At 66.1% G+C, this 111,099-nt stretch carries 102 protein-coding genes and 1 pseudogene (1 of these 103 cut by a window edge); 57 read left to right on the top strand and 46 right to left on the bottom strand.

Features of this window, described 5'->3' with window-relative positions; translation table 11 throughout:
• The 12 genes from AC3WOB_RS12990 to AC3WOB_RS12935 all read left to right on the top strand — a co-directional run.
• Positions 1–908 carry the 3' portion of a TRAP transporter substrate-binding protein gene (locus AC3WOB_RS12990; RefSeq protein ID WP_013394023.1) on the top strand. The gene continues 139 nt to the left of window position 1, outside the view, so 908 of the gene's 1,047 nt are visible here — the last part of the coding sequence; its start codon lies off the left edge, out of view; its stop codon occupies positions 906–908.
• A 191-nt stretch (positions 909–1,099) separates the two neighbouring features.
• Positions 1,100–1,720: a TRAP transporter small permease subunit gene (locus AC3WOB_RS12985; RefSeq protein ID WP_013394022.1), complete on the top strand. Its 621-nt coding sequence runs from the start codon at positions 1,100–1,102 to the stop codon at positions 1,718–1,720.
• Positions 1,717–3,000 (top strand): TRAP transporter large permease, encoded by a 1,284-nt coding sequence (locus tag AC3WOB_RS12980; protein WP_013394021.1) that lies wholly within the window; start codon positions 1,717–1,719, stop codon positions 2,998–3,000. Before AC3WOB_RS12985 ends, AC3WOB_RS12980 begins: the two co-directional genes overlap by 4 nt.
• A 72-nt stretch (positions 3,001–3,072) precedes the next feature.
• Positions 3,073–3,756 (top strand): DUF2848 domain-containing protein, encoded by a 684-nt coding sequence (locus AC3WOB_RS12975; RefSeq protein WP_013394020.1) that lies wholly within the window; start codon positions 3,073–3,075, stop codon positions 3,754–3,756.
• An 83-nt stretch (positions 3,757–3,839) separates the two neighbouring features.
• Positions 3,840–5,189, top strand: coding sequence for an amidase (locus AC3WOB_RS12970; RefSeq protein ID WP_013394019.1), 1,350 nt, complete (start codon positions 3,840–3,842; stop codon positions 5,187–5,189).
• Positions 5,190–5,266: 77 nt separating this feature from the next.
• Complete coding sequence (locus AC3WOB_RS12965) at positions 5,267–6,172, top strand: LysR family transcriptional regulator (protein ID WP_207465136.1); 906 nt, start codon at positions 5,267–5,269, stop codon at positions 6,170–6,172.
• A gap of 107 nt (positions 6,173–6,279) precedes the next feature.
• Positions 6,280–7,086, top strand: a complete 807-nt coding sequence (locus AC3WOB_RS12960) for a putative hydro-lyase (RefSeq protein ID WP_013394017.1) — start codon at positions 6,280–6,282, stop codon at positions 7,084–7,086.
• Between the two features lie 255 nt (positions 7,087–7,341).
• Positions 7,342–8,589 (top strand): ABC transporter substrate-binding protein, encoded by a 1,248-nt coding sequence (locus AC3WOB_RS12955; protein WP_492275248.1) that lies wholly within the window; start codon positions 7,342–7,344, stop codon positions 8,587–8,589.
• Between the two features lie 43 nt (positions 8,590–8,632).
• A complete protein-coding gene (locus AC3WOB_RS12950; protein WP_013394015.1) occupies positions 8,633–9,484 on the top strand; it encodes a branched-chain amino acid ABC transporter permease in 852 nt (283 codons plus the stop codon).
• A 1-nt stretch (position 9,485) separates the two neighbouring features.
• Complete coding sequence (locus AC3WOB_RS12945; RefSeq protein WP_492275247.1) at positions 9,486–10,475, top strand: branched-chain amino acid ABC transporter permease; 990 nt, start codon at positions 9,486–9,488, stop codon at positions 10,473–10,475.
• The gene (locus AC3WOB_RS12940; RefSeq protein WP_013394013.1) at positions 10,456–11,178 is read left to right on the top strand and encodes an ABC transporter ATP-binding protein; all 723 of its coding nucleotides are present in this window, start codon (positions 10,456–10,458) and stop codon (positions 11,176–11,178) included. The genes AC3WOB_RS12945 and AC3WOB_RS12940 overlap by 20 nt, the downstream gene beginning before the upstream one ends.
• A 4-nt stretch (positions 11,179–11,182) precedes the next feature.
• Entirely contained in the window at positions 11,183–11,890 is a 708-nt protein-coding gene (locus AC3WOB_RS12935) for an ABC transporter ATP-binding protein (protein ID WP_013394012.1), read from the top strand.
• 57 nt (positions 11,891–11,947) lie between these two features.
• On the opposite strand, the gene AC3WOB_RS12930 is transcribed toward AC3WOB_RS12935, so the two are convergent.
• From AC3WOB_RS12930 to AC3WOB_RS12915, 4 genes are all read right to left on the bottom strand, one after another.
• The gene (locus AC3WOB_RS12930; protein WP_013394011.1) at positions 11,948–13,018 is read right to left on the bottom strand and encodes a porin; all 1,071 of its coding nucleotides are present in this window, start codon (positions 13,016–13,018) and stop codon (positions 11,948–11,950) included.
• A 332-nt stretch (positions 13,019–13,350) separates the two neighbouring features.
• Complete coding sequence (locus AC3WOB_RS12925) at positions 13,351–14,652, bottom strand: TRAP transporter large permease (RefSeq protein ID WP_013394010.1); 1,302 nt, start codon at positions 14,650–14,652, stop codon at positions 13,351–13,353.
• Complete coding sequence (locus AC3WOB_RS12920) at positions 14,645–15,145, bottom strand: TRAP transporter small permease (RefSeq protein ID WP_013394009.1); 501 nt, start codon at positions 15,143–15,145, stop codon at positions 14,645–14,647. The genes AC3WOB_RS12925 and AC3WOB_RS12920 overlap by 8 nt, the downstream gene beginning before the upstream one ends.
• 7 nt (positions 15,146–15,152) lie before the next feature.
• Positions 15,153–16,127, bottom strand: coding sequence for a TRAP transporter substrate-binding protein (locus AC3WOB_RS12915; RefSeq protein WP_492275246.1), 975 nt, complete (start codon positions 16,125–16,127; stop codon positions 15,153–15,155).
• 268 nt (positions 16,128–16,395) lie between these two features.
• Between AC3WOB_RS12915 and nudC the strand changes: the two genes are divergently transcribed.
• From nudC to AC3WOB_RS12900, 3 genes are all read left to right on the top strand, one after another.
• Complete coding sequence (gene nudC / locus AC3WOB_RS12910) at positions 16,396–17,166, top strand: NAD(+) diphosphatase (protein WP_492275245.1); 771 nt, start codon at positions 16,396–16,398, stop codon at positions 17,164–17,166.
• Positions 17,167–17,304: 138 nt separating this feature from the next.
• Positions 17,305–17,814 (top strand): winged helix DNA-binding protein, encoded by a 510-nt coding sequence (locus AC3WOB_RS12905; RefSeq protein WP_492275244.1) that lies wholly within the window; start codon positions 17,305–17,307, stop codon positions 17,812–17,814.
• 60 nt (positions 17,815–17,874) lie between these two features.
• The gene (locus AC3WOB_RS12900; protein WP_492275243.1) at positions 17,875–21,498 is read left to right on the top strand and encodes a hydantoinase B/oxoprolinase family protein; all 3,624 of its coding nucleotides are present in this window, start codon (positions 17,875–17,877) and stop codon (positions 21,496–21,498) included.
• A 69-nt stretch (positions 21,499–21,567) separates the two neighbouring features.
• On the opposite strand, the gene AC3WOB_RS12895 is transcribed toward AC3WOB_RS12900, so the two are convergent.
• A complete protein-coding gene (locus AC3WOB_RS12895) occupies positions 21,568–22,605 on the bottom strand; it encodes a C45 family autoproteolytic acyltransferase/hydrolase (protein WP_013394004.1) in 1,038 nt (345 codons plus the stop codon).
• Positions 22,606–22,772: 167 nt separating this feature from the next.
• Here AC3WOB_RS12895 and glnH point away from each other — a divergent pair, with 167 nt between their 5' ends.
• The 3 genes from glnH (at position 22,773) to glnQ (ending at position 25,050) form a co-directional block, all read left to right on the top strand.
• Positions 22,773–23,525, top strand: a complete 753-nt coding sequence (gene glnH, locus AC3WOB_RS12890; RefSeq protein WP_013394003.1) for a glutamine ABC transporter substrate-binding protein GlnH — start codon at positions 22,773–22,775, stop codon at positions 23,523–23,525.
• 143 nt (positions 23,526–23,668) lie between these two features.
• The gene (gene glnP / locus AC3WOB_RS12885; protein WP_041653760.1) at positions 23,669–24,325 is read left to right on the top strand and encodes a glutamine ABC transporter permease GlnP; all 657 of its coding nucleotides are present in this window, start codon (positions 23,669–23,671) and stop codon (positions 24,323–24,325) included.
• On the top strand, positions 24,322–25,050 hold the full coding sequence (glnQ, locus tag AC3WOB_RS12880; RefSeq protein ID WP_013394001.1) for a glutamine ABC transporter ATP-binding protein GlnQ: 729 nt from the start codon (positions 24,322–24,324) through the stop codon (positions 25,048–25,050). Before glnP ends, glnQ begins: the two co-directional genes overlap by 4 nt.
• A gap of 47 nt (positions 25,051–25,097) precedes the next feature.
• Here glnQ and AC3WOB_RS12875 read toward each other — a convergent pair whose 3' ends face one another.
• The 5 genes from AC3WOB_RS12875 to AC3WOB_RS12855 all read right to left on the bottom strand — a co-directional run bounded on the left by AC3WOB_RS12875 (position 25,098) and on the right by AC3WOB_RS12855 (position 30,015).
• Positions 25,098–27,392, bottom strand: coding sequence for a RelA/SpoT family protein (locus AC3WOB_RS12875; RefSeq protein WP_013394000.1), 2,295 nt, complete (start codon positions 27,390–27,392; stop codon positions 25,098–25,100).
• A 21-nt stretch (positions 27,393–27,413) separates the two neighbouring features.
• Entirely contained in the window at positions 27,414–27,617 is a 204-nt protein-coding gene (gene rpoZ / locus AC3WOB_RS12870) for a DNA-directed RNA polymerase subunit omega (protein ID WP_006219679.1), read from the bottom strand.
• Positions 27,618–27,661: 44 nt separating this feature from the next.
• Positions 27,662–28,294, bottom strand: a complete 633-nt coding sequence (gene gmk / locus AC3WOB_RS12865; RefSeq protein WP_013393999.1) for a guanylate kinase — start codon at positions 28,292–28,294, stop codon at positions 27,662–27,664.
• A gap of 102 nt (positions 28,295–28,396) precedes the next feature.
• The gene (locus tag AC3WOB_RS12860; RefSeq protein ID WP_492275242.1) at positions 28,397–29,314 is read right to left on the bottom strand and encodes a c-type cytochrome; all 918 of its coding nucleotides are present in this window, start codon (positions 29,312–29,314) and stop codon (positions 28,397–28,399) included.
• On the bottom strand, positions 29,311–30,015 hold the full coding sequence (locus AC3WOB_RS12855; RefSeq protein WP_013393997.1) for a c-type cytochrome: 705 nt from the start codon (positions 30,013–30,015) through the stop codon (positions 29,311–29,313). Before AC3WOB_RS12855 ends, AC3WOB_RS12860 begins: the two co-directional genes overlap by 4 nt.
• A gap of 344 nt (positions 30,016–30,359) precedes the next feature.
• On the opposite strand from AC3WOB_RS12855, the gene AC3WOB_RS12850 reads away from it, so the two are divergent.
• Complete coding sequence (locus AC3WOB_RS12850; RefSeq protein WP_013393996.1) at positions 30,360–31,130, top strand: SDR family oxidoreductase; 771 nt, start codon at positions 30,360–30,362, stop codon at positions 31,128–31,130.
• Between the two features lie 96 nt (positions 31,131–31,226).
• Here the strand turns inward: AC3WOB_RS12850 and AC3WOB_RS12845 are convergent, their stop codons facing one another.
• A complete protein-coding gene (locus AC3WOB_RS12845; RefSeq protein WP_013393995.1) occupies positions 31,227–31,826 on the bottom strand; it encodes a C40 family peptidase in 600 nt (199 codons plus the stop codon).
• Between the two features lie 311 nt (positions 31,827–32,137).
• Here AC3WOB_RS12845 and AC3WOB_RS12840 point away from each other — a divergent pair, with 311 nt between their 5' ends.
• Together AC3WOB_RS12840 and AC3WOB_RS12835 are read left to right on the top strand one after the other, a co-directional pair.
• A complete protein-coding gene (locus AC3WOB_RS12840; RefSeq protein WP_013393994.1) occupies positions 32,138–33,637 on the top strand; it encodes an AMP nucleosidase in 1,500 nt (499 codons plus the stop codon).
• Between the two features lie 135 nt (positions 33,638–33,772).
• The gene (locus tag AC3WOB_RS12835; protein ID WP_492275241.1) at positions 33,773–35,332 is read left to right on the top strand and encodes an amino acid permease; all 1,560 of its coding nucleotides are present in this window, start codon (positions 33,773–33,775) and stop codon (positions 35,330–35,332) included.
• A gap of 7 nt (positions 35,333–35,339) precedes the next feature.
• On the opposite strand, the gene AC3WOB_RS12830 is transcribed toward AC3WOB_RS12835, so the two are convergent.
• The 3 genes from AC3WOB_RS12830 to AC3WOB_RS12820 form a co-directional block, all read right to left on the bottom strand.
• Positions 35,340–35,624 (bottom strand): helix-turn-helix domain-containing protein, encoded by a 285-nt coding sequence (locus AC3WOB_RS12830; RefSeq protein WP_492275240.1) that lies wholly within the window; start codon positions 35,622–35,624, stop codon positions 35,340–35,342.
• The gene (locus AC3WOB_RS12825) at positions 35,621–35,965 is read right to left on the bottom strand and encodes a type II toxin-antitoxin system RelE/ParE family toxin (RefSeq protein ID WP_492275239.1); all 345 of its coding nucleotides are present in this window, start codon (positions 35,963–35,965) and stop codon (positions 35,621–35,623) included. Before AC3WOB_RS12825 ends, AC3WOB_RS12830 begins: the two co-directional genes overlap by 4 nt.
• A 237-nt stretch (positions 35,966–36,202) precedes the next feature.
• Positions 36,203–37,135: a YicC/YloC family endoribonuclease gene (locus tag AC3WOB_RS12820; protein WP_013393990.1), complete on the bottom strand. Its 933-nt coding sequence runs from the start codon at positions 37,133–37,135 to the stop codon at positions 36,203–36,205.
• Between the two features lie 186 nt (positions 37,136–37,321).
• Here AC3WOB_RS12820 and rph point away from each other — a divergent pair, with 186 nt between their 5' ends.
• On the top strand, positions 37,322–38,056 hold the full coding sequence (rph, locus tag AC3WOB_RS12815; protein WP_492275238.1) for a ribonuclease PH: 735 nt from the start codon (positions 37,322–37,324) through the stop codon (positions 38,054–38,056).
• Between the two features lie 66 nt (positions 38,057–38,122).
• On the opposite strand, the gene AC3WOB_RS12810 is transcribed toward rph, so the two are convergent.
• Complete coding sequence (locus AC3WOB_RS12810; protein ID WP_492275237.1) at positions 38,123–39,499, bottom strand: MmgE/PrpD family protein; 1,377 nt, start codon at positions 39,497–39,499, stop codon at positions 38,123–38,125.
• 16 nt (positions 39,500–39,515) lie between these two features.
• On the bottom strand, positions 39,516–40,676 hold the full coding sequence (locus tag AC3WOB_RS12805) for an acyl-CoA dehydrogenase family protein (RefSeq protein ID WP_013393987.1): 1,161 nt from the start codon (positions 40,674–40,676) through the stop codon (positions 39,516–39,518).
• A gap of 212 nt (positions 40,677–40,888) precedes the next feature.
• On the opposite strand from AC3WOB_RS12805, the pseudogene AC3WOB_RS12800 reads away from it, so the two are divergent.
• Positions 40,889–42,322: pseudogene (locus AC3WOB_RS12800) on the top strand (methyl-accepting chemotaxis protein); the annotation flags it as partial.
• A 150-nt stretch (positions 42,323–42,472) separates the two neighbouring features.
• Here the strand turns inward: AC3WOB_RS12800 and AC3WOB_RS12795 are convergent.
• The gene (locus AC3WOB_RS12795; RefSeq protein ID WP_492275236.1) at positions 42,473–44,248 is read right to left on the bottom strand and encodes an EAL domain-containing protein; all 1,776 of its coding nucleotides are present in this window, start codon (positions 44,246–44,248) and stop codon (positions 42,473–42,475) included.
• 283 nt (positions 44,249–44,531) lie between these two features.
• Between AC3WOB_RS12795 and rdgB the strand changes: the two genes are divergently transcribed.
• From rdgB to ntrC, 5 genes are all read left to right on the top strand, one after another.
• On the top strand, positions 44,532–45,155 hold the full coding sequence (gene rdgB, locus AC3WOB_RS12790) for an RdgB/HAM1 family non-canonical purine NTP pyrophosphatase (protein ID WP_492275235.1): 624 nt from the start codon (positions 44,532–44,534) through the stop codon (positions 45,153–45,155).
• A 37-nt stretch (positions 45,156–45,192) separates the two neighbouring features.
• Positions 45,193–46,413, top strand: coding sequence for a radical SAM family heme chaperone HemW (gene hemW / locus AC3WOB_RS12785; protein ID WP_492275234.1), 1,221 nt, complete (start codon positions 45,193–45,195; stop codon positions 46,411–46,413).
• A 184-nt stretch (positions 46,414–46,597) separates the two neighbouring features.
• On the top strand, positions 46,598–48,010 hold the full coding sequence (gene glnA, locus AC3WOB_RS12780; RefSeq protein WP_013393982.1) for a type I glutamate--ammonia ligase: 1,413 nt from the start codon (positions 46,598–46,600) through the stop codon (positions 48,008–48,010).
• 183 nt (positions 48,011–48,193) lie between these two features.
• Complete coding sequence (glnL, locus tag AC3WOB_RS12775) at positions 48,194–49,258, top strand: nitrogen regulation protein NR(II) (RefSeq protein WP_013393981.1); 1,065 nt, start codon at positions 48,194–48,196, stop codon at positions 49,256–49,258.
• The gene (ntrC, locus tag AC3WOB_RS12770; protein WP_013393980.1) at positions 49,258–50,766 is read left to right on the top strand and encodes a nitrogen regulation protein NR(I); all 1,509 of its coding nucleotides are present in this window, start codon (positions 49,258–49,260) and stop codon (positions 50,764–50,766) included. The genes glnL and ntrC overlap by 1 nt, the downstream gene beginning before the upstream one ends.
• A gap of 18 nt (positions 50,767–50,784) precedes the next feature.
• On the opposite strand, the gene AC3WOB_RS12765 is transcribed toward ntrC, so the two are convergent.
• Positions 50,785–51,699 (bottom strand): LysR family transcriptional regulator, encoded by a 915-nt coding sequence (locus AC3WOB_RS12765; protein ID WP_492275233.1) that lies wholly within the window; start codon positions 51,697–51,699, stop codon positions 50,785–50,787.
• A 180-nt stretch (positions 51,700–51,879) separates the two neighbouring features.
• Here AC3WOB_RS12765 and AC3WOB_RS12760 point away from each other — a divergent pair, with 180 nt between their 5' ends.
• The 3 genes from AC3WOB_RS12760 (at position 51,880) to AC3WOB_RS12750 (ending at position 54,654) form a co-directional block, all read left to right on the top strand.
• Entirely contained in the window at positions 51,880–52,578 is a 699-nt protein-coding gene (locus tag AC3WOB_RS12760; protein WP_492275232.1) for a pirin family protein, read from the top strand.
• 104 nt (positions 52,579–52,682) lie between these two features.
• Positions 52,683–53,588 (top strand): pirin family protein, encoded by a 906-nt coding sequence (locus AC3WOB_RS12755; RefSeq protein WP_492275231.1) that lies wholly within the window; start codon positions 52,683–52,685, stop codon positions 53,586–53,588.
• 88 nt (positions 53,589–53,676) lie between these two features.
• On the top strand, positions 53,677–54,654 hold the full coding sequence (locus AC3WOB_RS12750; RefSeq protein ID WP_013393976.1) for a Bug family tripartite tricarboxylate transporter substrate binding protein: 978 nt from the start codon (positions 53,677–53,679) through the stop codon (positions 54,652–54,654).
• Positions 54,655–54,669: 15 nt separating this feature from the next.
• Here the strand turns inward: AC3WOB_RS12750 and AC3WOB_RS12745 are convergent, their stop codons facing one another.
• The 3 genes from AC3WOB_RS12745 to AC3WOB_RS12735 form a co-directional block, all read right to left on the bottom strand.
• A complete protein-coding gene (locus AC3WOB_RS12745; protein WP_041655668.1) occupies positions 54,670–55,446 on the bottom strand; it encodes an ABC transporter ATP-binding protein in 777 nt (258 codons plus the stop codon).
• Positions 55,447–55,451: 5 nt separating this feature from the next.
• The gene (locus AC3WOB_RS12740) at positions 55,452–57,122 is read right to left on the bottom strand and encodes an ABC transporter permease (protein ID WP_492275230.1); all 1,671 of its coding nucleotides are present in this window, start codon (positions 57,120–57,122) and stop codon (positions 55,452–55,454) included.
• 144 nt (positions 57,123–57,266) lie between these two features.
• A complete protein-coding gene (locus tag AC3WOB_RS12735; protein ID WP_492275229.1) occupies positions 57,267–58,310 on the bottom strand; it encodes a Fe(3+) ABC transporter substrate-binding protein in 1,044 nt (347 codons plus the stop codon).
• A gap of 337 nt (positions 58,311–58,647) precedes the next feature.
• On the opposite strand from AC3WOB_RS12735, the gene AC3WOB_RS12730 reads away from it, so the two are divergent.
• On the top strand, positions 58,648–59,424 hold the full coding sequence (locus AC3WOB_RS12730; protein WP_013393972.1) for a ferredoxin--NADP reductase: 777 nt from the start codon (positions 58,648–58,650) through the stop codon (positions 59,422–59,424).
• A 134-nt stretch (positions 59,425–59,558) separates the two neighbouring features.
• On the opposite strand, the gene AC3WOB_RS12725 is transcribed toward AC3WOB_RS12730, so the two are convergent.
• Genes AC3WOB_RS12725 through AC3WOB_RS12715 form a run of 3 tightly spaced genes read right to left on the bottom strand, consistent with a single transcriptional unit; the run spans position 59,559 to position 62,295 of the window.
• Entirely contained in the window at positions 59,559–60,521 is a 963-nt protein-coding gene (locus tag AC3WOB_RS12725) for a Bug family tripartite tricarboxylate transporter substrate binding protein (protein ID WP_013393971.1), read from the bottom strand.
• A gap of 35 nt (positions 60,522–60,556) precedes the next feature.
• Positions 60,557–60,940, bottom strand: a complete 384-nt coding sequence (locus AC3WOB_RS12720; protein ID WP_492275228.1) for an AtuA-related protein — start codon at positions 60,938–60,940, stop codon at positions 60,557–60,559.
• A complete protein-coding gene (locus AC3WOB_RS12715; protein ID WP_492275227.1) occupies positions 60,937–62,295 on the bottom strand; it encodes an acyclic terpene utilization AtuA family protein in 1,359 nt (452 codons plus the stop codon). Before AC3WOB_RS12715 ends, AC3WOB_RS12720 begins: the two co-directional genes overlap by 4 nt.
• A 97-nt stretch (positions 62,296–62,392) precedes the next feature.
• On the opposite strand from AC3WOB_RS12715, the gene AC3WOB_RS12710 reads away from it, so the two are divergent.
• Entirely contained in the window at positions 62,393–63,307 is a 915-nt protein-coding gene (locus tag AC3WOB_RS12710; protein ID WP_492275226.1) for a LysR family transcriptional regulator, read from the top strand.
• Here AC3WOB_RS12710 and AC3WOB_RS12705 read toward each other — a convergent pair.
• A complete protein-coding gene (locus AC3WOB_RS12705) occupies positions 63,304–63,900 on the bottom strand; it encodes a putative adenosine monophosphate-protein transferase Fic (RefSeq protein ID WP_013393967.1) in 597 nt (198 codons plus the stop codon). The genes AC3WOB_RS12710 and AC3WOB_RS12705 overlap by 4 nt on opposite strands.
• A gap of 2 nt (positions 63,901–63,902) precedes the next feature.
• Positions 63,903–64,070, bottom strand: a complete 168-nt coding sequence (locus AC3WOB_RS12700; RefSeq protein WP_492275225.1) for a YhfG family protein — start codon at positions 64,068–64,070, stop codon at positions 63,903–63,905.
• Between the two features lie 203 nt (positions 64,071–64,273).
• Here AC3WOB_RS12700 and AC3WOB_RS12695 point away from each other — a divergent pair, with 203 nt between their 5' ends.
• The 4 genes from AC3WOB_RS12695 to AC3WOB_RS12680 all read left to right on the top strand — a co-directional run bounded on the left by AC3WOB_RS12695 (position 64,274) and on the right by AC3WOB_RS12680 (position 68,473).
• Complete coding sequence (locus AC3WOB_RS12695) at positions 64,274–64,660, top strand: Rid family detoxifying hydrolase (protein ID WP_013393965.1); 387 nt, start codon at positions 64,274–64,276, stop codon at positions 64,658–64,660.
• Between the two features lie 39 nt (positions 64,661–64,699).
• A complete protein-coding gene (recG, locus tag AC3WOB_RS12690; RefSeq protein ID WP_013393964.1) occupies positions 64,700–66,790 on the top strand; it encodes an ATP-dependent DNA helicase RecG in 2,091 nt (696 codons plus the stop codon).
• An 80-nt stretch (positions 66,791–66,870) separates the two neighbouring features.
• Entirely contained in the window at positions 66,871–67,821 is a 951-nt protein-coding gene (locus tag AC3WOB_RS12685) for a LysR substrate-binding domain-containing protein (protein ID WP_013393963.1), read from the top strand.
• Between the two features lie 151 nt (positions 67,822–67,972).
• Entirely contained in the window at positions 67,973–68,473 is a 501-nt protein-coding gene (locus AC3WOB_RS12680) for a Dps family protein (RefSeq protein WP_013393962.1), read from the top strand.
• A gap of 76 nt (positions 68,474–68,549) precedes the next feature.
• Here AC3WOB_RS12680 and AC3WOB_RS12675 read toward each other — a convergent pair whose 3' ends face one another.
• Positions 68,550–69,155, bottom strand: coding sequence for an RBBP9/YdeN family alpha/beta hydrolase (locus AC3WOB_RS12675; RefSeq protein ID WP_041655663.1), 606 nt, complete (start codon positions 69,153–69,155; stop codon positions 68,550–68,552).
• 316 nt (positions 69,156–69,471) lie between these two features.
• On the opposite strand from AC3WOB_RS12675, the gene AC3WOB_RS12670 reads away from it, so the two are divergent.
• The 5 genes from AC3WOB_RS12670 to AC3WOB_RS12650 all read left to right on the top strand — a co-directional run bounded on the left by AC3WOB_RS12670 (position 69,472) and on the right by AC3WOB_RS12650 (position 74,976).
• The gene (locus tag AC3WOB_RS12670) at positions 69,472–70,599 is read left to right on the top strand and encodes a branched-chain amino acid ABC transporter substrate-binding protein (protein WP_013393960.1); all 1,128 of its coding nucleotides are present in this window, start codon (positions 69,472–69,474) and stop codon (positions 70,597–70,599) included.
• Positions 70,600–70,808: 209 nt separating this feature from the next.
• Positions 70,809–71,510, top strand: a complete 702-nt coding sequence (locus tag AC3WOB_RS12665) for a response regulator (protein ID WP_013393959.1) — start codon at positions 70,809–70,811, stop codon at positions 71,508–71,510.
• Positions 71,503–72,795, top strand: a complete 1,293-nt coding sequence (locus AC3WOB_RS12660) for an ATP-binding protein (protein WP_492275224.1) — start codon at positions 71,503–71,505, stop codon at positions 72,793–72,795. Before AC3WOB_RS12665 ends, AC3WOB_RS12660 begins: the two co-directional genes overlap by 8 nt.
• A 139-nt stretch (positions 72,796–72,934) precedes the next feature.
• Positions 72,935–74,029: a serine hydrolase domain-containing protein gene (locus AC3WOB_RS12655; RefSeq protein WP_492275223.1), complete on the top strand. Its 1,095-nt coding sequence runs from the start codon at positions 72,935–72,937 to the stop codon at positions 74,027–74,029.
• 59 nt (positions 74,030–74,088) lie between these two features.
• Positions 74,089–74,976 (top strand): MipA/OmpV family protein, encoded by an 888-nt coding sequence (locus tag AC3WOB_RS12650; RefSeq protein WP_207465068.1) that lies wholly within the window; start codon positions 74,089–74,091, stop codon positions 74,974–74,976.
• 81 nt (positions 74,977–75,057) lie between these two features.
• Here the strand turns inward: AC3WOB_RS12650 and AC3WOB_RS12645 are convergent, their stop codons facing one another.
• The 4 genes from AC3WOB_RS12645 to ugpB all read right to left on the bottom strand — a co-directional run bounded on the left by AC3WOB_RS12645 (position 75,058) and on the right by ugpB (position 79,462).
• Positions 75,058–76,146 (bottom strand): sn-glycerol-3-phosphate import ATP-binding protein UgpC, encoded by a 1,089-nt coding sequence (locus tag AC3WOB_RS12645; RefSeq protein WP_013393955.1) that lies wholly within the window; start codon positions 76,144–76,146, stop codon positions 75,058–75,060.
• Between the two features lie 50 nt (positions 76,147–76,196).
• Positions 76,197–77,048 (bottom strand): sn-glycerol-3-phosphate ABC transporter permease UgpE, encoded by an 852-nt coding sequence (gene ugpE, locus AC3WOB_RS12640; RefSeq protein WP_013393954.1) that lies wholly within the window; start codon positions 77,046–77,048, stop codon positions 76,197–76,199.
• A 21-nt stretch (positions 77,049–77,069) separates the two neighbouring features.
• Positions 77,070–77,951: a sn-glycerol-3-phosphate ABC transporter permease UgpA gene (gene ugpA / locus AC3WOB_RS12635; RefSeq protein WP_492275222.1), complete on the bottom strand. Its 882-nt coding sequence runs from the start codon at positions 77,949–77,951 to the stop codon at positions 77,070–77,072.
• A 197-nt stretch (positions 77,952–78,148) separates the two neighbouring features.
• A complete protein-coding gene (ugpB, locus tag AC3WOB_RS12630) occupies positions 78,149–79,462 on the bottom strand; it encodes a sn-glycerol-3-phosphate ABC transporter substrate-binding protein UgpB (RefSeq protein ID WP_013393952.1) in 1,314 nt (437 codons plus the stop codon).
• A 193-nt stretch (positions 79,463–79,655) separates the two neighbouring features.
• Between ugpB and proC the strand changes: the two genes are divergently transcribed.
• From proC to AC3WOB_RS12595, 7 genes are all read left to right on the top strand, one after another.
• Complete coding sequence (gene proC, locus AC3WOB_RS12625) at positions 79,656–80,489, top strand: pyrroline-5-carboxylate reductase (RefSeq protein WP_492275221.1); 834 nt, start codon at positions 79,656–79,658, stop codon at positions 80,487–80,489.
• The gene (locus AC3WOB_RS12620; RefSeq protein ID WP_013393950.1) at positions 80,486–81,055 is read left to right on the top strand and encodes a queuosine precursor transporter; all 570 of its coding nucleotides are present in this window, start codon (positions 80,486–80,488) and stop codon (positions 81,053–81,055) included. Before proC ends, AC3WOB_RS12620 begins: the two co-directional genes overlap by 4 nt.
• Before the next feature lie 433 nt (positions 81,056–81,488).
• Positions 81,489–82,604: a high-affinity branched-chain amino acid ABC transporter substrate-binding protein gene (locus AC3WOB_RS12615; protein WP_013393949.1), complete on the top strand. Its 1,116-nt coding sequence runs from the start codon at positions 81,489–81,491 to the stop codon at positions 82,602–82,604.
• A gap of 190 nt (positions 82,605–82,794) precedes the next feature.
• A complete protein-coding gene (gene livH / locus AC3WOB_RS12610; RefSeq protein WP_013393948.1) occupies positions 82,795–83,721 on the top strand; it encodes a high-affinity branched-chain amino acid ABC transporter permease LivH in 927 nt (308 codons plus the stop codon).
• On the top strand, positions 83,721–84,956 hold the full coding sequence (locus AC3WOB_RS12605) for a high-affinity branched-chain amino acid ABC transporter permease LivM (RefSeq protein ID WP_013393947.1): 1,236 nt from the start codon (positions 83,721–83,723) through the stop codon (positions 84,954–84,956). Before livH ends, AC3WOB_RS12605 begins: the two co-directional genes overlap by 1 nt.
• Positions 84,953–85,720, top strand: a complete 768-nt coding sequence (gene livG, locus AC3WOB_RS12600) for a high-affinity branched-chain amino acid ABC transporter ATP-binding protein LivG (protein WP_013393946.1) — start codon at positions 84,953–84,955, stop codon at positions 85,718–85,720. The genes AC3WOB_RS12605 and livG overlap by 4 nt, the downstream gene beginning before the upstream one ends.
• Complete coding sequence (locus AC3WOB_RS12595) at positions 85,720–86,421, top strand: ABC transporter ATP-binding protein (protein ID WP_207465060.1); 702 nt, start codon at positions 85,720–85,722, stop codon at positions 86,419–86,421. The genes livG and AC3WOB_RS12595 overlap by 1 nt, the downstream gene beginning before the upstream one ends.
• A 76-nt stretch (positions 86,422–86,497) precedes the next feature.
• On the opposite strand, the gene cuyB is transcribed toward AC3WOB_RS12595, so the two are convergent.
• From cuyB to AC3WOB_RS12580, 3 genes are read right to left on the bottom strand one after another with little or no spacing between them, the layout of a single operon-like run.
• Complete coding sequence (gene cuyB, locus AC3WOB_RS12590) at positions 86,498–87,232, bottom strand: cysteate racemase (RefSeq protein WP_207465059.1); 735 nt, start codon at positions 87,230–87,232, stop codon at positions 86,498–86,500.
• A gap of 1 nt (position 87,233) precedes the next feature.
• Positions 87,234–88,700: an N-acyl-D-amino-acid deacylase family protein gene (locus AC3WOB_RS12585; RefSeq protein ID WP_492275220.1), complete on the bottom strand. Its 1,467-nt coding sequence runs from the start codon at positions 88,698–88,700 to the stop codon at positions 87,234–87,236.
• Between the two features lie 2 nt (positions 88,701–88,702).
• Positions 88,703–89,680 (bottom strand): Bug family tripartite tricarboxylate transporter substrate binding protein, encoded by a 978-nt coding sequence (locus tag AC3WOB_RS12580; RefSeq protein WP_013393942.1) that lies wholly within the window; start codon positions 89,678–89,680, stop codon positions 88,703–88,705.
• 133 nt (positions 89,681–89,813) lie between these two features.
• Between AC3WOB_RS12580 and AC3WOB_RS12575 the strand changes: the two genes are divergently transcribed.
• Positions 89,814–90,785, top strand: a complete 972-nt coding sequence (locus AC3WOB_RS12575; protein ID WP_013393941.1) for a LysR family transcriptional regulator — start codon at positions 89,814–89,816, stop codon at positions 90,783–90,785.
• Between the two features lie 35 nt (positions 90,786–90,820).
• Here the strand turns inward: AC3WOB_RS12575 and AC3WOB_RS12570 are convergent, their stop codons facing one another.
• Positions 90,821–91,432 carry a glutathione S-transferase family protein gene (locus AC3WOB_RS12570; RefSeq protein ID WP_492275219.1) on the bottom strand — a complete coding sequence of 204 codons (612 nt, stop codon included), beginning with the start codon at positions 91,430–91,432 and terminating at the stop codon, positions 90,821–90,823.
• A gap of 80 nt (positions 91,433–91,512) precedes the next feature.
• Between AC3WOB_RS12570 and AC3WOB_RS12565 the strand changes: the two genes are divergently transcribed.
• On the top strand, positions 91,513–92,667 hold the full coding sequence (locus tag AC3WOB_RS12565; protein WP_492275218.1) for a PQQ-dependent sugar dehydrogenase: 1,155 nt from the start codon (positions 91,513–91,515) through the stop codon (positions 92,665–92,667).
• Between the two features lie 5 nt (positions 92,668–92,672).
• The gene (locus AC3WOB_RS12560) at positions 92,673–93,311 is read left to right on the top strand and encodes a glutathione S-transferase family protein (RefSeq protein ID WP_013393938.1); all 639 of its coding nucleotides are present in this window, start codon (positions 92,673–92,675) and stop codon (positions 93,309–93,311) included.
• 7 nt (positions 93,312–93,318) lie between these two features.
• On the opposite strand, the gene AC3WOB_RS12555 is transcribed toward AC3WOB_RS12560, so the two are convergent.
• On the bottom strand, positions 93,319–94,239 hold the full coding sequence (locus tag AC3WOB_RS12555) for a DMT family transporter (protein ID WP_013393937.1): 921 nt from the start codon (positions 94,237–94,239) through the stop codon (positions 93,319–93,321).
• 57 nt (positions 94,240–94,296) lie between these two features.
• Positions 94,297–94,674, bottom strand: coding sequence for a DUF423 domain-containing protein (locus AC3WOB_RS12550; RefSeq protein ID WP_013393936.1), 378 nt, complete (start codon positions 94,672–94,674; stop codon positions 94,297–94,299).
• A gap of 195 nt (positions 94,675–94,869) precedes the next feature.
• Between AC3WOB_RS12550 and parS the strand changes: the two genes are divergently transcribed.
• Both parS and AC3WOB_RS12540 read left to right on the top strand, forming a co-directional pair.
• Positions 94,870–95,337: a type II RES/Xre toxin-antitoxin system antitoxin gene (parS, locus tag AC3WOB_RS12545; protein ID WP_013393935.1), complete on the top strand. Its 468-nt coding sequence runs from the start codon at positions 94,870–94,872 to the stop codon at positions 95,335–95,337.
• Positions 95,334–95,849: an RES family NAD+ phosphorylase gene (locus AC3WOB_RS12540; protein ID WP_492275217.1), complete on the top strand. Its 516-nt coding sequence runs from the start codon at positions 95,334–95,336 to the stop codon at positions 95,847–95,849. Before parS ends, AC3WOB_RS12540 begins: the two co-directional genes overlap by 4 nt.
• Before the next feature lies 1 nt (position 95,850).
• On the opposite strand, the gene AC3WOB_RS12535 is transcribed toward AC3WOB_RS12540, so the two are convergent.
• From AC3WOB_RS12535 to rocD, 4 genes are all read right to left on the bottom strand, one after another.
• A complete protein-coding gene (locus AC3WOB_RS12535; RefSeq protein WP_492275216.1) occupies positions 95,851–96,909 on the bottom strand; it encodes an alcohol dehydrogenase in 1,059 nt (352 codons plus the stop codon).
• Between the two features lie 62 nt (positions 96,910–96,971).
• Complete coding sequence (locus AC3WOB_RS12530) at positions 96,972–98,180, bottom strand: ABC transporter substrate-binding protein (protein WP_013393932.1); 1,209 nt, start codon at positions 98,178–98,180, stop codon at positions 96,972–96,974.
• Positions 98,181–98,506: 326 nt separating this feature from the next.
• A complete protein-coding gene (gene rocF / locus AC3WOB_RS12525) occupies positions 98,507–99,445 on the bottom strand; it encodes an arginase (protein ID WP_492275215.1) in 939 nt (312 codons plus the stop codon).
• 23 nt (positions 99,446–99,468) lie between these two features.
• Positions 99,469–100,704, bottom strand: coding sequence for an ornithine--oxo-acid transaminase (gene rocD / locus AC3WOB_RS12520; protein WP_492275214.1), 1,236 nt, complete (start codon positions 100,702–100,704; stop codon positions 99,469–99,471).
• Positions 100,705–100,866: 162 nt separating this feature from the next.
• On the opposite strand from rocD, the gene AC3WOB_RS12515 reads away from it, so the two are divergent.
• Positions 100,867–101,688, top strand: a complete 822-nt coding sequence (locus AC3WOB_RS12515) for a MetQ/NlpA family ABC transporter substrate-binding protein (RefSeq protein ID WP_013393929.1) — start codon at positions 100,867–100,869, stop codon at positions 101,686–101,688.
• A 156-nt stretch (positions 101,689–101,844) separates the two neighbouring features.
• Positions 101,845–103,245, top strand: a complete 1,401-nt coding sequence (locus AC3WOB_RS12510; RefSeq protein ID WP_492275213.1) for a sensor domain-containing diguanylate cyclase — start codon at positions 101,845–101,847, stop codon at positions 103,243–103,245.
• Positions 103,246–103,273: 28 nt separating this feature from the next.
• Here the strand turns inward: AC3WOB_RS12510 and AC3WOB_RS12505 are convergent, their stop codons facing one another.
• Positions 103,274–104,461, bottom strand: a complete 1,188-nt coding sequence (locus tag AC3WOB_RS12505) for an MFS transporter (protein WP_492275212.1) — start codon at positions 104,459–104,461, stop codon at positions 103,274–103,276.
• Between the two features lie 91 nt (positions 104,462–104,552).
• Here AC3WOB_RS12505 and AC3WOB_RS12500 point away from each other — a divergent pair, with 91 nt between their 5' ends.
• Positions 104,553–105,008: an Lrp/AsnC family transcriptional regulator gene (locus tag AC3WOB_RS12500; RefSeq protein WP_013393926.1), complete on the top strand. Its 456-nt coding sequence runs from the start codon at positions 104,553–104,555 to the stop codon at positions 105,006–105,008.
• 10 nt (positions 105,009–105,018) lie between these two features.
• Here AC3WOB_RS12500 and AC3WOB_RS12495 read toward each other — a convergent pair whose 3' ends face one another.
• The 4 genes from AC3WOB_RS12495 to AC3WOB_RS12480 form a co-directional block, all read right to left on the bottom strand.
• Positions 105,019–106,188, bottom strand: coding sequence for a metallophosphoesterase (locus AC3WOB_RS12495; protein ID WP_492275211.1), 1,170 nt, complete (start codon positions 106,186–106,188; stop codon positions 105,019–105,021).
• A gap of 136 nt (positions 106,189–106,324) precedes the next feature.
• Positions 106,325–107,551 (bottom strand): alpha-hydroxy acid oxidase, encoded by a 1,227-nt coding sequence (locus AC3WOB_RS12490; RefSeq protein WP_492275210.1) that lies wholly within the window; start codon positions 107,549–107,551, stop codon positions 106,325–106,327.
• A 91-nt stretch (positions 107,552–107,642) separates the two neighbouring features.
• A complete protein-coding gene (gene asd / locus AC3WOB_RS12485) occupies positions 107,643–108,506 on the bottom strand; it encodes an archaetidylserine decarboxylase (protein ID WP_013393922.1) in 864 nt (287 codons plus the stop codon).
• A gap of 233 nt (positions 108,507–108,739) precedes the next feature.
• Positions 108,740–111,094 carry a cytochrome P450/oxidoreductase gene (locus tag AC3WOB_RS12480; protein WP_492275209.1) on the bottom strand — a complete coding sequence of 785 codons (2,355 nt, stop codon included), beginning with the start codon at positions 111,092–111,094 and terminating at the stop codon, positions 108,740–108,742.
• Positions 111,095–111,099 lie beyond the last annotated feature (5 nt).

The following is a 111,099-nucleotide window of genomic DNA, read 5'->3' as shown; positions in this document are numbered from 1 at the left end:
CGTTCTGGACCAAGACCATTCCCGAGCTGTCCAAGGGGCAGGTCACGGCAGATATCAAGGGCTTCAACGAAATGGGCCTTAAGGGTCCCGAACTGCTGCGCCTGATGTCGCAGGGCGTGGTCGAGTTCGGCACCGCCACCCTGGCGTACTTCGCCAGCGACAACCCCATCAACGAAGCGATCGACCTGGCCGGCCTGGCGCCTGACGTCAAGACCGCGCGCGCCGTTACCGACGCGTTCGAGCCGGTCTACGCCAAGCTGTATGGCGAAGGCAACAACGTCAAGCTGCTGGGCATTTCCACCTACCCCGCGCAAGTGCTGTTCTGCAACGCCGAAATCAAGAGCCTGGCGGACATCAAGGGCAAGAAGGTCCGCACCAGCAGCCGCACCACCGCCGAGTTCGTCGAGGCGCTGGGCGGTTCCAGCGTGACCATGGCCTTCGGCGAAGTGGTGCCCGCGCTGCAGAACAAGGTGGTGGATTGCGCCATCACGGGTTCGCTGTCGGGTTATTCGGCCAAGTGGTACGAAGTGTCGACGCACCTGGTCGCGCTGCCGATCAACTGGAACCAGCAGATCCACGCCGTGAACCAGAAGGCCTGGGACAAGCTGGATCCCAAGGTGCGCACGTTCCTGCAGACCAATGTGAAGACCCTGGTCGACAACATCTGGGACGCCGCCGCACGCCAGACGCAGGAAGGCTATGACTGCAACACGGGCGCTGCCGCTTGCCCGTTCCCGGTCAAGGGCAAGATGGTCCTGGTCCAGCCCTCGGACGCCGACCGCGCGCTGCTGAAGAAGGTCACCGAGGAAGCCGTGCTGCCCAAGTGGGCCGCGCGCTGCTCGGCCCAGTGCGTGAAGGACTTCAACGCGACGGTCGGCAAGACGCTGGGCCTGACTGCCAGCAAGTAGTTCCCCCCGAAGCGCTGCGCGCTTCCCCCCCCAGGGGGGGCATGCCTGCGGACCGGCTGAGCCGGACCCGCGGCATCCCGATGGGGGGAGTCGCTGCAGATCGGCATAGCCGGCTTCGTGGCGTCCCTATGGGATCGTTCGTTACATAGCTGGGAGGGCGCTGCGCGCCCGACCCTGCAAAGGTTTTACTCATGACTCAAACTGAACACTTTCGCCTGCTGGGCGGGCTATTGCGGCGCGCTGAGAGCTTCTCTCGCGTGGCCGTGTGGGCCGGCGGCGCACTGACGGTGGCCAGCGTGCTGCTGATCTCGTTTGACGTGCTGGCCCGCAAATTCCTGGGCTTCACGACGGGCGGCGCGGATGAGCTGTCCAGCTACGCTTTCGCCATCAGCACCTCGTGGGCGCTGGCGTTCGCCACGCTGCAACGCGCCAACGTGCGCGTGGACGTGGTCTACCAGTACATGCCGGTGCGCATCGCGGCCGTGCTGGACTGGATCTCCATGGTGGCCCTGGCGGTCTTCATGGTCTACCTGACTTACTACGCGTCCGAGGTGGTGCAGACCTCCTGGGCGCAGAAATCCGCCGCCAACACGCCGCTGGCCACGCCCTTGTGGATTCCGCAGGGCCTGTGGCTGCTGGGCCTGGGCTGGATGTGCATCACGGTCGCGCTGATGCTGGCGCGCGCCTCCGCCGCGCTGGTCACGGGCGACATCGAACTCGTCAAGAACATTTGCGGCGTGCGTTCGGCGCAGGAAGAGGCCGACGAGGAAGCCGCCGCCGGCGAGCGCATGGTGAAGGGAGAAGCCGCATGATTTCCACCGCATTGATACTGCTCCTGGTGCTGATCGGCCTGTCCATTCCGGTGGGCGCGGCGCTGGGCGTGCTGGGCCTGATCCTGGACCCGCTGTTCTCCATGCTGCCGCTGACCCGCGCGATCGGCGAAGTGTCCTGGAGCACCAATAACGAGTTCCTGCTGGTGGCGATTCCGTTGTTCATCATGCTGGGCGAGGTGCTGCTGCGCGCCGGTTTCGCCGAACGCATGTATGGCGCGATGAGCCTGTGGCTGTCGTGGCTGCCGGGCGGGCTGATGCACGCCAACATCGGCGCCTCGACGCTGTTCTCGGCCACCTCCGGCTCCAGCGTGGCGACCGCCGCGACAGTGGGTACCGTGGCCATCCCGCAGATCCGCAAGTACGGCTACAACGAGCCGCTGTTCCTGGGCAGCCTGGCTGCCGGCGGCACGCTGGGCATCCTGATCCCGCCTTCGATCAACCTGGTCATCTATGGCGTGCTGACGAATTCGTCGGTGCCCAAGCTGTACCTGGCCGGTATCATCCCGGGCTTCGCGATGGCCGCGCTGTTCATGCTGACGGTGGTCATCGCCTGCGTTGCCAAGCCGTCCTGGGGCGGCAAGAAGATCCAGGCGACCTGGGGCCAGCGCATCGCCAGCCTGGTGCACCTGGCGCCGCCCATGGGGATCTTCTTCCTGGTGGTGGGCTCCATCTACGCCGGCCTGGCCACGCCGACGGAAGCGGCCGCGCTGGGCGTGCTGGGCGCCTTCATCCTGGCGGCCTGGTTCCGCCGCCTGTCGTGGTCGATGCTGCGCGAGGTCATGGAAGGCACCATGCGGTCGACGGCCATGATCATGCTGATCGTGGTGGCCGCCAGCTTCCTGAACTTCGTCATGTCCGCTACCGGTCTGACGGATGCACTGACCAAGTCGATCACGGGCCTGGGCCTGTCGCCCGGCTGGATGCTGCTGATCGTGGTGATCTTCTACCTGGTGCTGGGCTGCTTCATGGAAACGCTGTCCATGATGATCACGACCATCCCCATCGTCGCGCCCATCATGATCGGCCTGGGTTTCGATCCCATCTGGCTGGGCATCGTCATCATCATCCTGGTCGAGGCCGCCCTGATCACGCCGCCCGTCGGTTTGAACCTGTTCGTGGTGCAAAGCCTGCGCAAGAGCGGTTCCATGAGCGCGGTCATCGTCGGCAGTCTGCCGTTCGTGCTGGCCATGTTCGTGATGCTGGCGCTGCTGGCTTTCTGGCCGGACGTGGCGCTGTGGCTGCCGCGCGTGTTCGGCTGACCTTCATTCCATAGACATTCCGGGCGCGGCGAGCCGCCGCGTCCTTCACTCCCTTATTTCAGCAGGACAGATATGAAAGCCGTATTCCAGATCGAAGATTCGCAACCCCGCCAGGTCGAAGTCGAGTTCGACACCCTGATCGTCGCCGGCTGGGCCGGACGCGACATCGCCGCGATCGAGCACCACATCGAAGAACTGGCCGCCATCGGCGTGCCGCGTCCCAGCAGCGTGCCGCTGTACTACCGCATCGCCGACAACCAGCTGACCCAGAAGGAAACTGTGCAGGCCCTGGGCGAGGACTCCTCGGGCGAAGTGGAAACCTTCGTGTTCGCGGTGGACGGCGAGATGTACGTCAGCATCGCCTCGGATCACACCGACCGCAAGTTGGAGACCTATAGCGTGGCGATGTCCAAGCAGGTCTGCGTCAAGCCGCTGGCCAATAGCGCCTGGCGCCTGGCCGATGTGGCCGACTACTGGGACGAACTCGTGATCCGTTCCTACATCGTCGAGAACGGCGTGGAAGTGCTGTATCAAGAGGGTCCGCTGGCGTCGCTGCGCACGCCGCAGGATCTGGTCGCCGGCTACACCGGCGGCTCGGCCGTGCTGCCGGCGGGCGCCGGCATGACCTGCGGCACCGTCGGCGCGATCGGCGGCATCCGCCCCTCGGCCGACTTCACGATGGAGTTGCACGACCCGCGCCGCCAGCGCAGCCTGCGTCACCGCTATCATGTCGAGACGCTGCCCGTGGTGGCCTGATTCCGGCCTCCGGCGCCTATCGCCAGGCGCGCCCGCGGGCGCGCCTGTTTGCACTCATGCCGCAAGGCGGCACTAGGATGACTATGGTTTCGACTCTGAATGATCTGACCCTGGCCCTGCAAGAGGGCCGCAGCAGCTCCGTGGAACTGACGCGGGCCGCACTGGCCCGCGCCCAGGACGTAGCGGGCGAGGGCGCGCGCGCCTACACCCGCTTGTACGCCGATACGGCGCTGGCCCAGGCGCAGGCGTCCGACACGCTGCGCGCGGCCGGCATCGTCCGCTCCGCGATCGAGGGCTTGCCCATCAGCATCAAGGACCTGTTCGACATCGAGGGCGAGACTACGATGGCGGGTTCGGTGGCGCGCGAAGGCGAGCCGGCGGCCGACGCCGACGCTGAAGTCGTGCGCCGCCTGGTGGCGGCGGGCGCGGTCATCATCGGCCGCACCAACATGACCGAGTTCGCCTATTCGGGCCTGGGCATCAACCCCCACTACGGCACGCCGCTGAATCCCTACGACCGCGCCACCGGCCGCATTCCCGGCGGCTCGTCCTCGGGCGCCGCCGTCTCGGTCGCCGACGGCATGGCGGCAGCCGCCATCGGTTCGGACACCGGCGGCTCGGTGCGCATCCCCGCCGCGCTTTGCGGCCTGACGGGCTTCAAGCCCAGCGCCTGGCGCGTCTCCATGGAAGGCGTGCTGCCGCTGTCGGCCAACCTGGATTCCATTGGTCCCATCGCCGCCAGCGTGCGCTGCTGCGCCGAGCTGGATGCCATCCTGTCCGGCGACGGCGGCCCGGTGCCGGAAGCGGCGGCGCTGCGCGGTTTGCGCCTGGCCATCCCGACCACCTTGGCGCTGGACGCCATGGACAAGCACGTCGCCGACAGCTTTGCGGCCGCGGTCAGCCGCTTGAAGGACGCGGGCGCGCTGGTCGAAGAGATCGCGATTCCGGAATTCGCGGAACTGGCCGCCATCAACGCCAAGGGCGGCTTCACCGCCGCCGAGGCCTGGGCCTGGCACCGCGACCTGATCGCCCGCGCCGGCAAGCGCTATGACCCGCGCGTGGTGTCGCGCATCATGCGCGGCAAGGACATGAGCGCGGCCGACTACCTGGACCTGCTGGACGCGCGCGAAGCCTGGGTGGCGGCGGTGGACCGCCGCATCGCGGGCTATGACGCCCTGATCATGCCGACCACGCCGATCGTGGCGCCGGCAGTGGCCGACCTGCAGGCTTCGGACGACGCCTACTACGCGGCCAACGGCCTGATCCTGCGCAATCCGACGCTGATCAATTTCCTGGATGGCTGCGCGCTGTCGCTGCCTTGCCATGCGTCCGGCACGGCGCCGGTGGGGCTGATGATCGCGGGCAGCAATGGTACTGACCGCCGCATCCTGAGCATCGGCCTGGCGGTGGAAGCGCTGTACGCCGGCCAGTGATGCAAGGCCGGGGCGGACGCGGCCGCCGGCCCGTCCCGGGCGCTAAGATGGCGGCTGCATAGCCGGACGCCGCCGCCATGATCGATCTGCGCAATATCGAGACCTTCTTCTGGGTCGCCACCCTGGGCGGGTTCCGGGCCGCGGCCGAGAAGCTCAACGCCACCCAGCCCGCCATTTCCCAGCGCATCGCGTCGCTGGAATCGGATCTGGGCGTGCGTCTGTTCGACCGCGACACCCGCGGCATCAAGCTGACGGGCAAGGGCCGCGAACTGCTGTCGCATGCGGAGCGCATGCTGCAGATGCGGCGCGACATGCAGGAGGCCGCGCGCGCCAAGAGCGTCATGAGCGGCACGCTCAGGCTGGGCGTCTCGGAAACCATCGTGCATACCTGGCTGCCTACCTTGATGGAGCATCTGCACGACGTCTATCCGGCGCTGATGGTCGAGATCCAGGTGGATACGACCACGGTGCTGAAGACGCAGCTGGCCTCGCGCCAGATCGACCTGGCGTTCCTGCTGGGGCCGATGGAAGAGCCCCGCATCGAGAATCTCTATCTCTGCAACTACCCCCTGTCCTGGGTGGCCAGCCCCAAGCTCAAGGTCGGACGCCAGCCGATCGCCCTGAAGCGGCTGGCCGAATGGCCCGTCATCACCTATCCGTCGACCACCGATCCGCACCGCGCCGTGCGCCAGTTGCTGCAGCAGGCCGGCGTGGAGGCGCCGCGCATGTATGGCAGTTCCGCGCTCAGCGTCATCGTGCGGATGGCGCAGGACGCAATCGGCACCGCCGTCATCGCGCCCGTCATCCTGCACAAAGAGTTGGCGCAGGGCGAATTGCGCATCCTGGAGGTGAAGGCGCCGGCCTTGCCGCCGCTGCACTACACCGCTTGCTGGATGCAGGGGCCGGATAGCCAGATCCCGCGCGCGGTGGCCGAGGCGGCGCAGCAGATTGCGCGCGAAGAGGCGCTGCGGCATCCGGCTTAACCCTGATAAGGAATATTGATCGGGGTCTATCGCAACTTGTGATTGGACGCTGGTCCGCGGTTCCTGTGCAATGTCCCCCTACCGGAATCATCATTGAAGGGATGGACATGCATACGAACCCTGCTGTGCGCACCAGCGTGGAATTGGCCCGCCAGGCGCGCCTGGATGCGCGCAGCGGCAAGCTCACCGGCCCCACGGCGAACCTCGCGCCGGGCCACGTGCAGGCCAACCTCGCGATCCTGCCGCGCGCGCTGGCCGCGGACTTTCTGCACTTCTGCCAGCGCAATCCCAAACCCTGTCCCTTGCTGGCCATGTCCGAACCGGGCGATCCCGCCTTGCCGGAATTGGGGCAGGACATCGATATCCGCAGCGACATCCCGCGCTATCGCGTCTGGCAGAACGGCGAGCTGGTGGCCGAGCCCACCGACGTGCGGGATCTCTGGCGCGACGACCTGGTGTCGTTCCTGATCGGATGCTCGTTCTCGTTCGAGGAAGCGATGCTGGATAACGGCCTGCCCGTGCGTCATATCGAGCAGGGCTGCAACGTGCCGATGTACCGCACCAATGTCCCAACCCATGCCGCGGGCGTGTTCGGCGGCCCGCTGGTCGTGTCCATGCGTCCCCTGAAGGCTGCGGACGCCATCCGCGCCATCCAGGTGACCTCGCGGTTTCCCTCGGTCCACGGCGCGCCGGTACACATCGGCGACCCCGCGTTGATCGGGATTGCCGACATCAGCCGCCCGGACTATGGTGATCCAGTGGAGATACGCGAAGGCGAAATGCCCGTGTTCTGGGCTTGCGGCGTGACGCCGCAGTCGGTGGTCGCGGCTGTGCGGCCGGAGTTCTGCATTACCCACGCGCCGGGCCACATGCTGGTCACGGATCTCATCAACAGCAGGATGGCGGTGTTCTGACCGCTAGCCTGCCGTTTCCAGGCAGTGAGTAAACAGGAAGCGGCAGCAGTCGTACTTGTGCAGCAGTACCCGTTGTGCCACCAGAACGATCCATCATAGGACAAGGGGAAATGGCGACAACGCTTTGAATCTGGGGCCTTCCGGCTGGCCGGAGGGTCCCGTGACGCCGCGAACGGGGCCATTGCCCAGGCGATGCACCCGCCCGCGCAGATGAATTGCTTTCACACCTAGCCGGTTCAATCCAGGAGTCCAGTTATGAAGATGAAGCTCATCGCGGGTGTCGCCGCGAGCCTGGCGCTGATGTGCGCCGTGCCCGCGCAGGCCCAGCAGGCCGTGCGCATCGGCGCGATCTATCCCCTGTCAGGCGCCCTGGCTTCCACCGGGGCGGAAATCAAGGCGGCCGTCGAACTGGCGGTCGACATCATCAACAATCCGCATCCCGAACTGGAAGGCATACCGCTGGCTGCGGGCAGCGGCCTGCCGGCGCTGGGCGGCGCCAAGATCGAAGTGGTGTTCGGCGATTCCCAGGGCAAGCCTGAAGTGGGTCTGGCCGACGCCCAGCGCCTGATCGACCAGGAGAGGGTCGTGGCCCTGACCGGCGCCTACCAGTCGGCCGTGACCAAGACCGCCAGCCGCATCGCCGAGCAGCGCGGCATTCCCTATGTGAACGGCGAGTCCAGCAGTCCGGACCTGACCGAACGCGGCTACAAGTGGTTCTTCCGCACCTCGCCCAACGACGACACCTTCGTCGAGAACATGATGCAGTTCCTGGACGGCGTGAAGGCCGTGCCGACCGCCAAGATCGCCGTGGTGTACGAAAACACCGACTTCGGCGTGAACACCTACAAGGCCGTCGAAAAGTTCGCCAAGCAATACAAGCGCCAACTGGTCGCCAACATTGCCTACAGCGCGGGCTCGGCCTCGGTGACGGCCGAAGTGCAGAAGCTGGCCGCCGCCAAGGCCGACGTGGCGATCTTCGCCAGCTATACCTCGGACGCCATGCTGTTCGTGCGCACCATGCGGGAAAGCAAGTACGCGCCGCCGGTGCTGCTGGCCAACGATGCGGGCTTCATCGATTCGCGCTTCGTGCAGGAAGTGGGGCCGCAGGTCCAGGGCGTGCTGACGCGCGACGTCTGGGGCAACGACGTGGCGGCGTCCAAGGCCGGGCTGAAGAAGATCAACGACATGTACAAGGCCAAGACCGGCAAGGATCTCAACGGCAACAACGCCCGTTCGATGCAGGGCGTGCTGGTGCTGGCCGACGCGATCAACCGGGCCGGCTCGACCGATCCCGAGGCGATCCGCAAGGCGCTGGCCGCCACCGACCTGGGCGAGGCGCAGGTCGCGATGCCCTGGGCCGGGGTGCAATTCGACGCCAAGGGCCAGAACACCAAGGGCTCGGGCCTGATTCTGGAGCTCAAGGGTTCGTCCTACCAGACGGTCTGGCCGGAAAAATACCGCACGGACAAGAGCCTGCCGACGCTGCCGTTCGCCTGGAAGTAACCACAGACGCGGCGGGCCGCGGGGTCCGCCGCAGGAGCACTCCATGTTTGAAGCTCTCTCGGCAGGCTTGTTCAACGGCCTGATCTATGCCGCGGTGGCGGTGGGGCTGGCGCTGATCTGGGGCATTACCGACGTCATCAACTTCGCCCACGGCGAATTCCTGATGCTGGGCATGTATGCCGCCTATTGGCTCTACACGCTGGGCCACATCGATCCCACGCTATCGGCGCCGCTGGTGGCCATCGTGCTCGCCTTCGTCGGCTTTTTGACCTACGCGCTCATCATCCGCCGCTTGCAGAAGGGGCCTGCGATGGCGGTCATCCTGGCCACCTTCGGCCTGGGCCTGGTGCTGCGCCAGGTCGCCTTCATCGCCTTCAGTCCCGATTACCGCAGCCTGCCCGACACCCTGGTGTCAGGCAGCGTCACGGTGGCTGGCATTTCACTGGGCAGGCCACAGGTGGTGACGGGGCTGATCGCGCTGGTGGTGGTGGTCGCGCTGTTCATCCTGGTGTACCGCACGCGCTGGGGCCATGCCTTGCAGGCGGTGGCGGAAGACCGGCAGGTCGCCGCCCTGGTGGGCATTTCGCCGGACCGGGTCAACGCCCAGGTCTGGATGCTGGGTAGCGCGGCGGTCGGCCTGGCCGGCGCCTTGCTGACCACCTTCTTCTACGTGTTTCCCTCGGTGGGCACGGTGTTCGGCCTGCTGGCTTTCGTGGCGGTGTGCATGGGCGGCTTCGGGTCGCTGCCGGGCGCCTTCATCGCGGGAATTCTGATCGGGATCATCGAGGCCATGACGGGGTACTTCGTCGCGCCGGCGCTCAAGACGGTGAGCGTGTTCATCCTGTTCATCCTGGTTCTCTGGTATCGGCCGCGCGGCCTGTTCGGGCGGTGGTGAGATGAACAAGACAAACAAACTCGACGCCGCGTCCGCGGGCGTGCCCAAATGGCCGATTGCGGTGGCGGCCGTGACCGCCATCCTGATGGCTCTGGTGCCGCTGGTGGTGAAGGATGCCTTCACCCTGCAGGTGCTGCTGCTGGCCATCATGTTCGGCGCGCTGGGCGCGTGCTGGAACCTCGTGGGCGGCTTCCTGGGGCGGATCTCCTTCGGCCACAGCGTGTTCGTGGGGGTCGGGGGCTACACCACCTTGCTGCTGCTGCACCATCTGAAGCTCACGCCGCTGTTGGGCATTCCGCTGGGCGGGGTGATCAGCGCGGCGCTGGCCTGGCTGGTGGGCGGCCCCACGCTGCGGCTGTCTGGCCACTACTTCGCGATGGCCACCATCGCGCTGCTGCAGATCGGGCTGCTGCTGATGATCAACTGGGAGTGGGCGGGCGGCGCGGTCGGGCTGGAGGCGCCCATCGGCGACGCCGCCTGGATGCTGCTGTTCCGCAGCAAGGTGCCGTATTACCTGATCGCGGTGGGCCTGGCCTTCCTGACCTTCTGCGCCACCTTCTTCCTGGTGCATTCCAAGACCGGCTTCTATTGGCGCGCCATTAATGGCGACGAGGCCGCGTCGCGCAGCCTGGGCGTGCCCGCGGACCGCTACAAGATGCTGGCCTTCGTGATGTCGGCGGGCATGACCGGCGTCTGGGGCGGCTTCTTCGCCATGTACGTGGGCTTCATCGACCCCGAATCCATGTTCAATCTGACGATGTCGGTGCAGGTCGTGCTGGTGACCATCCTGGGTGGCGTCGGCACGCTGATCGGCCCGTGGCTGGGCGCGGCGGTGCTGCTGCCGCTGTCCGAGGGCACGCGCGTGCTGTGGGGCAGTTCGGGCATGGGCCTGGACCTGCTGGTTTTCGGCCTGGCCATTTTGCTGGTCACGATGTTCCTGCCGGGCGGGCTGGTCACATTGAGGAGGCGCCGTGGCTCTGCTCGACGTTAAGAACCTGACCAAGCAATTCGGCGGCCTGGTCGCGAACAAGGACATCTCGCTGTCGGTCGAAGCGGGTGAAATCGTCGCCATCATCGGTCCCAACGGCGCGGGCAAGAGCACCCTGTTCAATGGTCTGGTGGGGCATCACGAACCCACCTCCGGCTCGGTGACCTTCGATGGCCAGTCCATGATAGGACGCCGTCCCGAACAGGTGGCCGCCATGGGCCTGGTGCGCACGTATCAGATCCCGCGCAGCTTCGGCCAGATGACGGTGCTGGAGAACGCCATGGTCGGCGCGCTGCTGCGCCATCCGCGCCTGCAGGACGCGCGCCGCGAATCCGCCCGCGTGCTGGAGCTGGTGGGGCTGGCCGAGCGCGCCGACGTGCGGGCGGCAGAGCTGAACGTGGCCGGGCAGAAGCGCGTCGAGCTGGCGCGGGCGCTGGCGACCGAGCCGCGCATGCTGCTGCTCGATGAAGTGGCGGGCGGCCTCAACCCGGCCGAGGCCATCGCCCTGGCCGAGATCCTGCGCGGCATCCATGCGTCGGGCGTCACGCTCATCATCGTGGAACACGTGCTGGAGGTGGTCATGCGGCTGGCCCAGCGGGTGCTGGTGCTGAACTTCGGCCAGATGATCGCCGAGGGCGCGCCGCAGGAGATCGTGCGCAACCCGGCCGTGATCGAAGCCTATCTGGGGAGAAAGCACCGTGCCTGATGCGATGCTGAAAGTGGAAGAGCTGAGCGTGGCCTATGGCGGCGTGCAGGCGGTGCGCGGTGTGTCGCTGGAAGTCAGGCCGGGCGAGATTGCGGCCTTGCTGGGCGCCAATGGCGCGGGCAAGTCCAGCACCTTGCTGGCCATTGTCGGGGCGGTCAAGCCCAAGGGCGGGCGGGTGGTGTTCGAAGGCCGGGACATCACCGGCACGCCGCCGGACAGGCTGGTGACTCAGGGGATCTCCATGATCCCCGAAGGCGCCCGCGTATTCGCACGCCAGCCGGTGGAGCAGAACCTGCGCCTGGGCGCCTATACGGTGCGGGACGAGCGCGTCTACGGCGAACGCCTGGAGCGGGTATACGCCTTGTTCCCGCGGCTGAAGGAGCGCCGCGCGCAGTTGGCGGGCACCATGTCAGGCGGCGAGCGCCAGATGCTGGCCATCGGCCGGGCGCTGATGAGCGGCCCGCGCCTGCTCCTGATCGACGAACCCAGCCTGGGTCTGTCGCCGTTGTTGGTGGAGCAGGTATTTGATGCGCTGGCGGCCCTGAACCGCGACGACGGCCTGTCGGTCCTGCTGGTGGAGCAGAACATGGCGCAAGCGCTGGAAGTCGCGGCGCGCGCCTATGTGATGCAGAGCGGGAGGGTGGCGCTGTCGGGCGAAGCGGCGGAACTGGCGGCCTCGGACGAGGTGCGCAAGGCGTATCTGGGGATGTAAATCGGGGGATGTGACGAAACCGCGCCGGACGCGCAAGGCGTCCGGCGCGGACAGTCATCAGAAGATGTGGCGGAAGCCCACTGCGGCGCCGAGCTGGTTGCTCTTGCCGGTGATTTCGCCGCTGGCGGCATCGCTGACCTTGTTCCAGTCCACGGTGCCGTAGATCTGCGAGCGCTTGGACAGCGAGTACTCGGCCACGGCGACCAGCGCGTAGCGTTTGCCCTTGTCGCCGTCTTCGACCACGTTCTTGCTCTGGTCGTAGTAGGCGGCGCCGGTGATGGCCCAGCGCGGCGTGGCCTGCCAGGTGACGCCGGCGAAGTAGCCGTTGTCCTTGCGGTCCAGGCCGGGAGCCTGGGCACCGCCCATGACGGCGTTGACCCAGCCAGTTTCGTCGCGGCCGTTGTAGTAGCCGGCGAACACCTTGGCGCCTTCGAACTGATAGGACGCGTTCAGGTTCCAGACGCGCTGGCGCAGATCGGAATCCGTGCCGTCGTAGGTCTGCTGGTAGCCCGCGCCCAGGCCCAGGTTGCCCACGGTGTAGCGCAGGCTGGCGCCGTACTGCTGGCCGGCCTTGTGGTCGTTGTAGTCGTCGCCGTTGGCCCAGGACAGCACGAACGCCAGGTCTCCAATGGTGTTGGAGTACTTGGTCATGTTGTTGGTGCGCACGCGCGACATGGCGGCGGGCAGCCAGGCGTTCTGGTCGTAGTTGCCGACGGTCAGCGGGTCGAAGTAGTCGGCCAGCAGGTCGAACATCGGCGTGTTCTGCAGACCCAGCGTCAGTGCGCCGATATTGCCGCCGTCCAGGCCGATATAGGCCAGGCGGCTGAAGGTCTTGCTGGGATCCGAGCCGCGACCGTTCTGCATGTTGAAGCCGTTTTCCAGGCGGAAGAAGGCGCGGTTGCCGTTGCCCAGGTCTTCGGAGCCGCGTAGGCCCCAACGGCTGTTGGAAATGGCGCCGTTCTCCATCGACACGCGGCTGCCGTCCGCGCCGACGCTGCCGGCGCTGGTGCTGAGGTAGCGGATGCTGACGTCGGCGATGCCGTAGAGGGTGACGCTGGTTTCGGCTTGGGCCGTGCCGGCGGCCAGGCCCAGGCCTGCAAGGGCGAGGGATAGAGTGATGCGTTTCATGCGGGGGGCTCCTCCTGGGTAGCGCTATTTTTAATGGCGCCGGGCTTTTGGCCCGGCTGGTCGCGCCTGGCGGATCGTCAGGCGCTGGGCCGTCGCTCCGACGCTTTGGGTAAGCGCGGGTCCGGGCGATGGCCGCATATGCACATATACGCCGTAATGTTGCAACGTATCAGCGCCTGGGAATTCTAGAAAAGTTGAGGAGCAAACAACACCTGTAGTTTTTTGGAGTTTTCCCTGGTTTACAGGAACGCAAAACAGGGGGCGGGTAGAGTGCGCGGGCAGGGGTTAAAAAAAACCCCGTTGCAGGAACGGGGTTTCATGTTGGCGCCAGGCTACAGCGTCATGTGCAGCGGCAGCCACGTCGCTATGCCAGGCACGGCATAGAGCAGCAGCACCGCCAGGATCATGAGGAAGAACATGGGCAGCGAGGCGCGCGCGATATAGGGCAATTCCCTGCCGCTCATGCCGGACAGCACGAACAGGTTGAACCCCACCGGCGGCGTGATCTGTGCCATTTCCACAACGAATACGATGAAGATGCCGAACCAGATCAGGTCGATGCCGGCGGCCTGCACCGTGGGCAGCAGCACGCCCATGGTCAGCACGACGATGGAAATGCCGTCCAGGAAGCAGCCCAGGATGATGAAGAACACCATCAGCGCCATGATCAGCCAGAATTGAGACAGGCCTAGTCCGCCGATCCATTCGGCCAGCGCGCGCGGCAGGCCGATATAGCCCATGGCCAACGTCAGGAACTGCGCGCCCGCCAGGATCAGCGCGATCATGCAATACAGCCGGGTTGCGCCTAGCAGCGATTGCATGAAGGTGGAGCGGTTGAGCGACCCCTGCAGCGCGGAGAGGAACAGGGCCCCCACCACGCCGACCGCGGCCGCTTCCGTGGCGGTGGCGATGCCAGTGTAGATCGACCCCAGCACCGCGCCGATCAGCAGCATCACCGGGATCAGGTGGCGCGAACGCGACAGCTTCTGCATCAGCGACAGGCCCGGATCGGCCGCCGGCACCTGGCTGGGGTTGCGGATCGCCCACCAGGCGATGTAACCCATGAACAGCAGGGCCAGCAGGATGCCCGGCACGATGCCCGCGATGAACAGCTTGGCGATGGACACGTCCGCCGCCACGCCGTACACGATCATGATGATGGATGGCGGGATCAGCAGGCCCAGGGTGCCGGCGCCCGACAGCGTGCCGAGGATCTTGTCCTCGGGATAGCCGCGGCGCGTCAGTTCTGGGATGGTCATCTTGCCCACCGTGGCGCAGGTCGCCGCGGACGAACCCGAGACCGCCGCGAAGATGGCGCAGCCGATCACGTTGGTGTGCAGCAGCCGGCCGGGAAGGCGGTTGAGCCAGGGGGCGAGCCCCTTGAACAGGTCTTCGGACAGCCGCGTGCGGAACAGGATTTCGCCCATCCACAGGAACAGCGGCAGGGCGGTCAGCGTCCAGCTGGAGGACGCGCCCCAGATGGTGACGGCCATGGCGTCGCCGGCCGGCCGGCTGGAGAAGATCTCCATGCCGATCCAGGCGGTTCCCGCCAGGGTCAGGCCGACCCAGACCCCGCAGCCCAGCAGCGCGAAGATCGAGACGACCAATAGGGTTATGACGAGTAGTTCATTCATGGGTTTGCTGCGAAGTGGCGGCGGACAGGCCGCGTGAGCGTCGGATCAGCTCGTCGATCAGGGCGACCAGGAACAGCACCGTGCCCACGGCCATGCTGAGCTGGGGAATCCAGAGCGGCGTGGCGTCGTTGGATGTGGAGATGTCGTTGAACTGCCAGGAGTCGTAAGTCAGCTTGACGCTGAAGAACGCGAACGCGGAAGCGAGCAGGCAGCCGACCGCCAGGGCGAATATATCCAGCTTGCGGCCGGCGGCCGGCTTGAGCGAATTGAGCAGCAGCGTGACGCGGATGTGCTCGCCGTGCTTGAACGTGCTGGCCAACGCAAGGAAACCCGCGGCGGCCATGAAGTACCCGGCATAGGCGTCCGTGCCGGGAATGTTCATGCTGAGCTGGCGCGCGATGATCGCGGCCAGCACCGACACCAGGACGCCGATCGTGCACAGGCCGGCCAGCAGGCCGGCCGCGCCGTATAAACCATCTAGAAAGCGGCGCATGGAGATATCACTGCTTCTTGTAGGCGTCGATCATGGCCTGGCCGTCAGCGCCGGCTTTCTTCAGCCAGTCGTCCAGCATGCGCTTGCCGATCACCGACAGGCCTTCCTTCAGCTCGACCGTGGGCTTGATGGTTTCCATGCCGTTCTTGGCCAGCTCTTCCTGGTACCACTTGTTCTTTTCCTGCGACAGCTTCCAGCCGCGCTCTTCAGCCTGCGCGCCGGCCTTCTTCAGGGCGGCCTGGGACGCCGGGTCGAGCGCGTCGAACGCCTTCTTGTTGACGATGATGGCGTTCTTCGGCAGCCAGGCCTGGGTGTCGTAGAACTTCTTGATGTACTCGTAGGTCTTGGTGTCGTAGCCGGTCGATGCCGAGGACATGTAGGAATCGATCACGCCGGTGGCCATGGCCTGGGCCAGTTCAGCCTGCTGCACCGTGACGGGCTGCGCGCCGACCAGTTCGGCGATCTTGGCCGTCACCGGGCTGTAGGCGCGCCACTTCAGGCCCTTCATGTCGCTGATCTGCTTGATGTCCTTGTTGGCGAAGATGCCCTGGGGCGGCCAGGCCACCGCGTACAGCAGCGTCATGCCGTGCGAATTCAGCTTCTTTTCGAGGAAGGGCTTCTGCGCTTGGTAGAGCTTGAACGAAGCGTCGTAGCCGGTGGCCAGGAAGGGCAGGCCGTCCAGTTCGTAGATCGGGTCTTCGTTCGCAAAGTTGGTCAGCAGGATCTCGCCGATCTGCGCCTGATTGCCTTGCACCGCGCGCTTGATCTCGGGCGCCTTGTACAGCGAGGCGTTGTTGTGCAGCGTGATCTTCAGCTTGCCTTCCGACAGCGTATCCACGTCCTTGACGAAGGTGGTCAGGTTCTCTACGTGGAAGTTGCTGGCCGGATAGGCCGTGGGCAGATCCCATTTGGTTTGCGCCTGTGCGCCTGCGCTGAACGCCAGGACGATGCTGCCGGCGAGCAGGGAAATTTTCTTGTGCATGGGTGGGTCCTTCTTTGCGAATGGTGAAGCCGGGTTGTGCCCGAAAGGCATTGCGAAAGAGTGCGCTGCGCCGATGACGCGCAGCTGAAAAGCCGTGCCATTCTATGTTGCTATGCGGCGGCAGGGCGCGTGAAATCGCGTCTTTACGGGTTATTCCTAACAGCCGCGCGCAGCGCCGATCATTGAGGGTTCAATCTTTGCGCAAGCGCAATGCGGCAGCCGTTTTTCTTCTAACATTGCGTATCGAATGCATGATGCAGAGGCGCGTGTGAACTTCGTTTTCCGTCGTGATGAATTGCTGGTTGAAGAGACGTCCGCAGTCTTGCCGGACACCGCCTTGTGCGTACAGATAGGCTTGGCGGCGGCGGCCTTGCAGCCGATCTGGGCGCTGCCCGGTTCGCCGTACCGCACCGTGCATGTCGAACCCGGCGTGGAGCCGCCGCAGGGCTATGCCTTCAGGAAGCTGCGCTCGCTGTTCGGCGTACTGGACGATGAACGCATGGCGTTGGCCGGCCGCGCCTACCAGATCGCCGAATGGGCGCGCACGCACCGGTTCTGCGGCGTCTGCGGCACGCCGGCCGAACGCGTACCCACCGAGTTCTGCCTGCGCTGCCCGTCCTGCGACTTTTCGGCCTATCCGCGCATTTCGCCGGCCATGATGGTGCTGATCCGCAAGGGCGACAGCATCCTGCTGGCGCGCCACACCACCACGGCCACCTCGCGCTACACCGCGCTGGCAGGCTTCGTCGAGCCTGGCGAAAGCATCGAGCAGACCGTCCATCGCGAGGTCCACGAGGAAGTCGGCTTGAAGGTCGGCAACCTGCAGTATTTCGGTAGCCAATCCTGGCCGTTTCCGCATTCGCTCATGGTTGCGTTTACGGCGGACTACGTGTCGGGGGACATACGTGTCCAGGAAGACGAGATCGCCGATGCGCGCTGGTTCGGCCCGGGCGATCCCATGCCCGAGATCGCGCCGCGGATTTCCATCGCAGGCGGGCTGATCCGGGCCAATCTGCCCATGGGCTGGTCGGCGCCTTAAACCGCCTTTCTGGTTTGGAGTTTTCTAGGGGTATTCCCTCGAAAGAGGGGGTTTCTGGCGCTTCGTTCGTATTTTTTATTGATGAAATATAGATAAATTATTAGTATTTCGTTCATATAAACTCGGCTTGCGTCTCCCATGACACCCGCTTTGATTGCATCGTCGGCCCATCTGGCCGGCGGCAGCGCGCCCGACCTCTCCGAGGTGGAATTCGGCCTGATGATCGCCAGCCACGCCTTCGACCGCTGGACCGTGCGCTGCATGGCGGCGGCCGGGCTGCCCGACCTGACGCCCACCGACGTAATGGTCTTTCATCATGTCTATCACCGTGAACGGCCCAAGAAGCTGGCCGACATCTGCTTCACGCTGAACGTCGAGGACACGCACATCGTCAGCTATGCGCTCAAGAAGCTGGACCGCCTGGGCGTGGTCAAAGGCGAGCGCAACAGCAAGGAAGTCTTCTACAGCGTGACCCCGGACGGCGCGGCCACCCTCAAGCGCTACGCCGAGATCCGCGAACAATGCCTGACCGCCGGCCTGGACGCGCCGGGCGGGGGCGGGCTGGACTACAGCCGCCAATTGGCGCACACGCTGCGCGCGCTGTCCGGCCTGTACGACCAGGCCGCCCGCGCGGCGACCTCTCTCTGATTCCATTTACCCGCGCGCGGCCGCATGCGCCGCGGCGACTCTTTGTTTGCAAGGACAGCTATGAAGTGGCAATTCTGGATTGACCGTGGGGGTACCTTTACCGACATCGTGGCGCGGCGTCCCGATGGCACGACCACCACGGCCAAGATGCTCTCGGAAAACCCGGAGCAGTACCGCGACGCGGCCGTGGCCGGCATCCGCAAGCTACTGGGCATCGCGCCCGGCCAGCCCGTGCCCGCCGATCAGGTCGAGTGCGTGAAGATGGGCACCACGGTGGCCACCAACGCCTTGCTGGAACGCAAGGGCGAGCGCACCTTGCTGGTGACGACCAAGGGTTTCCGCGACGGCCTGCGCATTGCGTACCAGAACCGTCCGCGCCTGTTCGATCGCAACGTCCTTCTGCCCGAGATGCTGTACGAATCCGTGGTGGAAGCGGACGAGCGCGTGGCCGCCGACGGCGAGGTGATCCGCGAGCTGGACCAGGAAGCGCTGCGCGCGGCCATGCAGGCCGCCTACGACAGCGGCATCCGCGCCGTCGCCATCGTCTTCATGCATGCCTGGCATGCGCCGGAACACGAGCGCATCGCCGCCCGCATCGCGCGTGAAGTGGGCTTCCCGCAGGTGTCGGCCTCGCACGAGGTCAGCCCGCTGATCAAGTTCGTGTCGCGCGGCGATACCACGGTGGTGGACGCCTATCTGTCGCCCATCCTGATGCGCTATGTGGACCAGGTGGCTGGCGAACTGCCGGGCATCCGCCTGATGTTCATGCAATCGAGCGGCGGCCTGACCGACGCGCACCGTTTCCGGGGCAAGGACGCCATCCTGTCGGGGCCTGCCGGCGGCATCGTCGGCATGGTGCGCACCAGCGAGATCGCGGGCTTTCCGAAGGTCATCGGCTTCGACATGGGCGGCACCTCCACCGACGTGTCTCACTATGCCGGCGAATTCGAACGCGAATTCGAGACCCAGGTGGCCGGCGTGCGCATGCGCGCGCCCATGATGAGCATCCACACGGTAGCGGCGGGCGGCGGTTCGATCCTGCATTTCGACGGCGCGCGGCTGCGCGTGGGTCCGGATTCGGCCGGCGCCAATCCTGGCCCCGCGTGCTATCGCCGCGGCGGCCCGCTGGCGGTGACGGACTGCAACGTCCTGCTGGGCAAGATCCAACCCGATTTCTTCCCCAAGGTCTTCGGCCCCGAGGCCAATGAGCCGCTGGACCGCGACGCGGTCGTGGCGCGCTTTACGGCCATGTCCGACGAAGTGCGTGCCGCCACCGGCCGCGAGATGAGTCCGGAACAGCTCGCCGAGGGCTTCCTGGAAATCGCGGTGGGCAATATGGCCGAGGCCATCAAGCGCATTTCGGTGCAGCGCGGCCACGACGTGACCGAATACGCGCTGACCGTGTTCGGCGGCGCGGGCGGCCAGCACGCCTGCCTGGTCGCCGATGCGCTGGGTATGACGACCGTGTTCGCGCACCCGCTGGGCGGCGTGCTGTCGGCCTATGGCATGGGCCTGGCCGACCAGACCGACATGCGCCAGAAAACGGTCGAGAAGGTACTGGACGCGGACCTGATGCAGGCGCTCCAGGGTGAACTGGACGAGCTGGCCGGCCAGGCCGTGGGCGAATTGCGCCGCCAGCATGTGGCCGAAAGCGATATCAGCGTGCAGCGCCGCCTGCATCTGAAGTACCGCGGCACGGACACCTCGCTGGAAGTGGCCTACACGGACCTGGACCAGGCGCGCAAGGATTTCGAGGCGGCCTACCGCCTGCGCTATTCCTTCCTGATGCCCAACCGCGAGCTGGTGGTGGAAACCATCTCCGTCGAAGCCACGGGCGGCGGCGAACGCGTCAGCGAAGCGACCACCGCGCGGCTGCGCGATGGCGCCCTGGCTCCCAGCCGCGTCGTCAGCATGTACAGCGGCGGCGCCTGGCGCGACACGCCCTTGTATGTGCGCGAGGACATGGCGGGCGGCGACGTGGTGGCGGGGCCCGCCATCATTTCCGAGCCCAACCAGACCACGGTGGTCGAAGCAGGCTGGCAGGCTGAACTGACGGCGCAGGATCACTTCGTGATCCGCCGCGTCGAAGCTCGTCCGGAACGCCGCGCCATCGGCACACAGGCCGATCCGGTCATGCTGGAGGTCTTCAACAACCTCTTCATGTCGATCGCCGAGCAGATGGGCTACAGGCTGCAGAACACGGCCTATTCGGTCAACATCAAGGAACGCCTGGACTTCTCCTGCGCAATCTTCGATGCCCAGGCCCGTTTGATCGCGAATGCCCCGCACATGCCTGTGCACCTGGGTTCCATGGGCGAGTCCGTCCGTACGGTCATGCGCGCCAACGCGGGTCGCATGCAGCCCGGCGACGCCTACGTGGTGAACGATCCGTACCACGGCGGCACGCACCTGCCGGACGTCACGGTCATCACACCGGTGTTCGGTCGCGATGGTCGCGAAATCCTGTTCTACGTGGGGTCGCGCGGGCACCATGCCGACATCGGCGGCACCACGCCGGGCTCGATGCCGCCGGATTCCAAGACGGTGGAAGACGAAGGCGTACTCTTCACCAACTTCCAACTGGTGAAGAATGGCGAGTTCCGCGAAGCCGCCGCGCGCGGCATCCTGGGCTCGGGCCGCTGGCCCGCGCGCAATCCGGACCAGAACATCGCCGACATGCACGCGCAGATCGCCGCCAACGAAAAGGGCGTGCAGGAGCTGCTGCGCATGTGCGACCACTTCGGCCTGGAGGTGGTCCGCGCCTACATGGGGCATGTGCAGGACAACGCCGAGGAAGCGGTGCGCCGCGTGATCTCGGTGTTGAAGGACGGCAGCTACGAGTATCCGCTGGACAACGGTGCGATGATCCGCGTAGCCGTGAAGGTCGACACCCAGGCGCGCAGCGCCGTGGTGGATTTCACCGGCACGTCCAACCAGCTGGACAACAACTTCAACGCACCCGGCGCCATCGCCGTGGCGGCGGTGCTGTACGTGTTCCGCACGCTGGTCAATGACGATATTCCGCTGAACGACGGCTGCCTGGTGCCGCTGTCCATCATCCTGCCGGAAGGCTCGATGCTGCGCCCGAATCCGCCGGCCTCGGTGGTGGCGGGCAACGTGGAAACCTCTATGTGCATCGTCAACGCGCTGTACGGCGCGCTGGGCGTGCTGGCCGCGAGCCAGGGCACAATGAACAACTTCACGTTCGGCAATGCGCGCCATCAGTACTACGAGACCATCTCGGGCGGCACGGGCGCGGGTCCGGTGCGCATCGATGCGGCGGGTCCCCACGATGAAGGTTTCGCAGGGACTTCGCTGGTGCAGGCGCACATGACCAATTCGCGCCTGACGGATCCCGAAGTGCTGGAGTTCCGCTTTCCGGTGCGCTTGGAGTCCTACGAAATCCGCAAGGGTTCGGGCGGCGCCGGCCGCTATCCGGGCGGCGACGGCGGCGTGCGCCGCATCCGCTTCCTGGAAGATATGACGGCGGCGATCCTGTCGAACAACCGACTGTACGCGCCGTTCGGCCTGGCAGGCGGGCAGCCCGGCGCCATGGGCCGCAACTCGGTCGAGCGCGCCGATGGTTCGGTGCAGGAACTGGGGCCGCAAGACAGCGCGCAGCTGTGTTCGGGTGACATCTTCGTCGTTGAAACCCCCGGAGGCGGGGGCTACGGCCAGGCTTGACCCGTAGCGGATGAAGCAACGGCCGCGTCAGCAATGACGCGGCCGTTGTTTTTCGGGCGTGGCGGATGACTACGATTCCGTGTCCGACATCACGTCCAGCGCAATGTCCGCCTTCGCCTTGCGGTCGTAAACCCGCAGGGTCACTTCGCTTTCTCCGATCTCGAACAGCGCGGTCGCCAAGGTGTTCTCGTCATCGGGATCGTCCGCCGCGGTGCGCAATATCGGCAGCTTTCCCTCGGTGTCGTGCAAGGCGGCGATCACATCGTCGCGGCCGGTGCTGCCGGACCAGCCGTCCACGATTCCTTCGATGCGGTTCTGCCGCGCCCGCGACGAGTCCGTGACCAGCTGCGCCACGCCGCCCATGTCCGCATGCACGATGTGATTGGCATGGCCGTAGCGCGTGCCGATCTCCAGGATGGAGACCGAGCCCGGCGCGACTTCGGCGCTGAGCAGGCGCGGGTCGCCGGCCGCGCCCAGCGTGTGATGGAAGCCGCCGGAATGCGGCAGTTCGCGCAGCAGCCCGACGGCCTCGTCCAGCGTGGCGCAATCCAGCAGCGCGCGCGCCATCAGCATGCGCGGCACGCCCGGATGCCGTTGCCGGATGCGCAGGTTGTTGATGGTCTGGACCAGCCCGGCGCGGTTGGCGCCGAAGGTGTGACCGGGCAGGGAACCGGGGTAATAGAAGCTGACGTAGCCGGGTGCGTCGTCCAGCGCCACGTCGACCAGATGGCAACGCCCATGCAAGTAGGGATCGCCGTCCTCGTTGTGGCCGATCCAGCGCGTGCCGTCCGCCGCCCGTAGTGCGACCGACGTGCAGCCGTCGGTGGTGCTGTGCAGCAGGTCGCCGCGGCAGTTCCACAGCAGCACGTCCTCGATCGGCATGCGCAGGCCTTCCGCCATGCCTTCCAGCTCTTCCCAGACTGCCGGCAGCGCCGTTTGCGCCTGCCGTGCCAACTCGTCCAGGAAGGCGTGGCCGCGCCACGGCCGCAGCGCATCCCAGCTGCGGCTTTGCTCCAGGTAGGTTGCCATCAGGGGGCGCGCCAGCTTGCCCAGCGCCAGGCCGGTTTGACGCCGGTTGCCGGCAATGCGCACATATTTGTAGGCCATGGGAATCCTCCGGGTGTCATGCGGATTGTAAATTTTCCGGCCGCTGCCGGGTGGGGACGTATGCGTTAAGATCGGCGGTAAGCTGTGCCGGAGACCCCGGCGCGGCCTAGGAATCATGCCCCTACAACAACCCCGGGGTGCCGACTGGTCCCCAAGAGGAGAGTTTCATGATCAAACGCAAAGTCGCCGCCGCGCTGGTCGGCCTGTCCGTGGCCATGTTCGGCGCCGCCTCCGGCGCGCAGGCCCAAGGCAAGGAATTGGTGGTGGCCACCGATACCGCTTTCGTGCCGTTCGAGTTCAAGCAGGGTAATACCTATGTGGGCTTCGACGTGGATCTCTGGGCGGCCATCGCCAAGGAACTCAACCTCAAGTACAAGCTGCAGCCCATGGACTTCGCCGGCATCATCCCGGGCCTGCAGACCAAGAACATCGACGCAGCGCTGGCCGGCATCACGATCCGCGACGACCGCAAGAAGGTCATCGACTTCTCCGATCCTTATTACGAAAGCGGCCTGGCCATCCTGGTCGGCGAAAAGAACACCGACATCAAGGACGCCAAGTCCCTGGCCGGCAAGACCGTCGCGGTCAAGACCGGCACCGCCACCGTGGACTTCCTGAAGGCCCAGGTGCCGGACGCCAAGCTCAAGCTGTTCCCGAACATCGACAACGCCTATCTGGAACTGGCCACGGGCCGGGTGGACGCGGCGGTGCACGACACGCCCAATGTCCAGTACTACGCCAATACGGCGGGCAAGGGCCGCGTGAAGGTGGTGGGTTCGGTCAAGAGCGGCGACTTCTACGGCATTGCCTTCCCCAAGGGCAGCGATCTGGTGCCGCAGGTGAACAAGGCCCTGGCCACGCTGAAGGCCAACGGCCAGTACGACGCCATCTACACCAAGTGGTTCGGCAAGAAGCCCTGAGCATACGGGTTCGCTTTGCGTTCCGGGACCGCTCGGCAGCGGCCAGCGCCGGCTGATGCCGGCCGCTGCGCCGCAGTCCGACGGGCGGTCCCGCGCCGCTCTCGCCGTGCCATGCCGCGGCGCCGCGCCATAGGGGGAATATCGTGGAGTTTGACTGGACTGTAATCAGGGACGCGCTACCCAATCTGCTCGAGGGTACGCTCATGACCATCAAGATCACGTTCTGGGGCTTGTTTGGCGGCTTCTTGCTGGGCGCGCTGTCAGGCGTGACGCGGGCCTATGGGCATCCCGTGCTGTCGGCCATCGCGCAGGTCTACGTCGCGGTCATCCGCGGCACGCCCATCGTGGTGCAGGTGATGTTCATCTATTTCGCCTTGCCCTTGCTGGCGAACATCCGGGTGGACGCGGAATGGGCGGCGATTGTCACGCTCATCATCAATTCCGGGGCCTATATCTCTGAAATCGTGCGCGGCGCGCTGCTATCCGTGCACAAGGGCCTGAAGGAAGCGGGTCAAGCCATGGGGCTGCCGTTCCACAAGATCCTGTTGCACATCATCGGGCCGGTGGCGTTTCGCCGCATGATTCCCCCGCTGGGCAACCAGTGCATCATCAGCCTCAAGGATTCGTCGCTCTTCATCGTGATCGGCGTGGCCGAGCTGACCCGCCAGGGCCAGGAAATCATGGCTAGCAATTTCCGCGCCGTCGAGATCTGGTCGGCGGTGGCGATCGTTTACCTGATCCTGACCGGCCTCATGGCGCTGGCCCTGCATCTGGTTGAAAGAAGGATGCGCATACTATGAGCATGGTCGAATTTCACAACGTCACCAAGAACTTCGGCGAGTCCATGGTGCTCAACGGCATTTCGCTGAACATCGACGCGGGCGAGGTCGTGGTGGTGGTTGGGCCGTCGGGCTCCGGCAAGTCCACCTTCCTGCGTTGCATCAACGTGCTTGAAACCATCAATGGCGGCGACCTGCTGGTCGATGGCCTGAGCGTGAACGGCGGGGCGGCGCAAGTGCGCGAGATCCGCCGTGAAGCGGGCATGGTGTTCCAGCAGTTCAACCTGTTCCCGCAGATGACCGCGCTGGAAAACGTCATGTTCGGCCCGGTGCATACGCGCGGCCAGAGCCGCGCCGAGGCGCGCGAACTGGCCGAGAGCCTGCTGGCCAAGGTTGGCCTGGCCGAGCGCATGAACCACTATCCGTCGGAGCTGTCCGGCGGCCAGCAGCAGCGCGTGGCGATTGCGCGGGCGCTGGCCATCAAGCCCAAGCTGATGCTGTTCGACGAGCCCACGTCGGCGCTGGATCCGGAGCTGCGCCACGAAGTCCTCAAAGTCATGCGCGACCTGGCCGAGGAGGGCATGACCATGGTGGTGGTCACGCATGAGATGGAGTTCGCGCGCAAGGTGGGCAGCCGTTTGATCTTCATTGATGCCGGCAAGATCGCCCATGATGGGCCCCCGGGCGAATTGCTGAGCAATCCGCCCAGCCAGCGGCTCAAGGATTTCCTGCAGCACGTGACCTGATTGCGGCGTGCAGGGCGGGGTTCAGCCCTGCACATCCGCTTTGCACCTCAGCCTTTCACGCGCACGATCTTCTGCACCTGCGGCACATGGCGGATGGCGCGGATGACCTGCGCCAGGTGCTTGCGGCTGTCGACCTGGATGGTCAGATGCAGCGACACCGTGGCGACTGCGTCGTCGTGCATGGTGACGTGCACGATGTTGGCGTCGGCCGCCGTGACTTCCGCGGCCAGCCGTCCCAGCACGCCGCGCTCGTTGCGCGTGACGATGTCCAGCCGCGTGGCCAGGTGCTTGGCGGTGTGGGCGTCCCAGGCGACATTGATCCAGCGTTCCGGCTCGCGCAGGCGCTGGCGCATCGCCACCGGGCAGTCGGCGGTATGCACCACCAGTCCATGTCCCATGCGCATGCCGGCGATGATGGGGTCGCCGGGCAGGGGGCCGCAGCAAGGCGCCAATTGCACGGCCTGGCCTTCATTGCCCTGGATCAGGATGGGGGCGCTGCGCGCCGAGGTAAGCTCGTCCACCGCCGCGGCCGTGGTCGCCACCAGTTGATGCTCGGGCGCGAAACGGCGCGCCACCACGGCAGCCAGGCGCTTGCCCAAGCCGATGTCGGCCAGGATTTCCTCGCGCGAGCTGGCGCCGGTGCTGCGCGCCAGCTTCTGCCAGGCCGGGTCGTCGGTGGCGGGCAGAGGCATGTGCAGTTCTTGCAGCGCCTGGCCCAGCAGGCGTTCGCCAAAGGCCACGGACTCTTCGTACTTGACCGTGCGCAGGTAGTGGCGGATTTCGGAGCGCGCCCGTCCGGTACGGACGTAGTTGAGCCATTGTGCGTTTGGACGCGAGGCCGGCGAGGTGACGATTTCCACGGTGTCGCCGCTGTTCATCTCGGTGCGCAGGGGCACGAATTCGCCATTGACCTTGGCGGCCACCGCCTGGTTGCCGATGTCGGTGTGGATCGCGTAGGCGAAGTCCACTGGCGTGGCGCCGCGGGGCAGCGAGATGATCTTGCCGCGCGGGGTGAACACGTAGACGGCGTCGGGGAACAGGTCGACCTTGACGTGCTCCAGGAATTCCCCGGAGTCCCCGGTCTGGCTCTGGATGTCCAGCAGCGACTGCAGCCACTGATGCGTGCGCTTTTGCAAGTCGTTCAGGGTCAGGTCCGCGCCCTTGTAGAGCCAGTGCGAGGCCACGCCTTCTTCCGCCACGTGATGCATGTCGCGCGTGCGGAACTGGAACTCCACGGGCGTGCCGTAGGGGCCGACCAGCGTCGTATGCAAGGACTGGTAGCCGTTCACCTTGGGAATGGCGATGTAGTCCTTGAACTTGCCGGGCACGGGCCGGTAGAGCTGATGCAGCGTGCCCAGGGCTAGGTAGCACTCGGGCAGGGTGTGCACGATGACGCGAAAGCCGTAGATGTCCAGGACGTCGGAAAACGACTTCTTCTGGTCGACCATCTTGCGGTAGATGCCGTACAGCGTTTTTTCGCGGCCGGTGACTTCGGCCTCGATGCCGGCGGCGGGCAGCGAGGCCCGCACCGAATCGGCGATCTTGGTGATGACTTCGCGGCGGTTGCCGCGCGCGGCCAGCACGGCCTTGTACAGCACCTGGTAGCGGTTCGGGTACATGGCCGCGAAGCACAAATCCTGCAGTTCGCGGAACAGCAGGTTCAGGCCCAGGCGGTGCGCGATGGGCGCGTAGATGTCCAGGGTTTCGCGCGCGATGCGGCGGCGCTTTTCCGGATTGACCGCGTCCAGCGTGCGCATATTGTGCAGGCGGTCGGCCAGCTTGATGAGGATGACGCGCACGTCGCGGGCCATCGCCAGCAGCATCTTGCGGAAGCTCTCGGCCTGTTGTTCGGCCTTGGTGGCGAAGTCCAGGCGGTCGAGCTTGGACAGGCCGTCGACCAGTTCGGCGACTTCAGGGCCGAATTTCTCGGCAAGCTCGTGCTTGGCGATGCCCTGGTCTTCCATCACGTCGTGCAGCAGGGCGGCGGACAACGCGTTGACGTCGAGCTTCCAGCCTGCGCAGATTTCCGTGACGGCGATGGGATGAGAGATGTAGGGCGAGCCGCTGGCGCGGAACTGGCCCAGGTGCGCCTGGTCCGCGAAGCGATAGGCTTCGCGCACGCGCTCTACGTCTTTCTTGTCGAGATAGCTGCCGATGATTTCGGTCAGCGGCGCCAGCGAGGCGACCGGCGAGGCGGTCGCGTCCGCCGCTTCTTGCGCGGCGACGGACGGTGGCGTGGGGGGAGTCTTGTCTTTCTTGCCCGTGCGGCGCCCGAGACGGGAGCCGGCACGCAGTGCGGCAAGCAGACCTGATGAAGCGTACTTCAGCCCGGGAAAAGCCATGCTTGCCGCCCCCGGAAACGATCAGGTGGGTACTTTACGCAGCATTTCCACGCCGGTGAGGCCGCCCGCGATTTCGCGCAGGGCAGTGACCGTGGGCTTGTCTTTGCTGTCCAGGCGCGGGGCATGGCCTTGCGCCAACTCGCGGGCGCGGTAGGTCGCGGCCAGCGTGAGCTTGAAACGATTGGGGATTTGATTCAGACAGTCTTCGACGGTAATGCGAGCCATTAGGACACCTGGTGCTGATGGAGGATAGGGAGAATGCGTTCGGCTCAGTGCTCGGCCGGGATGCCAAGTTGCGAGAACAACTGGCTGTGGCGGGCGGCCTGAGACGAAAAGCGCAGCCGCGCGGCGCTAACTATTTGAGTCAGTTCCGACAAGGCCACGCTAAATTCTTGATTAATAATAACATATTCGCATTCAGGCGCGTGGGCGATTTCGCCGCCCGCGGCCATCAGGCGGCGCGCGATCACCTGGGGCGCATCCTGGCCGCGCGCCTTGAGCCGGCTTTCGAGTTCATCGATGGACGGCGGCAGCACGAACACGCCGATCGCGCCGGGAAAGCGCTGCTTCACCTGGCGCGCGCCTTGCCAGTCGATTTCCAGCAGCACGTCGCGGCCGGCGCGGGTGGCTTCGTCGATGCGGTCTCGCGGCGTGCCGTAGAAATTGCCGTGCACTTCGGCCCATTCCAGCAGATTGTTGCCTTCGCGCAGGAGCTTGAACTCGTCCGCCGACACGAAGCGGTATTCGCGGCCGTCTTCCTCGCCGGGGCGGGGCGCGCGGGTGGTGCAGGAAATGGAGAGCAGGATGGAGGGGTCTTGCTGGAGCAAGGCCTTGACCAGGCTGGACTTGCCGGCGCCGCTGGGCGCGACGACCATGAAGACGTTTCCGGGATTGGCGGACATGAATGTGGCGGGCGTGTGATGCTGAGACACGAAGAATAACAAATCACGCAGCCGGGCAGGCGGTAACCCGCAAGCCGGCCGCGAGATTCGCGCCCACCGGACTCAGCCGCCAGCCTTGGCCGCGGCCTGGGTCAGCTTGCCGCCGGGCGCCGGAGAGTCGCTGCCCAGCAGGTGGCCGTTGACCTCGATGCCGTACAGCGAGTCGTCGGAGTCGTGGTACTTGGCCCGGGTCGCGGCGACCGAGCCGGTGTAGCGCGGATCCTGCGGGCGTTCATGCGCGTTCATGAAGTAGGCGACGTCCCAGGCTTCCTGGTCGCTCAGCATGCCGGCCTGCCCGAGCGGCATATTGGCCTTGATGAAGCCGGCGGCATTGCCGATCTGGTGCATGCCCGCGCCCCAGTTGAACGAGTCCGCGCCCCACAGGGCGGGGAATACCCAATGCTTGCCGTTCTTCTGACCCCCGCCCTCGGCGCCGTGGCAGACGGCGCAATACTGCGCGTAGACCTCGCTGCCGCGCACGTAGTCCGCTTTCTGGGCGGGCGGCGGCAACTTGCGGTAGCCCTGGCCTTCCAGCACCACGCCGGTGGGCGCCTTGCTGGCCAGCCAGAACATATAGGTCTGCAGCGCGGTCAGCGTGGGATCGTCGGCGGCTGGCGCCTTGCCGTTCATGCTGAAGCGGAAACATCCTTGCAGGCGTTCGGCCAAGGTGTTGACGTGGCCATTCTTGGCGCGATACGCCGGGTACAGCACATAGGCCGCCCACATCGGGGCGGAATCGGCGCGGCGGCCGGCATCCAGGTGACAACTGGCGCAGTTCAGGTCGTTGCCGACGAACTTGCCGGCCTTCTGCGGCGTATGCAGGAAGATCTGCTCGCCTTCGCGTACGGCTTTGCCGAAATCGTTGTCGGGGATGGACGCGGCGGACGGCGGCGTGAAGGATGGGCGGGGTTCGGCCGCAAAAGTGGCGGCGGATGCGAACAGACAGGCGGCGGACAGCAGGCGCAGGCTGGTGGCGGTCATTGCTGGGCTCCCGCAGCGGTGTTGGCTTGCGCGGCAAGCTGGTCGGCGGCCTTGGGCAGGCCTGCGTAGTAAGCGGACACGGCGTCGATCTCGGCACTGGAGAGGCGGGTGGCCACGGCAGGCATCAGGCCCAGCGGACCCGGCGGGCGCTGGCCTTGTTGCCAGGCGCGCAGTTGGCCCGCAATGTAGGCGGCGGGCTGGCCCGCAAGCGCGGGGAAATTCGCGCCGACGCCGATGCCGCCCGGCCCGTGGCACTGATTACAGGCCGGCACGTTCTTATCCCAGGCGCCGCGGGTGGCCAGCCAGGCGCCGGTGTCGGCCGGCTTGACCGGATGCATGGCGGTGGCGGCGAGCTTGTCGGTATCCAACGTGGACGGCAGCGAAGCGTAGTACTGCGACAAGGCCTTGCGCTGCGCCGGGTCCAGCGCCTTGGCGGTGGCGGCCATGACGGGGCTGATACGCGAACCGTTGGCCATGGCTTCGAGCTGTTCTTCCAGGTAGGCGCTACCCATGCCGGCCAGCTGCGGAAAACCGGCGGCCGGATTGCCTTCGCCACGGGCGCCATGGCAGGTAATACAGGCGGGCGCGCCATTCGCGCCCTGGGTGCTGATCTGCTTGCCGTCAGGCGCGCCCTGGGCTGCGGCCGAGGCGGTGTAGAGCGCGCCGAGGACGAGTGCGCCAGTCAGGGACCTTGGGGTCATGGATGCTGCTCCATAGGTATCTTTGGATTTTTGGTAATAAGCTAATTTCTAGGAATTATATAAAAACTTGTGACGGATCAACACGGGATTATCGGTTCGGTGGCATGCGCTGCGCGCGTTTCCGCGGTGGGATATGCCTGAAGAAAAGCCGCGTGCGCAGGCAACCGCGAGGTGCGGGCGCTTGCGGAAAATCGCCTCGTCTCCCGCTTTCCGGCAAGCTGCCGTGCCGCGTAATTTTTGCTTGCGTGTGACGGCTGCGTAAGTGTCACGGCTGGAACCTTCGCTTGCAGCATCGCCAGAACGATTCGGGTAGCATTCCGCCGATCGATAACAAGGAGAATCCGATGCAAGCGAACGAGATCGAACACCCGCGCGTAGCGCTGGTCACCGGCGCCGGTACCGGTATAGGCCGCGCGGTGGCGCTGGAATTCCTGGCGCAAGGTTATCGGGTCGTGCTGGCCGGCCGCCGCCGCGAACCGTTGGAAGCGACTCGCACCGCGGCGGGCGAGGATGGCGTGCGGGCGCTGGTGGTGCCCACGGATGTGTCGGACGAGCAGGCCGTGCGCGAGCTCTTCGACGCGGCGCAACGCGAATACGGCCGGCTGGACGTGCTGTTCAACAATGCCGGGCGCGGCGCGCCGGCGATGCCGATCGAGGAGCTGCCCGTCGCTGTCTGGCGCGAGGTGGTCGACACCAACCTGACTGGCATGTTCCTGTGCGCGCAGGCCGCCATCCGCGTGATGAAGGCACAGAATCCTCGCGGCGGGCGCATCATCAACAACGGTTCGATCTCGGCGCACGCGCCGCGTCCGTTCTCCATCGCCTACACCGCCACCAAGCATGCGGTGACCGGGCTGACCAAGTCGATTTCGCTGGATTGCCGGCCCTACAACATCGCTTGCGGCCAGATCGACATCGGCAACGCCGCCACCGATATGACCGAACGCATGGCCGCAGGCATCCTGCAGGCCGATGGCAGCACCAAGGTGGAACCGCGCATGGACGTGGCGCACGTGGCGCAAGCGGTTGCCGCCATGGCGCGCCTGCCGCTGGAAGCCAATGTGCAATTCATGACCATCATGGCGACCAACATGCCCTTCGTGGGCCGGGGCTGAAACGCGTTCAGCCTGCGGCGGCGCGTCCATCGAGGACTGGCCGCGGCAGGCTGTGGTGCCGCCCCTATGGCGCGCCGCAAGCGCGCTTTTTTTTCGTCAGGGCGCGGAGGCCTGGGCCAGCATCTGGCCCGGTTGCATATCCAGGTAGCGCCGGGCGCCGACGTAGCGCTTGGTCCAGTACGGATTCTTCATTTCATCCACACGCACCTTGGTGCCGCGGCGCGGGGCGTGGACAAACTTGTTTTGGCCGATATAGATGCCGACGTGCGAGGTCACGCCGCGGCCGCGCGTGGCGAAGAACACCAGGTCGCCAGGGCGCAGCTCCTGCTTGCCAGCGACGGATTCGCCGGCGGTGCGCTGGGCGCGGGCCGTGCGGGGCAGTTCCAGGCCGGCGATTTCGCGGAAGACGTACAGGACCAGTCCGCTGCAATCGAAACCTTCAGCATCGTCGCCGCCCCAGCTATAGGGGGTGCCGATGGCCTCCAGGCCGGCTTGCACGACGCGGTCGCGCAGGGTGGGGACGGTGGGTTCCTGCGCCAGGCGCAGGCCGGTGAGCGAGGGGCGGGCCTGCTCGGGGCGGATGGACGCCTGGGCGGCGTCGGGGATCCAGGAGAGGGTCAGGGCGATGATGGGCGCTGACAGGAATACGGGAATGCGCAGTTGGGCAATTCGGGCTTTTCGCGTGGGCGGCGTCATTACGTCACTTCAAGAATCGGAGTGGGCGGCATGGCTTTGCCTGGACAGGCAAGCCGGCGGAAAGGGGGGCAACACCGGGACGCAAAACCCCGGATTGCCACATGATTGTAATGGAATAATGTTTCATTACATTTGTAGTGCAATGCAGCATTCTTGTCGGCAGACGTTACGGCGCCGCGCCGCTTGGGCAGACCTGAATATGACACTTCATCTTGCGCTGGCTCGGGCATAATCGGCGGCATCGGCCCTGCGGCACGGCAAGCCGGCGGTGGCCGCTGAAACAGATAAGATGAGAAGCGGAGTAAAGCTCGATGATGAACGCAGTGCACCCTTTGTCTTCCATGAGCCGGCCCGAGGCCTTGCCCTTCGAGCCATACCAGGATGCGGTGGCGGCGGTGGAACGCCTGATTGAAATCTATGCGCGCAACACCGCTTTCCTGCGCGCCGCTTTCCGCGAAGTGCTGAAAGGTTCGACCAACGGCCGTGAGCGCGCCCGCGCCTACTACCCAGCCATCCGCATCGTGGTGGAAACCTACGATCCGATCGACACGCGGCTGTCCTACGGCCACGTGGCCGAGCCAGGCATTTACCAGACCACCATCACCCAGCCCGCGCTGTTCCGCGACTACCTGATAGAGCAGGTGGGCCAGTTGCTGCAGAATCACCGCGTGGCGGTGGAAGTCGGCGAGTCCGATTCGCCCATCCCGCTGCATTTCGCTTTCCCCGAGGGCGCCTATGTCGAAGGCGAGCACCTGGAGGCGCTCAAGCGGCCCCTGCGCGACCTGTTCGATGTGCCGGACCTGGCGGTGACGGACGATGCCATCGTCAACGGTTCCTGGCGCGGCAAGGAGGGCGAGCCCAAGCCATTGGCGCCTTTCACGGCCCAGCGCGTGGACTATTCGCTGCACCGCCTGCAACACTACACCTCGACCGCGCCGGCGCACTTCCAGAATTTCGTGCTGTTCACCAACTACCAGTTCTACGTGGACGAGTTCTGCGCCCGCGCCCGCGCGCTCATGGCCAGCGGCAACGAAGACTATGAAATGCTGGTGGAACCGGGCAACCGCATCACGCGCCGCGGCGAAAGCGGCCCGGGTGACGAGGACCAGGCGGTCCGCCTGCCGCAGATGCCGGCGTATCACCTGGTGCGCGGCGACCATTCCGGCATCACGCTGGTGAACATCGGCGTGGGTCCGTCCAACGCCAAGACCATTACCGACCATATCGCCGTGCTGCGTCCGCACGCCTGGCTGATGCTGGGCCATTGCGCCGGCCTGCGCGATTCGCAGCGCCTGGGCGACTACGTGCTGGCGCACGGCTATGTGCGCGAGGATCACGTGCTGGACGCCGACCTGCCCACCTGGGTGCCGGTGCCTGCGCTGGCCGAGGTGCAGGTGGCGCTGGAACAGGCGGTCGAAGAAGTGGCGGGGCTGTCGGGCTGGGACTTGAAGCGCATCATGCGCACGGGCACGGTCGCCACCATCGACAATCGCAACTGGGAGCTGCGCGACCATCTGGAGCTGGTGGAGCGTTTTGCCCAGTCCCGCGCCATCGCGCTGGATATGGAATCCGCCACTATCGCGGCCAACGGCTTCCGCTTCCGGGTGCCTTACGGCACCTTGCTGTGCGTGTCGGACAAGCCTTTGCATGGCGAGTTGAAGCTGCCCGGCATGGCCAGCGCCTTCTATCGCCGGCAGGTGAACCAGCACCTGGAAATCGGCATCCGCGCGCTGGAGCGACTGCGCGACATGCCGCCGGAACGCCTGCATTCGCGCAAGCTGCGCACCTTCATGGAAACGGCGTTTCAATAGCCTGATTGATCCGTCCCCGAGGCCCCGCGATTTCACCGGATGGGGCCTCTTGCGCTATCCTCGCCGGTTGCTTGGAAATCCCCAGGCACCCGGGCGCGTGGCGCGGGTGCCTTCATGACCTGAAGGAAATGCATTTTGGCACCATCGGAACACGATGAACGTCGCTCAGGCGGCACGCGCACAGCGGAGGCGGAACGGCCTTCCGAGCTGCGCCGTACGCTGTCCGCGCGCCACCTGACCATGATCGCGGTAGGCGGGTCGATCGGCACCGGGCTGTTCGTGGCCTCGGGCGCGACCATCGCCAAGGCCGGCCCCGGCGGCGCGCTGCTGGGCTACGTGCTGATCGGCATCATGGTCTATTTCCTGATGACCAGCCTGGGCGAACTGGCTGCCGCCATGCCGGTTTCCGGATCTTTTTCCACCTATGGCGCGCGCTATGTCGAAGACGGCTTCGGCTTCGCGCTGGGGTGGAACTATTGGTACAACTGGGCGGTCACGGTCGCGGTTGACCTGGTGGCGGCGCAACTCGTCATGGCCTACTGGTTTCCGGACGTGCCAGGTTTTTACTGGAGCGCCTTGTTCCTGGCTATCACCTTCGGCCTGAACGCCATGTCGGCGCGCGGCTTCGGCGAGGCGGAGTTCTGGTTTGCGCTGATCAAGGTGGTCGCCGTGCTGGCGTTCGTGGCCATGGGCGTGATGATGCTGCTGGGCATCATCCGAGGCGGCGAAAGCGGCGGCCTGGCCAACTGGACGGTGGGGGACGCGCCGTTCTCGGGCGGCTTCGCGGCGCTGATCGGCGTGGCCATGGTGGTGGGTTTTTCGTTCCAGGGCACCGAGCTGATCGGCATCGCCGCCGGCGAATCCAAGGATCCGGCGCGCAACCTGCCGCGCGCGGTGCGGCAGGTGTTCTGGCGCATCCTGCTGTTCTACGTGGCGGCCATCCTGGTCATCGGCCTGCTGATTCCGTATACCGATCCGCATCTGCTGCGCAACGAGGTCGAGGACATCAGCGTCAGTCCCTTCGCCCTGATTTTCGAGCGCGCCGGTCTGTTGGGGGCGGCTTCGGTCATGAACGCGGTGGTGTTGACGTCGGTCTTGTCGGCGGGCAACTCCGGCATGTATGCCGCCACGCGCATGCTCTACAGCCTGGCGCGCGACGGCAAGGCGCCGCGCATTTTCGGCCGCATTTCGCGCAACGGCGTGCCCCTGTGGGCGCTGCTGGCGACCACGGCCGTGGCGGCGCTGTGCTTCTTTACCTTCATCTTCAGCCCCAACGCGGTCTACATCTGGCTACTCAATACGTCCGGCATGACGGGCTTCATCGCCTGGCTGGGCATCGCCATCAGCCACTACCGGTTCCGCCGCGGCTACGTCAAGCAGGGCCATAACCTGGCCGATCTGCCCTATGTGTCGCCGTTCTTTCCGTTCGGGCCGATCTTCGCCTTTGTGCTGTGCCTGATCATTACCCTGGGACAGAACTATCAGGCGTTCCTGCAGGACAAGATCGATTGGGGCGGGGTGGTCGCGACCTATATCGGGATTCCGCTGTTCCTGCTGATCTGGGCCGGCTACCGGCTGGCACGCGGCTCGCGCTTCGTCAACTACCGGGACATGAAGTTCCCCGATGCGCGGGCGCGCAGCGCGTATCTGGATTCAGCGCTGCGAGGGGAGCCTGCTGCGGGTGAGGCGCGCTGAAGACTGGTCAAGCCAGCGCTTCGATGACGGCCTCCGGGTTCCGTTCGATGACATTGAGTAGTACCAGGGCAGGGCCGCGCGGTGAACGATCACCGCGTTCCCAGTGCCGCAGCGTGGCAGTCGAAAAACCGAATCGGGCTGCGAATTGCTCCTGGGTCATTCCGACTTTGGCGCGTACGGCTTTGACGTCAACTTCGCGGGGGCGATGCAAGCGCACGCCGCGCGTATCTCCCTGCGCGTGGGCAATCGCTTCTTGCAAACCTTGCTTGATGCCGTCGAATACAGTGCTCATGATCTTGTTTGTCCTTTCCAGATACTCACCAGCAAGGTCACCATGCTGGCTAGCTCGTTGCGTTGGGCCTTGGTCAGATTGGCTTTGTCGTTTTTCGCAAAAAGCGTCAGCAAATATAGCGGCATAAGATCATCGTGGTAGTAATAGATGATGCGCGCGCCGCCGCTCTTGCCTTGCCCACCACGACGCCAGCGCAATTTACGGACTCCGCCGGTGCCCTCCATGATGTCTCCCGCTTTCGGATGCCCGGCCAGGTAGTCGATCAGATCTTGGCGTTCGTCTGGCAGCAATAGTCTGTCGGCAAGACGAATGTAATAGGGCAGTTCTGCAATGCCATGCATGGTTTGTCGCAAAGTTGATTCTAATCCATTGGATTAGTTTGGCCAAGATCAGATGCCCAGCATCGGGGCTGGATCGAAAACGCGTATATCAACAGCTACGGGCCAATGCGGGGCGCGTGTGTCCTTAAAACCAGACGAAAAGCAGCCCTTACATACTGGATTGGTCATCCAGCAGGCAAGGGCTGCTTTTTTGGTGTCAGGATCCGGCGCCCGGTCGAAGCGCCGCTGCGAGTCTTTCTACTCGATGTTCTGCGCCTGTTCCCGCATCTGCTCGATCAACAGCTTCAGGTCCATGGCCGCGCGGGTGACTTCCATGCTGCCGGCCTTGGAGCCCAGGGTGTTGGCTTCGCGGTTCATTTCCTGGAACAGGAAGTCCAGGCGCTTGCCGGCGCTGCCGGCGTTCTTCTTGCCGGAGGCTTGCTTGCCGCCGCCGTCGCCCAGCAGGTGGCGCAGCTCTTCCAGGTGCGAGCGCAGGCGCGACAGCTCTTCGGCCACGTCGATGCGCAGCGCGAACAGATTGGCTTCCTGCGACAGGCGTTCCGACAGCTCCGCGCCGGAAATGTGGGTGAAGCCGCCGGGGAAGGCGGATTCCACGCTTTCGCGCAGCTTGGAAGCCAGTTTGTCGCGGTGGTCGGCCAGCAGCTGGGGCAGGTGCGCCTGCACCAGTTCGACGATGCGCGCCACGCCGTCGGCGCATTCGCGCATCATGCCGGCCAGGCGTTCGCCTTCGCGCTCGCGGCCTTCCTGCAATTGGGTCAGGGCCTGCTGGGCGGCCTGCAGGCAGGCGGCGCCCCAGACTTGCGGGTCGAGCGCATCGTTGGCGCGCTGGCCGGGCCAGTTGAACAGTTCCACCAGGCGCGGCGCGGCGATGTCGGGGAGGATGCGGCGCGCGGCCTGCAGCTGTTCGGCCAGGCTTTCGAGCCAGGCCGGTTCCAACTTGGACAAGTCGGTGCTGGCGTTGCGCGTGTAGGAGACGCGGATCTCGACCTTGCCGCGCGCCAGGTTGGCGGTCAGCAGTTCGCGCAGTGGCGTTTCGACGTGGCGCAATTCATCGGGCAGGCGGAAATAGAGGTCGAGAAAGCGGCTGTTGACGCTGCGGAATTCGAGCGCAAGCGTGCCTTGCTCGAGATCTGCGCGGGCGTTGCCGAAAGCGGTCATGCTGCGAATCATGATGTGCGTGTCCTGGTAATGCTTTTTATTGGGAACCGGTTGCGGCCCAGCCCGCGCCAGCCGGTATTTCGGCGCGGACCCTTGTGTTTGTACCGGTTATATCGCGGCAGGATACTCCAAGCGGCGTTTTCCTGCGGCGCCACCCCGTACAATGCGGCGGATCTAAGCCACGTCTGGAGTCTGCCTGTGACCACACCCCCCGCCATCGCCCGTCCCTCGGGCCGCGCCGTCGACGAACTGCGGCCGTTCAGCCTGGAGCGCGGATTCACGCGCTACGCCGAAGGTTCGGTACTGGTGAAGGCCGGCAACACCCATGTGCTGTGCACGGCCAGCGTATTGGAGAAAGTACCGCCTTTTCTGAAGGGCAAGGGGGAAGGCTGGGTAACGGCTGAATACGGCATGTTGCCGCGCGCCACCCACACGCGCGGCGATCGCGAGGCCGCGCGCGGCAAGCAGAGCGGCCGCACGCAGGAAATCCAGCGCCTGATTGGCCGCAGCCTGCGCGCGGTATTCGACATGAAGGCGCTGGGCGAGCGCACCCTGCATCTGGATTGCGATGTGCTGCAGGCCGACGGCGGCACGCGCTGCGCCAGCATTACCGGCGCCTGGGTCGCGGCGTCCGAAGCGATCGCCTTGCTGATGAAGCGCGGCGACTTGGCCGTGAACCCGATCCGCGACGCGGTGGCGGCGGTGTCGGTGGGACTGGTGCAGGGCCGCGCGGTGCTGGACCTGGATTACGAGGAAGACTCGGCCTGCGACGCGGACGTGAATGTAATCATGACCGGCGGCGGCGCGTTCGTGGAAGTGCAGGGCACGGGCGAGGGCGCGACCTTCACCCGCGCGGAGCTGGACGCGATGCTGGTGCTGGCCGAAGGCGGCATCGCTGGCCTGGTGCGCGAACAGCGAGCGGCGCTGGCCTGATCGGCACAAAAAAATGACGGGTTGGACGGACTCATTCCGGCCAACCCGTCGAGCAGTTTGTCGCCATTAACCCCGCGGCAGCAGCGCTCCCAGCTTCTCCGCCTTTTCCAGGTTCCAGATCGCTGCGATCAGCCCGCGCAGCTCTTGCTCGGTGGCGGCGTCCGCGTAGCGGCCCAGGCTTAGCGTCTTGTCCTCGATTTCCGCGCGGCTCAGGGTATTGCCTGGATCGCCCTTGGGCTCGTCGACGCGGCCATGCAGCTTGCGGCCGTCGCGGGTGTAGACCGTGACCTTGCCGATCCAGCGCTGGGGGTAGGCGCCGTCGACTTCGGCGTCCAGCTCCATGTCGACCTTGCCGCGGAACGCGGCCACGCCGGGATCGTCCAGGCCGGCGTCGAATTCCGCCAGGCCGGCGCGGCCCTGCCGGGCGATCAGGGCCAAGACGGTACCCATCGAGAACTTGGACTGGTGCACGGTCTGCGGATTGACCACCGGGCCCAGCACGTCGATGGCGCCCTGATGCACGTGGGCCACGACCCGTTCGACATCGGCCTCGGTCAGATTGTTGTCGCGCAACGCCTGCTGCAGCGCATCGGCGGCCGGATGGGTGTGGCGGCAGGACGCGTGGAATTTGAACGAGGTCTCGGCCAACGCCCAGCGCTCGCCCAGCCGGTCGCACAGGCGGCTGGGATCGGCGTCGGTCGACATGCCGGCCGCCATGCCTTGCGGGCCCTCCAGGATATGGCGCGCGCCGGTGAAGCCTTCGCGCGCCAGGTAAGCTGCGGTGATGCCGTCGGCCGCAGCCTTGGCGGTATGCAGTTGCTTGGAGTCGGCGGCGTCGCGCAGGAATTCCCAAAGGCCCGCCGCTTGCGTGCCGGCCGATCCCAGCGCGTGCAGCATTTCCTTGGGGGACAGGTTGAGCAGCCGGCCGGTGGTGACGGCGGCGGCCAGCGTGCCGGCGGTGCCGGTGGTGTGGAAGATCTTGTAGTGCGAACGGCCCAGGAATTCGCCGACGCGGATTCCCACTTCGTAGCCCGCAACAGAGGCGACCAGCAGGTCGCGGCCCGAACGGCCCAAGGCCTGGGCCACGGCCAGCGCCGGCGGGAACACTACGGCGGCGGGGTGGAACACGGAACCATTGTGCACGTCGTCCTGTTCGACCACGTGGGCGGCCGCCGCGTTGACCATGGCGGCAAACAGCGGCGTGGTGCGGCGGCGGGTGATCAGGACTTCGCTGGGGCCGTCGGCCGGACCCATGGCGGCGGCATAGCGGTCGATGGCCTGCACCGCGCGGGCGGAAGCGCCCGCCAGGATAGAGGCCAGGCAGTCCAGCAGCAGGTCCTCGGCGCGGCGCAGCACCGGGGCCGGGATGTCTTCATAGCGCAAGTTGGCGGCAAAGGCCGCGAGCTCGGCGCTCAGGTGCGGGGTGTCTTTGACAACGGTCATTGATGTCGGGATCCGGTCAGAAGGAACGGGGCAGGCCCAGGATGTGTTCGGCCACGTAGGACAGGATCAGGTTGGTCGAGATCGGCGCAACCTGATACAGGCGGGTTTCGCGGAACTTGCGCTCCACATCATATTCCGTGGCGAAGCCGAAGCCGCCGTGGAATTGCAGGCAGGCGTTGGCGGCCTCCCAGGACGCGTCGGCGGCCAGCAGCTTGGCCATGTTGGCCTGGGCGCCGCAGGGCTCATGGGCGTCGAACAGGCGGCAGGCTTCGTAGCGCATCAGGCTGGCGGCTTCGACGTTGATGTGGGCGCGGGCGATGGGGAACTGCACGCCCTGGTTCTGGCCGATGGGGCGGCCGAACACCATGCGCTCCTTGGCGTAGGCGGTGACCTTGTCCACGAACCAGTAGCCGTCGCCGATGCACTCGGCGGCGATCAGGGTGCGTTCGGCGTTCAGCCCGTCGAGGATGTACTTGAAACCCTTGCCTTCCTCGCCGATCAGATTTTCTTCGGGGATTTCCAGGTTGTCGAAGAACAGCTCGTTGGTCTCGTGGTTGACCATGTTGGGGATCGGGCGGATAGCCATGCCGTGCTTCACGGCGTGATGCAGGTCCACCAGGAAGATCGACATGCCTTCCGACTTGCGCGTGACCTGGTCCAGCGGCGTGGTGCGCGCCAGCAGGATCATCAGGTCCGAGTGCTGCACGCGCGAGATCCAGACCTTCTGGCCGTTGATGACGTAGCGGTCGCCGCGCTTGACGGCGGTGGTCTTGATCTTGGTGGTGTCGGTGCCGGTGGTGGGTTCGGTCACGCCCATCGATTGCAGGCGCAGCTCGCCGGCGGCGATGCGCGGCAGGTATTCGCGCTTCTGGGCTTCGGAGCCGTGGCGCAGCAGCGTGCCCATGTTGTACATCTGGCCATGGCAGGCGCCGGAGTTGCCGCCGCTGCGGTTGATTTCTTCCATGATGACCGAGGCTTCGGTCAGGCCCAGGCCGGAGCCGCCGTATTCCTGCGGGATCAGCGCAGCCAGCCAGCCGGCCTCGGTCAGCGCGCGGACGAAGGCTTCGGGGTAGCCGCGTTCTTCGTCGACCTTGCGGAAATATTCGGAGGGGAACTGGGCGCAGAGGTCGCGCACGGCTTCGCGGATGTCCTGATAGGCGTGGGAGGCGTTGGGCATGTTGCTGTTTTCTATATGGGTGATGGATCGGTGCAGCATTGAATGTGCCGCAAGCCGCGGGCCCTGCCAATTCACAATTGCTTAATACGGGGTTCGGTTTCGTGACGGGAGTTTGTCATCCCGGCGCCGGGGTTGTGTCAAGAAATTGCCAAACTGGATGTCCATAATCCCTGTGAACGCCGCCGCTGGCGGCAGGTTTTGTATGGACTGATATGCGGAAAAACATCAGGGTCACGACGGCGGTGTCGGCCATTCTTGCGTTGTTCGTGGTGCTGTTCGCGCTGGCGGCGGCGGCCGGAATCTCGGTGCTGCGGGACAACCGCGCGGACATTGAAGCGTTGGGCCGGGGCAGCATCGAACGGGCCGGCGACCTGGCCGACATGAGCAGCCGGCTGTTCCAGGCGCGCGCCGCGCTGACGGATGCCAAGACGGCAATGGAAGGCGGCCTGGAAGAGGCGCGCAACGAGTCCCTGGCGCACGCTGAGACGCTATTCAAGCAGGCGGCGGCCAGCCTGGCGCGCCTGCGCGCCAACCCCGACGCCAGCGCCGAAGGCGCGCCGTTGTTCGACGCGGTGCTGGCCGCCTATGCCGCCTTCGCGGACAAGACGCTGGCGCCCATGCATGCGGCCATCAAGGGCTGGAACGGCATCGAGGTGAACCGCCTGGTGGACAAGGTCCTGCCTGGCAGCGCCGCTGCCTACGTCAAGCAGGCCGACGCCTACCAGACCTATGCCCGCGACCAGGGCCAGGCGGCGGTGGCCAGCGCCAGCCTCACGCTGCAGCGGGTGATCGCGGTGGCGGCCGGCGTGCTGGCCCTGGTGTTGCTGCTGGCCGTGCTGATCCGGCTGGCGTTCCGCCGCGGCATCCTGCGGCCGCTGAACGAGGCCGGCGCGCATTTCGACCGCATCGCCGACGGCGACCTGACGGGCGCGATCGCCATGCGCGGCGACAACGAGATTGGCGTCCTGTATAGCGCCATGCGGCGCATGCAGAAAGGGCTGTCGGCGGCCGTGGCCTCGGTGCGCCACGGCGTCGAGGAGATCCATACCGGCTCGGGCGAGATCGCCGCGGGCGGGGCGGACATGTCGGACCGCACCGCGCGCCAGGCGGGCTCGCTGCAGGAAGCGTCGGCCAACATGATGCAGCTGGCGCACACGGTGCAGCTGACCGCTGGCAACGCCGACCTGGCCAGCCGCCAGGCGCTGGGCGCGACCCAGCTGGCGCAGCGCGGCGGCGCGGCGGTCGAGGAAGTGGTGCAGAGCATGCAGGGCATTGCGGAGAGCGCGCGCCGCATCGGCGAGATCGTCGGCGTGGTCGACAGCATCGCCTTTCAAACCAATATTCTGGCGCTGAACGCCGCCGTGGAAGCAGCGCGCGCGGGCGAGCAGGGCAAGGGCTTTGCGGTGGTGGCGGGCGAGGTGCGCTCGCTGGCCCAGCGCAGCGCGCAGGCGGCCAAGGAGATCAAGGGTCTGATCGAGGACTCCGCGGCGCGCGTGCAGGCGGGGGTGCGTCAGGTCAGCCTGGCAGGCGACACCATGCGCGACATGGTGCAGTCGGTGGACCGGGTGACGCAGATCGTGGCCGAGATTTCCAGCGCCACGGCCGAGCAGGCCGCCGGCATCGCCTCGGTGAACCACGCGGTGGCGGACATCGAGCGCTCGACGCAGGAGAATGCCGCCATGGTGGAGCAGACGGCGGCTGCGGCGGCTGCCCTGGAAGCGCAGGCGCAGGGCTTGCGCCGGGCGGTGGCGGTGTTCCAGATCGCCCAGCCGGCCGGTGGCGCGGCTGGGCAGGGCTTAGCTGTCGAGCTGCGGCAGGATGCCGCCGGTGTAGCGCTCGGCCACCAGCGACAGGTTCCCGTGCTTGACCTTGTGCTTGACATGAGCGGCGGCCGACGCGATGTCCTCAGGGCGGATGCGCTCGCATAGCGAGGGCGTGACGGTGAGGGCGCCGACGCCCAGCGTCACGAAGGGAAAGAAGCGGGGCACGCCGTAGCGGTCCTCGGCTTCGATCCCGCCGTTGCGGCGGCCCTCGTCGTCGTACAGGTCCATCGCGCGCTCGTTGAATTCCGCGATGATGCGGCGGGTGCGCTCAATCCAGTCGGGGCTGCGCAGCAGCACCACGAAGTCGTCGCCGCCCACATGGCCAACGAAGTCGCGCTGCGGGTCGCAATGGCGCTTGATGACTTCGGCGGTCAGCATGATCATGTCGTCGCCGCGCCAGTAGCCGTAGACGTCGTTGAAGGGCTTGAAGTTATTCAGGTCGCCATAGCAGACGGTGAAGTCGTCCGCGTCTTCCAGCAGCGTGGCGATGTGCCGGCTGATGGGAATGTTGCCGGGCAGGGAGGTCAGCGGATTGGCGTAGCGCGCCGCCTCGATGCGCATTTCGGTGACCGAGCGCACCAGCGTTTCGCCGGTGGCCAGCCCGTCGTAGCGGCCTTCGCGCGTGATGATCAGGCCGTCCATCAGGTAGCGCTGGTCCTCCGAGATCAGCACGTGGCTCAACTGGTCGATGGAGACGTGCAGGTCCACCAGCACGGGCTCGGCATTCATGAAGGTGGAGCAGGCGTCGCGTCCGAACAGTTCGCGCGTATAGCGCTGGGCGTAATGTTCCGAGAAGTCGCGCCGGTTGATGATGCCGACCGGGCGGTTGTCGTCGTCGACCACGGCCACTGCATGCATCTCCTTGTGCTCGATGAACAGCCGGTGCACGTCGTCGTTGGTGTGTCCGCTCAATTGCACTGCCGGCGCTTCGACGCGCAGGCTGGCGGCGGTGCCGCCCATGCCACGCTGCAACGGGGCCGCTGGCGTCCGCTGCCGCAGCGAATCGCGCAGCGGCGGCGCCAGCTCGGTCAACAGCATTTCCTCCGGCCGGCCCAGCAGCCAGCCTTGCGCGTAGCGGATGTCCAGCTCGCGCACCACGGCCAGGTCCTCGGCGGTTTCGATGCCTTCGGCGACGATGGTGGTGCCCAGGTGCTGCGCCACCTTCAGGATGGCGCGCACCATGTTCTGCTTGCGTTCGTCCTGGCCGATGCCGTCGAAGAAATAGCGGTCTATCTTGACCAGGTCCGGCTGCATCTCGGCCCAGAGCTGCAGATTGGAGTTGCCCACGCCGTAGTCGTCCAGCGCAACGCGCATGCCGTGTTCGCGCAAGCAGGCGAAGGCGCTGGACAGCTCCGCCATGTGTTCGGACAGCGGATCCTGTTCGGTGAGTTCGACGATGATGCTGGACGGAGCGAGCGAGCAGTTCTTGAGCAGGCGTTGGGGCATTTCTTCGCCCCACAAGGTCCAGTAGTGCAGCAGCGCCGAGCCGGAAAGGTTCAGGAACAGCATGCCGGCGGCGTCGTGCTGATGAAAGCCCTGGGCGCCAGCGCGGAAGCTGGCCAGTTCCAGCTGCGGATGCAGGCCCTGGCGGCGGGCCTCGGCAAACAGCGCGTCGGGAAAGTGCAGGGCGGTGTCGGCCGGGCCGCGGATCAGGCTTTCATGGCCGTAGATGCGGCTGTGCGAAAGGTCGACCACGGGCTGGAAGCGCGGGCGCAACAGCCGTTCGCGCAGGATGCCGGCCAGGCTCATGTGCGCTGACGGGCTGTCCTGGGAAGATGAGGGCGCGCGGGCCGCTACCGGCCGGGGCAAAGCGTGAGTGGGGTCCATCGCCGGTGCGTTCAGATACTATCAGTGACAAGTTTGATCATATTGACAAGAAAATATGTCGGCGTTGTTGCGTCGACGACGGGCGCGCCATCTTCAATTAGGGTACGTATCACTGTCAACCCCGGCCGAAGGCATATCCTTCGAGCGCGCGGGGGCATCCCGCCCGGCGGCGGCGCATCGGGCCCGCGCCCTATACAATTTGCCCATGACCGCTCCCAAGATTCCCGATTCCCTGCGCCGCGTCGTGCTGGCCTCCAACAATCCCGGCAAGCTGCGCGAGTTCTCCGCCTTGTTCGCGCCTCTGGGCATGGAGCTGGTGCCCCAAGGCGAACTGGGCGTGCCTGAAGCCGAAGAGCCGCACGTCACCTTCGTCGAGAACGCGCTGGCCAAGGCCCGCCATGCCAGCCGGCTGACCGGGCTGCCCGCGCTGGCCGACGATTCCGGCTTGTGCGTGGCGGCGCTGGACGGCGCGCCTGGCGTGTATTCGGCGCGCTATGCCAAGATGCATGGCGGCGAAAAATCCGACCAGGCCAATAACGAACTGCTGGTGCGCAAGCTGGCCGGCGTGGCGGACCGCAGCGCCTGGTACGTGGCGGTGTTGGCGCTGGTGCGCGCCGAGAACGACCCGCGGCCCCTGATAGGCGAAGGCCTGTGGCACGGCGAGATCATCGACCAGCCCGAAGGCGCCAACGGCTTCGGCTACGACCCGCATTTCTACCTGCCCGACCAGGCCCTGACCGCCGCAGCCCTGGATCCCGAGGAAAAGAACCGGCTGAGCCACCGCGCCCGCGCCCTGCGCGAACTATTGAGCAAGCTGAGCCAGGCTTGACGAGGGCGCCGCGTGGCGCCCGGTCCAGGAATTACGCATGTCCATCATCATTCCCATCCGCAACGACATGGGCGCGCAGCCGTCGCGCCTGAAGCTGCCGGCCGGCGCCACGCTGTCCAGCCTGCCGCCGCTGTCGGTCTACGTGCACGTGCCCTGGTGCGTGCGCAAATGCCCTTATTGCGACTTCAACTCGCACGCGGCGCCGGGCGAGATCCCCGAGCGCGCCTATCTGGATGCCCTGCGCAGCGACCTGGAACAGGCGCTGCCTTCCATCTGGGGGCGGCAGGTGGTGTCGGTTTTCATCGGCGGGGGCACGCCCAGCCTGCTGTCGTCCGAGGGGCTGGACGAACTGCTGGCGATGCTGCGCGCCTGTCTGAACTTGTGGCCCGACGCCGAGATCACGATGGAAGCCAATCCCGGCACGGCCGAGGCCGGGCGCTTCCGCGACTATGCCGCCAGCGGCGTGACGCGGTTCTCGCTGGGCATCCAGAGTTTTGACGATGCGCAGCTGAAGAAGCTGGGCCGCATCCATGACGGCGCGCAGGCGAGGGCGGCGATCGAGATGGCGCAGCGCGCCGTCGCGCGCGTGAACCTGGACATGATGTTCGCCTTGCCCGGCCAGACGCTGGAGGCCTGTGTGGCCGACCTGCGGCAAGCCGTGGCTTTCGGCACCGAGCATCTGTCGCTCTATCACCTGACGATGGAGCCCAACACTGTCTTCGCCAAGTTCCCGCCCGAGGACCTGCCCGACGACGACACCAGCGCCGCCATGCAGGACGCGGTGGAAGCCGAACTGGCGGCAGCCGGCCTGGCCCGCTATGAAGTCTCGGCCTATGCCAAGCCTGGCGCACGCTGCCGCCACAACCTGAATTACTGGGAGTTCGGCGACTACCTGGGCCTGGGGCCGGGCGCGCATGGCAAGCTGTCCTTCCATGACCGCATCCTGCGCGAGGCGCGGCTGCGCAGTCCGGACTCCTGGATGCAGGCAGCCATGGCGCGCGACGGCAGCCACATTGCCGAAAGCCGCCAGGTCGGCCCGGACGAATTGCCGTTCGAGTTCATGCTGAATGCCCTGCGCCTGAAGGACGGCGTCGCCGCTACCGCCTTCAACGAACGCACCGGCCTGTCGCTGGCCGCGATTGCGCACCAATTGGAGGCGGCCTCCAAGCGCGGGCTGCTGGATGCCGATCCCACCCGTCTGCGCGCGACCCCGCTGGGCTGGAGATTCCTCAACGACCTGCAGGAAATGTTCCTGTAGCGTGCATGCACCATAGTGGGGCTGGCGTGCCCCACTATTTGCACCATTATGGTGCTACATTTTCCCGTGACCCAGCTGCCTTCCTCGGGGAATCCCGGGGGTAAAACCTGGCACGCTTATTGCTTTCCTCTTTTATGCCAGTCGACGGGTATAGCCCTCGACCTTTTTATCTAATGGAGATGACATGGCAAGCCCGAAAGACGTCCTGAAACAGATCGCCGACAACGAAGTCAAATTCGTGGATTTCCGCTTTACCGATACGATTGGCCGCGAGCACCACATCTCCGTGCCGGTCAGCCAGATCGACGAAGACAAGCTGGAAAGCGGGCAGGCCTTCGACGGTTCGTCGATCCCGGGCTGGAAGGGCATCGAAGCCTCCGACATGCTGCTCATCCCCGACATGTCCACCGCCAACCTGGATCCGTTCCGCGAAGAACCGACCCTGATCCTGTCGTGCGACGTGGTCGAACCCTCCGATCTGAAGGGCTATGACCGCGACCCGCGTTCGCTGGCCAAGCGCGCCGAAGCCTACCTGAAGTCCTCCGGCCTGGGCGACACCGCCTACTTCGGTCCGGAACCCGAATTCTTCGTCTTTGACGGCGTGACCTGGAACAGCGACATGTCTGGCACCTTCGTCAAGATCAAGTCGGAAGAAGCGCCCTGGTCCTCGGGCCTGGAATTCGAAGGCGGCAACACTGGCCACCGTCCCACCGTCAAGGGCGGCTACTTCCCCGTGCCGCCGGTCGATTCCTTCCAGGACATGCGCTCGGAAATGTGCCTGCTGATGGAACAGATGGGCGTGCCGGTCGAAGTGCACCACCATGAAGTGGCCGGCGCCGGCCAGCTCGAAATCGGCACCAAGTTCAGCACCCTGGTGCAGCGCGCCGACTGGACGCAGATCGTCAAGTACGTGATCCACAACGTGGCCCACGCCTACGGCAAGACCGCCACCTTCATGCCCAAGCCCATCGTCGGCGACAACGGCTCCGGCATGCACGTCCACCAGTCCATCTGGAAGGACGGCCAGAACCTGTTCGCGGGCAACGGCTACGCCGGCCTGTCGGAATTCGCGCTGTACTACATCGGCGGCATCATCAAGCACGCCCGCGCGCTGAACGCCATCACCAACCCCGGCACCAACTCGTACAAGCGCCTGGTTCCGCACTATGAAGCGCCCGTGAAGCTGGCCTACTCGGCCCGCAACCGTTCGGCCTCGATCCGCATCCCGTACGTCGGCAACCCGAAGGGCCGCCGCGTCGAAGCGCGTTTCCCGGACCCCCTGGCCAACCCGTACCTGGCCTTCTCGGCCCTGATGATGGCCGGCCTGGACGGCGTGCAGAACAAGATCCACCCCGGCGATCCCGCCGACAAGAACCTGTACGACCTGCCGCCGGAAGAAGACGCCAAGATCCCGACCGTCTGCGCATCGCTGGAGCAAGCGCTGGAAGCCCTGGACAACGACCGCGAGTTCCTGACCCGCGGCGGCGTGTTCAGCAACGACATGCTCAACGCCTACATCGAACTCAAGATGGGCGACGTGAACCGTCTGCGCATGACGCCGCACCCGGTCGAGTTCGACATGTACTACAGCCTCTGATGGCTTGAGGCAGTAGCTGGAGGTGGCGCGATGCTGCAGGCAGAAACCAGGGCCCGCAGCAAGCGCACCGCCAGATCGCGGTTCGACGTGCTACCCGCCAGGCGCTGCGCCTGGCGGGCAGGGCGCCGGCTTCCGGCGCGGCCGTCGCGTTCCGCCGTCCCCTCACATTCGGGTATGTAGAAAATGAATGTAGAAGCTCTCGATTTGCTAGCCACGTCCGTTTTCCTGGTCAACGCACGCGGTCATATCGAATACGCCAATGCGGCCGCCGAAGACCTGTTCGGCCGCTCGCGCAAGCAACTGGGCGGCCAATCCGCCGCCACGCTGTTCGACAGTCCGGAAAACATCCAATCCTCCATCGACCGCGCCGCTGCCGGACGCTACGCCGACGTCAGGCAACTGGCCTCGTTGCGCCGCGCCGCCGAATCCGTGGAAGTCTCCGTCACGACCGTCGGACTGACGGGCCAGCGCTGGCCCGTGCTGATAGAAACCCGCGAGATCGAGCAACGCGTGCTGGCCGACCGCAACCACCGGCTGGTTGACGAGATCGAGGCCCACCGCGAACTGCTGCGCAATCTGGCGCATGAAGTCAAGAATCCCCTGGGCGGCCTGCGCGGCGCCGCGCAACTGCTCGAAGCCGAGCTACCCAGCGCGGCCCTGGCCGAGTACACCCAGGTCATCATTTCCGAAGCCGACCGCCTGCAGGCGCTGGTGGACCGCCTGAGCGGCCCGCAACGTGTGCCGCTGAACGCGCGGCCGGTCAATATCCATGAAATCTGCGAGCGCGTCTGCGCGCTGATCCAGGCCGAGTTCCGCAACGACGTCACGCTGCTGCGCGACTACGACGCCTCGGTGCCGGACCTGAAGGGCGACGCCGCCCGCCTGATGCAGGCCGTCCTGAATGTGGCCCGCAATGCCGCGCAAGAACTGGTGGCGCGGCCGCAGGGACCGCAGACCGAACCCGGCGTGATTACGCTGCGCACGCGCGTGGCGCGCCAGGTGATGCTGGCCCACCGGCAGCACCGCCTGGCGTTGGAGCTGTCCATCATCGACAACGGTCCCGGCGTGCCGGACCAGATCCGCGACCGCATTTTCCATCCGCTGGTCACGGCCCGCGCCGGAGGCACCGGCCTGGGCCTGAGCCTGGCGCAGGACTTCGTGCAGCAGCACGGCGGCATCATCGAATTTGAATCCCGGCCCGGCCGCACCGAGTTCCGCCTGGTCCTTCCGATGGAGCCTGCACTCTGATGAAACCCGTATGGATCGTCGACGATGACCAGGCCATCCGCTGGGTCCTGGAAAAAGCCCTGGCGCGCGCCGGGGTGCCCACCCGCAGCTTTTCCCAATCGGCCGACGTGCTGGACGCGTTGTCGCGCGACAAGCCGGCCGCGGATACGCCAGCCGCGCTGGTTTCCGATATCCGCATGCCGGGCGGCAATGGCCTGGAACTGCTGCGCCAGCTGAAGGAACGCCATCCCGGCCTGCCCGTGATCGTGATGACTGCGTTCGCGGACCTGGACAGCACCGTGTCCGCCTTCCAGGGCGGCGCTTTTGATTACCTGGCCAAGCCTTTCGATGTGAACGAGGCGGTGGCGCTGATCCAGCGCGCCATGCAGGAGTCCGCCCAGCCCGAAGGGCCTGAAGGGCAGGGGGAGTCGGCGCAGAACAACGAACGCTGGATGATGACGCAATCCTCGTCCACCGCCATGCAGGAAGTGTTCCGGGCGATAGGCCGGCTGGCCCAATCCAAGGTCACCGTGCTGATCACGGGCGAGTCCGGCACCGGCAAGGAACTGGTGGCGCGCGCCCTACATGGCCATGGCGTGCGCGCCGGCGGCCCCTTTGTGGCGCTGAACGCGGCAGCCATCCCGCGCGACCTGCTGGAGGCCGAGCTGTTCGGCCATGAGCGCGGCGCGTTCACCGGCGCCAACAACCTGCGCCGTGGCCGCTTCGAGGAAGCGCACGGCGGCACCCTGTTCCTGGACGAAATCGGCGACATGCCGATCGAATTGCAGACGCGCCTGTTGCGCGTGCTGGCCGAAGGCAGCTTCTACCGCGTCGGCGGTGCGCAGCCGGTGCGCGTCGACGTGCGCATCGTTGCTGCTACCCACCAGCCGCTGGAGCAGCGCGTGGAGCAGGGCCTGTTCCGCGAGGACCTGTTCCATCGCCTGAATGTGATCCGGCTGCGCCTGCCGCCTTTGCGCGAACGGGTCGAGGACATCCCGGCCCTGGCCGGCCACTTCCTGACGGCCAGCGCCCGCGCGCTGGGGGTGCCGGTCAAGCGCCTGACGCCGGAAGCCCTGGCCGTGCTGTCCAAGTTCGATTTTCCGGGCAACGTGCGCCAGTTGGAGAACTTCTGTCACTGGCTGACGGTAATGGCGCCCGGCCAGACGGTGGAGCGCGCCGACCTGCCGCCGGAAATCCGCGCCATGGAGCATCAGCAACAGCCAGGTCCGGCGCTTGCCCGTCCCGCCGCGCCCATGGCCGGCGTGGGTGCCGTGGTGCAGGCCGCGGCGCCGGCGGGTGATGACTCATCGCGCAACTGGCAGGATTCCCTGGTGCGCGACGCGCAGTACCGGCTGGAGCGTGGCGAGCCCGCGGTCATGGCCACGCTGACGCGCCAGTTCGAGAAAATCCTGCTGCAAAGCGCACTGGACGCCAGTCGTGGCCGCCGCGTGGAAGCGGCTTCGCGCCTGGGCATAGGCCGCAACACCATCACGCGCAAGCTGCGCGAACTGGGTATCGAGGACGAGTAGGGCGCGCGGCCGCGCGCCTTATCCCATCCCCAGCAGGCTCTCGCACAGGCGCGGCGACTTCAGTTTCTGCAGCCACCATTTCAAGGCTTCGCCTGGGGGCTCGGAGCGCCAGGCGTAGGTCAGGTGTTCCGTCAGGGACATGCCTTCGTCCGTCTCGCATACCACCAGCAATCCTTGCGCCAGATAGGGCGCGGCCAGCGTCAGCGGCAGGTAGCCGCAGCCCAGGCCGCGGACCTGGGCGTCTATCTTCGCTTGCATGGTGGGCATGACCAGCGTGGGCTGTTCGGCCAGGATGCCGCGCGTCTGCGGCGCCAGGTTGCGGGACGTATCCGCCACCACCACCGCGCAATAGCGCGTGATGTCGGCGCGGCTCAGGGGCTGCGGCAGGGACGCCAGCGGATGGTGCGCGGCCACGCAGAAGCCGAATTGCGATTGCCCCATGGCTTGCGAGCGGTACGGGCCGGTGGGTTCGCCGGCGGCGCCCGCGCCGATGACCAGATCGGCCCGTCCGGAAGTCAGCGCGTCCCAGTTGCCGCTCAGTACCTCGCTGGAAAAGCGCAGCGTGGTGGCGCTGCCCAGCGCCTGGAACTCCTCGATCAGGTCGTACAACGGCCGCCACGGCAGCACCGCGCTGATCGCGATGCGCAGTTCCACTTCCCAGCCCGTGGCGATGCGCTTGACGCGGCAGGCCAGGTCGTCCAGCGACTGCAGCACGTGGCGGCCTTCCTTCAGCAGCGTTTCGCCCGCCGGCGTCAGCAGCGCGCGGTGGCCCGAGCGGTCGAACAGCAGCACGTCCAGCCCGTCTTCCAGTTTGCGGATGGAGTAGGTCACCGCCGAGGGCACCTTGCCCAGTTCACGGGCCGCCTTGGCAAAGCTGCCGTGGCGCGCGATGGCGTCCACCAGGATCAGCAGTTCGGGGGTGATGGCTTGCATGGATGCGCCTGGAATGGATATTCAAAAAATTTGAATGGTTCCGTCAAAATATAGCGCCAAACAGGCGGGGGCGCACGCGCACAATATCACTCATGCCGGTGATGCAGCGGTTTCGCTCCGAAAGGAGGTGACGAAAGGCAGGCTGCACAACCATTCATATTATTGAAATAGGAGTCCGCAATGCTTACCACTCGCCGCGCTGCTGAACGGGGTCACGCCAACCATGGATGGCTGGACTCGTTTCACACCTTTTCCTTTGCCAACTACTACGACCCGGCCCACATGGGCTTTGGTGCCCTGCGTGTGATCAATGACGACCGCATCGCGGCCGGCCGTGGCTTCGGCACGCACGGCCACCGCGACATGGAAATCATCACCTATGTGCTGGACGGCGCGATCGCCCACAAGGACAGCATGGGCAGCGGCTCGACCATCCAGCCCGGCAACGTGCAGCGCATGAGCGCCGGCCGTGGGGTGATGCACTCGGAGTTCAACCCGCTGTCGGACCGTGAAACGCACATGCTGCAGATCTGGATCGAGCCCGACGTCGCCGGCATCGCGCCGGAGTACGAAGAGCGCAGCTTCAGCGACGAGCAGAAGCGCGGCCGGTTGCAGGCCCTGGTGTCGCCGGATGGTGCTGACGGCTCGATGAAGATCCATCAGGACGCGCGGCTGTACGGCGGCCTGTTCGATGGCGACGAGTCCGCCGCGCTGGAACTGGCCGCTGGCCGCCGCGCCTGGGTGCACGTGGCCCGTGGCAGCCTGACGGTCAATGGTGTCGAGCTCTCGGCCGGCGACGCGCTCGCCATCACCGACGAGACCCGCTTGGAGCTCTCGGGCGGCAAGAATGCCGAAGTCCTGGTGTTCGATCTGGCGTAAAGCCCCTGGGCGGGCGGGCCGATGAAGCCCGCCCGCCGCTGTTTTTCCATGCAAGCGGCAGGCCTTAAGATGGCCATTGGCCCTACAACCCGGAGAGTCTGATCATGTCCACCTTGTCCGAAGCCGGCGAAAGCCAGATTGAATCCGTCGTGGTGCCGCGCACCAGCGACCTGGGCGGCTTTTCCGTGCGCCGCGCCATCCCGTCCGCGCAGCGCCGCACCGTCGGGCCGTTCGTCTTCCTGGATCACATGGGGCCGGTCGATTTCGCGCCCGGTACCGGCATAGACGTGCGTCCGCACCCCCATATCGGCCTGTCCACCGTGACCTACCTGTACGAAGGGTCCATGGTGCACCGCGACGGCGCGGGCAACACTCAGACCATCCTGCCCGGCGAGGTCAACTGGATGACGGCCGGCCGCGGCATCGTGCACTCGGAACGTTCCTCGCCCGAAAGCCGCCAGGGCGCGCAGCGCCTCTGTGGCCTGCAGATCTGGGTGGGACTGCCCAAGGAACATGAAGAGACCGATCCGGGCTTCACCCACTACGGGCTGGATGCGCAGCCTGTCGTCGAAGGCGAAGGCGTGCGCGCCCAGGTGGTGGCGGGTTCGCTGTTCGGCAAAACGTCCTCGGTGAAGACGCTGTCGCCGCTGTTTTACGGCGACCTGCAATTGCAGGCCGGCGCGACCACGGTGCTTCCGGCCGAGCACGAAGAGCGCGCCGCCTATCTGGTGCAAGGCACGGTCGAGATCGACGGCCAGGAGTTCGAAAGCGGCCGCCTGGTCGTGTTCGCGCCCGGCCGGCCCGTGCAGATCCGCGCCAAGACCGCGGCGCGCTTTGCCGTGATCGGCGGCGAACCCCTGGATGGCCCGCGCTTCGTGTGGTGGAACTTCGTTTCCAGCAACAAGGACCGCATCGAGCAGGCCAAGCAGGACTGGCAGCGCAACCGCTTCGACCAGATCGTGCCGGGCGACGAGACCGAATACATCCCGCTGCCCGAGCCGCGCGCCTGAAGTTGCACGCACACCGGCCGCGCAAGCGTGGCGCGGCCGGCGGTATGATGCGCCTCCCGACCCAACAACAAACCGGGATGGAGACATCATGCATCGCTACACATTCAACGCGCTGCGCGGCCTGGCCGCGCTGGCGCTGATCCAGGGCGCATCGGCCGCGCTTGCCGCCGGCTATCCGGCCAAGCCAATTACCTTCATCGTGCCCTATACCGCAGGCGGCACCACCGACCTGGTGGCGCGCACCGCCGGCCAGAAAGTGGCCGAAAAGCTGGGCCAGCCCGTTATCGTCGAGAACCGCCCCGGCGCGGGCGGCAATATCGGCATGGACGCGGTGGCCAAGGCTGCGCCCGACGGCTACACCATCGGCTTCGGCGCGATTTCCACGAACGCCCTGAATCCCTTCGTCTACCCGTCCATGCCGTTCGATCCCACTAAGGATTTCACGGGCGTCAGCATGCTGGGCGCGTCCACCGTGGTGCTGGAAGTCGGTCCGGCCTTGAAGGTGGATAGCGTCAAGGACCTGGTGGCCTACGCCAAGCAGCATCCGGGCACCTCGTTCGGCACGCCGGGCACCGGCACCTCCATGCATCTGGCCGGCGTCATGTTCGACCAGCTGACCGGCGCCGGCATGCAGCACATCCCGTACAAGGGCAGCGCGCAGGGCCTGAACGACTTGCTGGGCGGCCATCTGCCGGTGATGTTCGACAATCTGCCGGCGTCGCTGCCGCATATCAAGGCGGGCAAGGTGCATGCGTTGGCGGTGACCGGCAGCAAGCGCGCGCCGGCCTTGCCGGATGTGCCGACGCTGGCCGAGCTGGGCTATGAAGCCGCCGTGGTCGATCCCTGGTTCGCGGTCTATGGCCCGGCGAAGATGTCGCCGGAAGTGACCCGGACCCTGAGCGAAGCCTTCCAATGGGCGCTGGCCTTGCCGGAAGTGAAGACCAAGCTGGAACAGGCTGGCTTCATGCCCTACGGTTCCACGCCGCAGGAAGTGGAACGCCTGACCCAGAGCCAGCACGAGGCCTTCAAGGCCTTGTCGCAGAAGGTGAAGCTGTCGGCCGACTGAGCGGCCGGCGCAGACTCAGCGGCCGCGGGCGTAGGCCTGCTCGCGCCGCTCTTCCAGCGCTTCGCGGCGGATGAAATCGCGCACGAAGTCGCTGGCGGGATGGTGGTGCAGGTTGTAGGGCGTATCCCACTGCGCGATGCTGCCCTGGGACATAACGCCGATGCGGTCCGCGATGGCGAAGGCTTCGGCCTGGTTGTGGGTCACCAGGATGGCCGTGTGGCCGGTGGTCTTGAGGATGTCGCGCACTTCGAAGGCCAGGCGTTCGCGCGTGTCCACGTCCAGGTTCGAGAACGGCTCGTCCAGCAGCAGCAGGTCGGGCGAGGGCGCCAGCGCGCGCGCCAGCGCCACGCGCTGTTGCTGGCCGCCGGAAATCTCGTGGGGATAGCTGTTGGCGGCATGCGCCAGACCCACCAGTTCCAGCATCTCTTCGACGCGGCGCGCGCGTTCCGGGCGCGCCAGCTTGCGCAGGCCGAAGGCCACGTTCAGCGCTACCGACAAGTGCGGAAACAGCGCATAGTCCTGGAACATCATGCCCACGCGGCGATGCTCGGGCGCCACCTGCACGGTGGGCGAAGAAATGACCGTGCCGTCCAGCAGGATGCGTCCGGCCCGCACCGGCTCGAAGCCGGCAATGGCGCGCAGCACAGTGGTCTTGCCGCAGCCGGATTCACCCAGCAGGCAGCCGATATGTCCGACGGGCAGGCCCAGCGTCAGGTCCTGCACCACGGGCTTGAGGCCCGCCGGGGTGTCGTAGGCGAGAGAAAGGTGATCGAGTTCTAAGAGATCGGGCACGATGATCAATGTCCCATTTTCAGATTGGTGCGCGCCAGCAGGATGACGGGGAACAGGCCGGCCAGCACGATGGCCAGGGCCGCGACGGCGCCTTCTTCATAGGTGCCGCGGGCAGCTTCCGCGTATAGCCAGGTGGCCAGCGTGTCGAAATTCATGGGCCGCAGCAGCAGCGTAGCGGGTAGTTCCTTCATGGCGTCCACGAACACCAGCAGGGCGCTGGCCGCCAGCGCCGGGCGCAAGAGCGGCAGATGGACGCGGCGCAGCGTGCCCGCCGAACTTTCGCCCAGCAGGCGCGAAGCCTGTTCCAGCGACGGCGGGATGCGGGCCAGGCCGGCTTCCAGCGCCCCGGTCGAAATCGCCAGGAAGCGGATCGCGTAGGCGCAGACCAGCGCGCCCATGGACCCCATCAGGAACAGGCCGGTGCCGCCGAACACCTTGGCGACCGCGGTATCGATCCAGACGAAGGGCGTGAGCAGGCCGATGGCCAGCACCGTGCCGGGCACCGCATAGCCCAGGCTGGCAATGCGCGCGCAGGCGCGGCCGGGGTTGAAGCCCGAGCTTTCGCGCAGGGTGCGCCCGGCCCAGGCCACGATCAGGCCGCATAGCAGGGTGACGATGGTGGCGCTGAAGGCCACGATCAGCGTGTTGGAAAGTCCGTTGATCAATTGGTGCGACACGCCGCCCACCAGGTGCAGGCGCTTGTAGGTTTCCACGATCAGGTAGAGCGCAGGCGCGACGAAGCCCACCAGCACCGGGATCCACCCCAGTATTGCCGCAATGGCGCCGGCTGCGCCACGCAGGCGGCGCGGCTGCATGGGCCGCATGCGCTGCGTGTTGGCGTAGCGTTGGCGCTTGCGGCCATGGCGTTCCAGCAGGATCAGCCCGATCACGATCGCCAGCATGGTCAGTGCGATCTGGGCCGCGCCCGCCAGGTCGGAACGCGTGACCCAGGTGGTGTAGACCGACACGGTCAGCGTCTGCACGCCCAGGAATTCGGAGGCGCCGATATCGTTCAGCGTTTCCAGCAGTGCCAGGCTCACGCCCACCACGATGGCGGGCCTGGCCAGGGGCAGGGCCACGCGGAAGAACACGGCGACACGGCCGGCGCCCAGCGTGCGCGCCGCTTCCAGCAGGCTGGCGGCCTGCGTCATGAACATGACGCGGGTGCTCAGGTACACGTAGGGATAGAGCACGAAGCCCAGCACGAAGATCGCGCCGTAGATCGAACGTAGGTCCGGCAGACGGAACTGGCGCGGGCTGTCGTAGCCCAGTACTGCGCGGATGCCGCTCTGTATCGGGCCTATCGGGTGCAGCAGGTCCAGATAGGCGAAGGCGATGATGTAGGTCGGCACCGCCAGCGGCAGCAAGAGCGCCCAGGTCAGCACGCGGCGGGTAGGGAAGTCGTACGCGGTGACCAGCCAGGCCGCGCCCGTGCCCAGCAGAGTGACCAGCACGCCCACGCCGGCCAGCAGCACGGCGGTATTGGCCAGCGCCTGCGGCAGCACATAGTTGGCCAGATGCTGCCAGTGCGAGAGTTCGCCGCCCAGCGCCCACCAGCCCAGCGTCAGGACGGGCGCCAATACGGCCAGCGCGATCAGGGCGGCGCCGGCCAGCCAGCCAGCCCCGCGTTCAGTCCAGCGCAGACGCAGCGGCCGGGGCAAAGAATCAGTGTGCATGCTTCAAAGTCGATTGCATCAATGGCAAGGCCTGCTCCCTCCAAAAAGGGAGCAGGCCCTACGCGCTGGCCTGGGCGCGGCCCGCGCGGGTGTCACTGCCACATGGCTGCGCCGCGCCGCAAGGCGTGGCATTCCACGGGCTTATCAGTTGTCGAAACCGACCTTGTCCACCAGTTCGCTGGCTTGCTTGCGATGCTTGGCGATTTCAGTCAGCGGCAGCGGATCCACCTTCAGTTCGCCAAAGCTGGCGATCACGGGGTCCAGCTTCACGCCCTTGCGGACGGGGTATTCGTAGTTGGCTTGGGCGTACAGGGCCTGGGCCGGCTCGGACACCAGGAAGTCCAGCAGCTTGACCGCGTTGGCCTTGTTGGGCGCGTGGGCGGCAACGGCCGCGCCGCTGACATTCACGTGCGTGCCGCCGCTCTTGGCGTTGGCGAAGGTCGGGCGGATGACCTTGATGGCGTCGCCCCACTTGCGCGCGTCGGTGCCGGCTTCGGCATTCTTCATGTGGCCGACGTAGTAGGCATTGGCCAGGCCGATGTCGCAGATGCCGCCCAGGATGTCGCGGGCCACGTCGCGGTCGCCGCCGGCGGCCTTGCGGGCCAGGTTGGCCTTGACGCCGCGCAGCCATTTTTCGGTGGCTTCGGCGCCGTCATGCGCGATCATGGAGGCGACCAGCGCGGTGTTGTAGGGATGCTGGCCCGAGCGGATGCAGACCTTGCCCTTCCACTTGGGATCGGCCAGGTCTTCGTAGCGGAAGGCTTCCAGCTTCAGGTCCTTTTCCACGTACAGCACGCGGTCGCGCAGCGACAGGGCGTACCACTTGCCATCGGCGCCGCGCAGGTTGGCGGGGATGACGGATTCCAGCGTTTGCGATTTGATCGACTGGGTCACGCCGCCGTCGACCAGGTCCAGCAGGTTGCCGATGTCCACGGTCATCAGCACGTCGGCGGGCGACTTGGCGCCTTCGGCCTTGACGCGTTCCAGCAGGCCGTCCTTGACGAAGACCGTATTGACCTTGATGCCGCTTTCCTTGGTGAAGGCGTCCAGCAGCGGCTGGATCAGCTTGGGTTCCCGGGTGGTGTAGAGGCTGACTTCCTCGGCGGCGTTGGCCGACACGGTGAAGGCGGCGGCGCCGGCCAGCGCCAGGGCGCGCAGCAGCGAATTCAATTGGGGACGCTTGTTCATGAGGAGGTGCTCCGGCTAGGGCTGCAGCGGGTTTCCCGGGTGTCCAGGCTTCCCACCGCTCAAAACAGTCTGCTAACGAAAATGATTATCAAATGAGAACGCGACGATAACAGGAAGCAAAGCGGCGTTCAACTATTCGTAAGTCGGGCAGGCTGCAGCCTTGATCCCCATCAATACGGCATAAGCGTATTACGGAATAATGAGAGCAGTTATCATCGAGACCCTGTAGAATAGGGTCAACCCTAATGCCGGGCCGCGTCTTTTTTTGCGGCACGGAATGACCCAGCGGCACAAGCCGGGCGCATAGCCCGGGGCGGTCGCCCTAATTTGATACGACATGGCTGCTTTCAACACTGAGCGCGTACTAAGCGTGCACCACTGGAACGACACCCTGTTTTCCTTTACCACGACGCGTGACTCGGCCTTGCGGTTCCACAATGGCCACTTCGTGATGATCGGACTGGAAGTTGAAGGCAAGCCCCTGCTGCGGGCCTACAGCATCGCCAGCGCCAACTATGAAGAGAACCTCGAGTTCCTCAGCATCAAGGTGCAGAACGGCCCGCTCACGTCGCGCCTGCAGCATCTGAAGGAAGGCGACACCATCCTGGTCAGCCGCAAGCCCGTGGGCACGCTGGTCGTCGACGACCTGAAGCCGGGCAAGCACCTGTTCCTGTTCGGCACGGGCACCGGCCTGGCTCCGTTCATGAGCATCATCAAGGACCCGGACATCTACGAACGCTTCGACAAGGTCATCCTGGTGCATGGCGTGCGCTGGGTCAGCGAGCTGGCCTATGCCGACTTCATCGAAAAAGAATTGCCGAACAACGAATTCTTCGGCGACGTGGTGCGCGACAAGCTCGTGTACTACCCGACGGTCACGCGCGAGCCGTTCCGCAACCAGGGCCGAATCACGGAACTGATGGAAAACGGCAAGCTCTGCGAAGACATCGGCATTCCCCAGATCAATCCGGAAACCGACCGCGCCATGATCTGCGGCAGCCCCCATATGCTGGCCGACATCAGCGCCATGCTGGACAAGCGCGGCTTCACCGTTTCGCCGGGCGTGGGCCAGCCGGGCGACTACGTGGTCGAGCGCGCATTCGTGGACAAATAAGTCCGGGCGCTGGCTCCAAATACAAAACCCATCGCAGCGATGCGATGGGTTTTGTGTTTTCTGGCGCTGCGCAACACCGTGGCGACGTTTCTGGCTGCGGCGCGCCGGTACATCATCACCTCGGAGCCTCCGGCCTATTCGGGCTGGATGCCGGCCTTCTTGATGATTTCGCCCCATTTCTTCGACTCGGCCTGCTGGAACTTCGCGAGTTCGTCCGGGGTGGAGCTGGCCACGTCCGTACCCGTCTGCGCATAGAACTGCTTGGCCGGCGCGCTTGCGGTGGCCTTGACCAGCAGCTCGTTCAGGCGCTTGACGACATCCGGCGGCGTGCCGGCCGGCGCATAGGCGGCGAACCAGTAACCCATTTCATAGCCCGGCACGCCGGCTTCGGCGATGGTGGGGACGTCCGGCGCCAGCGGCGAACGCGCCTGACCGGTGACGCCGAGCGCGCGCAGCTTGCCCGACTTGACTTGGGGCAGGCCGGTAGCCGTGTCGGTGATCATCATGTCGATCTGGCCGCCCAACAGGTCGGTGACTGCCAGCGGGTTGCTCTTGTACGGCACGTGCAGCAGTTGCACGCCCGCCATCTGCTGCAGCAGTTCGCCGGCGATGCGACTGCTGGAGCTGCCGCTGCCGAAGCTCAGCTTGCCGGGCGACTGCTTGGCCTGGGCCAGGAAGTCGCCGACGGTCTTGGCCTGCGAACTGGGATTGACCACCATGATCTGGCCGCCTTTGCCCAACAAGGTCAGCGGTGCGTAGTCCTTGACCGGGTCGTAGGTCAGCGTCTTGTAGAGGTGTTCGTTGGCGGCGTGCGTGGTGTTGGTGGTGATCAGCACCGTGTAGCCGTCGGGCGCCGCGCGGGCGCCGGCGGCGGCGCCTATCATCGCGCTGGCGCCGGGCTTGTTCTCGATCACGACGGCCTGGCCGGTCTGTTCGGTGACGCCCTGGCCGATGGCGCGGCCGATCTGGTCGGTGGCACTGCCCGCCGCGAACGGCACGATGAAGGTAATGGGCTTGGCGGGGAACTGGGCCATGGCGCTCAAGGGCAGGGCGGCGGCCAGCAGCAAGGCCAGCCGGCCTTTGGTAGCGATGCGCATGTGTGTCTCCTGTGGGGTTTTTATAGGAATTGAAATCAGGCGGCCGCGGGGCGGTCGCCGGGTATGTCTGGCAGCCGGCCGGCCAGCGCCGGGCTGACCTCGACCGTCATGTCCAGCAATCTGAAGGACAGGCTCTTGCCGTGCGTGTCCAGGTTGAGGGCATCGTTGACGCCGCCGTCCAGTACGCCTTCCAGCACGAAGTTCATGGCATGCAGCGTGGGCAGCGTGTAGCGCGTGACGCGCCGGGGATGGCGGTAGGCGAACCAGGCCGCGACGCGGGCTTCGGTGACCTGCGCGGCCAGCGTCTCATAGCATTCCGGGTCCCAGGCGATCAGGCTCAGGTTGGAGATGTCGCCCTTGTCGCCCGAGCGGCTATGCGCCAGGCGGTACAAGGGGACCGTGATCAGCGGCGGATTCATTGCGAGGCTTCCTCCAGGAAGGTCCAGCCGCTGGGCACGGCGTCGCGCGGCAGGGTGCAGGACATCATGTTCAGGCGCGGGCGCAGCGCGGTGCGCACGCCGCCGCCGCCGGCTGGGCCGCAGGTATAGAGCGCGTTCACTTCGCGCAGCACGCTCTCGGCCAGCTTGCGGTCGCCGTGTTCGGCGGCGATGCGCAGGCGTACGTCGCGCCCATGGCCGTCGGGCAGGCTGGACAGCATTTCGCCGGCATCGTCGCCCAGGATGCTGATGGCGCCGATCAGGTCGGCGCGCAGGCGCAGGGCCGGGTCCAGGCGCTTGCGTACGATGTCGGCCGCCAGGCGGGCGCGCGCCTCGGCCTGCACGCCGGCATAGGAAATCTCGGCCTCGGCCAGCCAGCCGCCGTGGTAGCAAACATTGACCTTGAGTTCATCGGGACGCGCATGGCCGGTGATGCCGCGCAGCGCTACCCGGTCGCCGCCCAGCTCCGCCACTTCGGCGCGGCTCAGGTCGGCGACGACGTCCGGCGTCAGGTAGCGAGCGGGGTCGTGTACTTCATACAGCAGTTGTTCCTTGACCGTGCGCGCGTCGACCATGCCGCCGGTGCCGTCTGCCTTGCCGATCACGAACTGGCCGTCGGCATGGATCTCGGCGATGGGAAAGCCTGCGGCATGCACGTCCGGCACGTCCTTGAGGCCCGGCACGCAGAAGTAGCCGCCGGTGACCTGCAAGCCGCATTCCAGCATATGGCCGGCCATGGTGGCGCGGCCCAGGCGCGGCCAATCGTCCATGGCCCAGCCGAAGTGGGCCAGCGCCGGTCCCAATGTCAGGGAGGGGTCCGACACGCGGCCCGCCACCACGACCTGCGCGCCCGCTGCCAGCGCTTCCGCAATCTCGGCGGCGCCCAGGTAGGCAGTGGCGCTGACCACGTCCAAACCGTCCAGCGCGCCGCCCAGGCGTTGACGCAGCAATTCCCGCTGCGCATCGCTGGTGAGCGCATCGCCGTGCACCACGGCGATGCGTGGCGCCGGCAAGCCTTGCTGCCGGGCGAGCGCGGCAATGCGTCGGGCCGCGGCGGCGGGGTTGGCCGCGCCGAAGTTGCCGACGATGCTGATGCCGTGGCGCAGGCAGTCGCCTAGCACGGGTCCGACCAGTTCGTCCAGCAAGGGCTCGTAGCCGCGCTCCGGGTCCGCGTTGCGCGCCAGCTGGGCCAGCGCCAGCGTGCGTTCGGCCAGCGTTTCGTAGATGAGCACGCCGCCGCCTCGGGCAATCAGGGTGCGCACCACGGCGGCGGCGCCGTCGCTGCGGTCACCGGAAAAGCCGGAGGCGCAGCCTATGTAGAGGGGGGAGAGTGGCATACGGAAGCGGTGCTGGATCAAGGTGTCTGAGCCCACTATAGGCATCCGCCGCTAATCAGTAAAATAGAAAGATCAGATCAATTCATAGAGGAAAGCCATGAATCTGTCTGCCCGCCAATTGCGCGCCTTTGTGGCGTTGGCCGAAGAAAAGCACTTCACCCGGGCGGCCCAGCGCTGCCACCTGACGCAGCCGGCCTTCAGCGCCCTGATCCGCCAGCTGGAGGACAGTGCGGGCTTGCGCCTGTTCGACCGCAACACGCGTCATGTGGAGCTGACGGTTGAAGGCCAGGTGCTGGACGCGACCGCGCGCAGGCTGCTGGCCGATATGGATCTGGTCATGGAAGACCTGCGCGACCACGCGGCAAGGCGCCGCGGCCGGATAGCGCTGGCGGCCTTGCCTTCGCTGGCCGCAGGTTGGCTGCCGGGGCTGCTGGCGCGTTTTCGCGAGGCCTATCCCGGCATCATGGTGGACTTGCGCGATGCCTTGCTGGATCCCTGCCTGGACCTGGTGCAGGCAGGGCAGGTGGATTTCGCGGTGGCTTCGCGGCGGCCGGACATGAACGAGCTGGACAGCGAGTTCCTGCATGCGGACCGCTATTTCCTGGTCTGCCGCGCCGACCATCCGCTGGCGGGCGCGGGCAAGGCCAGGCTGCGCGACATCCTGCGCTATCCCATGATCCAGCTCGCGCGGGGCAGCAGCGTGCGCAAACATCTTGATGCCGCCCTCGGCGCCGATGCGCCGGCCCCGGTCTTCGAGGTGGAGCACCTGGCGACCGCCACTGGACTGGTGCGCGCCGGCCTGGGCATCTCGGTGGTGCCGGCGATGACGCTGTTCCATTTTGGCGGCGCCGACCTGCGCATCGTGCCGCTGGCCGGCAAAGCCCTGACCCGACCGCTCTACCTGGTGCGGCGCAAGGGCCGCACGCTTTCGGTCGCGGCGCAGGCCTTGTATGACCTGCTGCGGGAGCATCGGGGGGATATCGACAGTCCCAGCTTGCCTGGGCCGCGCTAGCCGTCTATCCGCTGGCCAACGCAGCGTTGGAACACCGCCTTCAGCGGTGCATAGTCGCAGATCACGGCCGCGATGTTGGCGTCGACCCATTCCACTTGCGTCACTGACCACCAACCGATCTCGTAGCCCGCATTGAGGATAAGGTGCTCGAACAGGAGGCGCTGGGCGCGGCCGTTTCCTTCTCGGAAGGGGTGAATCATGTTGAGGTCGCCATAGGCGACAGCGACAGCGGCTATCAGGGCGTCACGCGGCAGATCGATGAGCCAGTGGGCCTGTGCCAGGGCCGCGAAGATTTTGTTGGCCTCGGGCTCGATTCTGGCGGTATTGCAGAAGCGCGTGCCGCCCTTTGAAATATCGATGGTGCGCAGCTCACCCGCCCAGTCGTAGAGATCCTGAAACAGCACGCGATGGAGCTGCTTCAGGTAAGCAAGGTCGTAGGGAGGCAGGGAAAATTCGAGCTGGCTGACGGCGATCTCGGAAAGATCCTGCTCAGCCTGCGCGAGCCGCGCATCGTCCCGGATGTCCAGCCGGTTACGCAACGTGAAGCTGCCGGAGTAGCAGTACGGATCCTGTCCGGTGCCGTATTTGTCCAACGTCAGGCGGGCTTGCGATGAGCGCGCAACACGGCTTCGCGTGAAGGTAGTTCGCGCTTCGCGTCGGCGGGCGTGGCCGGATAGCCTTCCAGGCGCATGCTGGCCGCATAGTTGGAACGGCGCACCTTTGCCCAATAGTCCACCTTGGCTTGCAGGCTGGTATTTTTCATGGCAAACGCCTCGCTTGAAAAGCCGTGGGATAGCTCACCAATTATACCGAAGCCGCAATCACGCCAGGCTGGCTCAGCCTTGTCGGGCCGATCATATTCCGTCGTGCAGCCACCCTAAGGCGTTCAGCCACTTTCGCAAAAGTCTATTGCTCGATACACTTCGATAGTTGTAGCTTCTATCCGTCTTTCGAAGGATTCCGCCCATGAGCAAGCAAATCATCCATACCGACACCGCGCCCGCCGCGGTAGGCCCTTACTCGCAAGCGGTTGCCGTAAGCGGCACCAAGACTGTCTATCTCTCGGGCCAGATCGGCCTGGAGCCGGGCACTGGCGATCTGGTTTCCGAGAACTTCGACGCCCAGGTGCGTCAGGCTTTCGCCAACATGCAGGAAGTCATCAAGGCCGCCGGCGGCACGCTGGACAATGTGGTCAAGCTGACGCTGTTCCTGACCGACTTGGGCAAGTTCACGGCCGCCAACGCCATCATGGCCGAGATCATTCCCCAGCCGTTCCCGGCGCGCTCGACCATCGGCGTAGCCAGCCTGCCCAAGGGCGCGCAGTTCGAAGTTGAAGCCATCCTGGTCCTGTAAAGCCTGCCCGGACTTTTCAATCCAGAGGTTCGTTTCTCCATGCCGGCCGCAACCGCGGCTTCCAAGCGGTCCGGCGCCGATAACAAAGGCGCCGGCAAAGCGATGACGGATACGGAGCGCAAGCTCCGTAACCTGGGCTTGGTGCTGCCCGAGGACTTCGTGCTGCACCTGCCGCTGCGCTACGAAGACGAAACCCGCATCGTCCCGATCAGCGATCTGCGGCCTGGTTTTGCCGGCCAGGTGGAAGGCGAGATCACGAAATCCGAGGTCTCCTACCGGCCCCGGCGCCAGCTGACCGCCACCCTGGCGGACGACAGCGGCGAACTGCAATTGCGCTGGCTGAATTTCTATCCCAGCCAGCAGAAGCAAGTCAGCGTGGGCAAGCGCCTGCGCGCGCGCGGCGAGGTCCGCGGCGGGCTGTTCGGGCGCCAGATGGTGCACCCGCGCATGACCAATGCCGACGCGCCGTTGCCCACCGCGCTGACGCCCGTCTATCCCAGCACCGAAGGCCTGCCCCAGCTGACCTTGCGCCGCGCCATCGCGCAGGCGCTGGACCGCGCCGACCTGTCCGACACCTTGCCCGACGAGGCGCGCGCGCGCTACGACCTGCCGCCGTTCGAGCCGGCCATCCGCGCCTTGCACACGCCAGCCCAAGGCGAGTCCGAGCAGGCTCTGCTGGACCGCGTGCATCCCGCCTGGCGCCGCATCAAGTTCGACGAGCTGCTGGCGCAGCAGCTGTCGTTGGCGGCCGCGCGCGCCGCGCGCCGCGTCAAGGAAGCCGAATCGCTGCCGGCGCGCAACGAGGCCGGCGGCCTGGTCGCCAAGTTATATGAAGCGCTGCCGTTCAAGCTGACCGGCGCGCAGGAGCGCGTGGTCCAGGAAATCTCCGCCGACCTGGCCAAGCCGTATCCCATGCATCGACTGCTGCAGGGCGACGTGGGCAGCGGCAAGACCGTGGTGGCGGCCATCGCCGCCGCCCAGGCCATTGCCAGCGGCGCCCAGGTCGCGCTGATGGCGCCCACCGAAATCCTGGCGGAACAGCACTTCCGCAAGCTGGTGTCCTGGCTGCAGCCGCTGGGCGTAAACGTGGCCTGGCTGAGCGGCAGCCTGTCGGCCAAGGCGCGGCGCGAGGCGGCCGCAGCGGCGGCGGACGGCAGCGTGCAATTGATCGTGGGCACGCAGGCCCTGATCCAGGACCACGTCGAATTCCACCGGCTGGGCCTGTCCATCGTCGATGAACAGCACCGCTTCGGCGTCGGGCAGCGCCTGGCGCTGACGCGCAAGGGCGAAACCGTGCGCGGCCGCAACGTGCCGCACCAGCTCAACATGAGCGCGACGCCGATTCCCCGCACGCTGGCCATGACCTTCTTCGCCGACCTGGACGTTTCGGTCATCGACGAGCTGCCGCCCGGGCGCAGTCCCGTCCTGACCAAGCTGGTGTCGGACGCGCGGCGCGAGGAAGTCATCGCCCACATCGCGCAGGCCGCGCGCGGCGGGCAACAGGCCTACTGGGTCTGTCCGCTGGTCGAGGAAAGCGAGGCCCTGGAACTTCAGACCGCCGTGGATACCTACGAAGGCATGCGGGTCGATCTGCCGGACCTGCGCATCGGCCTGGTGCACGGCCGGCTGCCGCAAGCCGAGAAGGCTGCCGTGATGCAGGCCTTCCGCGATGGCGAGGTGGACCTGCTGGTCGCCACTACGGTCATCGAGGTCGGCGTGGACGTGCCCAACGCCTCGCTCATGGTGATCGAACACGCCGAACGCTTCGGCCTGGCCCAGCTGCACCAGCTGCGCGGCCGGGTAGGGCGCGGCACCGCCGAATCGGTATGCGTGCTGCTCTATCAGACGCCGCTGTCGCAAGTGGCGCGCGAACGGCTGCGGGCCATGTTCGAAACCTCCGACGGTTTTGAAATCGCCCGGCGCGACCTGGAACAGCGCGGCCCGGGCGAATTCCTGGGCACGCGCCAGTCGGGCATGGCGCTATTGCGCTTCGCCGATTTGGAAACCGACGCGGCCATCGCCGAGGACGCGCGCGACGCCGCGGTCTGGCTGCGCGCCGAACACCCGGCCGCGGTCGAAGCGCATCTGGCGCGCTGGATGCGCGGGCGCGAGGACTTCCTGCGCACCTGACCATGCAGCCAGCCGCCAACCTTAATCTAGCAAGCGCCAGCCACGAGGCTGGGGCATAACCCCGGGGGGCGTAGTCCACCATGACTCTCACCGAACTCAAGTACATCGTCGCCGTGGCGCGCGAACGGCATTTCGGCCGGGCGGCCGAGGCCTGTTTCGTCAGCCAGCCCACGCTCTCGGTAGCGATACGCAAGCTGGAGGACGAGTTGGGCGTGACGCTGTTCGAGCGCGGCGGCGCCGAGGTTGGCGTCACCCCGATTGGCCAGCGCATCGTGGCGCAGGCGCAGAAGGTGCTGGAAGAAAGCGCCAGCATCAAGGAAATTGCGCGCCAGGGGCATGACCCCTTGGCCGGCCCCTTGCGCGTCGGCGTCATCCACACCATAGGCCCGTACCTGCTGCCGCGGCTGGTGCCGGTGCAGATCGGCCGCACCCCGCAGATGCCGCTGCTGCTGCAAGAGAACTTCACGGTGCGCCTGGTCGAGCTGCTGCGTCAGGGCGAAATCGACTGCGCCATCATGGCCTTGCCGCTGCCCGAGGCCGGCCTGGTCATGCAGCCCCTCTACGATGAGCCTTTCATCGTGGCCGTGCCCAATGACCACGAGCTGGCGCGGCGCAAATCCATCGACGCGCAGGACCTGAAGCAGCAGACCATGTTGCTGTTGGGCAGCGGCCATTGCTTCCGCGATCAAGTGCTGGAAGTCTGCCCCGAACTGTCGCGTTTTTCGGCCGCTAGCGACGGCATCCAGCGCACCTTCGAAGGGTCCTCGCTGGAGACCATCCGCCACATGGTCGCTGCCGGCATAGGCGTGACCGTCCTGCCCGTGACCGCGGTGCCGGAGCAGCCGCCTTCCAACAGCCTGTTGCGCTATCTGCCGTTTGAGGGCCATGTGCCGGAGCGCCGCGTGGTGCTGGCCTGGCGCCGCAGCTTCCCGCGCCTGGCCGCCATCGAGGCGCTGGCTCAGGCGGTGTATGCCTGCGATCTGCCTGGCGTGAAGATGCTGACCGACGAGGTCGCGGCGGTGCAGGATTGATTTCCAGGCCGTTGTCCGGCGGCCCGGCGCGCGCGGCTTGCGCCGCGTCAAAAGGTCGCAGGACTTATTGACCGTAGCAGCGGATATTGCGGCATTTCGCCGTATTTGCAGTGTTATCCTTGTTTCGCACATTCATCCCTAGGAGCTAGCAATGGCCAAGTCCCCCAAGAAGACCTCCAGCGTTCCGCGCATCAACATCGGTATCTCGGACAAGGACCGCGCCGCCGTCGCCGGCGAACTGTCCAAGCTGCTGGCCGACTCGTACACGCTGTACCTGATGACGCACAACTTCCACTGGAACGTCACGGGGCCCATGTTCAACACGCTGCACCTGATGTTCATGACCCAGTACACGGAAGAGTGGAATGCGCTGGACAGCATCGCCGAACGTATTCGCGCGCTGGGCCATTACGCGCCGGGCACTTATCGCGAATTCGGCAAACTGTCTTCGATCTCCGAGCCGGACTCGGTGCCCGAGGCCCTGGAAATGGTGCGTCTGCTGGTGACCGCCAACGAGTCCGTCGCCAAGACCGCGCGCGCCGCGTTCGAGAAGGCCGATGCCGCCAACGACCAGCCCACGGCCGACCTGCTGACGCAACGTCTGGACGTGCACGAAAAGAATGCCTGGATGTTGCGCAGCCTGCTGCAGTGACCGCAGCGGCAGCCGCCGCATGAGCAAACCGGAGCCTCGCGGCTCCGGTTTTTTTTCGTCTGTGGCCAGACCGCGCTCAGGTCTGGTGCGACAGCGGCCGGGCGGGAATCGGCGCGATGCGTTCGGGCGGCGGCGATACCCGCCATACCGCCCGGCGGCGCAGCGCGCCTAGCAGCTTCAAACCTTGCGGCCAGTCGTCCAGGCCGCTGTGGGCATTGAGGTGGCCCGCGCCCGGCACGATCACAAGCCGGCTGCCCCAATCGCGCGCGAAGGCGCGGGCGCGTTCCAGCTGGCAATACGGATCGTTGTCGCTGGCGACCAACACGCTCTGGTAGGGCAGCGACTGGCGCGGCACAGGCGCGAAGTCCCGCAGGCAGGCGGGCGCGCTTTCCCGTTCAACGTCGGCGGGCGCCACCAGCAGGGCGCCCGCGATCTTGGCGCGCAGCGGCACCGGCAAGGCGGCGCTGATCAGGCAACCCAGGCTGTGCGCAATCAGAAGGACGGGACTGCGGGCCTCATTCACTTCGGTGGCAAGCGCCGCGATCCATTCGCTGGGAGCCGGATGTTCCCAGTCGCGTTGTTCGACCCGGCGCGCATGCGGCAGCAGGGCCATCCAGCGCGATTGCCAGTGTTGGGGTCCGGAGTTTTTCCATCCGGGAACGATGATCGGTTGGAGTCTCATGGCGGCCATGATGCCGCGCGGCCTTAGTAACGCAAACGAATAAATCGTCTTTTGCATATACGCTGGCGGGCATAAGGGCGGGCGGCGAAGAATGCCGCAGCGCAATAATCGGACGGGTATCAAAGTGGTCCGAAACTGGCCTGGGAAGGGCTATTTTTCAGTGTATGCTTGCCGTGCAATCGCAATGCAACCGGGCGTGACCGGGGCCGAAACCCCTGCAAAGGGCAGTCCAGCAGGCATGCTTGGCCTGGAGATGATCCGGCGTCCGCCACGGTGCAAAAAACTAACGATTACAAATCATTAGAGGAGTCCACACATGAAGCCAGTATTTCGTCTGACCCCGGTCATCGCAGCGCTGGGCGTCGCGGCCGGTCTGGCGTTTGCCTCGGGAGCGCAAGCGCAAACCATCAAGATCGGCGTCGTCGGCCCCACCACCGGCGCGGTCACTCAGTATGGCGATATGGTCCGTGAAGGGGTCGATACCGCGGTCGAACGCATCAACGCCGCCGGCGGCATCAACGGCAAGAAGCTGGAAACCGTCGTGATCGACGACGGCTGCGAACCCAAGCAAGGCCCGGTCGCCGCCAACCGCGTCGTCAACAGCAAGATCGGTTTCGTCGTGGGCCACGTGTGCTCGGGCGCCACCATCGCCGCCGCCGACATCTACAACAACGAAGGCGTGGTCATGGTCACGCCCTCGGCCACGTCGCCGGCGCTGACCGACGGCAAGAACTACGAGTTCATCTTCCGCACCATCGGCCGCGACGACCAGCAAGGCCCCGCCGCCGCCAAGTTCATCCTGGACAAGATCAAGCCCAAGAAGGTCGCCGTACTGCATGACAAGCAGTCCTACGGCCAGGGCATCGCCACCGCGGTCAAGAACGACCTGGAGAAGGGTGGCGTGGCCGTCGCCGTGTTCGAAGGCATCAATGCCGGCGACAGCGACTACTCGGCCGTCATCACCAAGCTGAAGAGCCAGGGCGTGGACTTCGTCTACTACGGCGGCTACCACCCCGAAATGGGCCTGCTGCTGCGCCAGGCGGCCGAACAGGGCGTGAAGGCCAAGTGGATGGGTCCGGAAGGCACGGGCAACCCCGACATCAACGCCATTGCCGGCGACGCCGTCGAAGGCATGCTGCTGACGCTGCCGGCCGACTTCACCCAGAACGCCGCCAACGCCGACATCGTCAAGGCCTTCGAGGCCAAGAAGCGCAACGCCAGCGGCGCCTTCCAGATGACCGCCTACACGGCTACCCAGGTCATCGCCGACGGCATCAAGGGCGCGGGCAGCGACGACCCGACCAAGGTCGCCAAGTACCTGCACGCCAACTCCTTCGACACGCCTATCGGCAAGGTGTCCTGGAACAAGCAAGGCGACCTGACGAACTTCCAGTTCGACGTGTTCACCTGGCACAAGGACGGTTCCAAGACCGTCTACAAGTAAGTCCGCGAGCGGGCCTGCGGCCCGCGACACGGGCGGAACCACTCTGCGTTCCACGACATGCCGGGCCGGAAGCGACAGTCTTCCGGCCCGGCTTTTTTGGTCTTCCGTCGGGCGGCGGAACCGGCGGTAGGCTTCCCGGTCGAACGCCCGTCCGCCGCGATTGCGTAGAATGCGGCGCCATCGACCTCACTTTTTTCTGTCTGGACACCATGACCAAGGCCTTGTTAGTCGAAGACGATCCGAAACTGTCGCGCCTGATCGCGCAGTTCCTGGAGCAGCACGGGTTCAATGTGGCCCAGGCCTACCGCGGCGATCACGCGGTGGAGGCTTTCCGCAGGCATGACCCGGCCATCACCATCCTGGACCTGATGCTGCCCGGCCGTGACGGCCTGCAGGTCTGCCGCGACCTGCGCGCGTTCTCGTCGGCGCCCATCCTGATGCTGACTGCCCGCGAAGACGACCTGGACCAGATCCTGGGCCTGGAATCGGGCGCGGACGACTACGTCATCAAGCCCGTGGAACCCCGCGTGCTGCTGGCGCGGATCCGGGCGCTGCTGCGGCGGCACAGCCAGCTGGACGAGCCGCCGGAGCGCCTGGAGTTCGGTCCCCTGGTCATAGACCGGCGCACGCGCGCCGTGGTCCATGCCGGCTCTGAAGTGGACCTGACCACGATGGAGTTCGAAATGCTGTGGGCGCTGGCCAGCCAGGCCGGCCAGGTGCTGACCCGCGACGACCTGCTCAATGCGGTGCGCGGCATCGAATTCAACGGGCTGGACCGCAGCGTCGATGTCTGCGTCAGCAAGCTGCGGCGCAAGCTGGACGACGATCCGCGCGACCCCGCGCGCATCAAGACCGTGTGGGGCAAGGGCTATCTGTTCTCGCCCAAGGCACACGAGGGCGGTGATGCTTAAGTTTGTCCTGCGGCTGTTCGTGGTGTTGGCGATAGGCTTCGTCATTTCCAACGAAGTGGTGGACCGGTCGGCCAATTACTTCTTCGAACCCGTCAGCGATGCTTACACGCGCGAAGCGGTGCGGGGCCAGATCCACAGCCTGGTGCAGGAACTGGGCGGCGTGCCGCCCGCCGAGCGCGAGGCGCACGTGCGCGACGCGCTGGCGCCGCATTACGGCCTGGCGCTAAAGGTGGTCGACGCCGACAGCTACGGGGCTACCGAAGACGAGCGCGCCATGGTGGAGTCCGGCAGCTTCTTCGTGCGCGACAAGCAGCAGACCTTCGTGGCGGCGATTCCGGGCCCGGGCAAGCAATGGCTCGAGGTCAAACTGCCGCCCGAACCGTCCATCGGCCCCTGGCTGATGGCGGCGGTGTATTCCGCCCTGGGCCTGCTGCTGTGCGCCTTCATGCTGGTGTGGGCCTTGCCCATCTGGCGCGACCTGGAGGCCCTGAAGACCGCAGCCCTGCGCATGGGGCAGGGCGATCTGCAGGCGCGCGCGCGCCTCTCGCGCCATTCCAGCATCCGCAACCTGGGCGATACCTTCAACCAGATGTCCGACCGCATCAGCGCCCTGGTAGGCAACCAGCGCGACCTGACCAACGCCGTGTCGCACGAACTGCGCACGCCGATTGCGCGCCTGTCGTTCGAACTGGACATGATGGACCGGGAGGAGGACCCGGCCGCCCGCAAGCGGCTGGTCGAGGAAATGAAGAGCGACGTGGCCGAACTGGATGCCATGGCTTCCGAGTTGCTGATGTACGCCCGCCTGGAGCACAAGGGCGACGGCGTGGCGCTGCAGGCGCAGGATGCGCGCGGCTGGCTGGATTCGGTGGTGCAGCATGCCGCATTCGAGGCCGGGGTCTCAGGCGTGCGTTGCGAGGTGGCGCTGTGCCAGGTACCCGAGGTACACCTGCACCAGCGCTACATGACGCGCGCCTTGCTCAACCTGCTGCAGAACGCCATCCGGCATGCCGGCCGGCAGGTCCAGGTCAGCCTGATCAGTCCTGGCGCGCGCGAGTACGTGCTGATCGTGGACGACGACGGCCCAGGCATCCCGCCGGCGGACCGCGAGCGAGTTTTCGAGCCCTTCATCCGCCTGGATGAAAGCCGCGACCGCGGCACGGGCGGGGTGGGGCTGGGCCTGGCCATCGTCAGTCGGGTGGCACGCTGGCACAACGGCACGGTGCAGGCCAGCGACAGCCCCCTGGGCGGCGCGCGGTTCGTGATCAGCTGGAAGACCGCCTGACGGCGCGGCGCGGCACACGTAAACAAACTTCACAAACCGCCGCCGCAATCTTCACAAACTCCATACAAAGCGGGAAAGATCGCGAATACGCGCGTGGCTAGCATGACGGCAGTTCTCTACAGAGGTCTTGCCGCTAGCCATGTTTTCCCTCAGCCGCCTGGTTGCCGTAGGTATGTTGCTGGTCGCCGCGGGCGGTTGCCAGGGCGTGCCTCCCGACACGCCGCCGCCGATCGCGCAGGGCGACTACCAGGCGGTCGTCGGCTATCTGGCCCAGCGCATCCCCTATGACATGGATGCGTCCGGCGTGCCGGGCCTGTCGATCGCCATCGTCGACGACCAGCGCGTGGTGTGGAGCACCGGCTTCGGCTACGCGGATCCGCTGCGCCACCGCAGCGCCACCAGCGACACGCTGTACCGCGTAGGAAGCATTACCAAGATCGTCACCGCGGCGGGCGTGCTGCGCGCCGCCGATGACGGACGCCTGGCGCTGGACCAGCCGGCCTCGCAGGCGCTGCCCGATTGGGACATCCAGCCGCGCCGTGGCGCCATGCAATGGCTGGGCACGCATCCCTTCACCGCCCGCAACCTGCTGGCCGTGCACCCGGGATCGCTGGAAGACACCATGGGACGCGCGCGTGCCGACATGGCTTACGCCTTGCTGGGGGACATGGTCGCGCACGTGGCCAGCGAGCCCTTCGACGCCTATGTGCGCCGCACGATCATGCAGCCCTTGAACATGCCGCGAGCCGGCTTTCATCCCAGCTCCCGCATGCTCGATCTGCGCGCCTCGGGCTACCGCCGCGGCGCGCCCTGGACCGAGGCGCCGCAGCCGAATGAGGCCGCCGACGGCCTGTGGCTCAGCACCTCCGAGATGGCGCGCTTCTCCAGCATGCTTTTCGCCGACGGCCTCTACCAGGGCCGCCGAGTGCTGAATGCCGAGTCGGCCCGCGCCGTGCTCGACATGGAAACGGTGGAGGGCGGCCTGGCGCTGGAATGCCGCCTGGCGCTGTCGTGGCTGGCGGCGCCCTGTGGCGAGGACATCGCCGGCGCGCCTTTGCGCCAGCACAGCGGCGCCACCGAAGCCTTTCATTCGCGCTTTGTGCTGGCGCCGCGCGACAAGCTTGCCGTGCTCGTCATGAGCAATTCCGACACCAGCGAACCGCTGGTCGCCGCGGTGTCGACGATGGCAATGGCGCTGATGCGCCAGGCCAAGCAGGGCGCTGTCACTCAATAGATCGGGCCGTCCTCGGCTCTACGGTTTTACCCCCTCAACCTCGTTTCTTGGAAGCTGTTATGAAGCGAAAAATCCGTTCTTCCCTGTTTACGCGCGGCGCCGGCGCCGCGTGCCTGCTGGCATTAGTTCCGGGACTATCCCTGGCCGATGACGCTGCGACCAGTTCCGTCTACGGCCAGCGCGGGGCCAGTTCGCGCGGGTTGACGGTAGCGACCGGAGAGGGGCCGGCCGAAGAATGGCTGTTCTACGGCACGCTGGGCGCCGGTTACGCGCCGCGCTATAGCGGCAGCGACGAATATTCCGCCGTGCCCATCATCGGCCTGGGCGTGCGCAGCCCGGGCGGCTTCTTCCTCGGCACCGACCATGGCCTGGGCTGGGAAACGCAGGCGCTGGACAGCACCTTCCGCTTCTATCTTGCGCCCAGCGCCTCGCGCAAGGACCACAAGAAAGGGTTCCAGGGGTCGGACAAGCTGCGCGGCATGGGCGATATCGAAAGCCGCGCGCAGATCGGCATGGACGCCGAAACGACGCTGGGTCCGGTGACCCTGTCGGCGACGGTGGCGCACGCGTTCAAGAAGGGCGACAACCGCGATGTCGGCAGCGCCTACACCATGTTCAATCTGGGGGCCAGCACCACGGTGTACGAGGGCAGCGCGGGAGCGATTTCGCTGGCGCTGTCCGGTACCTTCGGCGACGGCAATTACATGCGCACCTGGTACGGCGTGAGCGGCAACCAGTCGGCGAAATCCGGCTATCGCAAGTACACGCCAAAAGGCGGCCTCGAAAGTGTGGGCCTGGGCGCGACCTGGACGGTGCCGCTGAGCAAGTCCTGGTCGTGGACCACGGCGGCGGAAGCGCGGCGCCTGTTTGGCGACGCCGCCGACAGCCCCATCGTGAAGGACCGCGCGCAGTACACCATAGGCACCATGATGACGTACTCGTATTGATCGGGGGAAAGCCCGTTTCCGGACGGAAACGGGCGGGGCGGAGCCGGGCGGGCAGCGCCGCCGGTTTCGCCTGTGAATGTGTTACAGGCCTTGCACGCGGCGGCCGGTGTCGGCCTCGAACCAGTGCAGCGGATGGCGGCCGTCCGGTCCCAGATTGACGCGGTCGCCGACCTTGGCTGACGACTCCGACAACTGGCGCGTGGTGCAGCGCACGACCAGCATGGACTTGCCGCAGCGGCTGTGGACCAATTGCTCGGAGCCCAGCGTTTCGACCATCTCGACTTCGGCCGGCACGCCCTGGGTGTTCAGCAGCATGTGCTCGGGGCGCATGCCCATGATGACCTTGCGGCCGCGCACCTGCGAGGGCACTTGCAGCGGAGAGATTTCCAGCGCGGTGCCGTCCAGCGTCTGCACCGTGCCGTCGCCGGCCACGTTCACTTCCATCAGGTTCATCGGCGGCGAGCCGATGAAGCCGGCGACGAAGGTGGACGCGGGCTTTTCGAACACTTCCATCGGGGTGCCGATCTGCTCGGGCACGCCCTGGTACATGACGATCATGCGGTGGGCCAAGGTCATGGCCTCGACTTGGTCGTGGGTCACGTACAGGCTGGTGGTGCCCAGGCGGCGATGCAGCTTCATGATTTCCAGGCGCATCGCCACGCGCAGCTTGGCGTCCAGGTTCGACAGCGGTTCGTCGAACAGGAACACCTTGGGTTCGCGCACGATGGCGCGGCCCATGGCCACGCGCTGGCGCTGGCCGCCGGACAGCGCGCGCGGGCGGCGGTCCAGCAGGTGGCTCAGTTCCAGGATCTGCGCGGCCACGTCCACGCGCTTCTTGATCTCGTCCTTGGAGAACTTGCGGATCTTCAAGCCGTAGGCCATGTTCTCGAACACGGTCATGTGCGGGTAGAGCGCGTAGTTCTGGAACACCATCGCGATGTCGCGCTCGGCGGGTTCCAGGTTGTTGACGACCTTGTCGTCGATGACGATGTCGCCGCTGGTGACGGTTTCCAGGCCGGCGACCATGCGCATCAGCGTGGACTTGCCGCAGCCGGAGGGGCCGACGATGACGATGAATTCACCGTCCTTGACGTCCATGTCAATGCCATGGATGACCGGCACGTTGCCGGCGTAGGTTTTCTTGACGTTGCGAAAGCTGAGAGTAGCCATGAGTTATTCGTGTTCGGAGTCGTGTTCGGGTGGGCGAGCGTGGGTAAGCGTCACTTTTCAGTGTCGACCAGACCCTTGACGAACCATTTCTGCATCAGGATGACGACCAGCGCCGGCGGGATCATCGCGAGCATGGCGGTGGCCATGGTGATGTTCCATTCGGTCACGCTGTCGCCGCCGCTGATCATCCGCTTGATGCCGATGACGACGGGGTACATGTCTTCCTGCGTGGTCACCAGCAGCGGCCACAGGTACTGGTTCCAGCCGTAGATGAACTGGATCACGAACAGCGCGGCGATGCTGGTCTTGGACAGGGGCAGCAGCACGTCGCGGAAGAATCGCACCGGGCCCGCGCCGTCGATGCGCGCGGCCTCGATCAGCTCGTCCGGCACCGTCAGGAAAAACTGGCGGAACAGGAAGGTGGCGGTGGCCGAGGCGATCAGCGGCAGGGTCAGGCCGGCGTAGCTGTTGAGCAGGCCGAGATCGGCCACGACCTTGTAGGTGGGCGCGATGCGGACTTCAACCGGCAGCATCAGGGTGACGAAGATCATCCAGAAGAAGAACATGCGGCCGGGGAAGCGGAAGTACACCACTGCGAAGGCCGACAGCAACGAGATGGCGATCTTGCCGATGGAAATCGCCAGCGCCATGATCAGGCTGACGTACATCATGCGGCCCACGGGCGCGCCCGAGGAACCGCCGGACGAGCCGCCGAACAGCGCCTGCATGTAGTTGTCGACGAAATGCTTGCCGGGGATGAGGGACATCGGCGCGGAAGCCACTTCTTGCGCGGTCTGGGTGGACGCGACGAAAGTGACGTAGAGCGGAAATGCCACCATCGCCACGCCGCAGAGCAGAATGACGTGGGCCAGAATATCCAGCCAGGGACGGCGTTCAACCATTGTTTATAGCCTCGGACAAAATCAATACTGCACTTTGCGGTCGACGTAGCGGAACTGCACGACCGTCAAGGCAATCACAATGAACATCAGCACCACCGACTGGGCCGCGGACGAACCGAGGTCCAGGCCGCGGAAGCCGTCGCTGTACACCTTGTAGACCAGGATCGAGGTCGACGTGCCCGGACCGCCCTGCGTGGTCGTGTCCACCACGGCGAAGGTGTCGAAGAAGGCGTAGATGATGTTGACCACCAGCAGGAAGAACGTGGTGGGTGAGAGCAGCGGGAACACGATGCTCCAGAAGCGGCGCGACGGGCTGGCGCCGTCGATCGCGGCGGCTTCGATGAGCGAGCGCGGAATCGATTGCAGGCCGGCCAGGAAGAACAGGAAGTTGTACGAAACCTGCTTCCACACGGCGGCGATCAGCACCAGGGTCATGGCCTGGTTGCCGTTCAGACGCGGGTTCCAGTTGACGCCGGAGTGGTTCAGCGCCACGGCCAGGATGCCGACCGAAGGCGAAAACAGGAACAGCCACAGCACGCCAACGACGGCGGGCGCCACGGCGTATGGCCAGATCAGCAGGGTCTTGTAGAGGCCGGCGCCGCGGATGACGCGATCTGCCATGACGGCCAGCAGCAAGGACACGCTCAGCCCGACAACCGCCACCAGGATCGAGAACACGGCGGTGACGCGGAAGGAATCCAGGTAGGCCTGTTGCGAGAACAGTTCCATGAAGTTGTCCAGTCCGACGAACTCGGAGGACAGTCCGAAAGCATCTTCCAGCCGCAGCGATTGCCACATGGCCTGGCCGGCAGGCAGGAAGAAGAAGACCACGGTAATGATGATCTGCGGCAGGAGCAGCAGATAGGGCAAGGTCTTGTGCCCGAATACAACGCGTTTTTCCATAGGGGGAACCCAAGGTACAGAAAAGCGGCGGTTGGAGTAACCGCCGCCTGAAACCGCCTTCGTAAAATACGAGAGGCTTAAAGCCCTGAAAATGCCGGGCCTTAAGCCTTGTACTGCGTGCTGCCGAAGCGCCCAAGTCCTTGTTACGGCATGGAAAATACCGATTGACAGGACTTGGTCGGCATTTCAGAAGGGCGTTACTTTACACTCTTCTCGAACTTTTCCAGCAGTTCGTTGCCGCGCTTGACGATGCTTTCGGCGCCGTCCTTGGCGCTGACCTTGCCGGAGACGATGCGCTCGATTTCAGCGTCTTCGATTTCACGGATCTGCGGCAGGAAGCCCAGGCGCAGGCCGCGCGATTGCGCGGTGGTTTCGACGTTCAGCTGCTTGACGCCGACTTCGGTGCCCGGGTTCTTGTCGTAGAAGCCGTCCTTCTTGGTCAGCTCGTAGGCGGCCTTGGTGACAGGCACGTAGCCGGTCTGCTGGTGCCAGCGGGCGGCGATTTCCGGGCTGGCCAGGAACTTGAAGAACGCGGTCACGCCCTTGTAGGTTTCCGGCTTCTTGTTGGCGAAGACCCACAGCGAAGCGCCACCGATGATGGTGTTCTGCGGCGCGCCTTGCACGTCGGCGTAGTAGGGCAGGGTCGAGGTGCCGAATTCGAACTTGGCGTTCTTGGCGATGTTGGCGCGCAGGCCGGACGAACCGGTGATCATGGCGCACTTGCCGCTGATGAACAGCGAGTTCGGCTCGTCGCCGCGGCCGCCGTACATGAAGATGCCTTCCTTGCCCAGCTTGGCCAGGTTGTCCAGGTGGCGCACGTGCAGCGGGGTATTGATGGCGATGCGCGCATCCAGGCCGCCGAAACCGTTGTCCTTGGTGGCGTAGGGCACGTTATGCCAGGCCGAGAACGTTTCCAGCTGGACCCACGACGGCCAGGATGTGGTGTAGCCGCATTCCTGGCCGGCTGCCTTCAGCTTCTGGCCGGCGGCGGCCAGTTCTTCCCAGGTCTTGGGCGGCTTGTCGGCGTCCAGGCCGGCCTTCTTGAAGGCGTCCTTGTTGTAGTAGAACACCACGGTCGAGCTGTTGAAGGGCATCGACACCAGCTTGCCGTCGGCCGACGAGTAGTAGCCGGCCACGGCGCCAATGAATTCCTTGGGGTCGATCGGGTTACCGACTTCCTCGGACATCTGCTGCACCGGCTTGATGGCGCCCTTGGCGTACATCATGGTGGCGGTGCCGACTTCGAACACCTGGAGGATGTCGGGAGCGTTGCCGGCGCGGAACGCGGCGATGCCTGCGTTCATGGATTCACCGTAGTTGCCCTTGTAGACTGCCTTGACTTGGTAGTCGGGGTTCTTTTTGTTGAATTCGTCGACCAGGCCGTTCACGCGGTCGCCCAGGGCGCCTTCCATCGAGTGCCAGAATTGGATCTCGGTGGCGGCATGCGCGGAGGCGCCTGCGAAAGCCGTCATGATGGCGGCAAAGGTTAGTGCAATACGGTGGGATCGCATAGAGAGGTTCCTCCAGTTGGGCGTGACGCGGCCGGGTTGTCCGGACGCGGAAAACACGACACCTTATGAATTGTTTGTGACAAAACCGTGACTTTCACATCACTCTAAACGCCTGTCAAATTGCGCGTTTCAGGCGCGAACGAACATTTTTCTTTTTTTTCCCAACGAGAACTCCCGTTTACAATCGTCTCCTATGAAAAACGAACTTTCGATTGCGTTCATCGGTGGCGGCAATATGGCTGCCGCCCTGGCCTCCGGCCTGGCCGGCAAAGTATGCGCCGCTGGCAACATCCATGTCATTGACATAAACCAGGATGCGCACGCCGCCTGGCAGGCCCGCGGCATGACTACCGCAACCGCGCCGAGCGAGGCCCTGGCGGGGTGCCGTGTGTGGGTGTTCGCAGTCAAGCCACAGAACATGAAAGACGTTGTGGCTTCCACGCGTCAATGGCTGCGCGAAGACACTTTGGTGGTAAGCGTGGCGGCCGGCATCCGCGCCGACACGCTGGCCGGCTGGCTGGGCACGCCCGAAGCGCCGTTCAAGCGCCTGGTGCGCTGCATGCCGAATACGCCGGCCCTGGTGGGCGCGGGCATCACCGGCCTGGCGGCGCTGGACGGAGTGGACGCGGCCGACCGCGATCTGGCGGCGCAGCTGTTGTCCAGCGTGGGCGAAGTCGTCTGGGTCGCGGATGACGCCGCGCTCGACGGCGTGACGGCCCTGTCCGGCAGCGGCCCGGCCTATGTCTTCCTGTTCCTGGAAGCGCTGGTCGCGGGCGGCCAGAAGGTCGGCCTGACGGCCGAGCAGGCCAAGCAGCTGGCGCTGGGCACGCTGGCCGGCGCCACGCGCCTGGCGGCCGAATCCTCCGAGCCGCTTGCCACGCTGCGCGCACGCGTCACTTCCAAGGGCGGCACTACGGCTGCGGCGCTCAATGCCTTCGGCGCGGCGGGCTTTGCCGGCATCGTCGAAGAGGCCATGGCCGCTGCCGCGCAACGCTCGCGCGAGCTGGCGGAGGAATTCGGGAAATGACGGCCACGGACGGCAGCGCTGCTGCGCGGCGCTACGCTCTCATGAGCCGGCCGCAGTTCGCCATCGCCGTGCTGTGCATGCTGGTGGTGGTGGTCGGCTCGAACATCCTGGTCCAGGTGCCGCTGAATGATTGGCTGACCTGGGGCGGGCTGTCCTATCCGGTGGCTTTCCTGGTGACCGACGTGCTGAACCGCCGCTTCGGTCCGGCGGCCGCGCGCCGGGTGGTCTGGTTCGGCTTCGCCGCCGCCTTGGTGGTGTCGGTATGGGTGGCGTCGCCGCGCATCGCGCTGGCCTCGGGGCTGGCCTATATCTGCGCCCAGTTGGTCGACATCCAGGTGTTCGACCGCTTGCGCGACCAGCGCTGGTGGCGCGCGCCGCTGGTATCGGGCGTGCTGGGCGCCATCCTGGATACCGCCGTGTTCTTCAGTGTCGCCTTTGCCGCCACCGGCGCGCCGTGGATGACCTGGATGATGGGCGACCTGGCCATCAAGCTGGCGGTCAATATCAGCATGCTGGCGCCGTTCCGCGCGCTGATGTGGAATCTGGCCAAGCCGGCCAATGCTTAAGTAAGAGGCTGGGGCGGGCAGGCATTTTGGCCCGCTTACGCGCTTCAATGCAGTGAATTACTACGCGCGTTAATTATTATTCGTAAGGCTCGCGTAAGCACTGTATTTAAATGCGTCTTTAAACGGCGTATTAATCTGCGCGAATATATATCCTCAAGCACAAATTCTTGCCCCGCGCCAGATATTAAATAAGGCTCGGTCGCCGATTCTCCAGCGATTTCATGGGCTTGCCGCCGCTATCCGTCACGATTAAAGGCGCCGACCAAAATATTGGGGATTACACGCAGTGACAGTATGGCGGCTTGCTTCCAGAATACCGCCCACACCGTGTTTTTGCCCAAGAAGCCGGCGACGGGCGACGAGGATTAACGGATTACCCAACCGATAAACCGCGTCGGACAGAGCCGCTCAAAACCTCGCTGGAGAACTCCGCATGAAGTTTCTGAATCGCCTTACCCCGGTAGCCATGGCGCTTGGGGCACTTGCCTTGGCTGGCGCCGCGCACGCCGCCGACACGATCAAGATCGGCATTCCCCAGCCCATGACCGGCCCCAATACGCAATACGGCGACCAGATCCAGGCCGGCGCATTGACCGCGATCGAGACCATCAACGCCAAGGGCGGCGTCAAGGGCAAGAAGCTCGAACCCATCCTCATCGACGACGGCTGCGAACCCAAGCAGGCCGTGCCGGCCGCCAACCGCGTGGTCAACTCCGGCGCCAAGTTCGCCGTGGCCCATGCCTGCTCGGGCGTGACCGTGGCTGCCGTGAAGGTCTACGAGGAAGAGGGCATCGTCGGCATCACCCCGGGCGCGACCTCGCCGCTGGTCACCGACACGATCAAGCCGCACTTCTTCTTCCGCACCATCGGCCGCGACGACCAGCAAGGCCCGTACGCCGCCAGCTACATCGCCAAGACCTTGAAGCCCAAGAAGGTCGCCGTGCTGCACGACAAGCAGACCTACGGTTCGGGCGTGGCCACCCAGGTCAAGGATTCCCTGGCCAAGGAAGGGGTGAACGTCGCCATGTTCGAAGGCATCAACGTCGGCGACAGCGATTACTCGGCCATCATCACCAAGCTCAAGTCGGCTGGCGTGGACCTGGTCTACTTCGGCGGCTACCACCCGGAACTGGGCCTGTTGCTGCGCCAGTCGCGTGAACAGGGCCTGAAGGTCCAGTTCATGGGTCCGGAAGGCACCGCCAACCAGGATCTGGTGGCGATCGCCGGTCCGGCCATCGACGGCCTGCTGGTCACGCTGCCCGCCGACTTCACCAAGCTGCCCGGCAACGAGAGCATCGTGAAGGCCTTCAAGGACGCCAAGCGCGATCCGGACGGCGCGTTCCAGATGCCGGCGTACGCCGCGGTGCAGATCCTGGCCGACAGCATCAACGCGGTGGGCGAAGATCCCGCCAAGGTGGCCGACTACATGCACAAGACGACGTTCAATACCGGCATCGGCAAGGTCGAGTACGACGCCAAGGGCGATCTGAAGAACTTCGAATTCGCCGTCTATAAATGGGATAAGGACGGCAAGAAGACCCAGCTGTAAACTCGCGATCCGCCGGCACGTCGCCGGCGTGTAGGGCCTGTCGTCCTCGTTCTGCCGTAATCCGCGTAGCGATGCGCCAAAAGCGCTGTGCGGCCGGCAGGCGCAGATGCCAGGCCCTTATAAAATACGCCCAGGTTTCCGGCTCCGGGTCTTACCACCGGGGCCGGAACCATTTGGAGCAAGAGAAATAATGTCCGACCTCATACCCCAACTTACCCAGCAATTCTTCAACGGATTGTCTCTGGGCGCGATCTATGCGTTGATTGCCATCGGCTACACAATGGTCTACGGCATCATCGGTATGATCAACTTCGCTCACGGCGAAATCTATATGATCGGCGCCTATGTCGGCCTGGTCACCCTGACGGCCATCGGCACCAATAGCGGCTTGCCGATACCGTTCATCATCGCGGCCATGCTGGTCGTGGCCATTGTCGTCACCGGCATCTACGGTTTCAGCGTCGAACGCGTCGCCTACCGGCCCGTGCGCGGCAGCCCCCGCCTGGTGGCGCTGATCTCCGCCATCGGCATGTCGATCTTCCTGCAGAACTGGGTGGCCCTGGGCCAGGGCGCGCGCGACATGGCCGTGCCATCGCTGGTGTCGGGCGCCGTGCAGTTCCACATGGGCTCTGACTTCGACGTGACGGTGCCGTATTCGCGCATCATGATCATCGTGGTCACGGTGCTGCTGATGATCGGACTGACGTTGTTCATCAAGTATTCCCGCATGGGCCGCGCCTCGCGCGCCTGCTCGCAGGATATGCACATGGCGAACCTGCTGGGCATCGACACCAACCGCGTGATTTCGTTCACCTTCGTGATGGGCGCGATCCTGGCGGCGGTGGGCGGCGTGCTGATCGCCATCACCATCGGCAAGCTCAACCCCTTCATCGGCTTCCTGGCCGGCATCAAGGCCTTTACCGCGGCAGTGCTGGGCGGCATCGGCAGCATCCCCGGCGCCATGCTGGGCGGCGTGCTGCTGGGACTGGCCGAGACCTTCGCGGCCGCCTACATCTCCTCGCAGTACAAGGACATCGTGGCGTTCTCGCTGCTGATCCTGATCCTGCTGTTCCGTCCCACCGGGCTGTTGGGCAAACCTGAGGTGGAAAAAGTCTGATGTCGAACAACAATCTGAAAAACGCCACGATGGCGGCCGTGCTGACGGCCGTCATCGTCACCCCCGTCTTCGGCCTGCAGCTGATCCGCCAGGGCGCCCGCACCACGATGGAGTCGAACTGGTCCCTGGTGGCGATCGCCGCCGCGGTGGTGTTCTTCTTCCAGCTGCTGCGCCCCTGGATCGCCAAGCCGTTCCAGAAGCTGAAGACCAGCATGCCCACGTTGCCGGCCGCGCCGGCCAGCACCCACAAGCCGCTTGCGCTGCTGCTGTTGGCGATCGCGGTGATCTGGCCGTTCTTTGCCGGGCGCAGCTCGGTGGACATCGCCACGCTGGTGCTGATCTACGTGATGCTGGGCCTGGGCCTGAACATCGTGGTGGGTTTCGCGGGCCTGCTGGACCTGGGCTTCGTGGGCTTCTACGCGGTGGGCGCCTATACCTACGCCTTGCTGTACCACTGGGGCGGCTGGAGCTTCTGGGAAGCGCTGCCGTTTGCGGGCGCCATGTCGGCGCTGTTCGGCTTCATCCTGGGCTTTCCGGTATTGCGGCTGCGCGGCGACTACCTTGCGATCGTGACGCTGGGCTTCGGTGAAATGATCCGCCTGTTGCTGATCAACCTGAACACGTTGACGGGCGGCCCGGATGGCATTTCGGGCATTCCCAAGCCGACGGTGTTCGGCATGGAAATGACGCGCCGCGCCAGCACCGAAGGCGGCACCACGTTCCATGAATTCATGGGCTGGACGTTCCAGAACCAGCACATGGTGGTCTATTTGTACTTGATGGCGCTGCTGCTGGCGCTGGCCACGCTGTTCGTGTCGACCCGGTTGATCCGCATGCCCGTCGGGCGCGCCTGGGAAGCGCTGCGCGAAGACGAGATCGCTTGCCGTTCGCTGGGCTTGAACCCCACGCGCATCAAGCTCTCCGCGTTCACGCTGGGCGCCATGTTCGCCGGTTTCGGCGGCGCGTTCTTCGCGGCGCGCCAGGGCATGGTGAACCCGGAGTCCTTCACCTTCATCGAATCCGCGCTGATCCTGGCCATCGTGGTGCTGGGCGGCATGGGCTCGCAGGTGGGCGTGATCCTGGCGGCCGTGCTGCTGACAGTACTGCCGGAAGTCGCGCGCGAATTCGCCGAGTACCGGATGCTGATGTTCGGCCTGGTGATGGTATTGATGATGATGTGGCGTCCGCAGGGGTTGTTGCCCATGAAGCGTCCCCATGTGGAGTTGGCTAAATGAGCGAGGCATTGCTGAAAGTATCCGGACTCACCATGCGGTTCGGCGGCCTGCTGGCCGTCGACAGCGTGGCGTTCGAAGTCAAATCCGACGAGGTGTTCGCCATCATCGGCCCCAACGGGGCCGGCAAGACCACCGTGTTCAACTGCGTGGGCGGCTTCTATGCCCCGACGGCGGGCGACATCACCATGGACGGCAAGGCCATCACCGGCCTGCCCAGCCATAAGGTCGCGCGCCATGGGCTGGTGCGCACGTTCCAGAACGTGCGCCTGTTCAAGCAGCTGACCGTGCTGGAAAACCTGCTGGTGGCGCAGCATACCCAGGTGGAGTCGCGGCTCCTGCCGGGCCTGCTCAAGCTCAAGTCCTATCGCCAGTCCGAGACCGATGCGCTGGCGCGCGCGGCGCAATGGCTGGATTTCATGGGCTTGCGCGAGTTCGCCAACCGCGAAGCGGGCAACCTGGCTTACGGCCATCAGCGCCGCCTGGAGATCGCGCGCTGCATGATCACCAAGCCGCGGCTCTTGATGCTGGACGAACCGGCGGCGGGCCTTAACCCTCAGGAAAAGCGTGATCTGCAGTCGCTGATCGACCAGCTGCGGCGCGAGTTCGGCGTCGCGGTGCTGCTGATCGAGCACGACATGAGCCTGATCATGGGCATCTCGGACCGCATCCTGGTCATGGAGCACGGCAAGCCCATCACTACCGGCACCCCCGAGCAGGTGCGCAACGACGAGCGCGTCATCAAGGCGTACCTGGGGGAGGAATAATGCTTAAGCTGGACAACATTCATACCTACTATGGCGCCATCCAGGCGCTGAACGGAGTGTCGGTAGAAGTCAACAAGGGCGAGATCGTCACGCTGATCGGCGCCAACGGCGCGGGCAAGACGACGCTGTTGATGACGGTTTGCGGCAACCCCCGGGCCAAGGAAGGCAAGATCACGTTCGAGGGCGAGGACATCACCCACAAGGACACGCACCACATCATGCGCAGTGGCATCGCCATTTCGCCGGAAGGGCGGCGGGTCTTCAAGGACCTGACCGTGGCCGAGAACCTGATGATGGGCGGTTTCTTCGCCAAGCGCGACGAGATTCAGGCGGGCATCGACCACGTTTATGGGCTGTTCCCGCGCTTGAAGGAGCGCGCCAGCCAGCGCGCCGGCCTGATGTCGGGCGGCGAGCAGCAGATGCTGGCCATCGGCCGCGCGCTGATGACGCGTCCGCGCCTGTTGCTGCTGGACGAACCCACGCTGGGCCTGGCCCCGCTGGTGATCGCCCAGATCTTCGACATCATCCGCGAGATCCGGGAACAGGGCGTGACCGTGTTCCTGGTCGAGCAGAACGCCAACAAGGCGCTGGGCGTGGCCGACCGCGGCTACGTGCTGGAAAACGGCCGGGTCGTGCTGCAGGACACCGGCGCCAACCTGCTGGTCAACGATCAGGTGCGCAAGGCGTATCTGGGCGGTTGATGGCAATTCCCCGCGAAGGGAAATTGGGGCGCATCGCAAGATGCGCTTTTTTTTCGCTTCGCGGCCGGCAGGCGGTTCAAGCCGCCGCCAGTTCCTCGGCCTGGTAGTGCGCGATCGCTGCCCGCGCCAACGCGTCGATGGAATCCGTCAGCGTCACGCCCAGGCTGGGGCGCAGCGCGTGCGGCACGGCCAGCGGCAGTTCGGTGCAGCCCAGCACCACGGCATCCGCGCCGCGCGCCTTGAGGCGGGCGATGCATTCGGCGGCCGGGGCATAGGCGTCTTCCAGGCGGTTGGCCTTGACCGCGCGGATCGAACCCATGCAGTAGCGCTCGACTTCATCGTCGTCCGGCACGATGCATTGGTAGCCTTGCGCTTCCAGATGCCGCTGGTAGAGGCCCAGCTTCAAGGTGGCGGCGGTGCCCATCAGGCCGATGCGGCCGGAAGGCAGGCCCAGGCGGCGCAGGTCGTCGATGACGGCCTGGATGATGTGCAGCACCGGCACGCCGGTGGAGGCGGCGATCTGGTCGTACCAGAGGTGGGCCGTGTTGCAGGGAATGGCGATGAGCCGCGCGCCGGCGTCCTGCAGGAAGCGCACGCCTTCCTGCATGTAGGGCAGGGGATTCTCGCCGCCGGCCATGTAGGCGCTGGAACGGTCGGGAATGCGGGGGTCGTTGCGCAGCAGCGTGGGGATGTGCTGCTGGTCGATCGCGGCGGGCGTCAGTGCCGCCAGGCGCAGGGCAAAGGCCGCGCCGGCCATGGGGCCCATGCCGCCCAATACACCCAGGTAACAACCCTGGGAATAGTTGTTCACGTTATTCACTCCGAGGTAATGCCGTCCCGGGCGTCAGAACCTGGCCCGGGCGTTCGGCGCCGGTTCGTTCCCCGTCCCAGACCTGCTTGCCGTTGACCCAAACTGTCTGGATGCCTTGGCTTGCCTGAATGGGAGCTGAAAAAGTGGCCACATCTGTCACGGTGGCGGGATCGAACAGCACCAGGTCAGCATGATACCCCTCGCGCAGCAGTCCGCGCTGCGCGATGCCGTATTGGTCCGCGGCGAGGCCGGTCATTTTGTGGATGGCGGCTTCCAGTGTCAGCAGGCCTTGTTCGCGCACCATGGCGCGCAGCACGTGGGTGAAAGTGCCCCATTGGCGTGGATGCGGATGCGGGTCGAACGGCAGGCCGTCGGAACCCACCATGGTCAGCGGATGCGAGAAGATGCGGCCGACGTCGGCCGGGTCCATCAGGAAGTAGATGGCGCCGGCGGGCGCCAGGCGGGCGATGGCGGCTTCGTCGTCCAGGCCCAGTTCAGCCATCACGTCGCTGAAGTCGCGGCCGGTGGCCTCGGGGTAGCCCTTGGACCAGGTGATCATGGTGCGGCTGGCCAGCCGCGCCCGGTCCAGCCGCAGCATCGTGGAGGTGGCGGGGTAGGGATGGCAGTCCAGGCACACAGCCTGGGTGGCGGCGGCGCGGCTGATCAGGTCCAGGGTTTCGCGGCTGCGGCCGTGGTTGCGTTCGCCGGCCAGCTTGTGGTGCGAGAACACCACGCGGCAATCGAGTTCGCGGCCGATCAGCAGCGCTTCTTCCATGGCCGGGAGGATGTGATCGGCTTCGTCGCGCAAATGGGTGGCGTACACGCCGGGACGGCCGCGCAGCGGCGCGCAGACGTCGATGATTTCGTCGGTGGGCGCGGCGCTGGCCGGCGGGTAGAAGGTGCCGGTGGAAACGCCGAAGGCGCCCGCGTCCAGCGCTTCTTGCAGCAATTCGCGCATGGCGGTGCGCTCGTCCGTGTCGGCGGCGCGCGAGGTGTCTTCCATGACGGCCACGCGCAGCGTGGTGTGGCCGACCAGGGGCGCGACGTTGACGGCGGCGGGCGTGGCGCGCAGCGCGTCCATCCACGCGCGGAAGGTGCCGAAACGGAACAGCTCGGGCGGGCCCAGCAGATCCAGCGGTTGCGGGATCGCGGCGCCGGTCAGCGGCGCCAGGCTGATGCCGCAATTGCCGGTGACCACGGTGGTGATGCCCTGCGAGACCTTGGGCAGCATGTCCGGGTGCGCCAGCAGGTAGCCGTCGTCGTGGGTGTGGGAATCGATGAAGCCGGGCGCCAGCGTCAGGCCGCAGGCGTCGATGACGGGGACGCCGGCGGGATGGGCGAACTCGCCCAGCGCCGCGATGCGTCCGTCCAGCACCGCCAGGTCGCCCTGGCGGGCGGGGCCGCCGCTGCCATCGATGAGCGTGGCGCCTGCCACGATGAAGTCTGCTTGCAGCATGCGCGTGCTCATGTTCAATCGAGTTTCTCGATGCCGGCGCCGTCGATGATCTGTTGCCACTTGGCAGTTTCGCGGTCGATCAGCTGCTTGAAGTCGGCGGGCGAGCCGCTGGCCGGTTCGGCGCCCAGCGTGGCCAGGCCGGTGCGTACGTCAGGCGCCTGCAGCGCCTTCTGGATGGCGGCGTTCAGGGTGGCGACCACTTCCGGCGGCGTGCCCTTGGGCGCGACCACGCCGCCCCAGGCGACGGTCTCATAGCCCTTCAGGCCGGCTTCGTCCAGGGTGGGCACGTCGGGCATCAGCGCCAGGCGCTTCAGGCTGCTTACGCCGATGGCGCGGACCTTGCCGCTCTTGACCAGCGGGGTCGCTTCCGAGGTGTTGACGAACAGGTAGTCGAGGCGGCCGCCCAACAGGTCCTGGATGGCGGCGGGGCCGCCGTTGTAGGGGATGAACATGACGTTGATCTTGGCCATGCTCTTGAACAGTTCGCCGCCCATGTGGCCGGTGGTGCCCACGCCCGAGGCGCCGTAGGACAGGCGGCCGGGTTCCTTGCGGGCGCGGTCGATCAAGTCCTGCACGCTCTTGACCGGAGAGTCGGCCGGTACGATCAGCGCGTTGTACAGATCGAACAGATGCGCCACGGGAGTCAGGTCCGCGTCCACGTCATACGGCAGGCGCTTGAACAGCGAGCGGTTCACGGCCAGCGTGTTGATGTTGCCGTAGCCGACCGTGTAGCCGTCGGGCGCGGCGCGCTTGACCAGGGCGATGCCGATATTGCCGGCGGCGCCGGGGCGGTTTTCGACCACCACGGTGGCGCCGGTGTCGCGCGCCAGCTGGGTCGTGATCAGGCGCGACAGCACGTCGGGCGAGCCGCCCGCGGCGGACGGCACCACGAAGGTGATGGGCTTGTCGGGATAGGCGCCGGCGGTGGCCGTGGCGGTCAGGACGGCGCCGAGCGCCAGCGCGGAAAGGCCGCGGATGACTTTGCTGTGCATGGTGGATTTCCCCTGGTTTTCTAGTGTTGAGGCGGGCAGGTTACACCCCGGGACGGCGCTCGCCCTCATCGAAAAATGTCGAAAACCTATAATCGGGCGTTATCGGTTTGGGGCTGATTTGCCAGGGGAAAAAATGGATGAGCATGCCTACGCGGACGAGGTCGGACCCACTGCCGGTCGGCCTTTGAACCTGCGCCAGATCGAGGTGTTCCGGGCCATCATGATGGCCGGATCGATCAGCGGCGCGGGGCGCATGCTGCATGTGTCGCAGCCCGCGGTCAGCCGCGTGCTGGCGCTGACCGAGAGCCGGCTGGGCTACAAGCTGTTCGAGCGCGTGAAGAGCCGGCTGTCGCCCACGGCCGAGGCGCGCCGGCTGTACGCGGAAGTCGAGCAGGTCTATGGCGGCATCCAACGCGTGAACGATCTGGCGGCCAGCCTTGGCCAATCGGGCGCGGGCATGCTGAAAATCGTCGCCAGCGCCAGTTTCGGCCAGCGCCTGATACCGATGGCGCTGGACCGTTTCCGCGGCCGCAACGCCGACGCGCGGGTCGATTACCGCAGCGTGACCTTCGATGAACTGGCAGCGTATTTCCTGTCGGGCCAGGCGGACATCGGCGTTTCCATGCAGCCGCCCGATCATCCCAATCTACGGTCCGTGCGCCTGGCGCAGGTGCCGATCCTGTGCGCGCTGCCTGCCGGCCATCCGCTGGCGGCGCGCGAAGTCGTACAGCCGGAGGATTTCTCCACGGCGGCCTGGATCGGCTATCCGCGCGACACGCCGCTGGCGCGGGCGCTCAAGCCTTTCTTCGGCGAGGGGCCGGCTTGCGCGGCGGCGGTCGAGGTGCATTCGCCCGTGACTGCTTGTTCGTTCGTGCAGCAGGGTTTGGGGCCGGCGCTGGTCGATGCCTGGTGCGTGACGCCGGACCAGGCCGCGCATATGGTGTTGCGGCCGATATCGCCGCAGGCCAGCGTGGACATCTGGGCCACGCATTCGAATCTGAGCGCGCCGCCCTTGCTGGCGCGGCGCTTTCTGGCGGCGGTGAAGAAGACGCTGGAAGAGGGCGCGCCGCCCGATCTGGCAGAAGCGTCGGACGCTTCCCGCTGAGGGCTTGCGCCAGTCGGCGCAAGCCCCGGAAAGCCTTACAGGCCTTCGGCCTTGAGCGCGGCCTGCACGCCCTTGTCGGCTTCCATGCGCTTGAAGAAGGCGGCCAGGTTATCCAGGCCCGACAGGTTCACTTCCTTGCCGTGCGCCCAGCGCAGCACCACGTACAGGTAGGCGTCGGCGATGGAGGGCTTGTCGCCGGTCAGGTAGGACTTGCCGGCGAGCTGGCCGTCCAGCTGCGCGAACAGCTTGCTCAGCAGCGCGGAAGCGGATGCCGCCAGTTCCTTCTGCGCGGCTTCGTCGCCCAGGAAACGCGGGGCGCCGAAGATCATCGAGAAGGTCTTGTGGATATCGGAGTTGATAAAGCCCAGCCAGCGGCGCACTTCGGCGCGCGAGCGCGGCGTGCCGTCGCCCAGCAGGTTCAGTTCCGGGGCATGTTCAGCCAGGTATTCGAGGATGGCGGCGTTCTGCGTCACGGTCCAGCCATCGTGTGCCAGGGCCGGCACGGCGCCCAGCGGGTTGACCTTCAGGAACTCCGGGCCCTTGAGCTCGTCGCGGCTCAGCTTGTGCGTTTCATAGGGTTTGCCGATCCATTCCAGAACGATATGGGATGCGAGCGAGCACGCGCCGGGCATGTAGTACAGTTTCATCAGATGGGGTCTCCTGAGAGCAAGGACGGGGATCTCCGTTCCTGGCCGATATGGTACGCCACCCGTTGCCGGAGATGCCCATGCCGTCACGCCCCGCCGCGATTACGCGCGCGCTGTTGCTGTCGTTCACGCTGTGCGCCGCGTTGGCGGTGTCCGCGCAGCCCGGTCCCGAACCCGCTTCCGTCCCGGCCCGCGTCACGGCCGTGGTGGGCGGCCTCAACCATCCCTGGGCCATGGCCTTTCTGCCCGAGGGCGGCGTGCTCATTACCGAGCGTCCCGGCAGTCTCAGGCTGCTGCGCATTCCGGGCGGATTGTCCAAGCCATTGGCCGGCGTACCCAAGGTCGCGGCGCAGGGCCAGGGCGGCCTGTTGGACGTGGCGCTGTCGCCGGATTTTGCCAAGGACAGATACGTCTACCTGTCTTATGCCGAAGCCGAGGGCTCGAAGAGCGGCACCGCGGTAGGCCGCGGCCGGCTGTCCGCCGACGGCACGACGCTGGAGGATTTCCGTGTGCTGTTCCGCCAGCAACCCAAGCTGTCGTCAGGCCTGCATTACGGCTCGCGGCTGGTGTTCGACGGTAAAGGCTATCTCTACATCTCGCTGGGCGAAAACAACCAGCGGCCTACCGCGCAGGACCTGGACAAGCTGCAAGGCAAGGTGGTGCGGCTGAAGGTCGACGGTTCGGTGCCGACCGACAATCCCTTCGTCGGCCAGGCCGGCGCGCGGCCCGAGATATGGTCCTACGGCCATCGCAATCCCCAGGGCATGGCGCTCAACCCCTGGACCGGGCAGCTCTGGGAAAACGAACACGGCCCCCGCGGCGGCGACGAGATCAATCTGGTCCAGCGCGGCAAGAACTACGGCTGGCCGCTGGTCACCCACGGCATCAACTATTCCGGCCAGCCCATCCCCGAAGCCAAGGGCGCGGAACTGCCCGGCATGGAGGCGCCGCTGTACTGGTGGCCCAAGTCGCCGGCCATCAGCGGCATGGCTTTCTACAACGCGGACCGGTTTCCGGCCTGGCGCAACTCCGTATTCATCGGCGCGCTCGCCAACCAGAATCTCATCCGCCTGACCTTGGACGGCGACCGCGTGGTGGCCCAGGAGTGGCTGCTGACGGACCGCAAGCAGCGGATACGCGACGTGCGGCAAGGGCCGGACGGCTATGTGTACGTGTTGACCGACGCCTCGCCGGGCGAATTGCTGCGCCTGGCGCCGGCAGAACAGGGAGGATGAACGCCATGAAACCGTATGAGCTGATCGGGTCCGCCGGTTGCGGATCCGCCATCGTCGAGATGGCGCTGGTGCTGGCCAATGTGCCGCATACGCTGACAGACCTGCCGTACCTCAAGCCCTGCGCCGAGCGTGACAGGCTGCTGCAATTGAATCCCCTGGGGCAGGTGCCCACGCTGGTGCTGCCGGACGGCGGGGTCATGACCGAGAGCGCCGCCATGATCCTGCACCTGAACGACGTGGCGCCCCAAGCCGGGCTGGCGCCTGCGGCCGACAAGCCGGAACGGGCGCTCTTTCTCAATTTGCTGATCCGCCTGGTGGCGGCGGTCTATCCCACGTTCACCTACGGCGACGATCCCCCGCAGTGGACCAGCGCGGGCCCGGCCGCCGAACTGCTGCGCGAGCGAGTGCACTCGCGGCGGGCGGACATCTGGCTGGAGCTGGAGCGCCAGGCCGGCGCGCCGCACATGCTGGGCCGGCGTTTTTCGGCGCTGGACCTGTATGTGACCGTGATGACGCGCTGGCGTCCGGGGCAGGCGTGGTTCGCATCCGAATGTCCTGCCTTGACGGCCGTGGCGCGCGAGGCGGCGCTGGAACCCAACGTGGCGCGGGTGCTGCGGCGACATTTTCCGCCGCCCACGGAATAACGCGTCGTCAGCCTTTGGCCGGCTTGCGGGTGCGGGACTTGGACTTGGCCCGCGCTTCGCGCACGGCGATGTAGACGCCGCTGCCGGCGATGAAGAGCGCACCCAGATAGGCATAGGCGTCCGGGGTCTCGTGCCAGAAGACCCAGCCCAGGACGGTGGCCCAGATCAGTCCGGTGTAATCGAAGGGTGCGACCACCGAGGCGGGCCCGATGCGGAATCCCTGCGTGATCAGCGCCAGGCCCAGGGTGCTGAACAGCGCGACCGCGCCGAAGTACGGCAGGTCCGCCATCGCGGGCTGCTCCCAGACCAGGGGCAGCGCGACCGCGCTACAGACCAGCTGGCCCAGCACGATGTAGAGCGTGGTCGTCAGCATGCCTTCGTTGCGGTTGATGCCGCGGGCCGTGATCATCATTACCCCGTAGAGCATGGCAGTGATCAGCGGCAGCAGGGTTGCGGCCTGGAAGGTGGCGGCGCCAGGCCGCACCACGATCAGCACGCCGGCAAAACCGGCCAGCACGGCCAGCCAGCGCTTGCCGTCCACGCGCTCCTTCAGGATCAGCACCGATAGGGCCGTCACGAACAGCGGCGCGGCGAAGGCGATGGCGGTGGCCTCGGCCAGCGGCAGCGTGCGCAGCCCCAGATAGAAGCAATAGGCGGACACCACGTTGATGGCGCCGCGCGTCAGGTGCAGCCCGGCATGGGCGGTGCGCAAGACCCGGCGCCCACCCAGCCACAGCGCCAGCGCCATGACGAAAGGCAGGGCGATGAGCGCCCGCAGGAACAGGATCTGCAGCGGGTTGTAGTGGGCGCCCAGCCATTTTGCATTGGCGTCACTCAGGGTCAGAAAGAAAATGCCGCCCACCACACAGGCAATGCCTGCTGCGGCGGATTGGGTCTGGGGGGCGGGCAGTACGGAAGAAGTGGACATCTACAGCCTGGGAGGGTGGGCGGTTCCGGCCGCCTGAAAAGGAAAAGAGGAGGGAATTCAGCCTTGGGCGCGATAGGCCGCCAGCGCGACCATGGCCCAGGACGCCAGGAAGGCGACGCCGCCGAAAGGCGTGACCGCGCCCAGCCAGTGCGTGCCCGTCAGGGACAGCACGTACAGGCTGCCGCTGAACAGCACAATGCCGACGAACATCACCACGCCCGCCGCGGACAGCAGGGGCGAGCCGTAGCGGGCGCCCAGCAGCGCGACCACGAACAGGCCCAGCGCATGGATCAGGTGATACAGCACGCCGGTCTGCCAGACGGACAGCAGTTCCGGCGTGAGCATGCGCTTGAGGCCATGGGCGCCAAACGCCCCGGCGCCCACCGCCACCATGAGATTCAACGCCGCGAGTATCGTCAGCTGCCGGTCCGTCATCGCCAGTCCTTATTAGTGTCTGATTAATCGTGTTACAGCCGCCTATGATATGCCCAAATCCGGCGCCTATCTGGAGGCATGGCATTGTTAGGGACGGATCTTGTGATGGTGTTTCCAAATGGGATATCATGAATTCTATTTGGAATTCATGGTGTGTCCGCCGCCGTGGACGCCCAGACTTGCAGGAGCCAGGCCATGAGCGTAGCCGCCCTCGAAAAAACCCCCGCCAAGCGTCCGTCGCGCCATGCCGCGGCGCGCGCCAAGCAGTTGTTCCGCAGCCTGGTCGACAGCCCCCTGGTCGACATGGCGCGCGACGTGCGCCGCGGCCTGCCCGCGCAGATGGTGGACGACGCCGCCGACTACCTGCAGGTGCCCAAGTCTGAAATCATGGCCATCACCGAGGTCAAGGCGGCTTCGCTGTCGCGCTGGAGCCGCGAAGGCCTGATGCTGCCCCTGGGCGAATCCGACCGTCTGGCACGCGTGGCACGGGTGGCGCGGGTGGCGCGCCAAGTGCTGGGCAGCGACGAAGAGGCGGTGGCCTGGCTGAACACGCCGGTGCCCGCGCTGGGCAACGTCAAGCCGCTGTCGCTGCTGACCTCCGACGCCAGCAGCCGCATCGTCGAGGACACGCTGGCGCGCGCCGCGGCGGGCGTCTACGCATGACCGACGACAGCGTTTCCATCTGGCGCATCGGCACCACCGCAGGCAAGTACCGCGCCGACGATGTGAGCGGGGCGGGGGCCGCGGCCGTGGGCGGGCGCTACAACAGCCCCGGCACGCCAGTGGTCTATGCCTCGGCCAGCGTGGCGCTGGCGGTGCTGGAAACCGTGGTGCACTTTGCGGCGCGCGCGTCCGAGCAGGCCAACCGCTATCTGATCGAACTGGCCGTGCCGCCCGCCGTGCATGAAGCCCGCCAGACGCTCAGCCTGACGCAACTGCAAGAGGATTATCCGTTCTGGGATGCGGTGCCTTTCGCCGAGGCCTCGCAGGCCGTGGGCGACAACTGGGTACAGTCCGGCGTGTCGGCGCTGCTGGAACTGCCCAGCGCCATCGTGCCCTATCGGGGCGTGCCGGATTGCAATTTCCTGATCAATCCGGCGCACCCCGACGCCGAGCATATCGTGGTGGTGCGGCGAGACCGCTTCATCTACGATCCGCGCCTGCGGCCCGTCTAGTTCAGTTCGTCAGCACCGCGCGGCCCACCACCTTGCCGGCCCGCAGCGACGCCAGCACGCTGTCGGCGTCGGCCAGCGCATGGCGGTGCACCGGCATGGGCGGCACCTTGCCGGCCCGCACCAATTCCATCAGTTCCTGCAGCTCGGCCAGGTTGCCGACGTAGCTGCCGACGATGGACAGGGCCTTCATGGGGATTAGCGCGATCGGCCAGGACGAGGCGCCGCCGAACAGGCCCACGATGATCAGCTTGCCGCCCTTGGTCAGGAAGTCGAAGGCCAGCGAGGTGGTCGCGGGCGCGCCGACCAGATCGATGGCGGCCTGCACGGGCTTGCCGCCGGCCGCCTTGATGATCTGCTGCGCGGCGTCGAGTGCCGCGCCGTCGATGGCAGCCAGGGCGCCGGCTTCCAAGGCGGCCTGCCGCTTGGCCGGGTCGATGTCGACCACGATGGCGCCCGCACCGCCCAGGGCCTTGATCAGCGTGAGGCTCATCAGGCCCAGGCCGCCAGCGCCGAAGATGACCACGGGGTGCGAGCGGTACACGTCGGCGCCGATCTTCTTCAGCGCGGAATAGGTGGTGAGCCCGGAGCAGGCATAGGGGGCGATCTGCGCGGGATCGAGGTCGCCGATGTCGATCAGGTAGCGCGGGTGCGGCACCAGGATGTGGTCGGCGTAGCCGCCGGCGCGGTGCACGCCCAGGCAGGCGGGCGCGGAGCAATGGTTTTCCATGCCGGCCAGGCAAGGCGGGCAGTTGCCGCAGCCGATCCAGGGATAGACCAGGTAGTTGCGGTCGGCCGACAGTCCCTGGGCGTCGGGGCCGGCGGCGACCACGGCGCCCACGGTTTCGTGGCCCATGGTCAGGGGCAGCGAGACGCCGCGGTCCTTCAGCGACAGCGTGCGGCCCTGGCCCAGGTCGTAGCCGCCTTCCCACAAGTGGATATCGCTGTGGCAAACGCCCGCTGCGCGTACCTTCAGCAGCACCTGCGACCCCTGCGGCGTCGGGGTGGGCGGGTTCATTTCCTGCAGGGGTTCGCGGAAGTTCACGACGCAATAGCACTTCATGGGATGTCTCCTCCTGGGTGTTTTTAACGGCCGGCCCGCAGGGCGGGCGCGGCGCGGCAACGCTATTTCTTCACGCTCGGGCATTCACTGTCCGCCAAGGACACGAAGACCTTTTCGCCTGGCACCGTGGACAGGATGCGGTAGAAGTCGCCGGGATATTTGGATTCGGCGGGTTTCTTCACTTCGACCAGATACAGATCCATGATGACGCGGCCGTCTTCGGGGCGCACCCGGGCATTCTTGATCAGTTTGGTGGTGATGGGCAACTCGCGCATCTTCTGGTTGACGGTGGCGCCGTCGAAGGAACCGGCGGCCTGGGCGGCCTGCAGGTAGTGCGTGGTGGCGACGTAGCTCAACGCCTGCACGATGGACGGCGCGCGCGTCACGCCCATCTTCTTCTGCCAGCGCTGGGTCCAGGCGCGGGTGTCTGCATCGGCGTCCCAGTAGAAGCCGGTGGGGAAGGTCAGCCCTTGCGCCACCGGCAGGCCCATCGCCTGCACGTCGTTGATGAAGGTCAGGAAAGTCAGCATGCGCTGCTTGCCACCGGTCAGGCCGAACTCCTGGGCCTGTTTGATCAGGTTGACCAGATCGCCGCCGGCGCTGGCCAGGCCCACCACGTTGGCCTTGGACGATTGCGCCTGCACCAGGAACGAGGCGAAGTCCATGGCGCCCAGGGGATGGCGCGTGCTGCCCAGCACCTTGCCGCCCGCCGCGTCGACGAAGCGCGAGGCGTTCGCTTCCAGCGACTTGCCGAACACGTAGTCGGTGGTGATGAAGTACCAGGACTTGCCGCCGCTTTCGACCACGCTCTTGACTACCGCGTTGGCCAGGGCATAGGTGTCGGGCGCCCACTGCGTGCTGAGGTTGCTGCACTGCTTGCCGCTGAAGTCGCCGGCGAAGCCGCCGCTGATGAGAGCGGTTCCGCCTTTTTCCCGCGCCACGCCTTGCGCGGCGAGGCCCGCGGAGCTGGCGCCGCCGTCCACCACGGCCACCAGGCCCTGCGTGTCGAACCAGCGGCGCACCAGGGCCGAGGCCACGTCCGCCTTGTTCTGGTTGTCCGCGCCTATGACTTCGACGGTCTTGCCGGCCACTTTGCCGCCGAAGTCCTCGACCGCCATGCGGACCGCCATTTCCGAGCCCAGGCCGCCCAGGTCCGAATAGATGCCGGAACGGTCGTTGGACACGCCCAGGCGCACCACGTCGGATTGGGCTTGGGCCGCGCAGGCGGCCAACGAGGCGGCCAGCGCCGCCAACAGGGGTTTGATACGCATCTGCTTGCCTCCCGGCCCGAACGGGCCGATTTATTGGTTTTTCGTTTGATGCTGTGTATCCGCTTGCGGGGCGCCAGCTCTCCACCTGGCTGAAAACTAATTCACAATGGTGAAAGAAAATTCCTGTGCAAGAACTTAGATTCGCACATGTGAAAAGTCAACAGAGGGGATTTCCCAGGCCGGGGGGCGATCCGCCGGACTCGTCGGGGCGGGCGAGGGGGGGGCGCCGAAATAGGGGAGTCAGGCAGAGCGCGCGCGGGTCATGTGCCATGCGCGGCCCGAGCCGGCGCATGGCTGTCACCGCATGGCGCAGGGGGCAGGCCGGCTCAGGAGCCGCGGCGCATCAGGGTGGACTTGCCGAACAGGCTTTCGATCAGGTCCACCGCCAGTTCCGCGGTCTTGTTGCGCACGTCGAAGGCCGGGTTCAGCTCCACCACGTCCAGCGAGCGCATCAGGCCGGTATCGGCGATCATTTCCATGCAGAGCTGGGCTTCGCGGTAGGTCGGGCCGCCCGCCACGGTGGTGCCCACGCCGGGGGCGATTTCCGGATCCAGGAAATCCACGTCGAAGCTCACGTGCAGATGGGTGTCCTCGTCCAGCCCCGCCAAGGCCGCTTCCATGGTGGCGCGCATGCCCATTTCGTCCAGGTAGCGCATGTCGAAGACTTCCAGGCCGGCTTCGTGGACCAGGCGCTTTTCGCCCTGGTCCACGCTGCGTATGCCGATCTGCCGCACCCAGCCCGGTTCGATGTCGGGCGTTTGGCCGGACAGTCCGGTGATCTGCGCCGGACCGTAGCCGCACAGGCAGGCCACGGGCATGCCATGGATGTTGCCGGTGGGCGTCAAGGCGTTGGTATTGAAATCGGCATGGGCGTCCAGCCACAGCACCCGCAGCTTCTTGCCCGCTGCGCGGCAGTGGCGCGCCACCGCGCTGATCGAGCCTATGCCCAGGCAGTGGTCGCCGCCCAGCAGGATGGGCAGGCGGCCCTGGCTCAGCTCTTCGTAGACAGCGTCGTGCACCGCGCGGTTCCACGCGGCCACTTCGTCCAGATGGCGGTAGCCGTCCACGGGTGGCAGCCAGGGATTGGCGGGTCCGTAGAGGTTGCCGCGGTCGGTGACCTGAAAGCCCTGGGCCTCGATGACCGGACCCAAGTCCGCCACGCGCAGGGCCTCCGGACCCATGGAGGCGCCGCGCGCGCCGGCGCCGATGTCTGTGGGCGCGCCGATCAGGGTGATGTGTTGGGGCAGGTTGGCGGTGTTCTGCAAGTCGCGGACTCCGGTGGGGGGTATCAAGTGGCGGATAGTACCGCGCTCAACTGATCGCAAGCCCAGTCGATCTGCTCGCGCGTCACGATCAGGGGCGGCGACAGGCGCAGCGTGTGGCCGTGGGTGTCCTTGACCAGCATGCCGCGTGACTGCAGGCGTTCGCACCACAGGCGCGCGCCGCCGGCGTCGGGCTCCAGTTCCACGGCCAGCATCAGGCCGCGTCCGCGCACTTCGCGCACCGGGCCGGGCAGGGTGCGCAGGCGCTCCAGGAAGTACGGGCCCATGGCGGCAGCGTTTTCTATCATGCCTTCCTCGGTCAGCACGCGCAGCGCGGCGCGCGCGATGGCGCAGGCCAGCGGGTTGCCGCCGAAAGTGCTGCCGTGCTGGCCCGGCTGGAATACGCCCAGCACGTCGGCGTTGGACAGCACCGCGGACACCGGATAGAAGCCGCCCGACAGCGCCTTGCCGATCAGCGTCACGTCGGCCTCAATGCTTTCATGTTCTTCGGCCAGCAGCTTGCCGGTGCGGCCCAGGCCGGTCTGGATCTCGTCCAGGATCAGCGTGATGCCGCTTTCGGTGCAGCGTTGGCGGACCCGGGCGAAATAGCCCGCGGGCGGCAGGACCACGCCGGCTTCGCCCTGTATGGGTTCGACCAGGAAGGCCACCGTATTGGGCGTGATGGCGGCGTCGAAGGCATCGTAGTCGCCGAAGGGCACGACCTTGAAGCCCGGCGCGAAAGGCCCGTAGTGGCCGTAGGCGTCGGGGTCGGTCGAGAATCCCACGATGCCCAGCGTGCGGCCATGGAAGTTGTTGGCGCAGACGATGATCTCGGCCTGGTCCTGCGGCACGCCGCGCACTTCGTAGCCCCATTTGCGCACCGCCTTGATGGCGGTTTCCACGGCTTCCGCGCCGCTGTTCATCGGCAAGATCTTGTGCGCCCCGGTCAGGCGCGCCAGGTCTTCGTAGAACGGCGCCATCTGGTCGTGGCGGAAGGCGCGCGAGGTCAGCGTGAGCTTCTGCGCCTGCTCGTTCATGGCGGCGAGGATGGCGGGGTGGCAATGCCCCTGGTTCACGGCCGAATAGGCCGACAGGCAATCCAGGTACTTGCGGCCGTCCACGTCGTAGAGCCAGACGCCGCTGCCGCGCGCGATGACCACGTCGAGGGGATGGTAGTTGTGCGCGCCGAGCTGGTCTTCCACGCGGTCGCGGTGGCTGGCGGCGGACTGCGCGCCCGATTGGGTGTTCAATACCGCGCTCATGAGGGTCTCCCGCGGAGGTATTGCAGCCATCTTAGCGCCGCCAGCCGCTCCGCGGCATTGCCATTGCGTGACAAAAGGGCATTGCGGGCGGCCGCAGCAGGCTGCTGCACAATAAGCGCTTGTGCCGGGCAATGCCCTGTTTTTGATATCTGGATGGTCCTTATGTTTCTGCATCAACTGCTTCTGAAACTTACCCGCCGCGTTGCGGCCGCCGGGCTGGTCCTGGCTTGCGCAAGCAACGCCATGGCGCAGGACAAGCCGCTGCGCATCGGCGTGATTCCGAGCGTCGCGAACGCCGCCACCGAACTTGCCATCGCCCAGGCCAAAAAGGAAGGGTTGGACGTCAAGCTGGTGGAATTCAACGACTGGGTGCTGCCGAACATCGCGGTGGCCGATGGTTCGGTGGACGCGAACTTCTTTCAGCACGAACCTTTCCTGGAACTGTTCAACCAGCGCCGCGGCGCCAACCTGAAGCCCATCGCCTACGGTTATTCCACCACCATTGGCCTGTTTTCGAAGAAGCTGAAGAAGGGCGACGCGATGCCCGAGGGCGCGACCATCGCGGTGCCGAACGACCCGGTCAATACCGGTCGCGCGCTGTTGCTGCTGGAATCCATCGGCCTGATCAAGCTCAAGCCCGGCGTGGCGCATCAGGCCGCGCTGGAAGACGTGGTGTCGAACCCCAAGAAGCTGAAGTTCGTGCCGATTGAAGGTTCGCAGTCCGCGCGCACTTTCGACGACGTGACCGCGTCCGTCACCTACACCACCTTTGCCAAACAGGCCGGCTTGAACGAAAAGGACGGCCTGGCCTTCGACAACACCGATCCGGCCAATGTGCGGCGCTATGCCATCCGCTGGGTGGCCACGCCGGCCGGCGCGCAGGACCCGCGGCTGCTGAAGTTCATTTCGATCTATCAGAATTCGGCCGAAGTGAAGGCCAAGCTGCGCAGCTTGTACGGCGATCTGATCGACTTTCCCTGGTAGCGCGCAGGGGCCTGGCCAAGGGGGCGTTGACGATTCTTGCCAGTTGGGCTCAGGGATTACTCGTATACTGGCCCCGATTTTTAACCCCTCGGCCTGTAGTCGCCACGATGGCCGCTATGCGGAGGGCCGCGCCGTCCTCCCCTCGATAGCAGAGCCATGCGTATTCCATCGTCTGATGATGTTGCCCATGCCCAGGTTCTGGCCGTGCAAGATGGCCGCATCCTGGCGGCCGCCAGCGCAATTCTGGCGGCGGGCCAAGACCGTTTTTTCCAGACGCTGGCCGGGCGCGCCGTGCAGGACATGGGCGCGGATTACGCCTGGGTCCGGCTGGATCAAGCCGATGACGCCGCAGGGCTGATCGCCAGCGCCAGTTGCCGCGACGGCATTGCCGCGGACCTCGCGGGCGCAGACGAGGCGGTGCATGCCTTGTTGGCGGACCGCGCGGCCTACGCCTGCCTGGATGGTATGCCGCAAGACGAGCCTTGGTTGAGCGAGGCCGGTGTGCTGGCCTGTGTGGCGCGCACCCTTTACGACGCCAATGCGGTGGCCTGCGGCCACATCGTTTTTGCGTTCAGGCGGGCGCTGACAGACGTGTCCGCCTATGCCAACGCGCAAGATATCCTGGCCGCGTATGCGCAACACGCCGTGCTGGGCGTGGCTGCCCGCGATCGCGAACTGGCGCGGCTCAACGAAGTCATTGTGCAGTTCGGCGCGCTGTTCAGGACGGCGCCGGTGCTGATCAACGCCTTCGATGCGGACGGCCGCTGTACCTTGTGGAACGACGCCTGCGCGCGCCGCTTCGGCTGGTCAGAAGCCGAGATCAAGCAGAGCCCGGACCCGTTCGCGCTGTTCTATCCTGACCCGACGGTCCGGGACCGCGCGATGGATAGCGTGGTCGCGCGGCCCGACCGCTCTTTCCGCGAATGGCAGCCGCGCACGCGCGACGGCGAGCTGTTGTCGGTGCTGTGGTCCAACGTCAGGTTGCCCGACGGCAAAGTGGTCAACCTGGGCATGGACGTCACCGAAAGCCGGCGCGCCGAAGCGGCGCTGGCGCGGATGGCCAGGGTGGACAGCTTGACCGGCTGCTGGAACCGCGCCGAAATCCTCAAGCGCATGGAAGACCGTCTGGCAGACGGCCGGCACGGGGAGGTCGGACCGACCACGGCGCTGATGCTGGACCTGGATTACTTCAAGCAGGTCAACGACCGCTATGGCCATCTGGGCGGAGACGTCGCGCTGCGGCACTTCTGCGATCAGCTGCGCACCTGTCTGCGCGAAGGCGATTCGATAGGGCGGCTGGGCGGCGAGGAGTTCCTGGTGCTGCTGGCCGATGCGGACGCGGCGGTGGCGCGCGCGATCTGCGAACGCTTGCGCGCCAGCCTGCGGCAGCATCCGGCGGACATAGACGGGTCGGTGGTGACGCTGTCGGTCAGCGGCGGCATCGCCGGTTTTCTACCCGGCGATGCCACGGCGTCTGATGTGCTGCGCCGCGCCGACTTCGCGCTCTATCAGGCCAAACGGTCGGGCCGGGACTGCGCCGTGGAATACCGGAGCTGAGCGGCGATCCGGCGATAGCCTTGGCGGTTCAGGCGGCAGCCTGGCCGCGCGCCGCGCGCCGGCCGTTCAGGCGCCAATGCAGGCCTAGCGCCGCGGCGGCCAGCGCGCTAGCCGCGGCCAATCCCAGCGCTTCGAAGCCGGCATGGGTATACAGGGTGCCGGCGATGGCAGTGCCCACGCTTGCGCCCAGGTAGGTGGTGCAGGTGTTCAGGCCGAGTACCGCGCCGCGCTCTTCGGGCCGGGCGCGCGACAGCAGCAGCACCAGCAGGTTCAGGCTCAGCTGCGAGGCCGCGCCCCATAGCGTGGCGATGGCGAGCACCGCGGCCAGCGCATGGGCGGCCGGCAGCAGCCCCAGGTACACCAGCGCGATGACGCCCAGCGCCAGCGGCAGGGCGCGGCGCGGACCCAGCCGCTCGATCAGCGGGGCGCCGGCCACGCCGGCCAGCAGGAACCCGGCGCCGTAGGCAAACGCGATGAAGCCCACTTGCCCGGCGCTCAGCCCCAGCAGGCCGCGCACGTGGTCGGCCAGGAACGCGTACACGCCATAGAACGCCGACGAGAACGCCAGGCAGCCCAGCAGCAAGGCGGGCACGTCGCGGTAGGACAGGGGCGCCAGCAGGCGCGATAACCGCAGCGGGGCGGGATTGTCCGCGCGGCGTTCCGGCAGCTTGCGCAACCCCAGCACGGCAATCGCCGCGCATAGCGCCAACGTGCCGTAGGTAGCGCGCCAGCCCACGGCATCGGAGATCAGCGCTGACAGTGGCACGCCCGCCACCAGCGACACGGACCAGCCCGCGATGACGCGGCCCAGCGTGCGGGCTTCCTGGCCGGGCTGAGCGATCAGCGAGGCGGATCCATAGGCCGCAGGCAGGATGACGCCCGCCGCGGCGCCTGCCAGGGCTTGCGCCAGCGTCAGCACGATCCAGTGCGGCGCGCAGGCGGACAGGATCAAGGCGGCGATCAGCACGGCCATCGCGCCCAGGAGCGAGCGGCGGATGCCGATGCGGTCGATGCGGGCGGCCAGGAAGAAGGCGCTGGCGGCGGTGGCCGCGCCGTAGGCGGAAATAGCGGTGCTGATGGTCAGCGGCGAGGTGGCAAAGGAGCGCGCCACGTCGCTCAGGATGGGGCTGAGCGCCAGGCCGTTGGAGCCTACGACGCTGACGGCGAACATCAGGGCGGGGACGGAAGAAGACTGGCGGGTGCTACGGTTCTGCATCGCCAAATTTTATTGGAATAAAATAAGGGTTAACGCGTATATTTCCTTATTCCATAAAAGTTCGAATGCCGTTCGGCAGAACCCGATTCCAATGCCTGATCTTGATGACCGCGACCGAAAGCTGTTAACGCTGCTGGCCGACGACGCCTCCCCCAGCTACGCCGAACTGGGCAAATTGCTGAACCTTTCCGCCCCGGCCGTGCATGAACGGGTCAAGCGCCTCAAGCGCGACGGCCTGATCAAGGGCATCGCCGCCAAGCTGGACGGCGCCCGGATAGGGCGGCCGCTGCTGGCCTTCGTGCACGTGGACACCAACAACTGGACCATCACGCAGCAGGTGCTGGGGCTGGCCGAACTGACCGAGGTGGAAGAGATCCACACCATCACCGGCAAGAGCGCGATGCTGTTGAAAGTGCGCGTGCGCGACACGCAGGCGCTGGAATCGCTGCTGGCGCGCATCCATCAGATCGACGGCATCACCAACACCACCAGCGACATCGCGCTGACCAGCTATCTGGAGCGCGGGCCCTTGCCGGACAACGGCTGAAGCGCGCTGTTCAATTGGCCGGCGCCGCGCGCAGCCGCAGCCGCGTGATCTCGGACGGGGCGCCCAGGCGCTTGGGCGGCCCCCAATAGCCCGTGCCGCGGCTGATGTAGATCCACATTTTGCCCAGGCGGTGCAGGCCCGCCGTGTAGGGCTGCTGGAACCGCACGAAAAAGCCCCAGGGAAAGAACTGCCCGCCATGGGTATGGCCGGACAATTGCAGGGTATAGCCCAGTGGCTCGGCCGCCGCCGCGCTGCGCGGCTGATGCGCCAGCAGGATCCTGGGCAGGGCGTCGGCGGGCGCGCCGGCCAGCGCGGCCTTGGGGTTGCTGCGCTGCTGCGGGTCGAAGGAACCGGCGCTGTAGTCGGTAATGCCCGCCACCACCACGGGCAGGCCGGCGGGGTGGATGACCACGTGCTCATTCATCAGCACGCGCAGCCCCATGCGGCGGAATTCGGCGATCCAGGGCGTGGCGCCCGAATAATATTCATGATTGCCGGTGACCAGGTACACGCCGTGGGTCGCCCGCAGCTGGCCCAGCGGGCTGGCCTGGGCTGCAAGCTGTTCGACGCTGCCGTCGACCACGTCGCCGGTGATGGCGACCATGTCCGGCAACTGCTCATTGACGGCGTCGACGATGGCCTGCACGTAGCGCTTCTTGATGGTCGGGCCGACGTGGATATCGCTGATCTGCACGATGGTGAAGCCGTCCAGGTCGGGCGCCAGCCCGGCGATAGGGACGTCCACGTCCACGATACGCGCCCGTTTGCGGGCGTTGTACAGGCCAATCAAGGTGCCGGCGAGGGCCAGTACGGGCACGGGCCAGGCGCTGATCCAACGCAGCGTGGTCCAGGGCAGGTCGGCGCCGATGATCAGGTTCGCCAGCCAGGTCACCAGCAGCAGCGCATCGCGCAGCACGGTCAGCACGAATAGCGACGAGAACAGGCCCATGGCGAACAGCCCGACCCAGGCGATGCGGTCGCCCCAAGGCGGGTGCACGGAAGAACGGCCCAGCATTCCCAGCGGAATCAGGATGCACGACAGCAGCAAGGCCAGGATGGCGACGGCGGAACCTGCGCCGCCCAACTGGGCATCCGGGATCAGGCGGGCGCCCACGTAGACGTGAGCCAGGGCCCCCAGGGTCAGGAAGCGCAGGAAGAAAGAAGATTGGCGTAGGGACACGGCGGCTCTGGGGCGCGCCGGGCCGGAAGCAACGGCGCGCGTGGCAAGGGAACCGCCATTCTATGACGGCTGCGCGCGCGGCCAGCGCGTGCGCAAGACTCCTTTGTCGTGACCAGGCCCTGGGCCAGATGCCGCATCAACTTGCGGCCATGGTTTCGCGCACCAGCAGGTCCGCCTGCATTTCCCGCAGGTTGTTGATGCCCAGCATCGCCATATTGCGGTCAACCTCGGCGCGCAGCAGGCCGATGGCGTGCGACACACCGGCTTCGCCGCCGACGGCGGCCGCATAGTTGAAAGGCCGTCCGACGAAGACAAAGCTCGCGCCCAGCGCCAGGGCCTTGAGCACATCGCTGCCGCGGCGCACGCCGCTGTCCATCATCACGGTCATGCCGCCCGCCGCCGCGACCACGCCGGGCAGGGCGCGCAGCGGCGAGACCGCACCGTCCAGCTGGCGGCCGCCATGGTTGGACACGATGATGCCGTCGGCCCCGTGCTGCCGCGCCAGCGCCGCGTCCTGCGGATGCAGGATGCCCTTGATGATGAGCGTGCCCGGCCATTGGCTGCGGATGCGCGCCACGTGCTCCCAGCTGAGGTGGTCGCGCGCGCTGAAGTCGCGCAGCACCGACGCCGACACTATCGGCGCGCCGCGCGTGGCGAAGGAGTTCTCGAAATGCGGCATGCCATGAGATAGCAGCGTGCGCATGAAGGTGCCGGCCAGCCAGCGCGGCCGCGTCAAACCGTCCCAGGCCAGGCGCAGGCTGGGCTTGAGCGGGGTCGAGAACCCGGTACGCACATTGTTCTCGCGGTTGGCCGACACGGGAATGTCCACCGTCAGCACCAGCGTTTCGAAGCCGGCGCGGCGGGCGCGTTCGACCAGGGCGTCGATGCGCTGCGGGTCGCCGGGCAGATAAGCCTGGAACCAGGTGCCGGGCGCTGCGCGGATAACGTCTTCCATCGGAATCAGCGAGGTGCCGCTGAGGATGGCGGGTATGCCCTGTTCGCGGGCGGCGCGCGCCAGCACGATGTCGCCGCGGTAGGCCGACAGCGCGCTGATGCCCATGGGGGCGATGCCGAAGGGCGAGGCATAGCGGCGGCCGAAGATCTCGGTCTGCTGGGTGCGGCGCGATACGTCCACCAGCACGCGCGGCGAAAACGAATATTGCGCAAAGGCGCTGCGGTTGCCGCGCAGGGACTGGTTGTCTTCGGCCGCGCCCGCGACGTAGCCGAATATCGGGCGCGGCAGGCGCCGTTTGGCGGCGGCCTCGAAATCGTCCAGCGACAGCATGCGCGCCAGCGCGCGCGGCAAGGGGCGGTCGGCCGAGGCGGCGCGGGGACTGGCAGTGGTCGAGATGATGGATGTCATGGCGGGCCGGTAAAAGCCCGTAATCTAGCAACGCCGATTCATCGCATAAAGCGAATAAAACCAGACATCCAGTTTCGAATAAATCGAAATATCAGGCAGGCAGCGCCATTAGTTCGCCCATGCGCACCGGACCCAGCACGGAGGGCGTGTCGGCCCAGCGGATCTGGTTGGGGCCGAACAGCACGATGGCGGTGGAGCCCAGCTTGAAACGGCCCATTTCCGCGCCCTTGGCAAGATGGATCGGGGCGCGCGCCGCGTCGTCGTAGCGGGTGGATTTGACGCGGCGCTTATGCGGCGTGACCAGGCCGGCCCATACGGTCTCGATGGAGGCGACGATCATCGCGCCCACCAGCACCAGGGCCATCGGGCCGTGCTCGGTGTCGAAAATGCAGACCACGCGCTCGTTGCGCGCGAACAGGCGCGGCACGTTGCGCGCGGTCAGCGGGTTGACAGAGAACAGGCGGCCCGGCACGTGGATCATTTCGCGCAGGGTGCCGGCAACCGGCATGTGCACGCGGTGATAGTCCTTGGGCGACAGATAGATGGTGGCGAATTGGCCGCCCTGGAACGGCGCCGCGCGCTCGGCGTCGCCGCCCAGCAGGTCGGCCACGCCGTAGTTGTGGCCCTTGGCCTGGAAGATGCGGCCGTGCTCGATCGCGCCCATCTGGCTGATGGCGCCGTCGGCGGGACAGACCACCGAACCCGGTTCGTCGTCCAGCGGCCGGGCGTCTTCCTTGAGCGCGCGCGTGAAGAAGTCGTTGAAGCAATCGTAGGCCAGCGGCTCTTCCTGCAGCGCTTCGCGCATGTCCACGCCATAGCGGCGGACAAAGCGCGAGATCATCCAGTTCTTGACCGCCGGTTCCCGGCAGTCGGATGCGTACCCGAAGAGCCGCGACACCAGGTGGTGGGGGGCGAGATACTGGCTGGCGAGGAAAAGTTGGTCTTTGATCGACATCTAGGAGCGCTGAGAAATGACCCCGCGGCTGGCCGCGGCATGGGCAAGCCCCGTTGGGGGCCCGCCTGCAGGCCCGGGACTGGCCGCGTCAAAAAACGTCGTCCCGCGTTGCAGCGGGACGGCGTGGTGATGAGCAGAGGGTGAATTCTACCGCTTTCAGGCGCACTTCAGGCATATGGATGCGCGCATGCGGCGTCGGGCGCAAGGACCCGGCGCCGCATGCATGCAGGCCGCTACAGCTCCAGCACGATGCGCCCGCCCTGGGCGCGCGAGCAGCAGGCCATCATGCGGGTGCCGGCCTCGCGCTCGGCGCGGGTCAGCACCACGTCGCGGTGGTCGACCGCGCCGCCCAGCACGCGCACCTCGCAGGAGCCGCAGAGTCCTTCCTCGCAATCGCTCTGCACGTCGATGTTGGCGCCGCGCAGCGCGCTCAGCAGGGTCTGGCCGGCCGGCACCTGGACCACGATGCCGGAGTCCTTCAACTCGGCCTCGAAGGCATGCTCCTTGGACGGGTCCAGCGTGGCAAGCGTGGAATGGAAGTGCTCCACGCGCAGGCTGTCCTCGGGCCAGGCGCTGCATGCGGCCTGCAAGGCGTCCAGCATGCGTTCGGGGCCGCAGGCGTAGATCTGCGTGCCGGCTTCGGGACGGGACAGCAGGGCGGCGAAGTCGTTGCGGCTGCCTTCGCCGCTGATGTGCAGGCGCAGGCGCTCGCCATGCAACTGCTGCAGCTCTTCCAGCATGGCCATGCAGGCGCGCGAGCGCCCGCTGTAATGCAGTTCGTAGGCCATGCCCAGTTCACGCGCGCGGCGCGCCATGGCGCTGATGGGCGTGATGCCTATGCCGCCGGCGATGAAGATCAGGCGCTTGGCGCTTTCATCCAGGCGGAAGTGGTTGCGCGGACCGCGCGCGCGCACGATGCTGCCGGCGCGCAGGTGCTGGTGGATCCAGGCCGAGCCGCCGCGACCCGCCGTTTCCTTGAGCACGGCGATCTCCAGCGCATTCGCGGCCGCCGGATCGCCGCAAAGCGAGTATTGGCGCGACAGGCCCGTATCGCCGCATTCGACGTCGATGTGCGAGCCCGGCGTCCAGCGCGGCAGCGGCTTGCCGTCAGGCGATTCCAGCCGGATGCGCGCGATGCCGTCGGCCGCGGCCGTGACCTGGGTCACCACCAGCTTGCGGCTGATGGCATGGGTGGAGGGTTCGCCGATGCGCACCGGCTGCGCTTGGTCTAGCAGGGCGGGATCGCGGCGCTCGGGGTTGTCGGCTGGGTTCCATTCCACCCACAGATGCTCCGGGCCGCGGAACGAGGTGTTGGGCACGTAGGTGAACTGCTGCTGCGCCAGGCGCATGTGCGGCAGGCGGCGAGTCAGTTCTTCCAGGAAGATCTGCATCTCCATGCGCGCCAGGTTCTTGCCCATGCACTGGTGCGCGCCATAGCCGAAGGTCAGTTGGTCGCTGGCGTTGTCGCGGCGGATGTCGAAGAAGTCGGCGTCGGCGAAATGGCGCTCGTCATGATTGGCCGACGAGGACACGATCAGCAGCTTGGCGCCCGCCGGGATCGCCACCCCGGCGATCTCGGTGTCGCGCGTGGCCAGGCGGCGCCAGGCCGCGACCGAGCCATTGTGGCGCAGGCATTCCTCGACCGCGTTGGGCAGCAGCCCGGGGTCTTCGCACAGTTCGCGCCAGGCGTCGGGATGCTGCAGCAGCAGCTTGATGGCGTTGGCCGAGGCGTTGGCGGTGGTCTCGTGGGCCGCGACGATGCCGGCCATCATCATGGAATGCAGGTACGAGTCGGTCACGACCTCGGGATGGTCCTTCTGCTTGCGGATGCCGTACTGCATCCAGCCCGGCGCATCGGGATCCTGGCGCATCTTGTCCAGGATCTTGCCTGCCAATTGCCAGAAATTGCCCACCGCGTGCGCGACCTCAACTTGTTCCTCGGGCTTGGGCCGGCCCCAGGTGTTGACGGTGTGCGCAATGGAGTATTTGCGCAGCAGGTCCATGTCTTCCTCGGGCACGCCCAGGAAGTGCAGGGCCACCGTGAGCGGCACTTCCCACAGCATCTGGTCCACCAGGTCGGCGCGGCCGTCGTCGATGAAGCGGTCCACGTATTCGCGCGTCAGGCGCCGCACCATGGGTTCGTGGTGCTTGAGCTCGTCCGGGGTGAAGGGATCCATCAGCACGCGGCGGCGCGGCATGTGGGCCGGCTCGTCCTCGTTGACCAGCGTGCGGTTCATGGCGTAGCCATAGGTGGCCAGCACGGCGTTGGCCTCTGGGCCGGTCGGGGTGATCTTTTCCAGCGCGATCGAGGGGCTGTAGGTGTGGTTGTCGCGGAACACCGCCTTGATGTCGTCGTAGCGCGTCACCACCCAGTAGCCCAGCTTGGGGCTATAGAACACGGGTTCCTGTTCGCGCGCCCAGCGCACGTATTCGGGCGGATCCTGCTGGTAGCCGTCGCCGAATGGATCGAATTCCGCCGCGCGCGGGCTGACCGGACAGGCTTGGGCCCGGGCCAGCGCGGCGTGGTCGATGGGACAGCCGCCGGTGTTGGCGGGCGGGGTGGGTGCGGGGGTGGAAGGGTGGCCCATGGTGT

This window comes from Achromobacter sp. FW305-C-30-7, from assembly GCF_058783105.1.
The sequence above is the reverse complement of the archived record's forward strand: the minus strand, read 5'-3'. Positions and strand labels throughout refer to the sequence as shown.

Excerpts from the sequence above, each read along its gene's own strand:
- AC3WOB_RS12985 (WP_013394022.1), top strand. The coding sequence starts at position 1,100 with ATGACTCAAACTGAACACTTTCGCCTGCTGGGCGGGCTATTGCGGCGC.
- AC3WOB_RS12980 (WP_013394021.1), top strand. The coding sequence starts at position 1,717 with ATGATTTCCACCGCATTGATACTGCTCCTGGTGCTGATCGGCCTGTCC.
- AC3WOB_RS12975 (WP_013394020.1), top strand. The coding sequence starts at position 3,073 with ATGAAAGCCGTATTCCAGATCGAAGATTCGCAACCCCGCCAGGTCGAA.
- AC3WOB_RS12970 (WP_013394019.1), top strand. The coding sequence starts at position 3,840 with ATGGTTTCGACTCTGAATGATCTGACCCTGGCCCTGCAAGAGGGCCGC.
- AC3WOB_RS12965 (WP_207465136.1), top strand. The coding sequence starts at position 5,267 with ATGATCGATCTGCGCAATATCGAGACCTTCTTCTGGGTCGCCACCCTG.
- AC3WOB_RS12960 (WP_013394017.1), top strand. The coding sequence starts at position 6,280 with ATGCATACGAACCCTGCTGTGCGCACCAGCGTGGAATTGGCCCGCCAG.
- AC3WOB_RS12955 (WP_492275248.1), top strand. The coding sequence starts at position 7,342 with ATGAAGATGAAGCTCATCGCGGGTGTCGCCGCGAGCCTGGCGCTGATG.
- AC3WOB_RS12950 (WP_013394015.1), top strand. The coding sequence starts at position 8,633 with ATGTTTGAAGCTCTCTCGGCAGGCTTGTTCAACGGCCTGATCTATGCC.
- AC3WOB_RS12945 (WP_492275247.1), top strand. The coding sequence starts at position 9,486 with ATGAACAAGACAAACAAACTCGACGCCGCGTCCGCGGGCGTGCCCAAA.
- AC3WOB_RS12935 (WP_013394012.1), top strand. The coding sequence starts at position 11,183 with ATGCTGAAAGTGGAAGAGCTGAGCGTGGCCTATGGCGGCGTGCAGGCG.
- AC3WOB_RS12930 (WP_013394011.1), bottom strand. The coding sequence starts at position 13,018 with ATGAAACGCATCACTCTATCCCTCGCCCTTGCAGGCCTGGGCCTGGCC.
- AC3WOB_RS12925 (WP_013394010.1), bottom strand. The coding sequence starts at position 14,652 with ATGAATGAACTACTCGTCATAACCCTATTGGTCGTCTCGATCTTCGCG.
- AC3WOB_RS12920 (WP_013394009.1), bottom strand. The coding sequence starts at position 15,145 with ATGCGCCGCTTTCTAGATGGTTTATACGGCGCGGCCGGCCTGCTGGCC.
- AC3WOB_RS12915 (WP_492275246.1), bottom strand. The coding sequence starts at position 16,127 with ATGCACAAGAAAATTTCCCTGCTCGCCGGCAGCATCGTCCTGGCGTTC.
- AC3WOB_RS12905 (WP_492275244.1), top strand. The coding sequence starts at position 17,305 with ATGACACCCGCTTTGATTGCATCGTCGGCCCATCTGGCCGGCGGCAGC.
- AC3WOB_RS12900 (WP_492275243.1), top strand. The coding sequence starts at position 17,875 with ATGAAGTGGCAATTCTGGATTGACCGTGGGGGTACCTTTACCGACATC.
- AC3WOB_RS12895 (WP_013394004.1), bottom strand. The coding sequence starts at position 22,605 with ATGGCCTACAAATATGTGCGCATTGCCGGCAACCGGCGTCAAACCGGC.
- glnH (WP_013394003.1), top strand. The coding sequence starts at position 22,773 with ATGATCAAACGCAAAGTCGCCGCCGCGCTGGTCGGCCTGTCCGTGGCC.
- glnQ (WP_013394001.1), top strand. The coding sequence starts at position 24,322 with ATGAGCATGGTCGAATTTCACAACGTCACCAAGAACTTCGGCGAGTCC.
- AC3WOB_RS12875 (WP_013394000.1), bottom strand. The coding sequence starts at position 27,392 with ATGGCTTTTCCCGGGCTGAAGTACGCTTCATCAGGTCTGCTTGCCGCA.
- rpoZ (WP_006219679.1), bottom strand. The coding sequence starts at position 27,617 with ATGGCTCGCATTACCGTCGAAGACTGTCTGAATCAAATCCCCAATCGT.
- gmk (WP_013393999.1), bottom strand. The coding sequence starts at position 28,294 with ATGTCCGCCAATCCCGGAAACGTCTTCATGGTCGTCGCGCCCAGCGGC.
- AC3WOB_RS12860 (WP_492275242.1), bottom strand. The coding sequence starts at position 29,314 with ATGACCGCCACCAGCCTGCGCCTGCTGTCCGCCGCCTGTCTGTTCGCA.
- AC3WOB_RS12855 (WP_013393997.1), bottom strand. The coding sequence starts at position 30,015 with ATGACCCCAAGGTCCCTGACTGGCGCACTCGTCCTCGGCGCGCTCTAC.
- AC3WOB_RS12850 (WP_013393996.1), top strand. The coding sequence starts at position 30,360 with ATGCAAGCGAACGAGATCGAACACCCGCGCGTAGCGCTGGTCACCGGC.
- AC3WOB_RS12845 (WP_013393995.1), bottom strand. The coding sequence starts at position 31,826 with ATGACGCCGCCCACGCGAAAAGCCCGAATTGCCCAACTGCGCATTCCC.
- AC3WOB_RS12840 (WP_013393994.1), top strand. The coding sequence starts at position 32,138 with ATGATGAACGCAGTGCACCCTTTGTCTTCCATGAGCCGGCCCGAGGCC.
- AC3WOB_RS12830 (WP_492275240.1), bottom strand. The coding sequence starts at position 35,624 with ATGAGCACTGTATTCGACGGCATCAAGCAAGGTTTGCAAGAAGCGATT.
- AC3WOB_RS12825 (WP_492275239.1), bottom strand. The coding sequence starts at position 35,965 with ATGCATGGCATTGCAGAACTGCCCTATTACATTCGTCTTGCCGACAGA.
- AC3WOB_RS12820 (WP_013393990.1), bottom strand. The coding sequence starts at position 37,135 with ATGATTCGCAGCATGACCGCTTTCGGCAACGCCCGCGCAGATCTCGAG.
- AC3WOB_RS12810 (WP_492275237.1), bottom strand. The coding sequence starts at position 39,499 with ATGACCGTTGTCAAAGACACCCCGCACCTGAGCGCCGAGCTCGCGGCC.
- AC3WOB_RS12805 (WP_013393987.1), bottom strand. The coding sequence starts at position 40,676 with ATGCCCAACGCCTCCCACGCCTATCAGGACATCCGCGAAGCCGTGCGC.
- AC3WOB_RS12795 (WP_492275236.1), bottom strand. The coding sequence starts at position 44,248 with ATGAGCCTGGCCGGCATCCTGCGCGAACGGCTGTTGCGCCCGCGCTTC.
- rdgB (WP_492275235.1), top strand. The coding sequence starts at position 44,532 with ATGACCGCTCCCAAGATTCCCGATTCCCTGCGCCGCGTCGTGCTGGCC.
- hemW (WP_492275234.1), top strand. The coding sequence starts at position 45,193 with ATGTCCATCATCATTCCCATCCGCAACGACATGGGCGCGCAGCCGTCG.
- glnA (WP_013393982.1), top strand. The coding sequence starts at position 46,598 with ATGGCAAGCCCGAAAGACGTCCTGAAACAGATCGCCGACAACGAAGTC.
- glnL (WP_013393981.1), top strand. The coding sequence starts at position 48,194 with ATGAATGTAGAAGCTCTCGATTTGCTAGCCACGTCCGTTTTCCTGGTC.
- ntrC (WP_013393980.1), top strand. The coding sequence starts at position 49,258 with ATGAAACCCGTATGGATCGTCGACGATGACCAGGCCATCCGCTGGGTC.
- AC3WOB_RS12765 (WP_492275233.1), bottom strand. The coding sequence starts at position 51,699 with ATGCAAGCCATCACCCCCGAACTGCTGATCCTGGTGGACGCCATCGCG.
- AC3WOB_RS12760 (WP_492275232.1), top strand. The coding sequence starts at position 51,880 with ATGCTTACCACTCGCCGCGCTGCTGAACGGGGTCACGCCAACCATGGA.
- AC3WOB_RS12755 (WP_492275231.1), top strand. The coding sequence starts at position 52,683 with ATGTCCACCTTGTCCGAAGCCGGCGAAAGCCAGATTGAATCCGTCGTG.
- AC3WOB_RS12750 (WP_013393976.1), top strand. The coding sequence starts at position 53,677 with ATGCATCGCTACACATTCAACGCGCTGCGCGGCCTGGCCGCGCTGGCG.
- AC3WOB_RS12740 (WP_492275230.1), bottom strand. The coding sequence starts at position 57,122 with ATGCACACTGATTCTTTGCCCCGGCCGCTGCGTCTGCGCTGGACTGAA.
- AC3WOB_RS12735 (WP_492275229.1), bottom strand. The coding sequence starts at position 58,310 with ATGAACAAGCGTCCCCAATTGAATTCGCTGCTGCGCGCCCTGGCGCTG.
- AC3WOB_RS12730 (WP_013393972.1), top strand. The coding sequence starts at position 58,648 with ATGGCTGCTTTCAACACTGAGCGCGTACTAAGCGTGCACCACTGGAAC.
- AC3WOB_RS12725 (WP_013393971.1), bottom strand. The coding sequence starts at position 60,521 with ATGCGCATCGCTACCAAAGGCCGGCTGGCCTTGCTGCTGGCCGCCGCC.
- AC3WOB_RS12720 (WP_492275228.1), bottom strand. The coding sequence starts at position 60,940 with ATGAATCCGCCGCTGATCACGGTCCCCTTGTACCGCCTGGCGCATAGC.
- AC3WOB_RS12715 (WP_492275227.1), bottom strand. The coding sequence starts at position 62,295 with ATGCCACTCTCCCCCCTCTACATAGGCTGCGCCTCCGGCTTTTCCGGT.
- AC3WOB_RS12710 (WP_492275226.1), top strand. The coding sequence starts at position 62,393 with ATGAATCTGTCTGCCCGCCAATTGCGCGCCTTTGTGGCGTTGGCCGAA.
- AC3WOB_RS12700 (WP_492275225.1), bottom strand. The coding sequence starts at position 64,070 with ATGAAAAATACCAGCCTGCAAGCCAAGGTGGACTATTGGGCAAAGGTG.
- AC3WOB_RS12695 (WP_013393965.1), top strand. The coding sequence starts at position 64,274 with ATGAGCAAGCAAATCATCCATACCGACACCGCGCCCGCCGCGGTAGGC.
- recG (WP_013393964.1), top strand. The coding sequence starts at position 64,700 with ATGCCGGCCGCAACCGCGGCTTCCAAGCGGTCCGGCGCCGATAACAAA.
- AC3WOB_RS12685 (WP_013393963.1), top strand. The coding sequence starts at position 66,871 with ATGACTCTCACCGAACTCAAGTACATCGTCGCCGTGGCGCGCGAACGG.
- AC3WOB_RS12680 (WP_013393962.1), top strand. The coding sequence starts at position 67,973 with ATGGCCAAGTCCCCCAAGAAGACCTCCAGCGTTCCGCGCATCAACATC.
- AC3WOB_RS12675 (WP_041655663.1), bottom strand. The coding sequence starts at position 69,155 with ATGAGACTCCAACCGATCATCGTTCCCGGATGGAAAAACTCCGGACCC.
- AC3WOB_RS12670 (WP_013393960.1), top strand. The coding sequence starts at position 69,472 with ATGAAGCCAGTATTTCGTCTGACCCCGGTCATCGCAGCGCTGGGCGTC.
- AC3WOB_RS12665 (WP_013393959.1), top strand. The coding sequence starts at position 70,809 with ATGACCAAGGCCTTGTTAGTCGAAGACGATCCGAAACTGTCGCGCCTG.
- AC3WOB_RS12660 (WP_492275224.1), top strand. The coding sequence starts at position 71,503 with ATGCTTAAGTTTGTCCTGCGGCTGTTCGTGGTGTTGGCGATAGGCTTC.
- AC3WOB_RS12655 (WP_492275223.1), top strand. The coding sequence starts at position 72,935 with ATGTTTTCCCTCAGCCGCCTGGTTGCCGTAGGTATGTTGCTGGTCGCC.
- AC3WOB_RS12650 (WP_207465068.1), top strand. The coding sequence starts at position 74,089 with ATGAAGCGAAAAATCCGTTCTTCCCTGTTTACGCGCGGCGCCGGCGCC.
- AC3WOB_RS12645 (WP_013393955.1), bottom strand. The coding sequence starts at position 76,146 with ATGGCTACTCTCAGCTTTCGCAACGTCAAGAAAACCTACGCCGGCAAC.
- ugpE (WP_013393954.1), bottom strand. The coding sequence starts at position 77,048 with ATGGTTGAACGCCGTCCCTGGCTGGATATTCTGGCCCACGTCATTCTG.
- ugpA (WP_492275222.1), bottom strand. The coding sequence starts at position 77,951 with ATGGAAAAACGCGTTGTATTCGGGCACAAGACCTTGCCCTATCTGCTG.
- ugpB (WP_013393952.1), bottom strand. The coding sequence starts at position 79,462 with ATGCGATCCCACCGTATTGCACTAACCTTTGCCGCCATCATGACGGCT.
- proC (WP_492275221.1), top strand. The coding sequence starts at position 79,656 with ATGAAAAACGAACTTTCGATTGCGTTCATCGGTGGCGGCAATATGGCT.
- AC3WOB_RS12620 (WP_013393950.1), top strand. The coding sequence starts at position 80,486 with ATGACGGCCACGGACGGCAGCGCTGCTGCGCGGCGCTACGCTCTCATG.
- AC3WOB_RS12615 (WP_013393949.1), top strand. The coding sequence starts at position 81,489 with ATGAAGTTTCTGAATCGCCTTACCCCGGTAGCCATGGCGCTTGGGGCA.
- livH (WP_013393948.1), top strand. The coding sequence starts at position 82,795 with ATGTCCGACCTCATACCCCAACTTACCCAGCAATTCTTCAACGGATTG.
- AC3WOB_RS12605 (WP_013393947.1), top strand. The coding sequence starts at position 83,721 with ATGTCGAACAACAATCTGAAAAACGCCACGATGGCGGCCGTGCTGACG.
- livG (WP_013393946.1), top strand. The coding sequence starts at position 84,953 with ATGAGCGAGGCATTGCTGAAAGTATCCGGACTCACCATGCGGTTCGGC.
- AC3WOB_RS12595 (WP_207465060.1), top strand. The coding sequence starts at position 85,720 with ATGCTTAAGCTGGACAACATTCATACCTACTATGGCGCCATCCAGGCG.
- AC3WOB_RS12585 (WP_492275220.1), bottom strand. The coding sequence starts at position 88,700 with ATGAGCACGCGCATGCTGCAAGCAGACTTCATCGTGGCAGGCGCCACG.
- AC3WOB_RS12580 (WP_013393942.1), bottom strand. The coding sequence starts at position 89,680 with ATGCACAGCAAAGTCATCCGCGGCCTTTCCGCGCTGGCGCTCGGCGCC.
- AC3WOB_RS12575 (WP_013393941.1), top strand. The coding sequence starts at position 89,814 with ATGGATGAGCATGCCTACGCGGACGAGGTCGGACCCACTGCCGGTCGG.
- AC3WOB_RS12570 (WP_492275219.1), bottom strand. The coding sequence starts at position 91,432 with ATGAAACTGTACTACATGCCCGGCGCGTGCTCGCTCGCATCCCATATC.
- AC3WOB_RS12565 (WP_492275218.1), top strand. The coding sequence starts at position 91,513 with ATGCCGTCACGCCCCGCCGCGATTACGCGCGCGCTGTTGCTGTCGTTC.
- AC3WOB_RS12560 (WP_013393938.1), top strand. The coding sequence starts at position 92,673 with ATGAAACCGTATGAGCTGATCGGGTCCGCCGGTTGCGGATCCGCCATC.
- AC3WOB_RS12555 (WP_013393937.1), bottom strand. The coding sequence starts at position 94,239 with ATGTCCACTTCTTCCGTACTGCCCGCCCCCCAGACCCAATCCGCCGCA.
- AC3WOB_RS12550 (WP_013393936.1), bottom strand. The coding sequence starts at position 94,674 with ATGACGGACCGGCAGCTGACGATACTCGCGGCGTTGAATCTCATGGTG.
- parS (WP_013393935.1), top strand. The coding sequence starts at position 94,870 with ATGAGCGTAGCCGCCCTCGAAAAAACCCCCGCCAAGCGTCCGTCGCGC.
- AC3WOB_RS12540 (WP_492275217.1), top strand. The coding sequence starts at position 95,334 with ATGACCGACGACAGCGTTTCCATCTGGCGCATCGGCACCACCGCAGGC.
- AC3WOB_RS12535 (WP_492275216.1), bottom strand. The coding sequence starts at position 96,909 with ATGAAGTGCTATTGCGTCGTGAACTTCCGCGAACCCCTGCAGGAAATG.
- AC3WOB_RS12530 (WP_013393932.1), bottom strand. The coding sequence starts at position 98,180 with ATGCGTATCAAACCCCTGTTGGCGGCGCTGGCCGCCTCGTTGGCCGCC.
- rocD (WP_492275214.1), bottom strand. The coding sequence starts at position 100,704 with ATGAGCGCGGTATTGAACACCCAATCGGGCGCGCAGTCCGCCGCCAGC.
- AC3WOB_RS12515 (WP_013393929.1), top strand. The coding sequence starts at position 100,867 with ATGTTTCTGCATCAACTGCTTCTGAAACTTACCCGCCGCGTTGCGGCC.
- AC3WOB_RS12510 (WP_492275213.1), top strand. The coding sequence starts at position 101,845 with ATGCGTATTCCATCGTCTGATGATGTTGCCCATGCCCAGGTTCTGGCC.
- AC3WOB_RS12505 (WP_492275212.1), bottom strand. The coding sequence starts at position 104,461 with ATGCAGAACCGTAGCACCCGCCAGTCTTCTTCCGTCCCCGCCCTGATG.
- AC3WOB_RS12500 (WP_013393926.1), top strand. The coding sequence starts at position 104,553 with ATGCCTGATCTTGATGACCGCGACCGAAAGCTGTTAACGCTGCTGGCC.
- AC3WOB_RS12490 (WP_492275210.1), bottom strand. The coding sequence starts at position 107,551 with ATGACATCCATCATCTCGACCACTGCCAGTCCCCGCGCCGCCTCGGCC.
- asd (WP_013393922.1), bottom strand. The coding sequence starts at position 108,506 with ATGTCGATCAAAGACCAACTTTTCCTCGCCAGCCAGTATCTCGCCCCC.
- AC3WOB_RS12480 (WP_492275209.1), bottom strand. The coding sequence starts at position 111,094 with ATGGGCCACCCTTCCACCCCCGCACCCACCCCGCCCGCCAACACCGGC.